Source organism: Devosia chinhatensis (assembly GCF_000969445.1).
In the GTDB taxonomy this organism is placed as follows: Bacteria; Pseudomonadota; Alphaproteobacteria; order Rhizobiales; family Devosiaceae; genus Devosia; species Devosia chinhatensis.
This window is the reverse complement of sequence record NZ_JZEY01000061.1, coordinates 480,001-595,343: the sequence shown is the minus strand read 5'-3', so window position 1 is coordinate 595,343 and position 115,343 is coordinate 480,001. Positions and strand designations below refer to the sequence as shown.

Annotated in this window: 103 protein-coding genes and 1 pseudogene (2 of these 104 only partly in view); 61 read left to right on the top strand and 43 right to left on the bottom strand. The window is 61.9% G+C overall.

Going from position 1 to position 115,343, the window contains the following annotated elements:
- A protein-coding gene (locus tag VE26_RS13165; protein WP_046105669.1) for a D-amino acid dehydrogenase crosses the window boundary here: on the top strand, nt 1-151 show its final stretch. 1,079 nt of this gene lie to the left of the window's left edge; only the last 151 of its 1,230 coding nucleotides appear in the window; its start codon lies off the left edge, out of view; its stop codon occupies nt 149-151.
- 12 nt (nt 152-163) lie between these two features.
- Here the strand turns inward: VE26_RS13165 and VE26_RS17215 are convergent, their stop codons facing one another.
- From VE26_RS17215 to VE26_RS13145, 4 genes are all read right to left on the bottom strand, one after another.
- Nucleotides 164-2,614, bottom strand: coding sequence for an ATP-binding protein (locus tag VE26_RS17215; protein ID WP_052715910.1), 2,451 nt, complete (start codon nt 2,612-2,614; stop codon nt 164-166).
- A gap of 102 nt (nt 2,615-2,716) precedes the next feature.
- Nucleotides 2,717-4,039 (bottom strand): response regulator transcription factor, encoded by a 1,323-nt coding sequence (locus VE26_RS17210; protein WP_052715909.1) that lies wholly within the window; start codon nt 4,037-4,039, stop codon nt 2,717-2,719.
- Between the two features lie 70 nt (nt 4,040-4,109).
- Nucleotides 4,110-5,339 (bottom strand): EAL domain-containing response regulator, encoded by a 1,230-nt coding sequence (locus VE26_RS17790; RefSeq protein ID WP_052715908.1) that lies wholly within the window; start codon nt 5,337-5,339, stop codon nt 4,110-4,112.
- Nucleotides 5,340-5,343: 4 nt separating this feature from the next.
- Entirely contained in the window at nt 5,344-7,104 is a 1,761-nt protein-coding gene (locus tag VE26_RS13145; protein ID WP_084620440.1) for a diguanylate cyclase, read from the bottom strand.
- Nucleotides 7,105-7,434: 330 nt separating this feature from the next.
- On the opposite strand from VE26_RS13145, the gene VE26_RS17205 reads away from it, so the two are divergent.
- The 5 genes from VE26_RS17205 to panC all read left to right on the top strand — a co-directional run bounded on the left by VE26_RS17205 (nt 7,435) and on the right by panC (nt 12,730).
- The gene (locus VE26_RS17205) at nt 7,435-9,471 is read left to right on the top strand and encodes a methyl-accepting chemotaxis protein (RefSeq protein ID WP_152658846.1); all 2,037 of its coding nucleotides are present in this window, start codon (nt 7,435-7,437) and stop codon (nt 9,469-9,471) included.
- Nucleotides 9,471-9,695 (top strand): hypothetical protein, encoded by a 225-nt coding sequence (locus tag VE26_RS13135; RefSeq protein ID WP_046105667.1) that lies wholly within the window; start codon nt 9,471-9,473, stop codon nt 9,693-9,695. The genes VE26_RS17205 and VE26_RS13135 overlap by 1 nt, the downstream gene beginning before the upstream one ends.
- A gap of 157 nt (nt 9,696-9,852) precedes the next feature.
- Nucleotides 9,853-10,671: a 3-methyl-2-oxobutanoate hydroxymethyltransferase gene (panB, locus tag VE26_RS13130; protein ID WP_046105666.1), complete on the top strand. Its 819-nt coding sequence runs from the start codon at nt 9,853-9,855 to the stop codon at nt 10,669-10,671.
- Nucleotides 10,671-11,879: a bifunctional phosphopantothenoylcysteine decarboxylase/phosphopantothenate--cysteine ligase CoaBC gene (gene coaBC / locus VE26_RS13125; protein ID WP_046105665.1), complete on the top strand. Its 1,209-nt coding sequence runs from the start codon at nt 10,671-10,673 to the stop codon at nt 11,877-11,879. Before panB ends, coaBC begins: the two co-directional genes overlap by 1 nt.
- Entirely contained in the window at nt 11,876-12,730 is an 855-nt protein-coding gene (gene panC / locus VE26_RS13120) for a pantoate--beta-alanine ligase (protein WP_052715906.1), read from the top strand. The genes coaBC and panC overlap by 4 nt, the downstream gene beginning before the upstream one ends.
- On the opposite strand, the gene VE26_RS13115 is transcribed toward panC, so the two are convergent.
- The 4 genes from VE26_RS13115 to VE26_RS13100 form a co-directional block, all read right to left on the bottom strand.
- Nucleotides 12,727-13,104: a YciI family protein gene (locus VE26_RS13115; RefSeq protein WP_046105664.1), complete on the bottom strand. Its 378-nt coding sequence runs from the start codon at nt 13,102-13,104 to the stop codon at nt 12,727-12,729. The genes panC and VE26_RS13115 overlap by 4 nt on opposite strands.
- A 44-nt stretch (nt 13,105-13,148) precedes the next feature.
- The gene (locus VE26_RS13110) at nt 13,149-14,015 is read right to left on the bottom strand and encodes an EamA family transporter (protein ID WP_152658845.1); all 867 of its coding nucleotides are present in this window, start codon (nt 14,013-14,015) and stop codon (nt 13,149-13,151) included.
- Nucleotides 14,016-14,203: 188 nt separating this feature from the next.
- Nucleotides 14,204-15,208, bottom strand: coding sequence for a cytochrome d ubiquinol oxidase subunit II (cydB, locus tag VE26_RS13105; RefSeq protein ID WP_046105663.1), 1,005 nt, complete (start codon nt 15,206-15,208; stop codon nt 14,204-14,206).
- Nucleotides 15,198-16,625 (bottom strand): cytochrome ubiquinol oxidase subunit I, encoded by a 1,428-nt coding sequence (locus tag VE26_RS13100; RefSeq protein ID WP_046105662.1) that lies wholly within the window; start codon nt 16,623-16,625, stop codon nt 15,198-15,200. The genes cydB and VE26_RS13100 overlap by 11 nt, the downstream gene beginning before the upstream one ends.
- A 246-nt stretch (nt 16,626-16,871) precedes the next feature.
- On the opposite strand from VE26_RS13100, the gene VE26_RS13095 reads away from it, so the two are divergent.
- The 4 genes from VE26_RS13095 to VE26_RS13080 are packed head-to-tail and all read left to right on the top strand — an operon-like array spanning nt 16,872 to nt 20,587.
- Entirely contained in the window at nt 16,872-17,933 is a 1,062-nt protein-coding gene (locus VE26_RS13095) for an aldo/keto reductase (protein ID WP_046106339.1), read from the top strand.
- Complete coding sequence (locus tag VE26_RS13090; RefSeq protein WP_200897250.1) at nt 17,908-18,609, top strand: fumarylacetoacetate hydrolase family protein; 702 nt, start codon at nt 17,908-17,910, stop codon at nt 18,607-18,609. Before VE26_RS13095 ends, VE26_RS13090 begins: the two co-directional genes overlap by 26 nt.
- Complete coding sequence (locus VE26_RS13085) at nt 18,609-19,700, top strand: ATP-dependent DNA helicase (RefSeq protein WP_046105660.1); 1,092 nt, start codon at nt 18,609-18,611, stop codon at nt 19,698-19,700. Before VE26_RS13090 ends, VE26_RS13085 begins: the two co-directional genes overlap by 1 nt.
- Nucleotides 19,697-20,587, top strand: a complete 891-nt coding sequence (locus VE26_RS13080; RefSeq protein ID WP_046105659.1) for a transglutaminase family protein — start codon at nt 19,697-19,699, stop codon at nt 20,585-20,587. The genes VE26_RS13085 and VE26_RS13080 overlap by 4 nt, the downstream gene beginning before the upstream one ends.
- A 12-nt stretch (nt 20,588-20,599) precedes the next feature.
- On the opposite strand, the gene VE26_RS13075 is transcribed toward VE26_RS13080, so the two are convergent.
- The gene (locus VE26_RS13075; RefSeq protein WP_046106338.1) at nt 20,600-21,436 is read right to left on the bottom strand and encodes a transglutaminase-like domain-containing protein; all 837 of its coding nucleotides are present in this window, start codon (nt 21,434-21,436) and stop codon (nt 20,600-20,602) included.
- Between the two features lie 252 nt (nt 21,437-21,688).
- Between VE26_RS13075 and VE26_RS13070 the strand changes: the two are divergent.
- Nucleotides 21,689-23,452, top strand: a pseudogene (locus VE26_RS13070) (cation:proton antiporter domain-containing protein); the annotation flags it as partial.
- Nucleotides 23,453-24,063: 611 nt separating this feature from the next.
- Nucleotides 24,064-24,501 carry an RrF2 family transcriptional regulator gene (locus VE26_RS13065; RefSeq protein WP_046105658.1) on the top strand — a complete coding sequence of 146 codons (438 nt, stop codon included), beginning with the start codon at nt 24,064-24,066 and terminating at the stop codon, nt 24,499-24,501.
- 159 nt (nt 24,502-24,660) lie between these two features.
- Here VE26_RS13065 and purU read toward each other — a convergent pair whose 3' ends face one another.
- The 5 genes from purU to VE26_RS13035 all read right to left on the bottom strand — a co-directional run bounded on the left by purU (nt 24,661) and on the right by VE26_RS13035 (nt 30,075).
- On the bottom strand, nt 24,661-25,515 hold the full coding sequence (purU, locus tag VE26_RS13060) for a formyltetrahydrofolate deformylase (protein WP_046105657.1): 855 nt from the start codon (nt 25,513-25,515) through the stop codon (nt 24,661-24,663).
- Nucleotides 25,516-25,884: 369 nt separating this feature from the next.
- Nucleotides 25,885-26,697 carry an ABC transporter permease subunit gene (locus VE26_RS13050; protein WP_046105655.1) on the bottom strand — a complete coding sequence of 271 codons (813 nt, stop codon included), beginning with the start codon at nt 26,695-26,697 and terminating at the stop codon, nt 25,885-25,887.
- A gap of 1 nt (nt 26,698) precedes the next feature.
- Entirely contained in the window at nt 26,699-27,652 is a 954-nt protein-coding gene (locus VE26_RS13045) for an ABC transporter permease subunit (protein ID WP_046105654.1), read from the bottom strand.
- Nucleotides 27,649-28,800 (bottom strand): ABC transporter ATP-binding protein, encoded by a 1,152-nt coding sequence (locus tag VE26_RS13040; protein WP_046105653.1) that lies wholly within the window; start codon nt 28,798-28,800, stop codon nt 27,649-27,651. Before VE26_RS13040 ends, VE26_RS13045 begins: the two co-directional genes overlap by 4 nt.
- 192 nt (nt 28,801-28,992) lie before the next feature.
- Nucleotides 28,993-30,075, bottom strand: a complete 1,083-nt coding sequence (locus VE26_RS13035; RefSeq protein WP_046105652.1) for a polyamine ABC transporter substrate-binding protein — start codon at nt 30,073-30,075, stop codon at nt 28,993-28,995.
- Nucleotides 30,076-30,510: 435 nt separating this feature from the next.
- Here VE26_RS13035 and VE26_RS13030 point away from each other — a divergent pair, with 435 nt between their 5' ends.
- Both VE26_RS13030 and VE26_RS13025 read left to right on the top strand, forming a co-directional pair.
- Complete coding sequence (locus tag VE26_RS13030) at nt 30,511-31,434, top strand: pseudouridine-5'-phosphate glycosidase (protein WP_046105651.1); 924 nt, start codon at nt 30,511-30,513, stop codon at nt 31,432-31,434.
- Nucleotides 31,431-32,315 (top strand): carbohydrate kinase family protein, encoded by an 885-nt coding sequence (locus VE26_RS13025; protein ID WP_046105650.1) that lies wholly within the window; start codon nt 31,431-31,433, stop codon nt 32,313-32,315. The genes VE26_RS13030 and VE26_RS13025 overlap by 4 nt, the downstream gene beginning before the upstream one ends.
- Nucleotides 32,316-32,326: 11 nt before the next feature.
- Here VE26_RS13025 and VE26_RS13020 read toward each other — a convergent pair whose 3' ends face one another.
- A complete protein-coding gene (locus VE26_RS13020) occupies nt 32,327-32,869 on the bottom strand; it encodes a DUF2726 domain-containing protein (protein ID WP_052715905.1) in 543 nt (180 codons plus the stop codon).
- A 154-nt stretch (nt 32,870-33,023) separates the two neighbouring features.
- On the opposite strand from VE26_RS13020, the gene VE26_RS13015 reads away from it, so the two are divergent.
- On the top strand, nt 33,024-33,992 hold the full coding sequence (locus VE26_RS13015) for a zinc-binding dehydrogenase (RefSeq protein ID WP_046105649.1): 969 nt from the start codon (nt 33,024-33,026) through the stop codon (nt 33,990-33,992).
- Here VE26_RS13015 and VE26_RS13010 read toward each other — a convergent pair.
- The gene (locus tag VE26_RS13010) at nt 33,989-35,302 is read right to left on the bottom strand and encodes an NAD(P)H-dependent oxidoreductase (protein WP_046106335.1); all 1,314 of its coding nucleotides are present in this window, start codon (nt 35,300-35,302) and stop codon (nt 33,989-33,991) included. The two genes, VE26_RS13015 and VE26_RS13010, sit on opposite strands and share 4 nt — an antisense overlap.
- A 271-nt stretch (nt 35,303-35,573) precedes the next feature.
- Between VE26_RS13010 and VE26_RS13005 the strand changes: the two genes are divergently transcribed.
- The 4 genes from VE26_RS13005 (at nt 35,574) to VE26_RS12990 (ending at nt 39,177) form a co-directional block, all read left to right on the top strand.
- Nucleotides 35,574-35,849, top strand: a complete 276-nt coding sequence (locus VE26_RS13005; RefSeq protein WP_046105648.1) for an STAS domain-containing protein — start codon at nt 35,574-35,576, stop codon at nt 35,847-35,849.
- Nucleotides 35,846-36,211 carry a response regulator gene (locus VE26_RS13000; RefSeq protein ID WP_046105647.1) on the top strand — a complete coding sequence of 122 codons (366 nt, stop codon included), beginning with the start codon at nt 35,846-35,848 and terminating at the stop codon, nt 36,209-36,211. Before VE26_RS13005 ends, VE26_RS13000 begins: the two co-directional genes overlap by 4 nt.
- A gap of 35 nt (nt 36,212-36,246) precedes the next feature.
- Complete coding sequence (locus VE26_RS12995; RefSeq protein ID WP_046105646.1) at nt 36,247-38,610, top strand: chemotaxis protein CheA; 2,364 nt, start codon at nt 36,247-36,249, stop codon at nt 38,608-38,610.
- Between the two features lie 78 nt (nt 38,611-38,688).
- Nucleotides 38,689-39,177: a chemotaxis protein CheW gene (locus VE26_RS12990; RefSeq protein ID WP_046105645.1), complete on the top strand. Its 489-nt coding sequence runs from the start codon at nt 38,689-38,691 to the stop codon at nt 39,175-39,177.
- A 134-nt stretch (nt 39,178-39,311) separates the two neighbouring features.
- Here VE26_RS12990 and VE26_RS12985 read toward each other — a convergent pair whose 3' ends face one another.
- Nucleotides 39,312-39,665 (bottom strand): hypothetical protein, encoded by a 354-nt coding sequence (locus VE26_RS12985; protein ID WP_046105644.1) that lies wholly within the window; start codon nt 39,663-39,665, stop codon nt 39,312-39,314.
- 165 nt (nt 39,666-39,830) lie between these two features.
- On the opposite strand from VE26_RS12985, the gene VE26_RS12980 reads away from it, so the two are divergent.
- The 9 genes from VE26_RS12980 to VE26_RS12940 all read left to right on the top strand — a co-directional run bounded on the left by VE26_RS12980 (nt 39,831) and on the right by VE26_RS12940 (nt 53,799).
- Nucleotides 39,831-40,421, top strand: coding sequence for a chemotaxis protein CheD (locus VE26_RS12980; protein WP_046105643.1), 591 nt, complete (start codon nt 39,831-39,833; stop codon nt 40,419-40,421).
- A gap of 88 nt (nt 40,422-40,509) precedes the next feature.
- A complete protein-coding gene (locus VE26_RS18725; protein WP_046105642.1) occupies nt 40,510-42,060 on the top strand; it encodes a methyl-accepting chemotaxis protein in 1,551 nt (516 codons plus the stop codon).
- Between the two features lie 32 nt (nt 42,061-42,092).
- On the top strand, nt 42,093-42,935 hold the full coding sequence (locus tag VE26_RS12970; protein ID WP_046105641.1) for a CheR family methyltransferase: 843 nt from the start codon (nt 42,093-42,095) through the stop codon (nt 42,933-42,935).
- Nucleotides 42,935-43,984: a protein-glutamate methylesterase/protein-glutamine glutaminase gene (locus VE26_RS12965; protein ID WP_200897249.1), complete on the top strand. Its 1,050-nt coding sequence runs from the start codon at nt 42,935-42,937 to the stop codon at nt 43,982-43,984. Before VE26_RS12970 ends, VE26_RS12965 begins: the two co-directional genes overlap by 1 nt.
- A 110-nt stretch (nt 43,985-44,094) precedes the next feature.
- Nucleotides 44,095-44,484, top strand: coding sequence for a response regulator (locus VE26_RS12960; protein ID WP_046105639.1), 390 nt, complete (start codon nt 44,095-44,097; stop codon nt 44,482-44,484).
- A 212-nt stretch (nt 44,485-44,696) separates the two neighbouring features.
- Nucleotides 44,697-47,207, top strand: a complete 2,511-nt coding sequence (locus VE26_RS18530) for a methyl-accepting chemotaxis protein (RefSeq protein ID WP_052715904.1) — start codon at nt 44,697-44,699, stop codon at nt 47,205-47,207.
- Between the two features lie 264 nt (nt 47,208-47,471).
- Nucleotides 47,472-49,523, top strand: a complete 2,052-nt coding sequence (locus VE26_RS12950; RefSeq protein WP_052715903.1) for a methyl-accepting chemotaxis protein — start codon at nt 47,472-47,474, stop codon at nt 49,521-49,523.
- Between the two features lie 158 nt (nt 49,524-49,681).
- Entirely contained in the window at nt 49,682-51,751 is a 2,070-nt protein-coding gene (locus tag VE26_RS12945) for a methyl-accepting chemotaxis protein (RefSeq protein ID WP_052715902.1), read from the top strand.
- 263 nt (nt 51,752-52,014) lie between these two features.
- A complete protein-coding gene (locus VE26_RS12940) occupies nt 52,015-53,799 on the top strand; it encodes a methyl-accepting chemotaxis protein (RefSeq protein WP_046105638.1) in 1,785 nt (594 codons plus the stop codon).
- Here the strand turns inward: VE26_RS12940 and VE26_RS12935 are convergent.
- Nucleotides 53,796-54,299, bottom strand: coding sequence for a disulfide bond formation protein B (locus VE26_RS12935; protein ID WP_046105637.1), 504 nt, complete (start codon nt 54,297-54,299; stop codon nt 53,796-53,798). The two genes, VE26_RS12940 and VE26_RS12935, sit on opposite strands and share 4 nt — an antisense overlap.
- Nucleotides 54,300-54,383: 84 nt before the next feature.
- Nucleotides 54,384-55,214 carry a DUF72 domain-containing protein gene (locus tag VE26_RS12930; RefSeq protein ID WP_046105636.1) on the bottom strand — a complete coding sequence of 277 codons (831 nt, stop codon included), beginning with the start codon at nt 55,212-55,214 and terminating at the stop codon, nt 54,384-54,386.
- Nucleotides 55,215-55,365: 151 nt separating this feature from the next.
- Here VE26_RS12930 and atzF point away from each other — a divergent pair, with 151 nt between their 5' ends.
- The 3 genes from atzF (at nt 55,366) to VE26_RS12915 (ending at nt 59,428) form a co-directional block, all read left to right on the top strand.
- Nucleotides 55,366-57,078: an allophanate hydrolase gene (gene atzF, locus VE26_RS12925; protein WP_046105635.1), complete on the top strand. Its 1,713-nt coding sequence runs from the start codon at nt 55,366-55,368 to the stop codon at nt 57,076-57,078.
- A gap of 110 nt (nt 57,079-57,188) precedes the next feature.
- Nucleotides 57,189-57,953 carry a thermonuclease family protein gene (locus tag VE26_RS12920; RefSeq protein WP_244465701.1) on the top strand — a complete coding sequence of 255 codons (765 nt, stop codon included), beginning with the start codon at nt 57,189-57,191 and terminating at the stop codon, nt 57,951-57,953.
- Entirely contained in the window at nt 57,950-59,428 is a 1,479-nt protein-coding gene (locus VE26_RS12915; protein WP_160297849.1) for a M48 family metalloprotease, read from the top strand. Before VE26_RS12920 ends, VE26_RS12915 begins: the two co-directional genes overlap by 4 nt.
- Here VE26_RS12915 and VE26_RS12910 read toward each other — a convergent pair whose 3' ends face one another.
- The 6 genes from VE26_RS12910 to secA form a co-directional block, all read right to left on the bottom strand.
- On the bottom strand, nt 59,429-59,629 hold the full coding sequence (locus VE26_RS12910) for a Flp family type IVb pilin (protein ID WP_046105633.1): 201 nt from the start codon (nt 59,627-59,629) through the stop codon (nt 59,429-59,431).
- 35 nt (nt 59,630-59,664) lie between these two features.
- On the bottom strand, nt 59,665-60,072 hold the full coding sequence (gene mutT, locus VE26_RS12905) for an 8-oxo-dGTP diphosphatase MutT (RefSeq protein WP_046105632.1): 408 nt from the start codon (nt 60,070-60,072) through the stop codon (nt 59,665-59,667).
- Nucleotides 60,069-60,815 (bottom strand): GNAT family N-acetyltransferase, encoded by a 747-nt coding sequence (locus tag VE26_RS12900; RefSeq protein WP_160297848.1) that lies wholly within the window; start codon nt 60,813-60,815, stop codon nt 60,069-60,071. The genes mutT and VE26_RS12900 overlap by 4 nt, the downstream gene beginning before the upstream one ends.
- 4 nt (nt 60,816-60,819) lie before the next feature.
- Nucleotides 60,820-62,055, bottom strand: coding sequence for a bifunctional glutamate N-acetyltransferase/amino-acid acetyltransferase ArgJ (gene argJ, locus VE26_RS12895; protein WP_046105630.1), 1,236 nt, complete (start codon nt 62,053-62,055; stop codon nt 60,820-60,822).
- Nucleotides 62,056-62,134: 79 nt separating this feature from the next.
- Nucleotides 62,135-64,126 carry a BCCT family transporter gene (locus tag VE26_RS12890; protein ID WP_046105629.1) on the bottom strand — a complete coding sequence of 664 codons (1,992 nt, stop codon included), beginning with the start codon at nt 64,124-64,126 and terminating at the stop codon, nt 62,135-62,137.
- 158 nt (nt 64,127-64,284) lie between these two features.
- A complete protein-coding gene (gene secA / locus VE26_RS12885) occupies nt 64,285-66,981 on the bottom strand; it encodes a preprotein translocase subunit SecA (protein WP_046105628.1) in 2,697 nt (898 codons plus the stop codon).
- A 398-nt stretch (nt 66,982-67,379) separates the two neighbouring features.
- Between secA and VE26_RS12880 the strand changes: the two genes are divergently transcribed.
- The gene (locus VE26_RS12880) at nt 67,380-68,303 is read left to right on the top strand and encodes a peptidylprolyl isomerase (RefSeq protein ID WP_052715900.1); all 924 of its coding nucleotides are present in this window, start codon (nt 67,380-67,382) and stop codon (nt 68,301-68,303) included.
- A 44-nt stretch (nt 68,304-68,347) separates the two neighbouring features.
- Here the strand turns inward: VE26_RS12880 and VE26_RS12875 are convergent, their stop codons facing one another.
- The 5 genes from VE26_RS12875 to VE26_RS19005 form a co-directional block, all read right to left on the bottom strand.
- A complete protein-coding gene (locus VE26_RS12875; protein WP_046105627.1) occupies nt 68,348-69,004 on the bottom strand; it encodes a hypothetical protein in 657 nt (218 codons plus the stop codon).
- Nucleotides 69,005-69,076: 72 nt separating this feature from the next.
- On the bottom strand, nt 69,077-70,102 hold the full coding sequence (locus VE26_RS18260; RefSeq protein ID WP_200897248.1) for a L,D-transpeptidase family protein: 1,026 nt from the start codon (nt 70,100-70,102) through the stop codon (nt 69,077-69,079).
- 210 nt (nt 70,103-70,312) lie between these two features.
- Nucleotides 70,313-71,266, bottom strand: coding sequence for an acetyl-CoA carboxylase carboxyltransferase subunit alpha (locus VE26_RS12865; protein WP_046105626.1), 954 nt, complete (start codon nt 71,264-71,266; stop codon nt 70,313-70,315).
- 146 nt (nt 71,267-71,412) lie between these two features.
- A complete protein-coding gene (locus tag VE26_RS12860; protein WP_046105625.1) occupies nt 71,413-72,321 on the bottom strand; it encodes a site-specific tyrosine recombinase XerD in 909 nt (302 codons plus the stop codon).
- Nucleotides 72,318-72,542, bottom strand: a complete 225-nt coding sequence (locus VE26_RS19005) for a hypothetical protein (protein ID WP_425283863.1) — start codon at nt 72,540-72,542, stop codon at nt 72,318-72,320. The genes VE26_RS12860 and VE26_RS19005 overlap by 4 nt, the downstream gene beginning before the upstream one ends.
- Before the next feature lie 160 nt (nt 72,543-72,702).
- Here VE26_RS19005 and VE26_RS12850 point away from each other — a divergent pair, with 160 nt between their 5' ends.
- Genes VE26_RS12850 through VE26_RS12840 form a run of 3 tightly spaced genes read left to right on the top strand, consistent with a single transcriptional unit; the run spans nt 72,703 to nt 75,679 of the window.
- Complete coding sequence (locus VE26_RS12850; RefSeq protein ID WP_046105624.1) at nt 72,703-73,296, top strand: shikimate kinase; 594 nt, start codon at nt 72,703-72,705, stop codon at nt 73,294-73,296.
- Nucleotides 73,293-74,408 carry a 3-dehydroquinate synthase gene (gene aroB / locus VE26_RS12845; RefSeq protein WP_046105623.1) on the top strand — a complete coding sequence of 372 codons (1,116 nt, stop codon included), beginning with the start codon at nt 73,293-73,295 and terminating at the stop codon, nt 74,406-74,408. Before VE26_RS12850 ends, aroB begins: the two co-directional genes overlap by 4 nt.
- Nucleotides 74,405-75,679: an HlyC/CorC family transporter gene (locus VE26_RS12840; RefSeq protein WP_046105622.1), complete on the top strand. Its 1,275-nt coding sequence runs from the start codon at nt 74,405-74,407 to the stop codon at nt 75,677-75,679. Before aroB ends, VE26_RS12840 begins: the two co-directional genes overlap by 4 nt.
- A 1-nt stretch (nt 75,680) precedes the next feature.
- On the opposite strand, the gene VE26_RS12835 is transcribed toward VE26_RS12840, so the two are convergent.
- Nucleotides 75,681-75,944: a BolA family protein gene (locus tag VE26_RS12835; RefSeq protein WP_046105621.1), complete on the bottom strand. Its 264-nt coding sequence runs from the start codon at nt 75,942-75,944 to the stop codon at nt 75,681-75,683.
- A 112-nt stretch (nt 75,945-76,056) separates the two neighbouring features.
- Between VE26_RS12835 and VE26_RS12830 the strand changes: the two genes are divergently transcribed.
- The 4 genes from VE26_RS12830 (at nt 76,057) to VE26_RS12815 (ending at nt 80,740) form a co-directional block, all read left to right on the top strand.
- The gene (locus tag VE26_RS12830; RefSeq protein ID WP_244465700.1) at nt 76,057-76,611 is read left to right on the top strand and encodes a J domain-containing protein; all 555 of its coding nucleotides are present in this window, start codon (nt 76,057-76,059) and stop codon (nt 76,609-76,611) included.
- A 113-nt stretch (nt 76,612-76,724) separates the two neighbouring features.
- Nucleotides 76,725-77,708, top strand: a complete 984-nt coding sequence (gene cobS / locus VE26_RS12825; protein ID WP_046105619.1) for a cobaltochelatase subunit CobS — start codon at nt 76,725-76,727, stop codon at nt 77,706-77,708.
- A 156-nt stretch (nt 77,709-77,864) separates the two neighbouring features.
- Entirely contained in the window at nt 77,865-79,754 is a 1,890-nt protein-coding gene (gene cobT / locus VE26_RS12820; protein ID WP_046105618.1) for a cobaltochelatase subunit CobT, read from the top strand.
- The gene (locus VE26_RS12815; RefSeq protein WP_084620427.1) at nt 79,751-80,740 is read left to right on the top strand and encodes an esterase-like activity of phytase family protein; all 990 of its coding nucleotides are present in this window, start codon (nt 79,751-79,753) and stop codon (nt 80,738-80,740) included. Before cobT ends, VE26_RS12815 begins: the two co-directional genes overlap by 4 nt.
- Nucleotides 80,741-80,810: 70 nt before the next feature.
- On the opposite strand, the gene VE26_RS12810 is transcribed toward VE26_RS12815, so the two are convergent.
- The gene (locus VE26_RS12810; protein ID WP_046105616.1) at nt 80,811-81,446 is read right to left on the bottom strand and encodes a VUT family protein; all 636 of its coding nucleotides are present in this window, start codon (nt 81,444-81,446) and stop codon (nt 80,811-80,813) included.
- A 234-nt stretch (nt 81,447-81,680) separates the two neighbouring features.
- Nucleotides 81,681-81,965 carry a 50S ribosomal protein L28 gene (gene rpmB, locus VE26_RS12805; protein WP_046105615.1) on the bottom strand — a complete coding sequence of 95 codons (285 nt, stop codon included), beginning with the start codon at nt 81,963-81,965 and terminating at the stop codon, nt 81,681-81,683.
- A gap of 240 nt (nt 81,966-82,205) precedes the next feature.
- On the opposite strand from rpmB, the gene VE26_RS12800 reads away from it, so the two are divergent.
- A complete protein-coding gene (locus VE26_RS12800; RefSeq protein WP_152658842.1) occupies nt 82,206-82,991 on the top strand; it encodes a DUF3108 domain-containing protein in 786 nt (261 codons plus the stop codon).
- 366 nt (nt 82,992-83,357) lie between these two features.
- Here the strand turns inward: VE26_RS12800 and VE26_RS12795 are convergent, their stop codons facing one another.
- Nucleotides 83,358-83,690 (bottom strand): nuclear transport factor 2 family protein, encoded by a 333-nt coding sequence (locus VE26_RS12795; protein ID WP_046106327.1) that lies wholly within the window; start codon nt 83,688-83,690, stop codon nt 83,358-83,360.
- A gap of 471 nt (nt 83,691-84,161) precedes the next feature.
- Here VE26_RS12795 and VE26_RS12790 point away from each other — a divergent pair, with 471 nt between their 5' ends.
- From VE26_RS12790 to VE26_RS12770, 5 genes are all read left to right on the top strand, one after another.
- A complete protein-coding gene (locus VE26_RS12790) occupies nt 84,162-87,131 on the top strand; it encodes a helicase-related protein (RefSeq protein WP_046105613.1) in 2,970 nt (989 codons plus the stop codon).
- 3 nt (nt 87,132-87,134) lie between these two features.
- The gene (locus VE26_RS12785; protein WP_244465699.1) at nt 87,135-87,542 is read left to right on the top strand and encodes an RNA-binding S4 domain-containing protein; all 408 of its coding nucleotides are present in this window, start codon (nt 87,135-87,137) and stop codon (nt 87,540-87,542) included.
- Nucleotides 87,535-88,038, top strand: a complete 504-nt coding sequence (locus VE26_RS12780; RefSeq protein WP_046105612.1) for a GNAT family N-acetyltransferase — start codon at nt 87,535-87,537, stop codon at nt 88,036-88,038. The genes VE26_RS12785 and VE26_RS12780 overlap by 8 nt, the downstream gene beginning before the upstream one ends.
- A gap of 172 nt (nt 88,039-88,210) precedes the next feature.
- Complete coding sequence (gene fdxA, locus VE26_RS12775) at nt 88,211-88,549, top strand: ferredoxin FdxA (RefSeq protein WP_046105611.1); 339 nt, start codon at nt 88,211-88,213, stop codon at nt 88,547-88,549.
- Nucleotides 88,550-88,910: 361 nt separating this feature from the next.
- Complete coding sequence (locus VE26_RS12770) at nt 88,911-89,474, top strand: CarD family transcriptional regulator (RefSeq protein WP_046106325.1); 564 nt, start codon at nt 88,911-88,913, stop codon at nt 89,472-89,474.
- 90 nt (nt 89,475-89,564) lie between these two features.
- On the opposite strand, the gene VE26_RS12765 is transcribed toward VE26_RS12770, so the two are convergent.
- Both VE26_RS12765 and VE26_RS12760 read right to left on the bottom strand, forming a co-directional pair.
- Nucleotides 89,565-89,957, bottom strand: a complete 393-nt coding sequence (locus tag VE26_RS12765) for a cupin domain-containing protein (protein WP_046105610.1) — start codon at nt 89,955-89,957, stop codon at nt 89,565-89,567.
- Between the two features lie 240 nt (nt 89,958-90,197).
- Nucleotides 90,198-91,040, bottom strand: a complete 843-nt coding sequence (locus VE26_RS12760; RefSeq protein ID WP_046105609.1) for a hypothetical protein — start codon at nt 91,038-91,040, stop codon at nt 90,198-90,200.
- A 38-nt stretch (nt 91,041-91,078) separates the two neighbouring features.
- Here VE26_RS12760 and VE26_RS12755 point away from each other — a divergent pair, with 38 nt between their 5' ends.
- The 8 genes from VE26_RS12755 (at nt 91,079) to VE26_RS12720 (ending at nt 97,473) form a co-directional block, all read left to right on the top strand.
- The gene (locus tag VE26_RS12755) at nt 91,079-91,879 is read left to right on the top strand and encodes a ComF family protein (RefSeq protein ID WP_244465698.1); all 801 of its coding nucleotides are present in this window, start codon (nt 91,079-91,081) and stop codon (nt 91,877-91,879) included.
- A 26-nt stretch (nt 91,880-91,905) separates the two neighbouring features.
- The gene (grxC, locus tag VE26_RS12750; protein ID WP_046106323.1) at nt 91,906-92,160 is read left to right on the top strand and encodes a glutaredoxin 3; all 255 of its coding nucleotides are present in this window, start codon (nt 91,906-91,908) and stop codon (nt 92,158-92,160) included.
- Nucleotides 92,161-92,162: 2 nt separating this feature from the next.
- Nucleotides 92,163-92,990 (top strand): carbon-nitrogen hydrolase family protein, encoded by an 828-nt coding sequence (locus VE26_RS12745; RefSeq protein ID WP_046105608.1) that lies wholly within the window; start codon nt 92,163-92,165, stop codon nt 92,988-92,990.
- Nucleotides 92,875-93,471, top strand: a complete 597-nt coding sequence (locus VE26_RS12740) for a DUF1178 family protein (RefSeq protein WP_342018449.1) — start codon at nt 92,875-92,877, stop codon at nt 93,469-93,471. Before VE26_RS12745 ends, VE26_RS12740 begins: the two co-directional genes overlap by 116 nt.
- Before the next feature lie 41 nt (nt 93,472-93,512).
- On the top strand, nt 93,513-94,376 hold the full coding sequence (locus tag VE26_RS12735) for an aldo/keto reductase (RefSeq protein WP_046105606.1): 864 nt from the start codon (nt 93,513-93,515) through the stop codon (nt 94,374-94,376).
- 254 nt (nt 94,377-94,630) lie between these two features.
- Nucleotides 94,631-95,587 (top strand): efflux RND transporter periplasmic adaptor subunit, encoded by a 957-nt coding sequence (locus VE26_RS12730; RefSeq protein WP_160297847.1) that lies wholly within the window; start codon nt 94,631-94,633, stop codon nt 95,585-95,587.
- A 3-nt stretch (nt 95,588-95,590) separates the two neighbouring features.
- On the top strand, nt 95,591-96,796 hold the full coding sequence (locus tag VE26_RS12725) for an ABC transporter permease (RefSeq protein ID WP_046105605.1): 1,206 nt from the start codon (nt 95,591-95,593) through the stop codon (nt 96,794-96,796).
- Nucleotides 96,793-97,473 carry an ABC transporter ATP-binding protein gene (locus tag VE26_RS12720; RefSeq protein ID WP_046105604.1) on the top strand — a complete coding sequence of 227 codons (681 nt, stop codon included), beginning with the start codon at nt 96,793-96,795 and terminating at the stop codon, nt 97,471-97,473. Before VE26_RS12725 ends, VE26_RS12720 begins: the two co-directional genes overlap by 4 nt.
- Nucleotides 97,474-97,650: 177 nt before the next feature.
- Here VE26_RS12720 and VE26_RS18110 read toward each other — a convergent pair whose 3' ends face one another.
- From VE26_RS18110 to VE26_RS12700, 5 genes are all read right to left on the bottom strand, one after another.
- The gene (locus VE26_RS18110) at nt 97,651-97,803 is read right to left on the bottom strand and encodes a hypothetical protein (RefSeq protein WP_160297846.1); all 153 of its coding nucleotides are present in this window, start codon (nt 97,801-97,803) and stop codon (nt 97,651-97,653) included.
- Nucleotides 97,804-97,927: 124 nt separating this feature from the next.
- Nucleotides 97,928-99,781 carry a dihydroxy-acid dehydratase gene (gene ilvD / locus VE26_RS12715; RefSeq protein WP_046105603.1) on the bottom strand — a complete coding sequence of 618 codons (1,854 nt, stop codon included), beginning with the start codon at nt 99,779-99,781 and terminating at the stop codon, nt 97,928-97,930.
- 229 nt (nt 99,782-100,010) lie between these two features.
- Nucleotides 100,011-102,140: a histidine kinase dimerization/phosphoacceptor domain -containing protein gene (locus VE26_RS12710; RefSeq protein WP_052715897.1), complete on the bottom strand. Its 2,130-nt coding sequence runs from the start codon at nt 102,138-102,140 to the stop codon at nt 100,011-100,013.
- A complete protein-coding gene (locus tag VE26_RS17780; protein WP_052715896.1) occupies nt 102,118-102,753 on the bottom strand; it encodes a biliverdin-producing heme oxygenase in 636 nt (211 codons plus the stop codon). The genes VE26_RS12710 and VE26_RS17780 overlap by 23 nt, the downstream gene beginning before the upstream one ends.
- A gap of 76 nt (nt 102,754-102,829) precedes the next feature.
- Nucleotides 102,830-103,417 carry a hypothetical protein gene (locus tag VE26_RS12700; protein WP_052715895.1) on the bottom strand — a complete coding sequence of 196 codons (588 nt, stop codon included), beginning with the start codon at nt 103,415-103,417 and terminating at the stop codon, nt 102,830-102,832.
- Nucleotides 103,418-103,554: 137 nt separating this feature from the next.
- On the opposite strand from VE26_RS12700, the gene VE26_RS12695 reads away from it, so the two are divergent.
- Nucleotides 103,555-103,926, top strand: coding sequence for a hypothetical protein (locus VE26_RS12695; RefSeq protein ID WP_152658841.1), 372 nt, complete (start codon nt 103,555-103,557; stop codon nt 103,924-103,926).
- Here the strand turns inward: VE26_RS12695 and ubiG are convergent.
- A complete protein-coding gene (ubiG, locus tag VE26_RS12690; RefSeq protein ID WP_046105601.1) occupies nt 103,923-104,672 on the bottom strand; it encodes a bifunctional 2-polyprenyl-6-hydroxyphenol methylase/3-demethylubiquinol 3-O-methyltransferase UbiG in 750 nt (249 codons plus the stop codon). The genes VE26_RS12695 and ubiG overlap by 4 nt on opposite strands.
- 190 nt (nt 104,673-104,862) lie before the next feature.
- Between ubiG and VE26_RS12685 the strand changes: the two genes are divergently transcribed.
- The 7 genes from VE26_RS12685 to VE26_RS12655 all read left to right on the top strand — a co-directional run bounded on the left by VE26_RS12685 (nt 104,863) and on the right by VE26_RS12655 (nt 114,758).
- Nucleotides 104,863-106,128: an aspartate kinase gene (locus tag VE26_RS12685; protein WP_046105600.1), complete on the top strand. Its 1,266-nt coding sequence runs from the start codon at nt 104,863-104,865 to the stop codon at nt 106,126-106,128.
- 67 nt (nt 106,129-106,195) lie between these two features.
- Complete coding sequence (gene ptsP / locus VE26_RS12680; RefSeq protein ID WP_046105599.1) at nt 106,196-108,463, top strand: phosphoenolpyruvate--protein phosphotransferase; 2,268 nt, start codon at nt 106,196-106,198, stop codon at nt 108,461-108,463.
- Between the two features lie 117 nt (nt 108,464-108,580).
- Nucleotides 108,581-109,657 carry a peptide chain release factor 1 gene (gene prfA / locus VE26_RS12675; RefSeq protein WP_046105598.1) on the top strand — a complete coding sequence of 359 codons (1,077 nt, stop codon included), beginning with the start codon at nt 108,581-108,583 and terminating at the stop codon, nt 109,655-109,657.
- A gap of 14 nt (nt 109,658-109,671) precedes the next feature.
- Entirely contained in the window at nt 109,672-110,514 is an 843-nt protein-coding gene (prmC, locus tag VE26_RS12670) for a peptide chain release factor N(5)-glutamine methyltransferase (RefSeq protein ID WP_280136891.1), read from the top strand.
- 345 nt (nt 110,515-110,859) lie between these two features.
- Entirely contained in the window at nt 110,860-111,465 is a 606-nt protein-coding gene (locus VE26_RS12665) for a DUF4167 domain-containing protein (RefSeq protein ID WP_052715893.1), read from the top strand.
- 243 nt (nt 111,466-111,708) lie between these two features.
- On the top strand, nt 111,709-114,321 hold the full coding sequence (gene clpB, locus VE26_RS12660; protein WP_046105597.1) for an ATP-dependent chaperone ClpB: 2,613 nt from the start codon (nt 111,709-111,711) through the stop codon (nt 114,319-114,321).
- A 92-nt stretch (nt 114,322-114,413) separates the two neighbouring features.
- Nucleotides 114,414-114,758: a VOC family protein gene (locus VE26_RS12655; protein WP_046105596.1), complete on the top strand. Its 345-nt coding sequence runs from the start codon at nt 114,414-114,416 to the stop codon at nt 114,756-114,758.
- Here the strand turns inward: VE26_RS12655 and VE26_RS12650 are convergent.
- Nucleotides 114,755-115,343: the 3' end of a M23 family metallopeptidase gene (locus VE26_RS12650; RefSeq protein ID WP_152658840.1), read on the bottom strand. Its footprint extends 1,379 nt past the window's final position; only the last 589 of its 1,968 coding nucleotides appear in the window; its start codon lies beyond the right edge, outside the window; its stop codon occupies nt 114,755-114,757. The genes VE26_RS12655 and VE26_RS12650 overlap by 4 nt on opposite strands.

The window sequence follows — 115,343 nt, the reverse complement described above, 5'->3', positions numbered from 1 at the left end:
ACTGCCGATTTTGGGACGCAGTCGCAGCGCCGAAAACCTGCTGCTCAATGTCGGACATGGCGCGCTGGGTTTCACGCTGGCGCTGGGCTCGGCCGAGCGGATTGCCGATGAACTGGCAGGCAGGCGCGTTCCCGCCGGATTTGCACTTTGATGGGCTTTCTCGTCAGCCAGCGGGGCCGCGCTGGAGGGCGCTGCGCACGGCGCGGGCCAGGGCATCGCGCTTGAACGGCTTGCCGAGCACCTCAATGTCACCCAGAGGGGCGGCGGTCTTGAGCGCAGATTTGGGATAGCCGGACATAAAGAGCAATGCGAAGCGGTGCTGGCGCTGCCAGAGGGTTTCGACCAGGGCCGGACCGCTCATGTCGCCCGGCAGGACGATGTCGCTGAGCACCAGATCGAAGGTTTCGCCCTTTGCGAAGAGTGCCAGAGCGGTTGCGGCATCCTCTGCCTCGACGACGCGATAGCCCAGTTGCCGTAGCGTATTGCGGGCGAAGACGCGCACCAAGGCATTGTCCTCGACGATCAGAATCGTCTCGGTGCCACCCTCCAAGGGTTCCTTGGCACTGATCTCCTGGGCCATGTCGCTGGCAGAGAAACTTTGCAGCGAGCGGGGCAGGTAAAGACTGATCGTGGTGCCGTGACCCGGCTCGCTGTAGAGGCTCACCTGACCGCCGCTCTGACGCGCAAAGCCATAGACCATGGACAGGCCGAGGCCCGTGCCGCTGCCTTCGGGCTTGGTGGAAAAGAAGGGGTCGAAGGCGCGTGCGGCAATGTCGGGGGGCATGCCCGTGCCGCTATCGGTGATGGAAATGCGCACATATTGGCCCATCTTGAGATCGACGCCGGGCATGCTGTCGCGCTGGTCGATTTGGATGCCCGCTGTCTCCATGACGATGCTGCCGCCATCTGGCATGGCGTCGCGCGCATTGATGACGATGTTGAGCAGCGCCGAGTCGAGCTGAGTGGCATCCACCCAGACCGACCAGACTTCATCGAGATTGAGCGTGATGGAAATTGTTTCGGGCAGGACCCGTCGCAGCATGGCCTGCATGGCGGAGATGTGACGATTGAGGTCGAGACTGCGCGGGGTCAGCGGCTGCTGACGGGCAAAGGCCAGCAATTGCCGGGTTAGTTCGGCCGCCTGCTCGGCGCCGTGCACGATGCCTTCGGCATTGCGCTTGCTCTCCTCGTCCATATCGAGATCGAGAAGGGCCTCGGCATTGCCGACGATAACGGTGAGCAGATTGTTGAAGTCGTGGGCGATGCCGCCGGTCAGCTGCCCCAAAGCTTCCATCTTCTGGGATTGATTGAGGCGCGCCTCCATGACCATGCGTTCGGTGACCCGCTCGGCCAGGATGGCAACGCCATCGAGGAAGGGATAGAAATGCAGCAGGTAGGTATCGCCACTCTGGGGCTGCTCGATCTGCACCTGAACCCGCTGCCTGCTGAGGGTGGCTTCAGCCAGTGCATTGCGGTTGCGCTCCTCACGCAGTTCCGGGAAGAGCTCGAATAACGGCCGGCCGATGACGTCGCCGCTTCCCAGCTTCTCGGCCGCTGCCGCATTGTATTCGGTGATGTTCAGATCGCGGTCGACGGCGATGAAGATGTCCTTGATACCGCCCAGAAGATGCTCGAACCTATCCATCGCCAGACGGCGTTCGGTCGCTGAAATCAAGCGGAGCCGGTCGATGAAATAGCCGCCGAGCACCATAGCCGTGCAGAACAAGATTGCGCCGAACAGGCCGAGCCTGAAGGTGCGCTGCCATTCGTTCATCAACGGGGATGTTGCGACGGCGACGGCCGTGGCGATAGGAAATGCTTCAGAGCGTTGCCAGGCAATCGCACGGCGCTGCCCATCGGCATAGGAGATCAGTTCCGTCGTGCCGCTGGCCTGGCTTGCCAGCAGCCGTTCGTAAAGCTGGCGCTGATCCTCGGGCTGGTCAAGAATGGCATCGGGAATGAACGGTTCGCGCAGCAGCAGCCTGCCGTCGAGGGCGATCCAGGTGCCGACGCCGGGTTCTGCCCCATAGGACGAGACCAAGAGCGGCGACAGCCGATCGATCGGTATCGTCGCTACGAGTATGGCGATCAGCGTCCCGTCTGCGGCCCGCACAGCGCGGCTCAGGCCGAAGATCCAGCGGCCCGAAGACGTTCCCAGCCGTCCCAGCCGCGCTGCACCGACAAAGACGCCCTCGACCTTTCCCTCGATATGGGCAAGGGCGTAATCAACATCGCCCAAGGGGAAGGGTTCTGGATAGACGTCTGTGGCCAGAGCAAAAACACGGCCGCGTGCGTCGAGCGCGAAAACCGAATTGGGAAGCTGCGTCGTCGCACGGGCAATGCGAAGCGCCTCCGAAAGGCGCGCGCGAAATTGCGGCGTGCCAATGGCATCGGTGACATTGTCGGCCACATAGAGCAGACTTTGGTCGACTTCGGTGAGCAGGGTCGCCGTCGACGTCGTCAGCGCCGATGCCTGCTGTTGAAGGCGATTGAGCGCGAAATCGTGGTAGACGCTCTGCTCGCGCACCGCAAAGGCGCCGGCCATGACAAGGAAGACCGCACTCGCCACGAGCGCCGCGATCAGCGTTCTCCAGGAAGAGGCCCAATTTCTCATTGAGGGTTTCGCCGCATGTCTCAGAGGACTGGCGCTAATTTGCACGAAAGGGCGATGGCGCACAGGGGCGGCAGAAATTTAGGTGTTTCCACTTAAAGCGCTTCAGCGCAGGCCTAGAACGAGACGGGTGAGCTGGGCGACGTTCTTGACGCCCAGCTTGGCGAAGACATTGGAGCGATGCACTTCCACAGTGCGGTGGCTGAGGCCGAGTTCGCGCCCCGCCTCCTTGGCAGAAAAGCCGTTGGCCGTGAGATTGACGATTTCGTATTCGCGCTGGCTGAGCAGGTCGCGGCCGGGAAAATCAGGCAGGCCGGCGTCTTCCGGCTTGTCCTGGTCCTGCGTCGGACCGAATTGGGGCCGGGGTGCCTGAGGCAAGTGGACCAGCGGCACCATGGCATCGAGGGGGGCGGCCAGCCATTCGATGCCCAGGGCGATCAGATCGTTTTGCTCCTCGACACCTGGCTGATAGAGGGCCGCCACGGAAATGGACTTGTTGCGGCACGCGGCCAGAATGTTCTCGCCCAAGGCGCGGTCTATCGGGTTGCCCAGGATCTCGGCGATGCAATGCTCGCCCAGGACAAGGCATCCGCCGGTGATGCGAACGAGGGAATTGAGCGAAATGTCGTGCAGGTTGGTGGTGAGCAGGCCGACGCGGAAGCCATAGACCAGCAATCGTGTGCGCAGATCGTCGACCTGGCTGGAGGTCGTCAGCATCTGCGTGGCGGGCACGACGATGCCAAGGTTGAGGCTCTGCTGGTCGGACAACCACGCCGAGAGCGAACCCAGCGGCAGGGCCAGGGCGGCGCCAGCTGTCATATGCAGCCAGGCCTGTGGCTGCCGGCCCGGCCTGGCCGCGGACCAGGCCAGACGCACCTGATCGATGACCTCATCGAAACGCTGGCGGCTGGCGAACAGATCGGTCCCCTGCCCGGCGGCAAGCAGAGACGGCTGAGCGACCATGATGCCGCTTTCTCCGCGGGTGCTGGCGAGCCAGGCAGAAACCAGGCCGGCAGCGGGGCGAGGGGGAGGGCTGATCGCCGGGCCCTCGGAAAGATGGGACAAGGCGGCCTTGATGGCAGCGGAGCGGAAGGGCTTGGCGATGGGGTAGAGGCTGCCATAGCCGTAGCGCTCGAGCAGGCGATAGATTTCGGACAGCTGGGCAGCGCCGAGGCCGCTGACCACCTGGATCTTGCCGCGATAGCCGATGGCGTGGAGTTGACGCACCGCCTCGACCGCGTCGGCATCCTTGAGCCGCACATCAAGAAAGATGAGATCGGGATGGGTCGACGCCATGGCCCGGAGCAGGGCATCAAGGCTCAGAAAACTCTCGAAATCGACGCCATTTCGGCCGAGAATGCCGCAGATGACCTCGTTCACCGCGGGGTCGTCGTCGAGGACGTAGCACGTGATGGAGAAGTCTTGCATTCGATGCCGCCGCTATTGCGCCTTTGGCGAATATCAGAGGTATCTGCGAACGCATCATTTGCCAACTAACTTATGTTACATCGAACTGACTGCGCACATTATTCGCCTCCTTGAGGCTGAGCGGCCTTGAAAAGTAATAGCCTTGAATACGATTGCAGCCGGCTTCGCGCAGCAGATCGAAGGTCGCCTTGTCCTCGACGCCTTCGGCCACGCTGGTCATGCCCAATTGGCGGGCCAGCGAAATGATCGAGGTGGCGATGGCACGGGCTTCATCCGAGCGCGTGGCCATGGACACGAAGCTGCGGTCCACCTTGATCTCGGAAAAGGGCAGATGCGCCAGCTGCAGCAAGGAGGAATAGCCGATGCCGAAATCGTCGATCGACAGGCGCAGGCCGTCGAGACGGAGCAGGGTTAGCCGGTCGAGCGTGGCGACGTCCTGCTTGAGCCGCGTGCTCTCTGTGACCTCGAGCACGACGCGGGCGGGATCGACCCCGTAGCGGGCGCAGGCGCGCAACAGTTTCTGGACGAAATCGCCCTCTTCGAGAAGACTGGGCGTGACGTTGAACGACATGGTCGCCGAAGCATGGGCGGCATTGGCGCCAAGCCAATGCAGCGCCTGGCTGACCAGCGCCAGGGTCAGCCGTTCGATCAGGCCATGTGTTTCGGCCGTGGGGATGAAGACCGAGGGGCCGATGATGCCGTGATGGGCGTGATGCCAGCGGGCGAGCACCTCGAAGCCGACAATAGCGCCGCTGTCGCACGCCACCTGGGGCTGGAGCCAGGGCCGGATATCGCCGCGCTTGATCGCGGATTCGAGCTCAATGGGGTCGATCTCGAGGATGTTGTCGCTCTCGGCGCTGGGGCCGGACGTGTCCCCTGCGGGCATGACGGCGCGGCCCAGGGCCTCGGCAAGCTTGCTGCGCGTGAAGGGCTTGGGCAGAAGGCCCGCCACCGTCAGGCCATGCAGGCGCGCCGAGCGGGCCACCGCTTCCATGATGCGCCGGTCGGCGCCGCTGGAGAAGATGATGGAGGCGCGGACCTCGGCTTCGGCCAGCCGCTGGGTCAGCGAGATGCCGTTTTCGCCCGGCATGACGAGATCGAGCATGATATGCGACGGCTGCCAGTCGGCGACGACGTCGAGCACGTCTTCATCACGGTCAAGGGTGCGGCTCTCCCAGCCCAGGCGCTCCAGCGCCCGGCCGACATGGCGCGCGATTTCCGGGTCGTCGTCGACCAGCAGGATCCTGGGGGTCTGGTCGGCCATGAACATGCCGACAGGATTGGCAGAAGAACGCGTCATGACCTCATGCCTTTGCCGCAATGGATAGAAGATTGGCCCCCGTAACAGAGGCAGTTTCGCTTCGGCCTTCATGCAGGCGGATCCGGTTGCGGCCGGCAGCCTTGGCCTCGTAGAGCGCGCCATCGGCCAGGTCGATCAGCTCGGCCAGGGACGTGGCGTGCTCGGGATAGATGGCGCAGCCGAGCGAGATGGTGACGCCCGGCAGGACGATGTCGCCATTGGTGAATTGCAGCGCGGCGACCGCCTCTCGCATGTGCTCGAGCTTGGCGCGGGCAGAGTCCGCGTCGCTGCCCTGCAGGATGATGAGGAATTCCTCGCCGCCATAGCGGAACAGCCAGTCGGCCTCGCGGATATGGGTCTGCATGAAGTGGGCGACCGCTGTCAGGGCATGGTCGCCGGCGACGTGGCCATGCAGGTCGTTGTATTGCTTGAAATGGTCGACATCGAGCATGGCCACGGCCAGATGCTGATGGAAGCGATCCGCCTGGGCCAGGATCTTGTCGCCAATCGCATCGAGGTAGCGGCGGTTGAAGGCCTGGGTGAGCGGGTCGGTAATGGCCTGCTGGCGCAGGGAATCCTGCAATTTGAGATTGGCGAAGGTCAGCCCGAGTTGCGCCCCCACCATGTGCGAGAGGCGGCGGGCATTGTCCATCTTGTCGGCGGGGTCGTGATCCTGCTGGTCCTGACGGATGAGCGTGAGCAGCCCGATCGTGTCGCCATGGGCGATGAGCGGGACGCAGAGCGTGTCTGATCGTTCGCCATGATGATGGGCACAGGCGGGCGCGCCGTTTTCGAGCGTGTGCAGATGATCCTGGCCGCGCCGCAAGGCCCAGCAATCGGTGGGCGCCATCAGGTGCGCTGGTTCTAGGCCACCGAAACTGGCGACGCAGTCGAGCCGGTTGCGCGAGGGTGCGTGCAGATAGACATGCCCCGAATAGCCCGCAAAGATGCGCTCGAGAATGGGCGTCAAAAGGCGCGTGAGTTCCGGGACCGAGTCGCAGCTCTGCATATAGCCGGCGGCCTCGATGAGCTCCTGCACCTCGTTGCGGTCACGGCGCAATTCGGCCAGCGAGCTCTTGAGCGACTGGGCATATTGCGCGATCTCCGCCGAATCCTTGGATCGGCGGGCCAGCTCCCGCCGGGACGTGGCATAGAGCAGGGCGACCAGGATGAGGGTGCCGGTGACGAACAGTGACAGGGCAGAAAGGGCCGAAGTGCGCGCCAGGGCAACCTGCTGCTTCTGTGCCTCGAGGTCGCTGGCGAGTTCGCCCTGAATAGTGCTGACCACGAGGCGGACCTCATCCATCAGCGCCTTGCCCTCACCCAGGGAAATTCTCTGGCGGGCCGCGATCTGGCCGCGCGTTTCCATCAGGCTGATGACGGTGCGCATTTCCTCGAACTTGCCCAGCACGGCAGTTTCGAGGTCATCGAGCTGCGCGGTAATCGCGGGATGGCCAGTGGCCATCCGGTCCAGCTGAACGAGGCGCTGATCGGCGTAGCGAATGCCGGCGTAATAGGGCTCGAGGTAGTCGGTCAGCGCCGTGAGCACATAGCCGCGCTGGCCGGTCTCGGCATTGACGAGATCGGTCTCGATCCGGGCCACTTCGAGCTGGATGTCGGCAGTCTGCTCGACCCAGGTCGTGGCCTGAACCAATTGAGAAATATTGTGGAAGGTCCACCAGCTGTTGCCGACAAGGCAGGCAACGGCGAACAGGGATACGGGAGCCACACGCGTTACGCTGAAGTCAAACAGACGACCGAGCACGATAGTTCTCTCTGGATGCGGCCCCTAGCCGGCCGGACACGACGGGTTTTGTCGCGCCTTACCCTGTGCTCGACGGGGGTTAACGAGACGTTATCGGGACTTCCCGTTACGTGCTACCACCTAAGGCGCTCCGCAGAGCGGGAAATGCCGAAAGTCGCAGTGCCTTGATTTTAAAATGGTTTTTAGAATTTTTCTCGGTGTTCTAGTCCAGAATTACGCAATTCCACTTAACGCGGGGCCGCTATTCGGCAAGCAAAAGTTAAACGGGTGGGCATTTGATCGGGGCAGTGAGGCGCCTTGGTTGCGCCGGTGAACCAGAAGGGTCAGCTCGTGAAAATCTTCAGTACCTCCGTAAAGGCCAAAATCCTGCTCGTTGCAGCAATCCCGGCCGCGTTCTTCCTGGCTGTCTGCGTCGTGGCGGTGCTGAGCATTTCGTCCATGCAGGCGGCGACCAAGCAGGTCGAGCACACCTATAACGTGATCGGGCTGGCGACCGGTGCCCACGAACATGCGGTGGTCGCGCAGTCCGGTGCGCGCGGCTTTGCCCTGACCGCCGATGAGGCCCAGTTCAGAAACTTCGAGGAGGGCATGGCAACGACCATCGGCAATCTCGAAAAGGTGCGAGAGCTCGTCAGCGACAATCCGGTCCAGGTCGAACGGGCGTCCGAGGCGCTGCGGCTTTTCAATGAATGGGTTGAGGCGGCCCCCAATCAGACGATTGCAGCCCGGCGCCTGGCGACAACGGATGAGCAACTCACCCAATATGTCCGGAACTATGCAAGTTTCGGTGGCAGCCAGGCTTTCGCCGCCTTCCGCGACGTCATCTCCGCGATGGTCGCAGAAGAAGAAGGATTGCTGGTTGTTCGTGCAGCGGCCAGTGAAGCGGCCACCACCACCACCTATTTCCTGGTCGGCGGCGGCATAGCCGCCGCTCTGATCCTGGGATCGATCTTTGCCTGGGTCATCGGTTCGAGCGTCTCCTCGCCATTGGCGCGTCTCACCGGCGCCATGGGTGAACTAACCTCCGGCCGGCTCGACGTGGACGTGCCCCATGCCGAACGCGCCGACGAAGTGGGCGCCATCGCCCGGGCCCTGGCGGTGTTCAAGGCCAATGCGGTGCGCATCGCCGAACTCGCCGGCGAGGAAGAAGGCCGCCGGGCCGCAACCCTGGCGCGGCAGGACATGATGCAGCGCTTCCAGGACGGTTTTGCCCGGGTCGTGCATGCAACGCTTGAAGGCGATCTGTCGCAGCGCATCGACGAGCGCTTCGGAGATGACGAGATCGACATGGTGGTCGATAGCTTCAACGAAATGCTCGACACGGTCAGCAAGGCCGTGAACGAAGCCGGCGACGTGCTGGCCGGCATGGCCAAGGCCGACCTGACCCGCCGGATGAACGCCGATTATCGCGGCGTGTTCGACGACCTCAAGAGCAACGTCAACAGCATGGGCCAGCAATTGTCCGAAATCATGGGCAAGGTACGCGACACATCGGTAGGCCTGCGCATGGCCACGGGTGAAATCCTCTCGGGAGCCAACGATCTGTCCGAGCGCACGACCCGACAGGCGGCCGCAATAGAGGAGACTACCGCCGCACTCGAGCAGGTCACTGCGACCGTGACCGCCAATGCCAAGCGCGCCGACCTGGCGAGCCAGAAGGCCCGCGAAGTGACCAAGGCCGCCGAAAACGGTGGCCAGACGATCCAGGAAGCCACCCAGGCCATGGAGCGCATCACGCAGTCGTCGCGCAAGATCTCCGATATTATCGGGATGATCGACGACATCGCCTTCCAGACCAATCTGCTGGCGCTGAACGCTTCGGTTGAAGCGGCCCGTGCCGGCGAAGCCGGAAAGGGCTTTGCCGTGGTCGCCATCGAGGTGCGGCGCCTGGCCCAGTCGGCCGCCCATGCCTCCGACGAGGTCAAGGCGCTGATCGAGCAGAGCGCCAACGATGTGGCCGATGGCACGCAATTGGTGTCACGCGCCTCCTCGGCGCTGTCCTCGATGATCGACGGCATGCGGGACAGCAGCGTGCTGATCACCGAGATCGCCGGCGCCAGCGAAGAGCAAGCCCAGGCCATCGCCGAAGTGGGCCAGGCCGTGCGCCAGATGGACGAGATGACCCAGCACAATGCGGCGCTGGTGGAAGAGACCAATGCGGCCATCGAGCAGACCGAAAGCCAGGCGCGCACGCTCGATGCGACCGTGGAAGTGTTCGTTATCGACGCGCGGCCGGCGGGCATGTCCAAGGCGGCACCGCGGGCCGAGCCCGAGCGCCCCAGCTTTGCGGCAAAGGCCAAGGCTGCAGCCAAGACCTTCCTGTCGCGCGGCAATACCGCACTGGCCCAGGACTGGAGCGAATTCTGATGCTGTACCTTGCCTATGACGCGAACTGGACCGCTGAGGCCGAGCCCAATTCCGGAACGGCCGACGCGGCAGGCGTGAACCAGCCGAAGGAATTTGCCGTGGCGCTCGAGACGCTGGTGGAATCGCTCGAGGACCTCAACCTCTACCTGGCCAAGGCCTATATCGAGAGCGTCGAGCGCAGGCGCGCGGCGGCGAGCGCCGACCAGCAGCCGACCGGCAAATGATCCCTCAAGGCGGGCCCTGCGGCCCGCCTCTTCATTTTGAGCCAGCCCCCTGATGCACGCATAGCACCAATGAAGGGCTGGCGCCGCGCAAGCGAATGGCCTATCTCCCGCGCAACAGCCGGACGCTGTCGGATCCGGCCGGGTTGGAGGACTTTTCATGTCGGCCCAGACCCCCAGCAAACGCCTTACAACGCGCGATATTTCCGCGATGCGCCAGCGCGGCGAGGCCATCGCCATGCTGACTGCCTATGACGCTACGATGGCCAGCCTCGTCGAAAGCGCCGGGGTGGACATGATCCTTATCGGCGATAGCCTGGGCAATGTCGTGCTCGGGCATGAAACCACCCTGCCGGTGACGCTGGACGACATGATCCGGCATGCAAGCGCCGTCAAGCGGGGGTCGCGGCGGGCGTTGCTGGTCTGCGACATGCCGTTCGGCTCGGTTACCGATCCGCAGATCGCGGTGCAGAACGCGGTGCGGGTGATGAAGGAGACGGGGGTCGAGGCGGTCAAGATCGAGGGTGGCCTGGCCGTGGTGCCCATGGTCGAGATGCTGGTGGCACAGGGCATTGCCGTCATGGCCCATATCGGGCTCATGCCGCAATCGGTGCACCAGATGGGCGGTTACTACATGCATGGCAAGGACGAGGCTTCGGCTGCGCGGTTGCGCGCGGAAGCCAAGGCGCTCGAAGCTGCCGGCGCCTTCGCCATCGTTCTTGAATGCGTGACGCCGGCACTGGCCGCAGACATCACCCGGGCTCTCACCATCCCCACGATCGGCATCGGCTCGGGCAAGGATTGCGCCGGGCAGGTGCTGGTGGTGAACGACCTGATCGGGCTCAGCGTAACGCCGCCGCCCAGCTTCGCCAAGCCAAGGGCTGATGTCGCGGCCATCATCCGCGCAGCGGTGGGCGATTACGTCGCCGACACCAAGGCCGAGCGGCAGCCCATCCCCATGCCGCGGCGGGCTGAGTAATGGCCAATATCCTGATCGCGATATCCGGCTCGATCTCGGCCTACAAGATTGCCGATGTCGTTTCCGAACTGGGCAAGGCCGGGCACCAGACGCAGTGCCTGCTGACCAAGAGCGCCAGCCAGTTCGTCAGCCCCCTGGTGCTGGAAACGCTGAGCGGGCGGCCGGCCCTGTCCGATCTGTTCGGGCCCAGCGTATCGGGCACCGAGCATATCGATCTGGCGCGATGGGCCGATCTCGTCGTCTTTGCCCCGGCCAGCGCCAATATGCTGGCGCGGCTTGCCCTGGGGCTTGCCGACGACCTGCCCTCGACGGTGGCCCTGGCCACCGAGGCGCCGATGCTGGTCGCGCCAGCCATGAACACGGTGATGTGGGACAAGCCCATCGTGCAGCAACACCTGGCGACGCTGGTGTCGCGCGGCGCCGGACTGATCCCGCCGGCATCGGGCCTATTGGCCTGTGGCGAAGTGGGCATGGGCAAGCTGGCGCCGGTCGCCGAGATCGTCGCGGCCATTGAGCGGGCGCTGCTGCCGGACCGGCAGGATCTTGCCGGCCAGCGCATCCTGATGACGGCGGGGCCGACAACGAGCGCCATCGATGCGGTGCGCTATATCACCAACCATTCCACCGGGCGGATGGGCGCGGCGATGGCCGAGGAGGCGCTGCGGCGCGGCGCGGCGGTCGATTATGTGCTGGGCATGGATAAGGGCGTGGTGCGCCCGGTGGCGCCGCGCGGCACGCAAGGACGGCTGCGCGTCATCGAGGTTCGCACGGCCGAGGAGATGGCTGCAGCGGCGCTCCAATATCTGCCGCTGGCGCAGGGCGTCGTAGCCAGCGCGGCGGTGATGGATTATGCCGTCGCCGCGCCCGCCGCCAACAAGCTCAAGCGGGCCGCGGCCGCGATCGCGCTCGATCTGGTGCCGTCCCAAGATGTGCTGGGAAGCCTGCGTCAGGCTGCGACCGGCCAGTGGTTCCTGGGCTTTGCGGCCGAAACGGATGACGTCGAGGCCCATGGGAGGGGCAAGCTCGAAGCAAAGGGGCTCGATTATCTCTTCGCCAACGAAGTGTCGCGGCTGGGCGCGGCGGGCCAGACCGGCTTTGCCGTGGGCACCAATGCCGGCGTGCTGCTGGGCAAGGACGGATCGCGCCATGCGCTGGGACTGGGCAGCAAGGCCGACATTGCCCGGCAGATCTGGGACCTCATCGCATGACGATCATCCTTCGCGACAAGGCTGCGCTCAAGGCCTGGCGCAAGGCGCTGGGAACCGGGGCGCGGCTGGGCTTCGTACCGACCATGGGGGCGCTGCATGCCGGCCATGTGAGCCTGATGGAGCTGGCGCGGGAGCGGGCGGACGTGGTCATCGCCTCGATCTTCGTCAATCCGCTGCAATTCGGGCCCAACGAGGATCTGTCGCGCTATCCCAGGCCTATCGAGGCCGATATCGAAAAGCTCGAGGCGGCGGGCGTCGACGCGCTGTTCCTGCCCTCGGTCGAGGACATGTATCCGCCCGGCGCGTCCACCTTCGTCGACGAGGCGATGGTATCGCTGCCGCTTTGCGGGGCCGAACGGCCCGGCCATTTCCGCGGCGTGGCGACGGTGGTGCTCAAGCTCTTCAACCTGGTGCAGCCCGATGTTGCTCTGTTCGGGCAGAAGGATGCCCAGCAATGCGCGGTGATCGAGCGCATGGTGCGTGATCTCGACGTGCCGGTGGAGATCGTGCGCGGACCGATCGTGCGGGAGGCGGACGGGCTGGCGCTGAGTTCGCGCAATGTCTATCTCTCGCCAGAGGATCGCGCCGCAGCGCCGTTCTTGTACGAGAGCCTGGCAGCGGTCGCGGACGCTTATCGAGCCGGCGAGACCGACCCGGAAAAGCTGGCCTCCATCGGTCGGTCGGTGCTGGCCGGATCGGAGCGGATCGCGTTGCAATATTGGGAGGTCCGCGACCCGCAAAGCCTCGGTGCCATCGCCAAGGTCGGCGCGCGCGGGGCGCTGCTGGCGGTGGCGGCGCATCTGGGAACGACCCGGCTCATCGACAATTTGCCGATCGGGCCGGAAGACTAGGCCTCGGTCAGTTGATTATTGCCGAAATAGCGCAGGGGCCGGATTTCGTAAGAGCCGGTGCCGGGATTGGCGACGGCAAGCTTTTTGGCGAAGTCCATGGCTTCGTCCATGGACTGGCAATCGGCGACGTAAAAACCGAGAAATTGTTCCTTGGTCTCGGCGAAGGGACCGTCGAAGACCACCGGCTCGCCCGAGCTTTTCCTGAGCGTGCGGGCCTCGTCGGTATTCCAGAGCCGCACCACCGGGCCGAGCTTGCCCCTGGCGCTCATATCGGCCTGGACCTTGCCCAGACGCTCCATGCAGGCGGCATCTTCCTCGGCGGTCCAGCGCGAGACTTCCTGTTCGTCGTTATAGCACAAAATGGCGTAGAGCATGATGGCGATCTCCTCGAGCGCGGACTATGCAATTGCCGGCGCACTCATGCAACCGGTGGCGGTGGCCGGCGGGCAATGGTGATGGTGGCCCCGATCGAGGCGGCCATGATCGCGGCGATGCCCCCGACCTGGCCAAGGCCCAGCGTTTCATGCAGGATGACGAGCCCGGAAAGCGCCGCGAAGGCGGGCTGGCCTGACATGAGGATGCCGAAAAGACGCGCCGGGATATGGGGCAGTGCGACCATGTCGAGCGCATAGGGGATGGCGCTGGAGAGAAGCGCCACGGCAAGACCCAGCGGCAGGATGGCGGGATCGAGCAGGCTGGTTCCCGCACCGATGGCGCCGAAGGGCAGCGCGATGACGGCTGCCGTGCCGACGCCCAAAGCGGCGATATGGGCACCGCCGCCGGTGCCGGCGCGCTGGCCGAAAATGATGTAACCGGCCCAACAGGCGCCGGCACACAGGGCCAGGGCGACCCCGACCGGGGCAATGTCGCCGGAGGCATCGCTCCAAGGCAGCAGCAGGGCAAAGCCGGCCAGTGCCAGGACGATCCAGAAGAAATCGAGCGGCTTGCGGGCGCCGAACAGGGCCACGGCGAGCGGGCCGGTGAATTCGAGCGCGACGGCGATGCCGAGCGGAATGTGTTCCAGGGCGGCGTAAAAGAACAGGTTCATGGCGCCCATGGCACCGCCATAGAGCAGCACCGCCCGCCATTGCCGACGATCGAGGCGATGCCGCCAGGGGCGGAAGACGAGCGCCAGGACGAGGGCGGCCAGGGTGAGGCGCAAGGCTGTGGCGCCCTGCGCGCCGACCAATGGGAAGAGCATTTTGGCAAAGCTTGCCCCGGTCTGGGTGAAGACCATGCCAAGGGTGACGAGAAGGACAGGCAGGACGATGGAAGTGGGCCGCACGGCGTGGCTTTCGGGAGAATGTGCCGCCTTCTAGCAGGCTTGCCCCATGTCGTCATGCCGGAGCGCGGCGAATTACCCCGGCATCAGCACCAGGCGGATCATGTAGCCGATGACGAGGATGACGCCAACGCCGCCAGCCCAGAGGGCGACGAACCAGCCGACCTGCCTGATGCCCTTGGGAACAGCCATCAGTGGTAGCCCTCGTCGGGGTCAATCTTGCCGCGGAACACCCAATAGGCATAGCCGGTATAGGCCAGGATGACCGGGATCAGCACGCTTGCTCCCACAAGGAGGAAGATCAGCGAGCTTTCCGGCGCGGCGGCTTCGGCGATGGTGAGGGCGCCGGGCACGATATAGGGGTAGAAGCTGATACCGAGGCCGACAAAGCTGAGCACAAACAGCCCCAGGGCGGCAAGGAATGGCTGGAGGTGCTTGTCGGTGGTGAGGCCATGCCAAAGGGCAAAGGCGCACCCGGCCAGCATGACCGGCACAAAGGCCGAGAAGAAGGCCGTGGGCCAGCCGAACCAGCGATTGAAATAATTCTCGTTGATGAATGGGCTCCACAGCGAGACGACGCCGATCAGCCCCAAGGTGATGACACCGGTGGCCATGGCCAGGCGCCGCGATCGGGCCTGCAGCTCGCCGGTGGTCTTGAGGTTGAGCCAGGTGGCGCCCAAAAGGGCGTAGCCGATGGTGACGGCAAGGCCGGTAATGATGGTGAAAGGCGTCAGCCAGTCCCACCAGCCGCCGGCATAGGCATTGTCGACAATGGTGATGCCCTGGACCAGCGCACCCACGGCCAGCCCTTGCGTAAAGGCGGCAATGGTCGAGCCCAGCCAGAAGCCGACATCCCAATAGATCGACCCGCGCGCGGTGCGCCAGCGGAACTCGAAGGCCACGCCGCGAAAGACCAGGCCCAGCAGCATCATGATGATGGGCATGTAGAGCGCCGGCAGCACGGTGGCATAGACCACCGGAAACACCGCCATCAGCCCGCCGCCCCCCAGCACCAGCCAGGTCTCGTTGCCGTCCCAGACCGGGGCGATGGAATTGGTCATCAGGTCGCGGTTCTGCCGCTCCGGGAAGAAGGGAAAGAGGATGCCGACGCCCAGATCGAAGCCGTCGAGCACGACATAGGCGAGGACCGCGAAGGCGATGATGCCGGCCCAGACGGTGGGGAGATCAATCGCCATGGTGATGGGCTCCTTCGCGGATCGTGTCTTCCTGGGCCGGGCCGGGATTGATGCCGGCGGCACGGTGGGGACCCTTGTCCAGCTCGTGATCCTCTTCGAGGATGGGCGGGCGGCGGAACAGGCGGAAGAGATAGAAGACGCCCGCGCCGAAGACGAGGAAGTAGACCACGACGAAGGCCACGAGCGAGGCGCCCACGGCCGGTGCTTCGACCGGGGACAGGCTTTCCGAGGTGCGCATCAGTCCATAGACGGTAAAGGGCTGGCGACCGACCTCGGTGGTGAACCAGCCGGCGAGCACGGCAACAAAGCCGGAGGGGCCCATGACCAGGGCCGCCTTGTGCAGCCAGGTATTGGTATAAATGTTCTTGCGCCACCGGGCCCAGAGCGACCAGAGGCCGACAAAGAGCATGGCAAAGCCGATGCCGACCATGATGCGGAAGGCGAAGAACGGGATGGTGACCGGCGGACGGGCATCCTCGGGAAAGGCGTCGAGCCCGTCGAGGGGGGCATTGAGGTCGTGCTTGAGGATCAGCGAGGAGAGCTTCGGGATTTCGATGGCATAATCAATGCGCTGCTCGTCCTCATTGGGAATGCCGAACAGGATCAGCGGCGCACCCTCGGGATGGCTCTCGTAATGGCCTTCCATGGCCGCGATCTTGGCCGGCTGGTATTCGAGCGTATTGAGCCCATGCATGTCCCCGGCCAGGATCTGCATTGGGGTGACAATGGCCGCCATCCACATGGCCATGGAGAACATGATGCGGGCCTGGCGATTGGTGCGATCCTTGAGCAGGTGCCAGGCGCCAACCGCGCCCACCGCAAAGGCCGTGGTGAGGAAGGCCGCCAGCACCGTATGCACCAGCCGATAGGGGAAGGAGGGATTGAAGACGATGGCCCACCAGTCCTCGGGCACGAAATTGCCATTGGCATCGATGGAAAAGCCCTGGGGGGTATGCATCCAGGAATTGACCGACAGGATCCAGGTGGCCGAGATCAGCGTACCGACGGCGACCACAACCACCGCAACCATGTGCAGCGTGTCGCCGACGCGCTTGCGACCAAAGAGGGCAATGCCGAGGAACCCGGCCTCGAGGAAGAAGGCGGTGAGCACTTCATAGCCCATGAGCGGGCCAATGACGGCGCCGGCACGCTCGGAAAACACCGACCAATTGGTGCCGAACTGGTAAGACATGACGATGCCCGACACCACGCCCATGCCGAAGGTGACCGCGAAGATGGTCTTCCAGTATTCGAAGAGCTTGAGGTAGGCCGGATCGCGTTTCCACAGCCACAGACCGTTGAGCACGGCCAAATAGGACGCCGTGCCGATGGAAAAGGCCGGGAAGATAAAATGGAAGGAGACGGTAAAGGCGAATTGTATCCGCGCCAGGAGCTCAGCCGATTGCCCGAAATCCATACCGTACCTCTTGCTGTCTTGCCGCCTGTCATCCGAGGCTGAATACACCCCGGACGGCATCCTGGCGGACGAACCACACTAAAGCTGCTCCTCTTATACTTGTCGAGGGCGGGGACAGTTGGACACATGGTGACGCATGCGCGCTTTGACCGCATGGAACGCGGCGTCGATCGCGGTTGCGCGAACGATTGACCCGGTGGCGCGAATTCTTTAGCCCTTGTGGCCCAAGAACAAAGGATGAATCTCATGGACTATCGCTATCTCGGGCGCTCGGGCCTGAAAGTCTCGAGCATGACCATGGGCACCATGACCTTTGGCGGCAGCGAAAAGATCGGCAATACCAGCCGACAGGACGCGGCGCGGCAGGTGGATATGTGTCTCGATGCGGGCATCAACCTCTATGACAGCGCCAATGTCTATAATGCGGGGGTGTCCGAGGAAATCCTGGGCGACATTCTCGCCGAAAACGGGCGGCGGCAGAAAGCGCTGATCGCCACCAAGGTACGCTTCAAGATGGGCGATGGCCCCAACGAGGCCGGGCTCAGCCGACACCATATCATCGAGCAGTGCAAGGCGAGCCTCAAACGCCTCAAGACCGATGTGATCGACCTCTATCAGGTGCATGAATGGGATGGGCAGACCCCCATCGAGGAAACGATGGAAGCGCTCGACATTCTCGTGCGCCACGGCCATGTGCGCTATATCGGGTGCTCCAATTATTCGGGCTGGCATATTTCCAAGGCCCTTGCCGCCGCCGACCAGCGGCACAATGCGCGCTTTGTGTCCCAGCAGATCCATTATTCGCTGCATAGCCGCGACGCCGAATATGAGCTGGTGCCGATTTCCCAGGACCAGGGGCTGGGCATTCTCGTCTGGTCGCCGCTGGCGGGCGGGTTGCTTTCGGGCAAGTATCGCCGGGACAGCGCGCCGGACAGCGGGCGGCATGTCGGCGGGTTCCGCGAGCCGCCGGTCTATGACTGGGACAAGCTCTATTCGGTCATCGACGTGCTGGTGGCGGTGGCCGAGGAGCGTGGCGTTTCGGGGGCGCAGGTGGCGCTGAGCTGGCTGATGGGACGCCCGGGCGTCACTTCCGTCATCATCGGCGGACGTAACGAAAAGCAGTTTGCCGACAATATCGCAGCGGCCCAGCTCGTGCTCAGTGACGAGGAACGCGCCCGGCTCGATGCGGCCAGCCGACCGCCGTTGCTCTATCCCTACTGGCACCAGTCCTTCACCGCGCAGGATCGGCTGGGCAAGATCGACATGGATTTGATCGGTCCTTATGCCGAGGAGTTCAAGCGTGGCTGATTTCCTGTTCGAACCACATGCGCCGATCTCCATCCCGATCGCACGCGGAGGCTTGTTTGCGGTGCGGCGGGTCTATTGCGTGGGCCGCAATTATGCCGAGCATATTGTGGAAATGGGCAATGATACCCGCGATCCGCCCTTTTTCTTTTCCAAGCCAGCCGACGCGGTGGTGGTGGGCGGGGAGGCCATGCCCTATCCGCCGGAGACCAGGGACCTGCACCACGAGATCGAACTGGTCGTGGCCATCGGCAAGGACGGCGCCGATATCGCCGAGGACGACGCGCTTTCCCATGTCTATGGCTATGCCGTCGGGCTCGACATGACGCGGCGCGACCTGCAGGCGCTCGCCAAGAAGGCCGGACGCCCCTGGGACATGGCCAAGGGGTTCGATCATTCCGCACCCATCGGCACGATCGAGCCGGCCAGCGCCATCGGCCACCCCGGCAAGGGGGCGATCACGCTCGTGGTCAACGGCGTCGAGCGGCAGCGCGGTGACCTCGCCGAGCAGATCTGGAGCGTGCCCGAAACCATCGCCTATCTCAGCCGCTTCGTGACGCTCAAGGCCGGTGACCTGATCATGACAGGCACGCCGGCGGGTGTCGGGGCAGTGGTCAAGGGTGATATGCTCGAGGGGCGGATCGAAGGCGTGGGCACGGTATCGACGGTGATCGGCTGATGGCACCGGTCTGGTCGGCGCAGCAGGACGCGGCTTTGCTGGCGGTTTCGGCCTGGCTCAAGGACCGCAACGGGCCGCAGGTGTTTCGCCTGTTCGGATGGGCCGGGACCGGAAAATCGACGCTGGCCGTGCATCTGGCGCAGGACATCCGCAACGTCAAATATGCCGCCTTTACCGGCAAGGCGGCGCTGGTGATGCGCAAGCGCGGCTGCAAGGGCGCCCAAACCATCCATAGCCTCATCTATACGCTGGTGAGCGAAAAAGAGGGCGAGCCGCGCTTCGTGCTCGATCCGGAAAGCCCGGCAGCCGATGCCGACCTCATCGTCATCGACGAGGTTTCCATGGTGGACGAGCAATTGGGCGCGGACCTGCTCTCGTTCGGCGTCAAGGTGCTGGTGCTGGGCGATCCGTTTCAATTGCCACCGGTGCAGGGTGCGGGGTTCTTCATCAATGAGGAGCCCGACATCATGCTGACCGAGATTCACCGGCAGGCGGCGGACAATCCGATTATCCAGCTGTCCATGGCGGTGCGCGAGGGTGGTGCGCTCGAACATGGCCGCTATGGCGAAAGCGTCGTGGTCGGCCGCGACAAGGTGGATCGAGATGCGGTGCTGAAAGCCGACCAGGTGCTGGTGGGACGCAACAAGACGCGGCTGACCTATAATGACCGCTTGCGGGAATTGAAGGGCCTGCCGTTCCACGAGCCGGTGCTGGGCGACCGGATGGTGTGCCTCAGAAACAATCCGCGCAAGCGGCTGCTCAACGGACAGATCTGGATCGTCACCGAGGCGACGCGGCGCACCAATGGCAAATGGAGCCTGCTCCTGGCCGATGACGAAGGCAAGGGCGAGGCACGGGTGCTGACGCACAAGGCGTTCTTTTCGGGCGAGGAAGACGCGATGAGCTGGCCCGAGCGGCGGGCCTTCGACGAGTTCACCTTCGGTTATTGCCTGACCGTGCACAAGGCGCAGGGCAGCCAGTGGGACGACGTATATCTGTTCGACGAGAGCTTCGTGTTCCGCGAGGAGCGGGCGCGCTGGCTCTATACCGGCATTACCCGGGCCGCCGAGAAGATCACGGTGGTTTCATGACCCTGTTGTCGGTACGGCACGACACCGTCTATCGCTATGCGCGGGCGGTGCAGTTCGGCGACCACCGCATGCTGGTGCGTCCGCGCGACAGCGCCGAGCAGCGGCTCGACGATTTCCGGCTGACCATCTTTCCCGAGCCGGCGGCGATCCGCTGGATCCTCGATGTGTTCGGCAATGGCATTGCCATTGCCAGTTTCGATGAGCCGGCGGAGGAATTGCGGATCAGCGCGCAGATGGTGCTTGACCATGTGCATGACCGCACGCCGCGCTTCGAGATCGAAAACCGGGCGCGCACCTATCCCTTCGATTACGGGCAGGTGGACGCAATCGACCTGGCGCCCAACATGCAGCGGCAATTTCCCGAAGAGCACGAGGTGGATGCCTGGGCGCGCCAATTCGTGACGCAGGGCGGGGCGACCGAAACCAGCCACCTCTTGATGACGATGACGGCGGGCATCAAGGAGGGTTTCACCTATCTGCGCCGGCCCGATCCGGGCACGCAGCGGCCATCGCTGACCCTGGCCAGCCGGCAGGGCACATGCCGGGACTTCGCGCTTCTGATGATCGAGGCGGTGCGGGCTCTGGGCTTTGCCGCCCGGTTCGTCACCGGCTATCTCTATTCACCGGCGAGGGACGGGGACCATCGCGGGGGCGGGGCCACCCATGCCTGGTGCCAGGTGTATCTGCCTGGGGCGGGCTGGGTCGAATTCGACCCCACGAACGGCATTATCGGCACGCGTGACCTGATCCGCGTCGGCGTCGCCCGTGAACCGCGCCAGGCCATTCCGATCTCGGGGACGTTCGTGGGTAAGAAGGACGATTACCTTGGCATGGATGTCGAGGTCGAGGTGCGGCGGGTCACGAGCCCACAGGATGGCATGGGCTGAAATCCATGCCGATCAGCTGCGTGTCACGCTGACCGCATCGGTGGTCCATTGCGCGCTGGTGTCGCCATCCAGCGCTTCGCTCCAGACGCGGATAGGCTGGGAAATGACCGAGCCATAGATGGTGGCGAAAGCGGTGTCGGCGGCGTCGCGGCCGCAGCCAATGCGCACCATGCCGTCAAGCGCGGCCATGCGCGTGGGATCAAAGAGATACCAGCGGTCGCCCAGCCAGGCTTCGAACACGGCATGGAAGTCCTGCGGCTCCAGTTGCCAAGCATAGCACGAGACCAGCCGGGCAGGGATGCCCAGGGCGCGGCAAAAGGTGATGCCGAGATGAGCAAAGTCGCGGCAGACGCCCGCCCGCATGGCAAAGGTATCGGCCGCCGTGGTCGTGGTGTCGCTCGAGCCGGCGAGGTAATCGACCTCGGAATTGATCCAGTTGCAGATTTCGGTGACACGGCCAAAACCGGGCGCGATATTGCCGAACTGGCGCGAAGCAAAGCGCGCCAACTGGTCAGATGGGCAATAGCGCGAGGGATTGAGAAAGGTGAGCGTTTCGAGCGGCAGCTTGGCGACGGGTACTTCGTCGACGCTTTCGGGCTCGTTATGAAGCGGAGCCAGTTCCACTTCGGCTTCGTAGCGCAAGCGCACTTCGCCGGGGTCGGAGGTCAGCCGCACGAAGCGATTGCCGCTGTCGGCCGCAGTCTTTTCGTCCGCCACGAGATCGGGCGAGATGGTCAGGCGTTCCGAAAGGATGCGCTGGCGACCGCCCTGCATGGCGCTGATGTTGAAGATGAGCGTGGACTGGCTCTGCAAGTCATAGCCGATTTCGCATCCTACCGAAAAACGCACGATCCGATCCTCACCCCTTTTGTGGCCAGCGTCCGACAACACCGGCGCCTGCGGGAAGTTCCATGCGCTGGGCGCGCCACAACAATGACAAACTCGACCCGCTGATAAGGATATGGGTTCGTTTGCCCGCAAGTCTGCCCAGCGATTGAGTTTTCGCGCCTGGGTCGCGCTTGCGCCAGCAGGGCCTATGCTTCATCTTCATCGTGCCGACACGGGCCTCTGCCCTGCGGTCTGTCTTCAAGGGATGCGCGCATGCACCACGATACCCCCCTGATCTCAACGATCGTCGCGGGCCTGGTGCTGGCCTATATCTTCGGCATGATTGCCAACCGGTTCCGGCTGCCGCCACTGGTGGGTTATCTCATCGCGGGCATTCTCGTCGGCCCCCATACTCCCGGCTTTGTCGCCGATCAGGAGCTGGGCGCGCAACTTGCCGAACTCGGCGTCATCCTCCTGATGTTCGGGGTGGGTCTGCATTTTTCGCTGAAGGACCTCATGAGCGTCCGAGCCCTCGCCATTCCAGGTGCCGTCGTGCAGATCGGGGTGGCCACGCTTTTGGGCACAGGGCTTGGCACCCTGCTCGGCTGGAGCCTGGGTGGGGCCATGCTGTTCGGTCTGGCGCTCTCGGTGGCCTCGACCGTCGTGCTGCTCAAGGCGCTTCAGGACCGACGCCTCGTGGAAAGCGAGCGCGGCCGTATCGCCGTCGGCTGGCTGATCGTGGAAGACCTCGCCATGGTCTTGGCGCTGGTGCTGGTGCCGGCCATTGCGGGCATCTATGGGGCCGATACAGGCATCCACGATCCCTTTGTTTCCTTTGTCGAGCGCTTGGTGGGCGGTTCCATCGGCATCTGGGGCGTGCTTATCATCACGCTCATCAAGGTCGCTGCCTTTGTCGGCTTCATGCTCGTGGTGGGACGGCGGATCATTCCGTTCGCCCTGCATGCCACCGCCCATACGGGAAGTCGCGAGCTGTTCCGGCTGGCGGTGCTGGCCATCGCGCTGGGCGTGGCCCTGGGCTCGGCGACCCTGTTCGGGGTGTCGCTTGCTTTGGGGGCATTCTTTGCCGGCATGATCCTGTCGGAAAGCGAATTGTCGCAACGGGCGGCGAACGAAACGCTGCCGCTGCGCGATGCCTTTTCGGTGCTGTTCTTTGTCTCCGTAGGCATGCTGTTCGACCCCATGATCCTGCTCGAGCAACCGCTGCTGGTCGTGGCGACGGTGTTCATCATCGTCATCGGCAAGTCGGTTGCGGCCTTTGCCATCGTGCTGGCCTTCCGCCGACCGGTGGGCACGGCGCTGACCATTTCCGCCTCGCTGGCACAGATCGGCGAATTTTCGTTCATCCTCGCCAGCATGGGGGTGGCCCTCGCCATCCTGCCGCAGGACGGGCAGGACCTGATCCTCGCCGGTGCGCTGATTTCGATCGTGCTCAACCCGCTGGTGTTCTGGGTGAGCGAAGCGGCGCGGCCGGGACTTGAGGCCCGCTTCGGCGGCAGAAGCCGGGTGGAGCCGCTGGTCAGCAAGCCAGTCGAGCCATCGATGGCGGCGCAGGGCCCGGCCGTTACCGATATCCCGACCCAGCCCGCGGTGGATCGCGGCGCACATGGCGCCGACGACGATAGCGGCGAGCCGTCCCGGCAGAGTGGACACGTGGTGCTGGTGGGCTTTGGACAGGTCGGACGGATCGTGGCCGCAGGGCTCAAGGAAGATGGCAGTCCGGTGGTCGTGATCGAGGATTCCGATCAGGACGTGGCGGCAGCCCGCGCCGCCGGTTTCGAGGTGGTGTTCGGCAATGCCGCCAGCCAGAACGTGCTCAAACTGGCCAACCTGGCCGGTGCAAAGAGTCTCCTCGTCGCCATTTCCAACGGCTTCGAGGCCGGCTCGGTTTGCGAAAGCGGACGAAAGCTCAATCCCGAAATCGGCATTATCGCTCGCGCCTATTCGGAGGAAGAGGAGATCTATCTGCGCGGGCTGGGTGCATCGACCATCATTCGCGGCGAGCGGGAGATCGGCAAGGGCATCCTGGCCTTCATGCGCAGCGAACTGGGGCCGCGCCTGCCGCAGGCCGACAATATCCTCGCCAAGGCAGCCGAGGCGCCGCTTGCTGACGTGCCCAAAGCCGACCTTGTCGTCATCGACATCCCGGCGACGACAAGCGATGCCACCGTGATGGCGCCCTCGACCGAGGAACCCGGCCCGGCACTTGCCGCCGTGGAGGAGCTGGAGCCGGTTGCTGTCGCCGAGTCGGACGTGAGCGAGGCCACGCCCGTGGTGATCGGCGATGCGCCCGCCGGCATCGATGAGATCGTCGTGCCCACCAGTGAGGATGCGTCCCCCCAGCAGGAGCGCCAGCCGAGCGGGCCCGAGCCAGTCGCCGAGATCGCCCTGCCGCCGCAGCCCGGGCCGGATGAAGATATCGACGACATTCCCAAAGTGCTGCAGGCGCCGGCAGCACCGCCCGCGGCGATGGTGGACATCGTCACACCCGAGGCGTCGGAAGGCGACTTGCCCGATGGCGGTGCGCCCGACGCTCTCGAAGGGGGTGGCGCGGGGCGTGACGACGCGGTAGAGGTCGTCGTGCCGCCGGTGGTCCCGGAGCCCAGGGGAAGGGGCGGCAAGAGGAAGAAATGATTTCGCAGAAGGCCAAATATGCTCTGCGCGCGCTGGTGTCGCTGGCGCGGGCTGGTCGCGGGGAAAGCCGCATGATCGGGGAAATCTCGCGCGAGCAGGCCATCCCCAAGAAGTTCCTCGAGCAAATCCTTCTCGAACTCAAGCGCGCCGGCTTCGTGACCAGCCGTCGCGGGCGCATGGGCGGCTATGAACTGGTCAAGTCGCCCGAAGAGATCATGTATGGGGACGTGCTGCGGCTGATCGATGGCCCGATTGCCCCGCTCCCCTGTCTCTCCAAGATCGCCTATCGCAAATGCGAGGATTGCCGGGACGAGAGCGCCTGTGAAATCCGCCACGTCTTCGAGCGCGTCACGCTGGCGACCCGAGCCGTGCTTGACCGCACCAGCCTTGCGGATTCGCTCAATCTGGAAGACCTGCCGGTCGAGGCCGCCTAGGGCCGCTTGCTGACGGCCACCACGGCGCAAGCGTCTCCTTGCCGATTCTTGTCACCACCGGATGAAATCCGGCGAGTGCTGCCTGCGGGATGGATGCCGGAGCACGCCCGTCATTGACGAAAGACCGGCGTGCAGGCCCAGGCGATGGCCCGCGGGTCGTCAACCGAACACAACCGTCTTCTTGCCGTTGAGCATGACGCGGCTTTCGAGGTGCAGCTTGACGGCCCGGGCCAGAACGCGGCTTTCGATGTCGCGGCCGGCGGCAACGAGGTCATCCGGGCTCATGGCATGGGTGACGCGGGCGGTTTCCTGCTCGATGATCGGGCCTTCGTCGAGATCGGGCGTGACGTAGTGGGCGGTGGCACCGATGATCTTGACGCCGCGCTCATGAGCCTGGTGATAGGGCTTGGCGCCCTTGAAACTGGGCAGGAACGAGTGGTGGATATTGATCACCTGGCCGAACAGGCGTGTGGAGAGATTGTCCGACAGCACCTGCATATAGCGTGCGAGCACCACCAGATCAGCGCCAGAGGCCTTTACCAGATCAAGCACCTGGGCTTCCTGATCGGCCTTGGTGTCCTTGCTGACCGGCAGATAGTGGAAGGGGATGGCTGCATCTTCGGCGATCTTGCGCGTGTCCTGGTGATTGGAAATGATCGCGGCGACCTCGGCATCGAGCCAGCCGACGCGGATCTGGTAGAGCAGGTGCAACAGCGTGTGGTCGAACTTGCTGACCATGATGACGATGCGCTTCTTGCGGCCCTGATCATAAAGCGCGGTCTTCATGTCGAAGCGCTCGATGGGTGATTTCAGGGCCTTTTCGATGGTTTCGCGGCTCTTGTCCTCCGGCGCCGTGAAGGCGAGGCGCATGAAAAAGCGGCCCGTCTCCTGGTCCCAGAACTGGTTGCTTTCGGCAATATTGGCGTTGAGGGCGGCCAGTTCGGTGGTGACGGCAGCGACGATGCCGGGCCGGTCGGCACAGCTGAGGGTGAGAACGAAATTGGCCGCGGGCATTGCTGCCTCCCTTGCAGAGTTCGGGCAGGGATATCAATGCGCAGAGGGTTCCCGTCAAGCCTTGTTGCATCAGGTCCCCGCGCGGCAAAGCTGCGCAGGAACAGAAAAGGGCCGCTCTGGCGAGCGGCCCTTCCCTGAGTTTTGAGGCCTTGAGGGCCCGGAGGCGGATGCTGCTAGCCGAGATCACTCCCAGTCAGCACACCAAAACCCAGACCTTCCTCAAGAACCAAATTCTCATAAGACACTGGATCACCTCCTTTGCATTGGTTGAACATGAGGAGAGTGTGCGCCGGTTCTTTCAGGCTGTCCAGTCACGAAAAACGTGATGACGCTGTTCCCCCTCCCGAGTTGGGGAGGGGCGAAACGCGATCAGCCCCTGGCCTTTTTCGGCCGGCTGCGCAGCTGGATGATCGTTGCCACGATGACCCCCAGGGACACGATGCCGATGATGATGGTGGCCAGTGCATTGACGTCGGGCGAGACGCCCAGGCGCACCTTGGAAAAGATGACCATGGGCAAGGTCGACGAGCCGGGGCCCGACACGAAGCTGGCGATGACGAGGTCATCGAGCGAGAGGGTAAAGCCCAGGAGCCAGCCGGACACCAGGGCCGGAGCGATGATGGGCAGGGTGACGTCGAAGAAGGTGCGAACCGGGGAAGCGCCCAGGTCCATGGCTGCTTCCTCGATGCTGCGATCGAAATCGGAGAGGCGCGATTGCACGACGACACAGACATAGGCCGTGCAGAAGGTCGCGTGGGCAATGACGATGGTCAGCATGCCGCGGCCCTGGGGCCAGCCAAGCATGGATTCCATGGCCACGAACAGGAGCAGCAGCGAAAGGCCGGTGATGACGTCGGGCATGACGAGGGGCGCGGAGACCATGCCGGAAAACAGTGTCCGCCCGCGGAAACGACGGAAGCGCACCAATGCGACGGCTGCCAGCGTGCCCAGGACCAGCGCAATCGTGGCGCTGAGCGCTGCGATCTGCAAGCTCAGCCAGGCGGCGTTGAGCATCTGCGGATCGCGGAACAATTCGCCATACCACTTGAACGAGAAGCCCGACCAGACGGTCACGAGGCGGTTCTCGTTGAAGGAGAAGATGACGAGGCTGACAATGGGGGCATAGAGAAAGGAAAAGCCCAGGACAGCAGCGATGGGGAGGAACCAGCCACGACGGAACATGCTATTTCTCCACTACCGCGCCCTGGGCGCGCTGCAAGAGCATGATGGGCACGACAACCACCACGAGCATGGCCACGGCGACAGCTGCGGCGCGCGGCCAATTGGTGGCCGAGAAGAACTCGTCCCAGAGCACGCGGCCGATCATCAGCGTTTCCGGCCCGCCGAGCAGCGAGGGAATGACGAATTCGCCGATGGCCGGAATGAAGACCAGCATGGACCCGGCCACGATGCCGGGCAGCGACAGCGGCAGGGTGACCGACAGGAAAGTGCGCAGGGGACGGGCGCCCAGATCGGCCGAGGCTTCGAGGAGCGAGGCGTCGAGCTTCACGAGGTTGGTGTAGAGCGGCAGGATCATGAAGGGCAGGTAGGTATAGACGAGGCCGACATAGACGGCGAAATCGGTCTGCATCATCACGATGGGCTGGATGCCGAACAGGCCCAGGAACTGGTTGATCACGCCATTGCCGCGCATGAAGCCGGTCAAGGCATAGACGCGCAGCAGAAGCGAGGTGAAGAAGGGCAGGATGACCAGCATCAGCAGGATATTGCGCCAGGGGCCCGGTGCCCGGGCAATGGCATAGGCCATGGGATAGCCGATCAAGAGGGTAATGATCGTGGCGATGGCAGCAATGCGGATGGAGGAGAGATAGGCCGCGACATAGAGATTGTCGGTAAAGAGGCGGATGTAGTTGTTCAGATGCAGGGTCAGCTGCACCGTGCCTTCCTCGGTGGTGAGGAGCGGCGAATAGGGCGGGCGGCCAAACTGCTTGGTGGTCAGCGAAATGCCGAAGACCACAAAGAGCGGCACGAGGAAGAAGACCAGCAGCCAGATGACCGGCGCTGCCAGAACCAGCATGCGCCCGGTAATGCCGACCTTGGCGAGGCCGCGTTCGACCGCATTCCAGGGCTTGAGCCGCCTTGGGGGTGGATAGGTGGGTTCGTGCTGGGTGGTCATACTGTCAGCACCGAGCCGGCATTGTCGTCCCAGGTGACGAAAACCTTTTCGTCCCAGGTGATGGCGTCGGGATTGCCACGCACATTGTTGGTCTGGCTGACGCGGATGCGTTTGCCGCTTTCCAGCGCCACCTGATAGACGGAAATATCGCCCAGATAAGCGATTTCCTCGACAATGCCGGTGGTGACATTGGCATTGGTGGCCGTATCCGGCTTTTCGCGACCCAGCGACATTTTCTCGGGGCGGATGGCCCACCACAGGATCTGATCGGGGGCGCAATCGACGCCGTGACCGACATAGATGTCGCAGCCCAATTCCGCCGAGCGGATGCGCACATGGTCGGGCTCGTCCTCGGTGACCGTGCCCTCGACCATGTTGACCGAGCCGATAAAGCCGGCGACGAAGCGGGAGTTTGGATATTCGTACACATCGGTTGGCTCGCCGATCATGGCGATCTCGCCCTGGTTCATCACCCCGATGCGGGTGGCGAGCGTCATGGCTTCTTCCTGGTCGTGGGTGACGACGATGAAGGTGACGCCCAGGCTTTCCTGAATCTTCACCAGTTCGAACTGGGTTTCCTCGCGGAGCTTCTTGTCAAGCGCGCCAAGCGGCTCGTCGAGCAGCAGCAGCTTGGGGCGCTTGGCGAGGGCGCGGGCCAGCGCCACGCGCTGACGCTGGCCGCCTGAGAGCTGATGCGGCTTGCGCTTGCCGTAATCCTGCAGCTTGACCAGGGTCAGAAGCTCGGCGACGCGCGCTTCGATCTCGGCCTTAGGCAGATGGTCGCGCTTGAGGCCATAGGCGATGTTCTGCTCGACCGACATGTGCGGGAACAGCGCATAGGACTGGAACATCATGTTGACCGGCCGGTTATAGGGCGGCACTTCGGTCATGTCCTGGCCATCGATCTCGATCGTGCCCGATGTGGGCTGCTCGAAGCCGGCCAGCATGCGCAACAGCGTGGACTTGCCCGAGCCTGACCCGCCCAGCAGGCAGAACAGCTCGGAGCGATAGATGTCGAGAGAGACCTCGTGCACCGCCGCAACGTTGTCGAACAGTTTCGACACGTTCTTGATGCGCACGAAAGGCTTGTTGTTCGCGGTATCGCGCCACGGACGGGTATCGATAGCCAGCTGCGGTTTCTTCGCCATTTGCGCTCTGCAAAGTCTCTTCTGGCGGCCACCTGCCGCACTCTTCTGCGCGTCCGGTCCCGGTGTCGTCCATGGACGCCGATGCCCGGTTCTCGATCGTGCCTCGGAACCGGCCCGGCGCGTCAGGATCGCGCGGGACAATTGGGCACAAGGATGAAGGGGCGGCCTTGGGGCCGCCCCTTCCTAAGTCGATTACTGACCCGTTTTGATGCGGGTCCAGGTGCGGGTCAAGACCTCTTCGTAATCCGGGGAGTGCGCCTTCATGGTGAAGCCATTGGCCAGAGTTTCGGCGGAGGGATAGATGGAGGGGTTGGACTTCACTTCTTCGGCGACGAATTCCAGCGAAGCCGGATTGGGATTGGCGTAGAACACGGTATTGGTGATCTCGGCCACCACTTCGGGGCGCAGGATGTAGTCGATGAACTTGTGGGCATTGCCCGGGTGGGGTGCATCGGCAGGAATGGCCAGGAAGTCATAGAGCGTCGGCGCGCCTTCCTCGGGGATCAGGTAGGCAATGTCGGTGCCTTCGGCCGCATTGTCGGCGGCGATGAACATGTCCCCTGAATAGCCCATGGCCAGGCAGATTTCGCCATTGCCCAGGTCGTCGATATATTGGCTGGAGTGGAAGTAGCGCACCGACGGCTTGATCGAATTGAGCAATTGCTCGGCCTGTGCCAGGTCTTCCTCGCTTTCGGAATTGGGATCAAGGCCAAGATAGTGCAGGGCCGCGCCCATGACCTCGGAAGGGCTGTCCATGATGGCGACGCCACAGGAGGCCAGCTTGCCCACGGTTTCGGGATCGAACAGCAGGTCCCAGCTTGTGGGCGCGTCGTCGGTCCCCAGGGCCTGGGCGACGGCCGCCACGTTGTAGCCGAGGCCGATCGTGTTCTGCATATAGGGCACGCCATGGGCGTTGTCGGCATCGACAGCTGCGGCGGCTTCCAGCGCTGCCGGATCAAGATTGGCGTAATTGGTGAGCTGGGCCTTGTCGAGCGGCAGGATCAGCCCGGCCATGATCTGGCGCTCGAGGAAATTGCCCGAGGGCACCACGATGTCATAGCCCGAATTACCGGCCAAAAGCTTGGCATCGACGATCTCGTTGTTGTCGTAGACGTCGTAATTGACCTGGATGCCAGTCTCGGCAGTGAAATTGGCAATGGTGTCGGGGGCGATATAGTCTGACCAATTATAGACGTTCAGGACCGGCTCTTCCTGAGCGATAGCGGGGCTTGCGGCCAGAAGGGCGCCCAAGGCAATGGCGAGCGAGGTTTTCATGTGCGTAAGTCTCCTGTGGGGACCGGATGGAGGCAATGGCGTCCGGGGGACGGCCGGTTCGACGCAGAGGCGCGCCTTCCGCGGAAAAGAGCCGCGGCTCAGCCCCGGGGGCTCATCTTTGAGAACCCGGAATGTCGGAATTTGAAGTCTGAACAAGGGTTACGGATACGCGCCCGGAGGCGGCCGTCAGGATCGCTGCAAAAAGCCCGGAGCCGGGCGCATATCGAGGCGCGTATGCCGCGCCATCAACACTGGTCCTGGTCAGCGAAGTGCCCTTTCCTCAGTAACAGAGGCAAAATATCGCCAAATCCCCGATGCCACAAGGCCATGTCGCACATTCCCGGCTGCCTCTTGACCCATGTGTTGCACGGGCGCACAAGCACGGCAAAACGACCGGCCAAGACCGAGCCGGGAGCGATCCGGAGCTATCCCCCCATGCCTATCGACGCCTATCTTTCCATTGCCGACGAGGTGCGCGCAGCCCTCGCCGCCGGCCAGCCCGTGGTGGCGCTGGAGTCGACAATCATCACCCATGGCATGCCCTATCCGCAGAACCTGGGCATGGCCCGCGAAGTGGAAGACGTCGTGCGCGCCCATGGCGCGGTGCCTGCCACCATCGCGATCATGAACGGCCAGCTCAAGGTGGGGGTGTCCGGCGCTGATCTCGAAACGCTGGCCCGGGAAGGTCACAAGGCTGCAAAGGCCAGCCGCCGCGACATGGCGAGCCTGCTGGCCAACCAGGTCATTGCCGGCACGACGGTCGCCACGACCATGCAGATCGCGGCGCTGGCCGGCATCCGTATCTTTGCCACCGGCGGCATTGGCGGGGTGCATCGGGGCGCCGAAGACAGCTTCGACATCTCCGCCGATCTCGAGGAACTGGGCCGCACTCCGGTCGCCGTGATCTGCGCCGGAGCCAAGTCGATCCTCGATATCGCCAAGACGCTCGAGGTGCTCGAAACCAACGGCGTGCCGGTTCTGGGCCATGGCACAGACGATTTTCCCGCATTCTGGGCGCGGACCAGCGGACACAAGGTCGACCAGCGCTTCGACGATACCGAAGGCATTGCCCGCATGCTGGCCATCCAATGGGATCTGGACATGGGCGGCGTGCTCATCGCCAATCCCATTCCGGAGGAAGATGCCTGGGAAGCAGAAGCGATCGAGGGCTTCATCACCCAGGCGCTGGCCGATGCCGAGGCGCAGAGCGTCAAGGGCAAGGCGGCGACGCCGTTCCTGTTGCAGCGCATGTTCGAGCTGACCGGCGGCAAGTCGCTGGAATCCAATATCGCTCTGGTCAAGAACAACGCAAAGGTAGCGGCCCAGATTGCCGTCGCCCTGGCAGGCGCCGGCAGATGACCGGCCGGGTCCTGGTCATCGGCGACGTGATGACCGACATCATCGTCAAGCCGGAAGGGCCGATCGTCATCGGCTCGGACCGGCGGGCGGAAATCCGCAACCGGCCCGGAGGCTCGGGCGCCAACCAGGCCGTATGGCTGGCGTCGGCAGGCGCCGAGATCGTCTTTGCGGCCCGCGTCGGGGCAGCGGACAAGGTGTTCTACGAGAATTATTTCCGGGGGCGGGGCATTGTGCCGGTTCTCGGCGGAGATCCCGACCTGCCCTCGGGCGTGCTCGTTACGCTGCTCGATCCGAGCGGGGAGCGCAGTTTCCTCACCGACCGTGGCGCCAATCTCAATCTCGGGCCGGATGATCTGGGCGAGGACCTGCTCGAAGGCGTCGGGCTGGTGCTGGTTTCGGGCTACAGCTTTTTTGCCAGCGGCCCAAGACGGGCCGTGCAGGCGCTGCTTTCGGTCGCGCGGGCGCGTGGCGTCGCCATCGCGGTCGATCCCGCCTCGACAGGCTTTCTCGATGAGGTGGGCCCCCATCTGTTTCGCAATTGGGTGGGTGAGGCCGACTGGCTGTTCGCCAATGAAAGCGAAGCGGAAATGTTGAGCAGCGAGGCGGATTTCGACGCGCGGATGCGCGACCTGGGCACGCAGTTTCGACACGTGGTGATCAAGCGCGGGCGGTTCGGCGCGGTGCTTGGCGGAAAGGACGGGGTGGCGGTGAGCCTGCCGGCACCCGTCGTCACCGTGGTGGATACGACTGGCGCGGGGGACGCTTTTGCCGCCCATTTCGTGGCGGCGCTACTTGGCGGCGCGGATGGCGCGGCCTGCCTGTCAAAAGGCATTGCCGGGGGCGTCGAGGCGGTGCAGTTCATCGGCGGCCAGCCACAGTAAAGGAACGGAACCTAAAACCGTGGCTGGTGCAACGGGCGCGGTGGCGTCGCCCGTTGCAGGGCGGCGCTGACCATCCCCCGGACCTCCTCGGCACCGAACGTGTCGAAAATCTCCAGATATTCGACGCCGGCGCGACGCAGAGCCTCGCGCTTGACGGCGTCGCGGGCTGGAGCATCGCCCTGATAATGCCCCTTGCCCTGATGCTCGATGGCAAGAACCGGCATGCTGAAGGCGTCGATGACCAACATGTCGACCCGCTTGGCATTGATGCAGCGAAAGGCTCCATCGTCTTCGGTGGCCAAGACTTCCCCCAGGCTTGGCTGGGCCATCAATCGATAGCCAGGGCCGCAGCGGGGGAGCACCTGCTCGACGGTGCGGAAAAGCTCGAATTCGGTGCGGGACAGAAGCCGCTTCCGTTCAAAGCGGGCGCGCATGACGATGCGCAATTGATCGGGCGCGTCGGGCCGTGCCGGCTGCCTGTCGCGGCCAAAAAGGCGGGATGCGACAAGGGCCAGCAGCAGAGCAAGGATCAGAAGCGGAAGCAGCAGGTCCATGGGCGATCCGGTGAGAACTTTTCAGGAACAAAGTTGATCTGGCGCCGGGATATTGTCAATCCGCGTCTCAGGGTTGGCGCCTGCTGGCGGCGCGATGGGGTTGATCCAGCGGCGACGCGCCCTATCTCAACTCCTCAACAGCAAGGAGCCCGCCATGAAGCGCGCGGTCTATTTCGAATTCGGTACGCCCGAAAAGGTTCTTCAGGCCGAAGAGGCGCCGACGCCCGAGCCCGGTCCCGGCCAGGTGCGCGTCCGAATGATGCTTTCGGCGGTGCACAATCATGACCTCATGACGATTGCCGGGCAGTATGGCTTCAAGCCCAACCTGCCGGCCGTGCCCGGAACAGAAGCCGTCGGTCGGGTCGATGCGCTGGGTGAAGGAGTGACCCACCTCTCCCTCGGGCAGCGCGTGGCCGGGGGCGCCGAAGGTACATGGGCTCAATTCTACCTCGCCGATGCGGCTCGGCTGGTGCCGGTACCGGACAGCGTCGATGACGAAACCGCCTGCCAATTGGTATCGATGCCGCTTTCGGCCAAGATGCTGCTCGACAGCCTGGGCGTGAAATCGGGCGAGTGGATTGCGATCAATGCCGCCAATGGCGCCGTGGGCAAGCTGCTCAGCCAATTTGGGGCTGAACAGGGCGTGCGCGTCCTGGGGCTCGTGCGGCGCGAAGCGGCGGTGGCCGAAATGGCGGCGCTGGGTTTCTCCGATGTGGTGGCGACCGAGGGCGAAAGCTGGGCGGAAGCGGTGCGTGAGAAGACCGGCGGCGCCCCGATCGTGCGGGGCATCGAATCGCTGGGCGGGGAAGGCGCGGGACAATTGGCCTCAATCCTCGCCGACGGCGCCGAACTGATCAGCTTCGGGGCCATGACAGGCCAACCACTCAAGCTCTCGGCCGGGGAATTGCTGTTCCGCAACATCACGGTCAAGGGCTTCTGGGGCGCCAAACCGCCGGTCAAGCCGGAGCGGATCGGGCAATTGCTGGGCGAATTGGTGGCTGATGCCGCTGCGGGCAAGCTCACGCTCGATATCGAGGCCGCCTATGCCATCGATCAGGTGGGCGAGGCCGCCCGGGCCAGTGGCGAGGCGGGGCGCAAGGGCAAGATCGCAATCCGCGGCTAGTAGCCGAGCATGCGATCCTGCTCCTGGCGGAGCGCATAAAGTCGGGTGCTCGCATCGGGTTGGGCATTGGCGGCGGTGATCAGTTCGCCCATGCGAACCGGCGCCGTCACCTTGCCGCCCTCAAGCAGGCCCACCGGCAGAGCGCCGGCTGCGCGGGCGTCTTTGACCGTCATGGCATAGGAGCGATAGCAGGTCTCGCCGATGGCATCGAGGCTGTCGCCTGCCTTGAGGTCACGCTTGGCGACAGCGCAGACTTCGGCCACCGGGCGGGGCAGAGGCACCATGTCGGGCTTGCCGGTCAGCATGATGCGCGCGCAGGTCAGCGGCACTTCAAGGCTGGTCAGGTGATAAGGGCGGAAAAACGCGTAATAGGGGCCATGGCCGATATGGAGATCGTCCATGCGCTCGATGATGCGGGGGTGGCTGGCCTTGACGATGACGAAGACGCCAGGGGCCACGCCCTTGCCGATGGTGAAATCGACTACACCCGAGGAATTGAGAATGCCTCCGTCGGCCTTGGGGATTAGGACCTTGGCCATGTCGTCGCGATTGGTGGCGGGGCCGTGCATGCCCGGCACGTCCGGCAAAAGGCCGGTGGCATTGGCGATGGCCGTCATCTCGACGGCGGTTTTGCTGCCATCGACGAATTCCACCAGCATGCGCGGGTTCATGTTACGACGGGCCGCTTCCTCCCGATAATCGTCGGGCACAGCGTCATGCTTGAGGGGATTGTTCTTGCCCTTGCCGGCCGCGACGATTTCGAGGCCTAGGGCGGAGACGAATTCGATCAGTTCCATGCAGGAAGAGGGTTCGTCGCCCGCGCCCACCGAATAGACGACGCCGAGGCGGTCGGCCTGGGCCTTGAGATAGGGGCCGATGGTCACGTCGGCCTCGACATTCATCATCACCAGGTGCTTGCCGTGTTCCATGGCCAACAGGTCGTAATCGGCGGCGACGCCCGGCTTGCCGGTCGCGTCGATGACCACATCGATATTGGGAGTAGTGACAAGTGTTTCGGCAGAGGTGATGGCGATCTTGCCCTGCTCGATGGCGGCCGTGGCCTGGGCAGGGCTGTTGGCAAGCTTGCCACGGCTGTCGTCGCCATAGGCGATCGTCATGGCTTGCAGCGCGGTGTGAGGGCGACGGGTGGCAATGGCCGCCATTTCGACGCCGCGCATGAGGCTCATCTGCGTGACGAGGTCGGTGCCCATTTCGCCCGATCCGATGACGCCCACGCGAATGGTCTTGCCCTGGTCGGCACGATTGGCGAGGTCACGGGCAAGGCCGGTCAGAGCGATATTGGAAGGCATCGGGCGGGTCCGGTCAAAAGTGTTGGGCATGCGATAGACCCAGGCAGAGCCCGGGGCAAGGGGGCCGGTTGCGGTCTTTATCTCGATAGCCTGGTGTGCCGGGCCCAGTCCTGCGCGCATAGCTCTGGGGGAATATGCCCTGCTGGTCGCGCCACTGGCGCGCTCAGTCCCTGAGGTGGAGGGGGCATAGTTAGCACTTCTTAAACCGTTGAAGCGGAATATGCCGATCGGAGAAACCTCCGGGGGCACGCCAGGGATGGGTACTAAAACAATGACAGCTTTCGAGCTGCCAGCGATCATCGACCTCGACGCCATCGATGCCATTCGGGACCGGCTTGCCGATGCGCTCGAAGAGGGTTCGGTGACGGTCAGCGGTGCCGGCGTGGAGCGCGTGTCGACCAATGGCCTGCTGCTGCTGGTCAGCGCTGCCGAGACCGCCCGGAGAAACCATTTCGAGTTTGCCATTGCGACGCCGAGCGCGGCCATGGGCGCCGCTATCGAGCGGCTGGGCCTGAGCGCCCAGTTTTCGGGGATGATGAGACAATGACGCTGCGCGTGTTAACCGTAGACGATTCGCGGACCATTTTGGCCATGCTGCACCATACGCTGAGCAATGCCGGGTTCGAGGTTCTGCAGGCCGAGGACGGCAAGCAGGGCCTGGATATGTTGCGCGCGGAAAATGTCGATGTGGTGATCACCGACATCAACATGCCAGTGATGGACGGGATCGAGTTCATCAAGAATGTGCGGGCCAGTGGCCAGTACAATTCGCTGCCCATCCTGATCCTTACTACCGAAACCAGTCAGGACAAGCGCGACCAGGGCAAGGCCGCGGGCGGCACTGGCTGGATCGTCAAACCGTTCGATCCTGAAAAGCTGATCTCGGTGATCCACCGCGTCGTGCATTGACCAGAACCGGACCCAGAAGGGTTGGATAGCCAGAGATGAGCGATCTCGACGATTTCAAAGCCACCTATTTCGATGAATGCTCCGAGCTGCTGACCGAGCTTGAGGAGCAATTTGCCGCCATCGAAGAAGGAGAGCGCGATGCGGACCGGCTCAATGCCGTTTTCCGCGCCATTCACTCTATCAAGGGTGGCGCCGGCGCCTTTGGCTTCTCGGCCCTTGTCGGCTTTGCCCATGCCTATGAGACCCTGCTCGACTATGTGCGCGACGGACGGGTGGAACTGACCGACGAGGTCGTGAGCCTGTGCATCCGAGCCAATGACATCGTCGCCGACCACGTCAATGCCGCCCAGTCGGGCGAAGATCTTCCTTCCGATTACGGTGCGGAGGAGAAAGCCCGGTTCGATGCGCTGGCGCGCGGAGAAAGCGCTGCCGGCGACGATGAAGACGGAGACCCGCTGGAGGAATTCGATATCGAGTTCACGCCGGTCATGGTCAATCTCGACACGCTCGCAACGGGCGAGGCTCCGGTGGAGGACGCCTTCGATGCCGCACCCATGTCGCTGGCCGAAGGCGCCTGGGAAATCCGGTTCACACCGCATCGGGCGCTCTATGCCCGCGCCAACGATCCGCTCCTGCTGTTCCGCGAGCTGGCCGCCCTGGGCGACATTAAGGTGCGTGCCCGGATGGGTGACGTGCCCCCGCTCTCCGACTTCGAGCCCTTTGCGGTCTATTGTTCCTGGGAAATCAGCCTTTCGGCGCCTGAGCTGACGGAAGCGGCGATCCGGGAAGTCTTTGAATTCGTGGATGGCGATTGCGATATCGTCATCACCCAGGCCGGTTCGGACGACGCGCTCGGCCTCGACGCCTTCGCGGCCGATGCGGCAGTGGACACGGAGGGCGAAATCGAGGCCCAGGCCGATGCCGAGCCGGATCTGTCGAGCCTATTGGCGCTCACCGAAGATGAAATGTCACGGGCGGCGCCCCCCGTCCTCGTTACGGATAGTCTGGACGAAGCGCCTGAGGATTTCGCGCCCGAGCCGCCGCCGGCACCGGTGGGGCGCCAGGACAGTTTCGAAGACGCACCGGGCCTGTCCTTTGCCGCCCTTGCCGACGAACTCAAGCCGAGCATGCCTGCACCGGCGCCCAAGCCGGCCCCGGCCGTTCCGGTGGCCAAGGCGCTGCCGGCCGGTGGCGATGGCGAGGACAATCATCGCAGCGTCGGCGTGCAGTCGATCCGCGTCGATCTCGACAAGGTCGATCGCGTGGTCAACATGGTGGGCGAGCTGGTCATCACCCAGTCCATGCTGACCCAGCAGATGGATGAAACCCTGCGCGCCCGCTATACCGAGCTCGTACGCGGACTCGAAGTGCTGGCCCAGACCACGCGGGGATTGCAGGATTCGGTGATGGCGATCCGCGCCCAGCCGGTCAAGTCCGTGTTTTCCAGAATGCCGCGCCTCGTGCGCGAACTGGCCACCAAGACGGCCAAGAAGATCAAGCTCGAGACGATCGGCGAGAACACCGAAATCGACAAGACGGTGATCGAGCAATTGTCCGATCCGTTGACGCACATGATCCGCAATTCGGCGGACCACGGTATCGAAAGTCCGGAAAAACGCCTGACCGTGGGCAAGAGCGAATTTGGGACAATCCGCCTTTCGGCTGAACAGGCCGGCGGCAATATTCTCATCATCGTCGAGGATGACGGCGCCGGAATCAATCGCGAGCGGGTGCTGAAGCTCGCCCGCGACAAGGGCATCGTGGCGCCCGAGATCACTCCGACCGACGAGCAGATCGATCAGTTGATCTTTGCACCGGGCTTTTCGACCGCCGAGGCGATCAGCGACATTTCCGGTCGCGGAGTCGGCATGGACGTGGTGTTGTCCAACATCAAGAAGATCGGCGGCTCGGTGCATGTTCGCTCCTGGACCGGCAAGGGGACGCGGATGACGCTGCGGCTGCCGCTGACGCTGGCAGTGCTGGACGTCATGCTGGTCAAGGTCGGTGGCGGGCCCTATGTGGTGCCGCTGTCCTCTATCGTTGAAACCATGCAGTGCTCCAGAGCCAATTTCGAGCGCGTGCCGTCTGGTGAGCGGGTGCTGCAGGTACGCGGGGAATATGTGCAGGTCATCGACCTGGGACAGCGCTTTGGCCTGTCCGCCAGCAGTAATCCGGACGACCAGTTCGTGGTGTTGTGCGAAACCGAGGGCAGCCAGAAAGTGGCCCTGGTGGTGGACGACATCATCGGCCAGCAGCAAGTGGTGATCAAATCGCTCGAGGAAAATTTCGAGCGTGTGGACGGCATTGCCGGCGGCACCATTCTGGGCGACGGCAATGTGGCGCTGATCGTGGACGTGCAGGGGCTCAGAACCACCCATATCCATCAGAACGCAGCATGAGACTTAACGATTTGGCGTGATCTGCCAGCTAAAGATCGAGTTGAGTAGCCCAGAACGGGCGGAGAGAGGCAAAGAGAAATGGAAGCGCTTAGCCTTCGGGACGATATAAGCGACAAGTCGGCTTTGGCCGGGCAGAATACCCTGCAGTTGATCGCCTTTTCCATTGGCGAGCAGACCTATGGGGTCGAGATCACCACGGTGCGCGAAATTCGCGCCTGGAACGGTGCGACGCCGCTGCCCAATACGCGCGAATTCGTACGCGGCGTCATCAATCTGCGCGGCACCATCGTGCCGATCTTCGACCTGCGGGCCCGTTTCGGGGACGGCCAGACCTCCCCGACCAAGAACCATGTCGTGGTGGTGATGAGCGTCGGCGACAAATGGGTCGGCATCCTGGTGGATGCGGTTTCCGATATCCTGACGGTCAATCGCGACGATATCCATAACGTGCCCGAGGGCAATGCCATCGACACCGAACTGCTCAACGGGATCGTGACCCATGACAGCCGCATGGTGGGGCTCATCGATCTGCACGCCGTGGTCACCGGCGCCAAGATGGACGGCTGAGACCGATCTCCGTTTCCAAGACCAAGGGCGCCGTGAGGCGCCCTTTTTGTTTGACAGGGTGGCGACAACAGTCGTGGCCAGACCCGGTGATCCCAAGGTCCGGCACACGGATGCAGAAAACTAGAGGACTGTTGTCAGAACAGTTCGGCGTCGCCGTGCGACTGATGGGCGGCAATGCCCGACAGGGCGGGGACGCGCAATTCGTCCAGTGTCAGGCTGGCCCAGATTTCGTCATAGACGGAATCGGGTGCGGTCGGCGGCAACAGGGCGAACTGACGGACGGCCAGTGCCATGTTGTGGCATCGCTGCTCGATGCGGTCTTGGCCCTGCATGGCGGTGACGATGAGCTGGATGGCTTCGCGGACGGTAGCGTCCTTGCCGACCTGATGTTCGGAAAGCAGTTCGAGAGCTTCGGTGATGCCTTCGAGCATCGAAGCGGTCTGGCGCGCGGTCTCGTCCAGTTCCCTTGCGAGTTTCTGCAATGACATCGAATACCTACCCCAGCCTTGTGCGGCCACCCTATGCCCCCATTTCTGAATCTCTTCTTGCCAAGGTGCCATCCGCCAGCGCGCTTCCGCTTTGTGGTTAGCAATTGGCTAACGAGTTTTCCGCTACGATCGGAACAATTCGCTCGCAGAGGTAAGAAGCGACAGATGACCAGCAGCACTTCCTTGCCCCCTGAATTCGACCGCGGGGTGGTGACGACGGTTCACCAGGGCGATTGTCATGTGTCCAGTCAGCCCGATGTGACCTTTTCAACCGTACTGGGCTCCTGTGTTTCGGCCTGCGTGCGCGACCGCGTGGCCAATGTGGGTGGGATGAACCATTTTCTGCTTGCCGAACAGTCCGGTTCGGCCAAGGACAGGTACGGGGCTTCCGCGCGCTACGGCGCCTTTGCCATGGAACAGCTCATCAACAAGGTGCTGAGCCAAGGCACGGGCCGCAAATCCAATCTCGAGATCAAGATCTTTGGCGGTGGCAAGATCAATTCGGCACTGGACGATGTCGGCGCCAAGAATATCGAGTTTGTCCGTCAATTCCTGGCCGATGAAGGCTACAGCGCCATGAGCGAAGACCTCGGCGGCAATTATGCGCGCCGGGTCCTGTTCAAGCCGCATTCGGGTCGGGCCTTCGTCAAGCGGCTCGACAGCGACATGGGTGCAAACGTGGCGCGGGAAGAAATGGCGCTTGCCAAGCGCCGGGTTGTGGTGCCGGTGCCGGCGGACGACATCGAATTGTTCTAGGCCAATATCGGGCCGACGCTTACGCAAATCTTACCGAAGATTTGACTGGCTTAGACTTGGTTAACCATTGCCTGGCTAAGACTTTTACATGCCTGACCGCTCCTTGACACGACCCGATTCGCGCCGCCACGGCCGCAGCCTCAGGCTGATGCTGGCGGCGGCCGGGCTTTGGCTGGTATCCGGCAGCATAGCGATCGGCCTGCTGGTGGCGCTGGGGCCAGGACCGGCATGGTTCACGGCTTTGGGCAGCCTTGGCGGGCTTGCCGTCACGGCAAGCCTATTGGGTGGCTACCTTCTCGACCGGGCAGATCGACGCAAGCTCAGTGCCATGGCGCAGGCGGCCGGCCTTGGGGACGGCCTCGAGGACGAGCTGACGCTCGACGCGTTGGTTCTGCGCATGGGTATGCGGCTCGAACGCGCGCACCATTTCCGGGCGGCCATCGGTGCGCTGGATGGCCTGGCCGTGGTGGTCGACAGGGATGGCACCATGATTGCACTCAGCCAGGGCGTCGAGCGGCTGGCGCCGGGCGTGCACGAGGGACGAAGCCTTGATCTGCTCATGGGCAAGGGCTTTCTGGCTGCAGGGGGCGCTCCCCAAGAGGGCCTGGTCCTTCTGGGGGGAAAACGCCTCATCATCAACAGGCGCAATCTGCCCTCGGAGCGGTATCTGATCGAGATGCGGCCCGCAGGGCATTATCTCGAAGACGACGAGCTCGACGCCTTGGCTGGTGCCATCGGCACCGGGCAGACCAGCTTTCGTTTCGACACGCCCAATAGCCACAACACGGCAGCGCTCGCGCTGATCAATGCAAGCCTGGAACGTCTCGATGCCGGCCTCGTCCAGTTCCGCTCCCTGCTGTCCGGCCAGGTCGAGACGATTACCGATCCAGACCTGCCGCTGGCCGATGAAGCCGACCAGGTTCTGGGCATGCTGGGCGAACTGATCGACCAGAATGGGACCGAGCAAGAGCGGCGGCGCGCTCTCGAGGTCAAGCTCGACAGCGTCAAATCCCTTCTCGCCGAATTCGAGTTGCGTGCGGCACGGCTCGAAGCGACGGAAGATGAGCACAAGCGCGCATTGGGGCTGGAAGGCGAGCGTCGGGCTTCCCTGCAAGCCCAAGTCGAAGGCCTGGCCAAACAAGGCAAGGCCGCCGAAACCCTTGCCGCCAATCTCGATGCCACGGCAGGGCGAACCCATGCGCTGGTGGCCGAGATCGACCGGCTGGCCCATGATATCGACACGATGACGGCGGGCATCGAAGACGTGTCCTTCCGCACGAACCTTCTGGCGCTGAACGCGGCCGTCGAAGCGGCGCGCGCCGGGGAAAAGGGGGCAGGCTTTGCCGTGGTCGCCGACGAGGTGCGCCAATTGGCCCAGCTTACCAACCGCTCGGCCAAGGATATCCGCGCGCTGGCGGACAAGGGGCGGATACAGGCCCGAAGCGGGCTGGACGAAGTGGCGGAACTGCAAAAAATCGCTGCGGTGCTCAAGGAGAATTTACGCAATATAAGCAATGATGGCGGCACTATCGGGCAAGCAGAGCAAGCAAAGGGCGCATCAATGCATGTGCCTTTGTTGTCCAAGGGCGCGGCCAACACGGACAGTCGGACGACTATCCTCCAGCGCGCCGCCAGCTAGCCGGAACAGACCGGCGCACAAGGGGTCGTGTCATGGAACAGGGAGAACTCTCCCTCAGCGAACGGGAGTTCGCGCGGATCAAGGCGAGGGTCTACAAGGTCGCAGGCATCGCGCTTTCCGATGCCAAGCGAACGCTTGTGGTTTCACGGCTTTCGAAAATCGTGCGGGCACTGGGTCTTGTCAGCTTCGATGCCTATATCGACTATCTCGAGCGCAGCGGCTCGGCCGATGACGGACAAGACTTTGTCAACGCCCTGACCACCAACCTCACGCGCTTTTATCGCGAAGACCATCATTTCGAACATCTGCGCTCCTATGTCGGCAAGCTGATCTCCGAACGACCGCGGGGAACGCGGCTGCGCATCTGGTCTGCCGGCTGCTCCACGGGCCAGGAGCCCTATACGATCGGGCTCGACCTGCTCTCGGCCTTTCCCGATCTCAAGCGCTGGGACTTCAAGATCCTGGCCACCGACATCGACACGGCAGTGATCGCCAAGGCAGCCCTTGGCGTCTATCCGGAGAGCGAATTGTCCGGGCTCAGTCCGGAGCGGGCTCGGCTCTTTGAAAAGAGCGCCGATGGCTCGATCCGCATTCCTGCCGCTGCGCGCGAACTGGTTTCCTTCAAGCCACTCAACCTGATCGGGGCGTGGCCGATGAAGGGGCCGTTTGACGCCATTTTCTGCCGTAATGTGGCGATTTATTTCGATAAGCCCACACAGGGCGAAGTCTTCGGCCGCTTTTCCAAGATGCTGGCACCCGAAGCCTTTCTCTATATCGGCCATTCTGAAAATCTCGGCTCGGGCGGAGACGGGTTCCGCCTGGTGGGCAAGACCATCTATCAAAGCCGCGACAAACTGAACAAAAGAGCTGCATGATGAGCATCAAGGTTCTGGTCGTCGACGACTCGGCGCTGATCCGGGAAGTCCTTGGCCGCATGCTGACGCGGGATGGCGACATCCAGGTCGTCGGCACCGCCGTCGATCCGATCGATGCGCGCGAAAAGATCAAGACGCTTGATCCCGACGTGGTGACGCTCGATATCGAAATGCCCAACATGAACGGGCTGGCCTTTCTCGAAAAGCTGATGCGGCTTCGCCCGACACCGGTGGTCATGGTATCGACGCTGACCAAGAAGGGCGCCAGCGAAACGCTGTTGGCCCTGGAATTGGGCGCGGTGGATTTTGTGGCCAAGCCGAGTGCTGAATTTGCCGGCGGACTGGACACGTTCGGGATAGGCCTGAGAGAAAAAATCCGCGCCGCTGCCAAGTCGGATGTGCGTGGCCGCTCGGCAGGCCGGGCCGAAGCACCCCGTGTGCAGGTGCGGACGGCCGCGGCCCCCGAGGGGGCCCTGATCGCCCTGGGCGCATCGACTGGTGGTGTGGAGGCGATCCGCGCGGTGCTGTCGCAATTGCCATCGGATAGCCCGCCCGTGGTCATCGCCCAGCACATGCCGGCTGGCTTTACGGGCCGCTTTGCCGCCCGTCTGGACGAATTGTGCGCGCTCAAGGTCGTTGAAGCGCAGGACCGCATGCCGCTTGAGGCCGGACACGCCTATGTGGCGCGGGGAGACTATCACCTGCGGATTGAACGCAGCTCCGGGCAGCTCAAGTGCCGGCTGGGGCAGGAGGGGCTTGAAAGCGGGCACCGGCCAAGCGTGGACGTGCTGTTCGAGTCGGTAGCGCGCGCGGTAGGCCCGATGGCGGTCGGCGCGATCCTTACCGGCATGGGACGCGACGGTGCCCGAGGCCTCAAGCTGATGCGCGAGGCGGGCGCCTATACAATCGGGCAAAGCCAGGCCTCTGCCCTCGTCTATGGCATGCCGCGGGTTGCCTTCGAGGAAGGTGCCGTCGTCGAACAGGCTCCGCTCGAGCAGATCGCCGGCAAACTCGCCAATGCGTTGGTGAAGCTGAAGTCAGCGGCCTAACCGGACTGGCGCAAAGTGCCGATTGCGATTGATAGATTTGTAACGCTTGCCCCCTAGAGTTCAAGATCAGGCGGCCCGAAGGCCGCAGGCGCGTAGAGGTAAGAACAACCATGCCAAAAGCCAGCGCTGTCAGCGTCCTAATCGTTGACGATCAGCAGTCGATGCGCGGCATCGCCAAATACATTCTGACCCAGCTCGGGTTCAAGGAGATCATTGAAGCCAAGTCCGGCCGCGATGCCTTGGGCAAGCTCGAGAAATCCAATGTCGACCTCATCATTTCCGATTGGAACATGGACGATATCGACGGGCTGACCCTGCTCAAGGTGATCCGCAAGCATCCCCGCACGCAGGCCATGCCCTTTATCATGGCGACGGGCCGCTCGGATAAGGAACAGGTCAAGGAAGCCATCTCGTTCGGGGTGAACAATTATATCATCAAGCCCTTTGATGCGATGACCATGAAAAAGCGCATCGAGGCGGTCATCGGCGCTCTTACCTGAGCGGCTGCAGCACCAGGACATTGTCGAGCGCTCCTGCCGAAAGGCAGGGGCGTTTTGCATTTCAAAGCGGCAATTGCCGCAAAAGTGGGCAATGAGGATTTGCCCGTAAGGAGTGATTAATCTCGAGCCTATATCGTTTTCACCCAATCGATCGGAGGAATTCCAGCCCGTTTTGCGACAGGGCGGAAAGATCGTTGCCGGGGGAAATCTCAATGACTATCGTGCCACGCCTGAAGCTCGCCCAGAAATTGCCGCTGGCTCTTGTGGGTTGCGCCCTGCTGGTGAGTGCGGGGGTGGGTATTTCCAGCTACATGATCGGGCTGGGGACCGTGCAGGAGCAGCGGGAGCAATCCATGCAGGCTTCGCTCAATACCGCTGCCGCGATGGTGGGCGACTATTACAAGAGTGCGGAAGTGGACTTGCGGCTCTTCGTGCAGCGGTCCGATACGGTTTCGGCCATGCGCAATCTCACGCGAGCGCTGGACGAATTGCGCATGGGCCTGGCGGAACGCGCCGCCCCCTTGCTGCAGAGCGCCTATGTAACCGAGAGCCCCAATCCCCAAGACCGCGCGGCGGTGGACAGCAATATCAAGGGCGCGATGTATGACGCGCCCCACAAGCGCTTCCATCCCGGTTTCCGCACGCTGATGCAGGAGCGCAATTATGCCGACGTGCTGATGATCAGCGCAGCGGGAGACGTGATCTACTCGGTCGCCAAGAATGCCGATTTCGCCAGCAGCGTAGCCAATGATGCGTCCGGCCTGGGCCAGGCCTTTGCTGCGGCCAAGGATCTGGCCGATGGCGAGGCGGCTTTCGTGGACTTTTCCGTCTATGAACCGGCCGGTGGCGCGCACAGCTTCATGGCTATGCCGGTCTATGACAAGGACGAGAATATCGGCGTCATGGTGCTCTCGATCTCGCCCGAGGCGGTGAGCACCCTGATTGCCGGCCTGTCGGGCCTGGGCGCCAGCGGGGAAGTTGTGGTGGTGGGCGAAGATGGCCTGTTGCGCACGGAGTCACCCCGCACCGAGACCGCCGACGTACTCGCCACGACGCTGACGAGCCCGGTGATTGCCGATGCCTTTGCCGGTCTCGGTGGGGAAGGGATCAGTCAGGATTATCGCGGCGCACCCATGGTGGTCCGGGCGCAGGGCGTCCAGGTCGGGACCGTCGACTGGGCGGTGGTTGCCGTGCAGCCCGAGGCCGAGGCCTATGCCGCGGTGGCGCAGATGCGCAACATGACCCTGGCTGTGGGCGGCGGGCTGCTGCTGCTCGCCGCGATTGCCAGCATGCTGTTCGCCCGCTCGATCAGCCGACCGATTACCCGCCTGACGCACAGCATGGAAGCGCTCGCCAATGGCGATCTATCGGTTTCGGTGCAGGGTGGACGCCGGCACGACGAGATCGGCGCCATGGCGCGCACGGTGGACGTGTTCCGCGAGAACGCGCTCAAGGTCAACGAGATGACCGAGGCCGAGGCGGCCCGGATCATCGCCAATCAGGCAGAGCGCGCGGCGATGATGCAGGAATTGCAGCGCGCCTTCGGCCAAGTCGTCGATGCCGCCATTGCCGGGGACTTCTCGCGCCGGGTCGATGCCGAATTCCCCGATGACGAACTCAATGCTCTTGCGAGCTCGGTCAACGAATTGGTGGAAACGGTTGATCGGGGCCTGGGGGAGACCGGTTCGGTACTGTCGGCGCTGGCGCAGACCGATCTCACGAGACGCATGCAGGGCGATTATAGCGGAGCCTTTGCGCGGCTCAAGAACGACACCAATGCCGTGGCCGAGAAGCTCACCGACATCGTTGGCCAATTGCGTGAGACCTCGCGCACGCTGAAGACGGCGACCGGCGAAATCCTCTCCGGCGCCAACGATCTTTCGGAACGCACCACCAAGCAGGCCGCGACAATCGAGGAAACCTCGGCTGCCATGGAGCAATTGGCGGCAACCGTGCTGGCCAATGCCGAGCGGGCGCGTGAAGCCAGCACGGTGGCGAGCGGGGTGACCGCCACGGCCGAGCAGGGTGGGCAGGTCATGTCCAATGCCAACCAGGCCATGGAACGGATCACCGCATCCTCGGCCAAGATTTCCAATATAATCGGTCTGATCGACGATATTGCCTTCCAGACCAATCTTCTGGCGCTCAACGCTTCGGTGGAGGCAGCACGGGCGGGAGAGGCCGGCAAGGGCTTCGCCGTGGTGGCAGTGGAAGTGCGGCGACTGGCGCAGTCTGCGGCGCAGGCTTCCAGCGACGTAAAGGCGCTGATCGAGCAGAGCGCGACCGAGGTCAAGGGCGGTTCGCGGCTGGTGGCCGACGCGGCAGCGCGGCTGGAGCAAATTCTCGATTCCGCGCGGGCCTCGAGCGAATTGATGAATGGCATTGCCCACGAAAGCCGGGAGCAGGCGGCTTCCATCGAGGAAGTGAACACGGCCGTGCGCACCATGGACGAGATGACCCAGCACAATGCGGCCCTCGTGGAGGAAATGAATGCCTCCATCGAACAGACAGAATCCCAGGCCACCCAACTCGATCGCATCGTGGACATCTTCGCTCTCGAGCAGCGCCAGACGGCCAGCCGCATTTCGCCGAGTGCGCAACCCAAGCCGGCGAAGAGCATTGGCGAGGGCGCGCGCGGGTTGCAGGCCAAGCTCAGCAGAGTGGCCAAGTCCTATCTCAGCAAGGGAAATACGGCTGTCGATGCCGACTGGAGCGAGTTCTAGGCTTGCCGAGTCAGCTTGTGGAACGAGGGCGCGGTCGAGCGCCCTTTCTGTTGCAGACAAGAAACGCAGGCGTGGTCGGCAATTGTGACCGCATGGCGGAGGGAAGAGTCCAAATCATCGGTCGGCGTGATCAAAAAACGGGGTGAAAACGATTGCGGGACCTGTCCGTATAACTTTCAGTAACTCCCTTCTTTTAACGTTTTTGGCAGGTCGACGCGGAGCCCATCCGGCAATCACGCGTGTCCGCCTTGGGGGAAAACAGATATGAAGTCCATCGCACGCCTTTTGGGCAATGTGCGCATGACCACGACCATCCTGGTTCTGGTGCTTGCGTCGATAATCGGCTCCATCGCCGCCGTCTCGATGTCGATCTATCTCAACCTTCATGCGCGGGCACTCGAGGAGAGCAGCCTGCAGCAACAGACCAATCTGGGTGTCGCGGCCACGGTGCTCGAGCGGCGCATATCGGGTTCGGTGCTGACCTGGGCCGAGGACGGCACGATCGGCTCGTTCCAGAGCTGGGCCATTCCGCCCTTCTATGACAGCGAAGTCATCGACTCGGTGACGCGCGTGACCAAGCAGGATGCAGCGATCTACGTGCTTGCCCCCGAGACGGGGGACCTCGTTGCCAAGACCACGAGCCTGACGCTCGAGGACGGCAACCGCGCCGTGAACAATTCATTGCCCGCCGATAGTGCCGTGGTCGCGCAGATTGTTGCCGGCGAAAGCTATCTCGGCCCGCTGGACGTTGATGGCACGGTCTATCTCGCGGCGCTGCAGCCTATCAAGAAGACCAATGGCGATGCCCTGGGCGCCATTTTCGTCGGTACGCCAATGGCCAATGTGAACGCGGCGGCGACCAGCGTCATCGGCCTCATTCTGATGGTGGGCGGCATCGTCACGCTGGCGCTGGGCCTTGTCGGCTTCATCGCCTCGCGCTTCATCACCCGCCCCATTCCGCGTCTTGCCAATGCCATGGACCACATTGCGGAAGGCAATTACGAGACTGAAGTGCCCTATACCGGCATGGGCAACGAGGTGGGCGCCATGGCCCGCGCCGTGGAAGTATTCCGACAGAATGGCCTGCGCGTCAGCCAGATGACCGAGGCGGAAGCCGCGCGTATCGTCGTCGACGAGGAAAAACGCCGCCAGATGATGAGCGAGCTGCAAAGCGCCTTTGGCGACGTCGTCGATGCGGCGCTGGCGGGCGACTTCAGCCGCCAGGTCCAGGCCAGCTTCCCCGATCCCGAACTCAATGCGCTGGCCGGCAGCATCAACAATCTCGTCGCCACGTTCAATCGCGGTGTGACAGAGATCGGCTCGGTTCTGGGCGCCATGGCCGACACCGACTTCACGCGCCGTATGGAAGGCGACTATGAAGGTGCCTTCGCCCGCCTCAAGGCGGACACCAATGCCGTGGCGGACAAGCTCAGCGAGGTGGTACGGCAATTGCGGCATACCTCGGGCTCGCTCAAGACGGCGACCGGCGAAATCCTTTCGGGGGCGAACGATCTTTCAGAGCGCACGACACGCCAGGCGGCGACGATCGAGGAAACCTCGGCGGCCATGGAACAGTTGGCGGCCACCGTGCTCAAGAATGCGGAACGCGCCCGTAATGCCAGCGCCAACGCGGCGCGGGTCACCCAGACCGCCGAGGAAAGCGGCAGGGTCATGGATGCGGCCAATGACGCCATGGACCGGATCACGGCATCGTCGTCCAAGATTTCCAATATCATCGGGCTTATCGACGACATCGCCTTCCAGACCAACCTTCTGGCTCTTAATGCCTCGGTCGAGGCGGCGCGGGCCGGCGAGGCAGGCAAGGGCTTTGCGGTGGTCGCCGTCGAAGTGCGCCGCCTGGCTCAAAGTGCCGCTCAGGCCTCCTCGGAGGTCAAGGTGCTGATCGAGCAATCGGCAGGCGAGGTGACTTCGGGTACCAAGCTCGTCGGTGATGCGGCCAGCAAGCTGGCGAGCATGCTCGAGGCCATCCGTGACAATACCCAGTCGCTCGAGGCCATCGCGCGCGACAGCGGCGAACAAGCCACCTCGATCGAGGAGGTGACTGCCGCCGTACGTACCATGGACGAGATGACCCAGCACAATGCAGCGCTGGTCGAGGAAACCAATGCCGCTATCGAGCAGACCGAGGCTCAGGCCACCCAGCTCGATCGGATCGTCGACATTTTTGCGGTGGACGACGACACCTATGGCCATGCCGAGACCGTGCATGCCCAGCAGCAGGCATTGCGGGCCGCGGCGCCTCGGCTGCGGAGCCAGGGAAATGCTGCGCTGGCTCAGGACTGGGACGAATTCTGAGGGCTGGCAGGTCCTTGACCCCCAAGTCCAGACGGTCCGCTCCCGGGCGGGCCGTTTCTTATGTCAAGGCTAATACTCGGTTAAGTCCATTGGGCTAGGTTTACCCTCAGTTATGCGCCGATTTCTGCTGATTTCGGCGCCGTATAAGGGGTCGGCCGATGGTCAGAAAACTCAACATCCTGGGCAATATCAGGATGACCACGGCGATCGCCGTTCTCGTCATTTCAGCAATCGTGCTCGCGATTGCCGTGGTATCTGCGGCAATCTATGTCAATCTCAACACCACGTTGCGCGCACAGGCGGAAACGCAGCAGCATTCCAATCTCAAGACGGCCGCGACGATTATGGCCAATAATCTTCCGGGCGCCGAGGTGATCTGGGCCGAGGATGGCGAGATCGAGACGCTGCGCACCTGGGCCATGCCGCGGCAATTCCTCAATCACGAACTGGTGGATTCCATCGTCCGGCTTACGGGGGAAACAGCGACGATCTTTGGCTGGGATCCCGAGCAGCAGGATTTTGTTCGGATGACCACGACCATCCTCAACGAGGAAGGCGAACGCATCCTGGGCACGACGCTCGGACAATCGAGCGCCGCCTATGCGTCCATGATGGCGGCCCAGCCCTATTTCGGCGAGGCGACAATTGTCGGGCGGCCCTATTACACAGCCTACCAGCCGATCGTCGACCAGAGTGGGAAGGCGATGGGCATTCTCTATGTCGGGGTGGACAAGGCTCGCGTCGAGGGCGTGGTCAGCGGCATGCTGACGTTGCTCGCCCTGGTGGGCGGTGCGGCTCTCGTGGTTCTGGGCGGCATCGGCTTTCTCGTATCGCGAGCGCTGATGGCGCCGGTGCCGCGCCTGGCCCGCACCATGAAGACCATTGCAGAAGGTGATTACGATACTGCCGTGCCGTATCTGGATCGGCGCAATGAAATGGGCGAGATGGCCCGCGCGGTCGAAGTGTTCCGCGAAAATGGCCTCAAAGTCAGTGCCATGACAGAGGAGGAACGGGCCGCGTCCGAACGTCGGCGCATCGAGCGCACCGACATGATGGTGGCTCTGCAAGCCGCCTTCGGCGAAGTGGTGGACGCCGCCATCGCGGGTGATTTCACCAAGCGGGTGCATGCCCAATTTCCGGACAGGGAACTCAACAGCCTGGCCGATAGCGTCAATGCCCTGGTCGAGACGGTCGATCGCGGGCTTGGCGAAACAGGCGAGGTGCTCTCGGCCATGGCTCGTGCCGACATGACGCGGCGCATGGAGGGGGACTACAAGGGCTCGTTTGCCAAACTCAAGCAGGACACCAATGCCGTGGCCGAGAAATTGAGCGAACTGATCGGCGGGTTGCGCGTGACGTCCCGAGCGCTCAAGACCGCCACGCGGGAAATCCTGTCGGGTGCCAACGATCTGTCCGAACGCACCACGAAGCAGGCTGCGACCATCGAACAAACTTCCGCTGCCATGGAGCAATTGGCCAATACTGTCGCGGAAAATGCCCGCATGGCCGATGACGCCAATGCCAGCGCCAATGCCGTATCCACCGATGCCGCCCGCAATGGGGAAGTGATGAACCAGGCCAATGCGGCCATGGAGCGAATCACGCAATCGTCGTCCAAGATTTCCAATATTATCGGCATGATCGACGACATCGCCTTCCAGACCAATCTGCTGGCGCTTAACGCCTCTGTCGAGGCTGCCCGGGCCGGCGAGGCCGGCAAGGGCTTTGCTGTGGTCGCCGTGGAGGTTCGCCGATTGGCGCAGAGCGCCGCAGAAGCGTCCTCGGACGTCAAGGCGCTGATTGAAACCAGTGCGCGCGAGGTCAAGACCGGCTCCGATCTTGTGTCCAGTGCTTCGGGGCAATTGCGCGACATGCTCGGCGCCGTTACCCAGAATGCGGGTCTCATGCAGGCGATCGCACGCGCATCCAAGGCGCAAGCGACTGCGATCGAGGAAGTGAGCGTAGCCGTTCGCACGCTGGACGAGATGACCCAGCACAATGCGGCTCTGGTGGAGGAAACGAACGCGGCCATCGAGCAGACTGAAGGCCAGGCCAGCGCGCTGGACAAGGTGGTGGACGTGTTCACCATCGACGGCGAGGCTCAGCAGGCGGAGGCGCCTCAGGCGCAACCGGCACAGCGCGCCAGGACCGAGAAGATGCGCCATGCCGCGCGCTCCTATCTCAGCCAGGGCAATGCCGCGATCGCCTCGGATTGGTCTGAATTCTAGAGCGAGGACGCCGCAAGGGAATGTTTGAGGGGGCAGCGATGCCCCCTTTTTCGTTGTCAACTTGATCGCGCGTCGTGACCTTTATCCAAGAAAGCTTGTGTTAAATACACCTCTCGCACTCGTTGATACCTAAAGAAATTAGGGTTCGACCACGTGATGCTTCATAGTATAAATTACTAAATCCGGCTAAACTTCGGATTAACCGATCGGGTGCAGTATTTGGTCCGTCAATTACAGTATCCGGAAATTTCCGGGGGTGTACAATGGTGGACTTTCCCTTCAGGCGGAAGGCAGGTGGCGGCAGCGAACGCGCCAAGCTCGACGCAATTTTACGCAGTCAGGCCGTCATCGAGTTCAAGCTCGATGGCACGATAATCACTGCGAACGAGAATTTTCTCAAGACGATGGGTTATCAGCTCGAAGAGGTGCTGGGCCGTCACCACTCGATGTTCTGCGAGGCTTCCTATGCGGCCAGCGAGGATTACAAGCAGTTCTGGGGTCGCCTTGGGCGAGGGGAATTCCAGTCCGCTGTGTACCGAAGGCTCGCCAAAGGCGGGCGCGAAGTGTGGATCCAGGCAAGCTATAATCCGGTGCTGGATCGTGCCGGCCGACCGGTCAGTGTCGTCAAGTTGGCGACCGACATCACCGCGCAAAAGCAGCAAGCCGCCGATAACGACGCCCAGATCGCAGCGATCTCGCGCGCCCAGGCCGTCATTGCCTTTAGCGTGGATGGAATCATCCTGACCGCCAACGACAATTTTCTCAGCACGCTGGGCTATCGGCTCGATGAAATCGCCGGCAAGCATCATTCCATGTTCTGCGCGGCCGATTATGCGAGCTCTTCCGATTATCGCCGCTTCTGGGAAACGCTGCGCTCGGGGGAATATGTGGCTGCCGAGTTCGAGCGTTTCGGCAAGGGTGGCCGGGAAGTCTGGATCCAGGCCAGCTACAATCCGATCTTCGATGCGTCCGGACAGGTGGTGAAAGTCATCAAGTTTGCGACCGATATTACCGACCGGAAGCGGGCGGAGGGGATCATCCAGGAATTGACCACCTCGCTGGCACGCATGGCCGGGGGCGATCTGGGCGGACGGATCGATGCCGTCTTCACCGGGCAATACGAGAATTTGCGGACGGCGTTCAACGATTCGCTCGGCCAGTTGCAGGATATCGTGTCGGGGCTGCGTCGCGCATCGCGCGGGGTCCGGACCGCAACCGCCGAAATCCTGGCCGGGGCAAACGATCTTTCCAGCCGCACTACCAAGCAAGCAGCGACGATCGAAGAAACATCGGCGGCCGTCGAGCAATTGTCCGGGACGGTCAGCGAGAATGCCGGCCGGGCTGCCAGTGCAAGCGACAAGGCTCGAGCGCTGGCGCAAAGCGCGGCCGAGGGAGGCGGGGTGATGGACGATGCAACCCGGGCCATGGCGGCCATCGAGGCCTCCTCGAGCAAGATCTCCAACATTATCGGCCTCATCGACGATATAGCATTCCAGACCAACCTCCTGGCTCTCAACGCCTCGGTGGAGGCGGCGCGCGCGGGCGAGGCCGGCAAGGGCTTTGCCGTAGTGGCCGTGGAAGTGCGCCGGCTGGCGCAGAGCGCAGCGGAAGCCTCTTCGGATGTGAAATCGCTGATCGAGGCCAGCGCGGGGGAAGTGCGCACTGGGGCTCATCTGGTAGCGAAGGCCGCAGCGCGACTGGCCGACATCCTTTTGGGGGCGGAAGAGAGCGCAGGGCTGATCGACGCCATCGCCCGCGCCAATCAGGAACAGTCTCGCGCCCTGTCCGAAGTCACCGTCGCCGTTCGGCAGATGGATGAGATGACCCAGCACAACGCAGCGCTGGTCGAGGAAACCAACGCCGCCATCGAGCAGACCGAAACGCAGGCCAGCGAGCTCGACCGCATCGTGGCGGTGTTCAAGACAGGATCGGAAGCCGACGAGGTCAGCCTCAAGGTCGTAAGCGGCAGCAAAGGCAAAGCACGGCCAGCGCGCACCTATGGCCAGCAAGGTAATGCGGCAATATCTGCGGACTGGAGCGAGTTCTAGCGACGGCTACGGAACTGGAACAGCATGGCGCTGGCCAGCAGGCCGACAATGGCAAGGCAGGCCAGCGCATTATATCCAGCCAGTGACAGGCCCAGGAACCTGAACTGAACGACATCGCAGCCGATGACGGGCTGCAGGTTGTCCAGGGAATCGAGCGTGAGGCCGCCTGGGGCGCCGACGCCCGAACAGGCGGTCGGGCCTGGCCAGAAGCCCCATTCGACACCCGAATGGAAGATGCCGAGGTAGGCGCCCCAGGCAAAGAGCGCAGTGGCAATGGCCATGCCGAGATACCAGACCGGCAGGGGCAGCCGGTTCCAGAGGATCAGCACAAGCGCCAGGACCGGCAGCGCCCAATAATAGGGCAGGCGCTGTTCGAGGCACAATTCGCAAGGTTGCAATCCGCCGATATATTGGCTTCCCAGCGCCCCCAGAATGGTGGCAAGGCCCAGAAGAAGAGCAAGGAAGGTGGCCAGTTTGTCCAGGGGGCGGGCTTTGGTCATGACGCAGTCTCGGGTGACGCTGAATAGTGCAGGAGGCCAATAGACCCCGATCGGGCCAAAAGCCAGACGGGAACGGCCTCGTGATCAGTCATTCGGCAAGGCGATGCCTAGGGCCTTGCGCAAAGCGATGGCATTGGCAGGGGCGTGCAATTTGTCCTCGTGGACGAAATAGGCAAAGACGTCATGCCCCTCGTCGCGCCAGCCTGCCATAGTGCTAGCCCAGTCAGCGAGGTCTTTGGCGCCATAACCTTGCGCGTCAGGCCGTGCCGGGCCCTGCAGCCGGCAATAGGCAAAGTCTGCGGTGAGCGTTCGGGAAGGATGCTCGATCGTGTCGACAATGACGCGAGCCACATTATGCTTCTGCAAAAGTGCCTCGGCCTCAGCGCTGTCGAAACTTTCGTGGCGGGGCTCTATGGCATGGCGGATGGCCTCGACGCCGGTTGCATCGAGGTGCGTCGGGCCGCGCGACGTGTCCGCCTCGGCGGCGAGCGCCTGGTAGTCCTTCACCGATTTGGGAAGAAGGGCAAGAAAGTCTGCGAAGGTCTCTGGGTCGAAGGGCAGGTTGGGTGGCAATTGCCAGACAAAGGGGCCAAGCCGGCTGCCCAAGGCCAAGGGGCCGGACGCAAGGAATGTGGCGAGCTCGGTCCGACAATTCTTAAGGCGCCGGATATGGGTGACCAATTGCGGACCCTTGATCGAAAAGCGAAAAGTCTCAGGGCTGGCCGCAGCCCAACGCGCAAAGCTCTCCGGTTTCTGATTGGCGCGGAAGGTGGCGTTGATCTCGATACTGGTGAGATGGGCGCTTGCGTAGGCGAGTTCGTGCTTTTGAACCAGACCTTGCGGATAAAAGGTACCGCGCCAGGGGGCATAGACCCATCCTGCTGTGCCAGTCCTGATCACGCCCTTAGTGGTCATGGCTTTCTCCTTACCGGAGCCTGACGCAACGACAAGCCTTTTGCAATCCACACCACATACTCCACATTGTGTACAATAAGGCTTTACCTGCACTTATTATGCGCAGTACTGTTTCCTAAGTGCAATTTATGGGCAGATATTTGTCGTGAGCATGCTCCTTCCGACCGACGCGGTCCGTGCCGCCTATGCGGCCTTGGCCCGTTATGACGACCCGGCTCTCTTCTTGGCCTTAAAGCCTGAAGTTCAGGCCATCGAGGAGGCCGCAACGTTGGAGGCGCAGGGTAGCCAGGGCCGGCCTCTCTTCGGCATGGTGGTGGCGGTCAAGGACAATATCGACGTGGCAGGGTTGCCGACGACAGCGGCCTGTCCTGCCTTTTCTCATATCCCGGATCGATCTGCGGAAGCGGTGAGCAAGCTCGAAGCGGCCGGGGCCATTGTGATGGGAAAGACGAATCTGGACCAGTTCGCTACCGGGCTCGTGGGTGTGCGCTCTCCCTATGGGGTGCCTCGCAATGCCTTGCGGGCCGATCTCATTCCCGGAGGGTCCAGTTCCGGGTCGGCGGTGGCCGTGGCGGCCGGTATCGTGGATGCGGCGTTGGGCACCGATACGGCCGGGTCGGGCCGCGTCCCGGCCGGGCTCAATGGGATTGTCGGTCTCAAGCCGAGCCTTGGCCTCATCTCCTCCATCGGCATGGTTCCTGCCTGTCGGACGCTCGACACCATTTCGGTGTTCGCCCGCGATGTGGAAACAGCCAGAAAGGTCACTGAAACCCTTGCCGGGTTCGACCCCAGGGATGGATTCTCGCGTCACCTACCAGCGCCAATGCCTTGCGGCTTTCCTCCGACACTGCGGGTCGGCGTTCCGATGGACGCACAAAGGCAGTTCTTTGGCGACGTCTTGTCAGAGGTTGCCTATAGCCGCGATCTCGAAACACTCGCGGATCGCGGCGCCACGCTCGTTCCGATCGATTTCGAGCCCTTTCACGCCGTGGCACGCCTGCTTTACGACGGGCCCTGGGTCGCGGAGCGCTATGCTACGGTCAAGCCATTGATCGAGAATGACCCCGACGCGCTCCATCCGGTCACGCGGTCCATTATCGGGGGAGCGCGCCACCATGATGCTGTCTCTGCGTTCGAGGCATTTTACAAGCTGGCCGACTATCGGGCCGCGCTGGCTCCTATCCTGTCGGCGGTGGACGTGCTGGCCGTGCCTACAGTCACGCGCTTCTATACACTCGCCGAGCTCGAGGATGAGCCTGTGCGTTACAATTCAAACCTTGGCGCCTATACCAACTTCGTCAATCTGCTGGATATGGCAGCAATCTCCGTGCCCGTGGGCAAGAGATCGGACGGATTGCCATCGAGCCTGACGCTGATTGGGCCGGCAGGCAGTGACGGTTACCTTGCCGGTCTGGCCAGTGGGCTGGAAAAGGGGAGAAGCGCTGGTCCGGTGCGGGGGTGCCCCGGGCATATCGAGTTGGCCGTGGTCGGAGCTCATCTCAGCGGCTTGCCGCTCAATGGTGACCTTGTGGCAGCAGGGGGTGTTTATCTGCGCAATGTGCAGACGCTGCCCGATTACCGCTTTTTCGCCCTGAATGGGACGGTGCCGCCCAAGCCGGGCCTCTTGCGGGTCGCTCCGGGCGAAGGGCAGGCCATTGCCGCCGAAGTTTGGGCTCTGCCTCCGGACGCTTTCGGTCGATTCGTCGCCGCCATTCCCGCGCCGCTCGGCATCGGGACGCTCAATCTGGACGATGGCACAGCGACAAAGGGCTTCCTCGTTGAGGCGGAAGCGGTCAAAAATGCCGAAGATATCAGTCATTTCGGTGGCTGGCGGGCCTATCTCGGGACGGCTCGAACCATCTGAGATCGTGCCGGTAATCATTTTTTGCCTTATTCGTGTGCATGGTGAACGAAGTCTTTTTTGGGGTACTTCGTTTGCGTCGCACCGCCCTCGCCTCCTTCGCCGCGACTATGTTGACCAGCATCGTGCCCGGCATGGCCTGCGAAGGGCTTCGCATGGTGCAGGCCGGTCAGGTCACCGAAATTGTCGACGGGGACACCGTAATGCTCGATTCGGGCCTGGTGGTCCGGCTTATCGGCACGCAGGCGCCCAAGCTGCCGCTGGGTCGCGAAGGGTTTGAGGCCTGGCCCCTGGCGGAAGAATCAAAGGCAGCGCTCTCTGCCCTCGCCCTGGGCAAGACGGCTCGGCTCGGCTATGGCGGCGAGGAAAAAGACCGCTATGGTCGTGCCCTGGCCCATCTTTTCGTCGATCGCGAGGAGGGCGAGGTCTGGGCTCAATATCAGATGGTCGCCAATGGATTGGCGAGGGTCTATTCCTTCCCTGACAACCGCAACTGCCTCGATCAACTTTTCTCGGGAGAAACGCAGGCGCGGGCGCAGCGGCTTGGCATCTGGGCCGATCCCTATTACAGCGTGCAGGCGGCGGATCGCCCTGATGCCCTGTTGGCGCGGGTGGGCGATTACGAACTGGTCGAAGGACGGGTGCTGCTGGCCGAAAAAAGCGGGCCGCGCGTCTATCTCAATTTCGGTCGGTTCTGGAAAGAAGACTTCACCGCCGTGATCGAGGCTCCCGCGCTCCGCTTGTTCGAGCGCGACGGTCTCGATCCGTTGGCATTGGAAGGTGCGCTGGTGCGCATACGCGGATGGGTGGACGAGCGGGATGGTCCGCGCATCGAGGTGACCCATCCCGAGCAGATCGAGGTTATGGCGAGGCCATGAGAGCGCTTGCTGGTAAAAAAGTGCTGCGCCTGAGCGTCCTGGCTGTGAGCCTGGTGGCCCTGGCTGCATGCTCTTCGCTGACTGGGTCCAATATCAGCGTCGGCCGGACCGGCGACAATCCTGCGCCCAATGTCGTGCCTGCCGGTACGGAGCCTGACGATGCTGTTCTCGGACGGCGCGAACATCCACGCATCATCGCCGCCTATGGTGGGGTCTATGAAGACCGACAGGCGGAAATCATGGTCGCGCGTATCGTGGGGCGCCTGCTAGCTGCCGCAAACCAGCCCAATGCGCAGTTCCAGGTCACCATTCTCGATACGTCCGAGGTCAATGCCTTCGCGCTGCCGGGTGGCTATATCTATGTGACACGCGGCATTCTGGCCCTGGCTTCCGACACGAGCGAACTGGCAGCCGTCCTGGCGCACGAAATCGCGCACGTGACGCTGCGTCACGCCCGGGCGCGTACCGACAGGACGCGCAACACCCAGATCGTCGACCGGGTCATCACCGGAATTTTCGGGGGCGATACCTCGACCGATGCCACCGCCAATCGTACGCGGCAGTCGCTGGCGGCTTTCAGCCAGAACCAGGAACTGGAAGCGGACCGGGAAGGCATCAAGTTTGCGGGCAAGGCGGGCTATGATTCGCAGGCGGCGGCACGCTTTCTTGGGGTGATGAGCCGGTTCGCAGCCTTCTCTTCAGGCTCAAGCATGGGTGATGACGGCTTCTTGTCCAGCCACCCTTCGACGCCGTCGCGTATCGAGACGGCCATGACGACCTCGCGCAGCATGTTCGGGGCGGCGGGGGGCGGCGAAACCGACCGCGAGGGTTATCTTTCGGCCATTTCAGGACTCACCTTTGGTGACAGCCCTTCGCAGGGCACCATCGTTGGCCAGAGATTCATCCACTCGGCGTCCAAGTTCACCTTCAGCGTGCCACAGGGCTACACGTTGCAGAACTCACAGAGCGCCGTGGTGGGCGTCGCCGGCGACGGGGAAGCCGTGCGTTTCGACAGCGCGGCGGTTCAGCCCAATATGGCGCTCACCGACTATCTCAAGTCGGGCTGGATTGCCGGTCTAAAGGCCGATTCTGTGGCGGCGCACAGCCATAACGGCATCGAAATGGCCTCCGGTCTCGCCCAGACCGACCAATGGTTCTTCCGCGTCGCGGTGATGCGGCTCGATGGCGAAGTCTATCGCTTCATCTTCGCGGCCAAGTCGGACAGCCAGCGTTTCAAGCAGGGCGCCGAGGCGACGATCCAGAGTTTCAGGCGCACCGACGCTGCCGATCTCAACCAGATCCGGCCACTTTCCATTCGCCTGGTGACGGCGCGCGCTGGCGACAGTGCCGACAGCATTGCCCGGCAAATGGCCAATATCTCGGGGGCCCGGGATCTCTTCTACATTATCAACAATCTCTATCCGGGAGATCCGATCGTCCCTGGGCAGCGCTACAAGGTCGTCGCCTCGCGCTGATCACTCGATCTTGTCGGTCTGGCTGGCAATGACTTGACCGGCGCCGCCCGGGCCGGTCCCGAACATATTCGCTACCGCATCGCCGAATAGTGTGAAGCTGGCCACAAGGGCCACGGCGATCAGAGTGCCCAGAAGGGCGTATTCGATGGCTGTGGCGCCGGTCTGGTCGGAGAAGAAGCGGCGAAAACTCTGCGCAAGCATTTCTGTGCCCCAAATTCACGGGGGCCTTCTGGCCCCTACAGCAGATCGCAGAGCGCTGCGATCAACGGCTCGTCGGCTGGTGGCATGGGATAATCGCGCAGTGCCTGCGGCCGGACCCATTTGAGCCCTGCATGCTCGAGCGCCTGCGGCGTCCCCTGCCACTTGCGACAGACGTAAAGTGGCATCAACAGGTGAATGCTTTCGTAAGAGTGGCTGGCAAATGAGAGTGGTGCCAGACAGGCTTCACGTGTCTCGATCGCCAATTCTTCGCGCAGTTCACGAATGATGGCGGCCTCCGGCGTTTCACCTGGCTCCACCTTGCCGCCTGGAAACTCCCAGAGGCCCGCCATGGACTTCCCTTGGGGGCGTTGGGCAATCAGGACCCGCCGGTCGGCGTCGACGAGCGCGCAGGCCACCACCAAAAGAAGCGGCTTGTCAGTCATGGTGCGGCTCCGGGGACGCGATAGGAGTAGTCGTACTGATGGGTATAGCCCAGCGCTGCATAGAGTGCCTTGGCGCCCAGATTGTCGGCCTGCACGTTGAGCGCGGCATATCGGGCGCCTTCCCCCCTGGCCCAGGCGAGGCCCGACCGCATCATCGCGCTGCCGAGCCCCTGGCGTCGCTGATTGGGTTCGGTGACCACATTGCCGGTGACGGCGATGCCGTCTGCAATGGCCATAATCGACGAGGCAACGGCCTCTCCTTGCCTGGTCAGCACAATGGCGGCTGCAGGCACGGTCAGAGCCGCCAAGAGGTTCTGCATCCCGATCATCGTGGTCTCGTCATAGCCTTGGAGCTTTCTGGCGACGGCCAGGAACTTCGGATCGAGAACGGGCAGGATCTGCGCCTCGGCGTCGGCCTCGACGTCACCGAGTTCCATGGCCAGCAGGTGGCTGGGATCGAGCGTCTGCCAGCCGGCCTCTGCCAGCGTCGCATTCAATTCGGGACTGGAAAGGGGCGTGATGCGAAAGACAGGCTTGATCTTGTGCCGGACCATCCATGAGCTTGCCGAAATGACCCTGAGATCGGCATCCTCAAAATCATCGGGGTCCAGGCATTGGGTGCAATTGGCGCGCTTGGTGTAGCCGCCCGCGGCCCGCCGCACCCAGGAGCCGTCCCAGTCGACCTCGATGCCGGGCCAGGCGCTGAGCCCGGCCCGTTCAAAGGCTTCGATTGAAGGGAGCATGGTTTCAGCTCCGATAGTCGCCATTGATGGTGATGTATCCGTGGGTCAGGTCGCAGGTATAGACCGTGGCCCTGCCATCACCGAGGCCGAGCTCAACGGTCAGCTCGAGTTCCTCGCCCTTCATATAGGCGCTTGTAGCGGCTTCGTCATAGCCTGCGGCGCGCTCGCCGTCCTTGGCGACGGTCAAGTCGCCGAAGCGGATGGAGAGGCGGTCGCGGTCGGCGGGCTCGCCCGCCTTGCCCACGGCCATCACCACGCGGCCCCAATTGGCGTCCTCGCCGGCAATGGCGGTCTTGACCAGCGGGCTGTCGGCGATGGCCTTGGCGATGCGGAAGGCGCTTTCGTCGGAGACGGCGCCCTCGACATGCACCGACACCTGCTTGGTGGCGCCTTCGCCGTCGCGCACGACATGGATGGCGAGCTCGAACAGCACGTCGGCCAAGGCCTGGCCGAAGATTTCGGCACGCGGATCGTCAAGGCTTTCGATCGGCTCCACCTTGGCCTTGCCGGTGGCAAAGGCGAGCAGGGTGTCGGAAGTCGAGGTGTCGCTGTCAACGGTGATGGAATTGAAGCTGGTCTGGTTGTGTTTGGCGAGGAGCGCCTGCAGCACCGGGGCGGCGATGGGCATGTCGGTGACCACGAAGGAGAGCATGGTGGCCATGTCGGGCGCGATCATGCCGGAGCCCTTGGCGATGCCGTTGATCTTGACTTCGACGCCGTCGATCTCCAGCACGGCACCGGAGAGCTTAGGGAACGTGTCCGTGGTCATGATCGCCTTGGCCGGCTCGATCCAGGGCAGTGCGTTCATGCGGGTGGCGGTTTCATCCAGCACGCCGTCGAACTTGGAAGCGTCGATAAGTTCGCCGATCACCCCTGTCTGGGCGATGAACACTTCTGAGGGCGCGCAGCCCAGCGCCTCGGCGGCCACCTTGGCGATATGGCGCACGCTTTCGCGGCCCTTCATGCCGGTAAAGGCATTGGAATTTCCGGAATTGACCACCAGCCCGCGGGCAAGGCCACCCGGCAGGTTTTCGCGGCAGAGCTCAACTGCTGCAGACGAGCATTTGGACCGGGTCAGTACGCCTGCGACAGTTGTGTTCTCGTCGAAGGCCATGAGCAGTACGTCGGTGCGGTTCTTGTACTTGATGCCGGCTTCGGCCGTGGCGAAGCGCACGCCCTCAATGACCGGCAGATCCGGATAGGATTTGGGGGCAAGGGGGGAAACCGGATGGGCAGCCATGACAAAACCTTGAACGGGCAAAAGAACTGCCTTGGTGTGCCTCAAAGGTGTGACACACGCAAGGCAATCCAAGAGTGCCTCAGGTGCCAGGCGCGTGCTCAGGCGCTGCATGCAGCAATTGCATGTCCGGCGATTTGACCAGCAGCAGATAGCGTTCGAACTGAACCAAAACATCGGCGATCAACTGATCGCGTCCAAAGCCCATGATGTCGTAGCCCCGATTTCCACTCGAAAAATAGGTTCGGGCCTCATAGCGCAGGTCAGGCTTGCCAGCGGCCAGAGGCGTCAGCATGGCTACCGGGTGGCTCGCCGGTGCCACGCCATAGACGAAGTCACGCACGCCCTCGGCCGGGGCCCGCAAGGCAATGGCGCCGGCCTCGTCGGCTTCAACCGTAGCCGCGCGCCCCCTATTGGTCAGTTCTCGGGCGACCTGCTCGAGCGCTGCCCGCGCCTCCTTGTCAATAAAGGTCCTGACATCGGCCTCCGTTGGCGCCTTGAGCATCATGGCCAAGCGCCGTTGCCAGGTGACACCGGCAGCCGGCTGAGCCGGGGTCAGTGCGCTTTCGGTGCGGCTGAGTTCCTGAGCGAGATCGGCGCGCATGCCGCTAAGGAGCGACCAGAGCAGAGCCAGAATGACGAAGATGAAGGGCAGGGCGCTGGCAATGGTGACCGATTGCAGAGCATCGAGCCCTCCGGCGAGGAGAAGGCAGGCGGCCACCACGCCGACAAAGGCGCACCAGAAAATGCGCTGCATGATCGTGGTCTGGGTCTCACCGCCTGCGGCGATGGCGTCGATGACCACCGACCCGGAATCGGCGGAGGTCACGAAAAATACCGCAACAAGAATGACCGCCAGCGTCGAAGTGATCACCGGAAACGGCAGATAGGTGAAGAATTCAAAGAGACCCACCGATAGGTCATTGGCGATGGCTGTGCCCAAAGCGCCACCGGCGACCGTCTGATCGATGAAGATGGCGGTATTCCCGAAAACGGTCATCCACACAAAGGTAAAACCGGCGGGAATGAAGAGCACGGCGGTAAGGAATTCGCGAACGGTACGGCCACGGGAAATGCGGGCAATAAACATGCCTACAAAGGGCGACCAGGAAATCCACCATGCCCAATAGAATAGGGTCCACGCGTCAATCCAGGGGGTGGGCTCATAGGCATAGATATTGAAGGTGCGCAGCAGAATGCTGTCGAGATAAAGACCCAAATTCTGGACGAAGTCGCGCGCCAGTTCAGCCGTGGGACCCACGACGAGCACGAAGAGCATCAACAGGATAGCGACCACGAGATTGAGCTCGGACAGGATACGAACGCCCTTTTCGAGACCGCTGACCACCGAGATGGTCGCAAGGCCGGTAACGACGGCGATGATGAGGAGCTGTACGGGGACCGAAATCGGTACGCCGAGCAAGAAGTTGAGGCCGGAATTGATCTGTGTGACGCCGACGCCCATCGAAGTCGCAATGCCGAAAACGGTGCCAACGACGGCGAAGATGTCCACGGCATGACCAATCGGACCGTTGATCTTGTCCTTGAGCAGAGGATAGAGGCCGGAGCGGATGGTAAGCGGTAAATTATAGCGATAACCGAAATAGGCGAGCGACAGGCCCACCACGGCATAGATGGCCCAGGCATGAATGCCCCAATGTAGGAACGTCACCGACATGGCTTCGCGCACGGCCGGGATAGTGCCTGGCTCAGCCGTCGGGGGGGCCATGTAGTGGGTCATAGGCTCGCCGACCCCATAGAACATGAGGCCGATGCCCATGCCGGCAGCAAAGAGCATGGCGATCCATGACGGAAAGCTGAAATCGGGTGTGGAATCGTCGGGTCCGAGCTTGAGCGAGCCGTAGCGCGACAGGCAGAGCAACAGCATGGCTGCCAGAACGACGCCTACAGCGAGCAGATAAAGCCAGCCGAAATTGGTGAGAATGCCGGATTGCAGCGAGGCAAAGATCTCGTCCGCCTCACGCGGGAAGACGACACCGACGGCCAGAAAAAGACCGATGGTCAGAAGGGCTCCGAAAAAGACCGGAGGATTGATGACGAATGGTTTGAACACGACGCTTATTCCTTGACGCTTTTTGGCCGCAGGCCGACGAGGCAGCCCAACGGTCAAATGCTAAGGCGTAAAAAGCGCAGATGGTTCCATGTATCGGCAGAGTCCAAAACAAGAAGGGCGGCCCTAGTGGCCGCCCTTTGGCAATCCAGTGCTTAAGGTCAGGCAAAAGCGCCGTGGCAATGCTTGAATTTCTTTCCCGAGCCGCAGGGGCACGGCGCGTTGCGTGAAACGCCCTGCAACAGCTTGGGGTCTACCGGGGGCAGCCCATCGATGCTCGCGACATCGTCGCCAAGCGCATCGTTCTCTCCCGTCGTGGGGTCGATATGGGTCTCCGTCAGCCGGCTCATATCCGGAGCCGGGGGCGGCTCGGGCTGGCGCAGTTGCAATTCGATATGACTGAGCTGGGTGGTGACCAATTCGCGCAGATTGCCCAGCATGGCCTGGAACAGCTCATAGGCCTCCTGCTTGTATTCGTTGAGCGGATCGCGCTGGGCGATACCGCGCCAGCCAACGACCTTGGAGAGATGGTCGAGCATGACAAGATGCTCGCGCCAGAGCCCGTCCACCGATTGCAGCAGGATGGACTTTTCCACCTGACGCATGATGGTGGCGGAATATTTCTCTTCCTTGGCGGCAATCAAGGCGTCGGACGCCTCGCGGATACGGTCCTCGACCACCTCGGCATCAATGCCTTCCTCGGCAGCCCAATCGGCGGCCGGGATATCGATGTTGAGATAGGTCTTGGCCGCGGCCTGCAATTGCTCGGTATTCCACTGCTCGGGATAGGAGCGGGGCGGAATGGACCGCGATACGACACTTTCGACCACGCCATGACGCATCTCGGTGATGGTCTCGCTGACGTCCTCGGCATCCATGAATTCAAGACGCTGTTCGAAGATCACCTTGCGCTGATCGTTCATCACGTCGTCGTATTTGAGGATGTTCTTGCGGATGTCGAAATTGCGCGACTCGACTTTACCCTGGGCGCGTTCGATAGCTTTGGTCACCCAGGGATGGGTGATGCTCTCACCCTGTTCGAGCCCCAACTTGCCAAGCATGGAATCCATGCTTTCGATGGGGAAGATGCGCATCAGGTCGTCCTGAAGCGACAGGTAGAACTTGGAATGGCCGGGATCGCCCTGGCGACCGGAACGGCCGCGCAGCTGGTTGTCGATGCGGCGCGATTCATGGCGCTCGGTGCCGATGACCATCAGGCCGCCAGCGGCCAGGGCCTTCTGCTTGTCCTCGGCAATCTTGGCCTTGATTTCGGCAATCTTGGCTTCACGCGCTTCCCCTTCAAGGCCATCGGCCTCTTTCTGAATGCGCATTTCAAGATTTCCGCCCAGCTGGATGTCAGTGCCGCGGCCGGCCATGTTGGTGGCGATGGTGATGGCACCCGGCAGGCCGGCATCGGCGACGATGAAGGCCTCCTGCTCGTGATGACGGGCATTGAGCACGTTCATGTGGCCAACATTCTTGGTCCGCAGGATATCGGCGAGCATTTCGGACTTTTCGATCGAGGTCGTGCCCACCAGAACGGGCTGGCCGCGATCCTGGCATTCCTTGATCAGGTCGGCGATGGCGTCGAATTTTTCGGCCGCCGTGCGGTAGATGGCGTCATCTTCGTCGATACGTTGCACCGGCAGGTTGGTCGGCACGGTCGTGACGCCCAAGCCATAGATGTCGGCGAATTCTTCGGCCTCTGTCGCCGCGGTGCCGGTCATGCCGGCAAGCTTCTTGTAGAGACGGAAATAGTTCTGGAAGGTAATGGACGCCAGGGTCTGGTTTTCGGCCTGGATCTTGACGTGTTCCTTGGCCTCTAGAGCCTGATGCAGGCCTTCCGAATAGCGGCGGCCCGGCATCATGCGGCCGGAGAACTCATCGATGATGACCACTTCGTCGTTGCGGACAATGTAATCCTTGTCGCGGCGGAACAGCTTGTGGGCGCGCAGCGCGGAATTGGCGTGGTGCACAAGGATGACGTTTTCCACGTCGTACATGGAGCCGCCCTTGAGCAGCTGTGCCTCGGCCAGAGCGGCCTCGAGCTTTTCGACACCTTGGTCTGTGAAGGTGGCGGCGCGATGCTTCTCGTCCAGCTCGAAATCGCCCTCGCCAATGATGGGCATCAGGGCGTCCATCTTCATGTAGAGGTCGGAGCGATCCTCGGCGGGGCCGGAAATGATCAAAGGCGTGCGCGCTTCGTCGATGAGGATGGAGTCCACTTCGTCGACGATCGCGAATTCATGGCCGCGCTGAACCATCTGGGCGCGCGTATATTTCATGTTGTCGCGCAGATAGTCGAAGCCGAGCTCGTTATTGGTGCCGTAGGTGATGTCGCAGGCATAGGCAGCCTTGCGCTCCGTGTCGGAGAGTCCGGGCACGATGGTGCCGGTGGTCAGGCCCAGAAAGCCATAGATCTGGCCCATCCAGGATGCGTCGCGCTTGACGAGGTAATCGTTGACCGTCACCAGATGTGCGCCCTTGCCGGTGAGAGCGTTGAGATACATCGGCAGGGTGGCAACGAGGGTCTTGCCTTCGCCGGTACGCATTTCGGCGATCGAGCGGTCGTTCATCACCATGCCGCCGATCAGCTGGGTGTCGAAATGCCGCATGCCCAAGGCTCGCTTGGAGGCCTCGCGCACCGTGGCGAAGGCCGGAACGATCAGGTCGTCGAGCTTGGCGCCCTGCTCGAGTTGTGCCTTGAACTCGGCGGTGCGAGACTTGAGCGCATCGTCGCTGAGCTTGGCCAGTTCGGGCTCGAGCGCGTTGATCGCGGCCACCTTGCCCTGGTATTGCTTGACCTGCCTGTCTGACGGTGTCCCGAAAATTTTTCGGGCAAGCGCAGCAAGTGCCATGTTCGTGGTCCTTTTTGTGTCGGCGGCGGGGCGTTGGATCAGGCGGCGCGTTTCTTCATGGCTGCGTCAGCCATCCCATTCGCCTCGTCAGAACTAAGGGAAGCCTTTCCGGTTCCCCGATGTCTCTGTCTGTCGCGTCCTGGACGCGCGTCCGTCGCGCGCCTGCAGTCCACGCTCTTTAAAAGCGGCTGAGATGTAAGAGTGAGGTCCGCTATTGTCAACGTATGCGAATTGCGCCACACCACGACTAAGCCCACGCTTTCCGGGCAGATCAGGCACAAGTGAAGACGAAATAATCGTCGCCGGTCCGGCACAATTTGGCCCTGTTGCCATGCGAGCGGGTTCAGGACCAAACCTTACCCATGTCGGGCCGCGCCCGGCGGAGGAGATCAGATCTCATGTTGACTTCGAGCCTGCGCATGCTGCGCACATTCGGTTTTGCCGCTCTGATGGCCACTACCACGATCGGTGGCGCCATGGCGCAGACAGAGGCGGCTGCCAATCCGGATACAGTCGTGGCCACGGTGGGCGACGAGGTGATCACCGAGGGCGACCTGACCTTTGCAGCCGAAGACATGGCGCAGGACCTGGCACAGATGCCGCCTGAAGAGCGCCGTGCCTTTCTCGTTCGCATCCTCATCGACATGAAGGTCATGTCCAAGGCGGCCCGCGATGCCGGCATGGACCAGACAGAGGTCTTTGCCCAGCGTCAGAAATATCTCGAAGAGCGGGCGCTGCGCCGCGCCTATTTCAATGAAGCCATCGCCGGTGCCGTGACAGAAGAAGCGGCCCGGGCCGAGTATGATGCCTTCGTCGCGCAGTTCCAGCCGGAAGATGAAGTGCGCGCAAGCCATATCCTCGTGGAAACCGAGGAGAGGGCGAACGAACTCAAGACCGAGATCGACAATGGTGCCGACTTTGCCGAGCTGGCCCGCGAGAATTCCATCGATCCGGGTGCCGCCAATGGTGGTGACCTTGGCTTTTTCGGCCAGGGCATGATGGTGCAGCCCTTCGAGGAAGCCGCCTTCGCGCTCGCAGAACCTGGCGATGTTTCCGCGCCGGTCCAGTCCCAGTTTGGCTGGCATATCATCAAGCTCGAGGAAAAGCGCCAGTCGGCTCCACCCACTTTCGAGCAGGTTGCGCCACAGATCCAGAACCAGCTGCTGATGCGCTCCTTCTCCGAAAAGGTGGATGCGCTGATGGCCGGCGTCGAGATCAATATCGAGGATGCCGAGCTCAAGGCCAAGTTCGATGCCCAGGAGGCGGCCGAGGCTGGTGCCGCTGCAGAAGTGGACGCGGCTGGCGAACCCGCTGCCCAGTAATCGGGGCGCTTCCTATGTCAAAGCCCGGCTCCGGCCGGGCTTTTTCATGCGCAGGTGACGCGAATTTCAGCGTAACCCGTTATGCCCTCATCTCCTCCCGAGGTCACACCGATGCTGCAGGTCGTGCTGCCCGGAACCAGGATGGAGCCGCCCGAGGCGATAGTGGTGCCGTCGCCGAGCACGAGATAGCCATTGGCCACCTGCGCGACATCGATGGACAGCGGCTGTCCGCAAACGCTGTAATTATCCCCTTCGGTAACGAGAATACGCATGCCCAGCGGCAGACAATCCTCATTACCGGCATCGGCTGTCGCGCTTTGCGGTATGGATGCGGGGCCGATGGGGGGAAGGGACACGGTGATGCCGTTCTCTTCTAACGTTGTCAGACGCGCGGCAAGCGCCTCAACGTCCTCTGCGCTCGCAGCGCCATTGCCGCGGGCGTAAAGATCGAGGCTGAGGCGCAATTGCGCCACTTCCGAAGCGAGGCGCCGCGTCTCGGATTGGCCCTGTTCGTGAAGCCACAAAGCGGCGCCAATCCCTGCCATTCCAATCAGTACCCCAAGGGCACCGATGCCCAAGGCCCAAGAGGCGCGGGTCTGCCGAGGGGAGCGCTGCATGCTTGGCTTTGCCAGATCCCGTTCGAGGGTGAGGTTTGGCAGCTTGTCGTCGCCGGAAGGGGATGGTTTGGCGACATCATCCATAACGCATCTCCCGATTTTTGATTCAGGCGGGCCATCCCACCAAAGTGCGGCTGAACTTGGGCCTTGGCAAAATCACGGTCGCTGGCTCTCCGGCGTCGGCATGCTGGCAGGATCGCCGTTCATCACTGGCGTGGCGATAGCGGGTTGAGCGGGGGTGCCGCCGAACACTGAGCCAATGCCCGAGAAGAAGCCGCTCACCGCTGCGCCGCGTTGTCGGACCGCCTCCTGCTCGGCGACCTGTCTCTCTGCCGCCTTGCGGATGGCGTCGGCCTGATTGGCGAGGGCGGCATTGTCAGCCTGCTGCCTGGCGGTTACCGCAGCATTGGCGACGACCGGGGGACAGGCGCCCAAAGCGTCGAGGGGAGCATTGGTGGCTGGATTGAAGATGTAGCGCTGTTCGCACACGTCCCAGACCGGAGGAGTCTTTGTCAGCTCGAAATAATCATAGCCGTCCTTGATGTTCTTCCAGAAATCGAAATGCGGGTTGGTTGCCTCCTGGGCAAGATTGGCCGTGGTCATGCGAAAGGGGAAAATCTGCAGCTGGAAGCTTGGATTGCCACCCTTGAAGGTCTCGCGGGCCAGCGCGTAAATCTCGGCTATGCCAGCATCGGTCATGGCGTAACAGCCCACGGACTTGCAATCGCCATGAACCATCAGATTTGAGCCGGTACGTCCGTGAGAGCGGTCGAACTTGTTTGGAAAGCCCGTATTGAAAGCCAGGTAATAGGCCGATTTCGGGTTCATCAGGCCGGGTGAGATCGTATAAAAGCCCTCCGGACTCTGTCGATCGCCTTCCTTGAACTTGGGGCCAAGATCGCCAGAGTAGGAGCAGATTTCGTAAGTCTTGAGCAGACGATATTGTCCCGAACTCGAGCGCTTCCACACCTCGAGCACTTCTTCCTTCTTGAAAATCCGCACCACCATGCCCGCGCCGGGCGATGAATCGATGCTGCGCAACGCCGCGACCAGAGTGCTGGACAGGGGGATATTGTGGCGATTGTCGCCGCCCTTGACGAAGCTGGAACAGGCGGCGAGCCCAACAGCCAGCCAGACCAGAATCACAAAGGCGCCAAGGCGGTGGAAGAAGGATGCAGACACGGGATAGCAGGTCCGGAAAAAGCGTTGGTGCCCTCTCCAGGGCCTGGTTTACGCAAAATGACCCAAGGCAGTGAATGAAGCCTTTACCATGCGCGTGCAGGCCCCGGAAACTCCTGTCTTCACGACAATTGTGATCGCGAGGGCGCGCGCAAAAAAAAAGGATCGCGCCGACTTTGCCGCGATCCCTCAGACAATGGTGTCTGGCTCACACTATAGATTGGTGCCGATGGCCAGAAATTTTTCGCGGCGATGTTCCCGCGTTTCGAGCCGCGACTTTCCGCTGAAATCCTTGAGGAAGCCGGCAATTGCCGCGCGTGCGGAATCCATGATCGCGCCATGGTGACGATGGGCCCCACCGGCCGGCTCGGGGATAATGGCGTCGATGACGCCAAAGCCCAGGAGGTCCTGGGCGGTGATCTTTTGGGCTGTCGCCATATCCTGAGCCCGGCCCGCATCCCGGAACAGGATCGAGGCGCCAGCTTCGGGGGAAATCACCGAGTAAATGGCGTTTTCGAGCATGAGCACGCGATTGGCCGTGGCAATGGCAATCGCGCCGCCCGAGCCGCCTTCGCCGATGATGATGGCGAGATTGGCAACGCCCAGTTCGAGACCCTTCTCGGTGGAGCGCGCAATGGCCTCGGCCTGACCGCGCTCTTCAGCGCCGATGCCTGGATAGGCGCCGGCCGTATCGACAAAGGAAATCACCGGAATAGAGAATCGGTCCGCCATTTCCATGATGCGAACCGCCTTGCGATAGCCTTCCGGATTGGCCATGCCGAAATTATGCTTGAGGCGGGTTTCGGTGGAATTGCCCTTTTCCTGGCCCAGAATGGCGACCGGCTCGCCGTTGAAGCGGCCAAATCCTGCCTGTAGCGCGGCGTCTTCACCGAACTTGCGGTCACCGGCGAGGGGTTGCCATTCGGTGATCAGCGACTTCACATAGTCGGAGAAATGCGGCCGTTGCGGATGGCGGGCGACCTGGGTCTTCTGCCAGGGGGTCAGCTTGCGGTAAATCTCGACCAGCGCCTCGTCGGCACGCGCGGAGAGGCGGTTGACTTCCTCGTCGATGGACACGGCCGAATCGTTGGCCGCAAGGGACTTGAGTTCCACGATCTTTGCTTCGAGATCGGCAACCGGCTTTTCAAAATCGAGATAAGACTGCATCCCACCGCCCGTTCGGGTCTGAGTTTTCGCGCGCATGCGCGGCGCTGCTGTTGCGCCCTAAAGTGGCCGGAAAGTGGCGAGGGCGCAACGCGGAGTCAAGGTTCGGCGGGAAAAAGGATAGGTTTTAATGGGGATGGCCGGGTAGTTCATCCATTGGCCAAAGGATGATGAGTCTCCACCAGATTGCGCAGCTTTTCGTCCAGAACGTGCGTATAGATTTGGGTGGTAGAAATATCGGCGTGGCCAAGCAGCATCTGCACGACGCGCAGATCGGCACCTCCTGCCAGAAGATGGCTGGCAAAAGCGTGGCGCAGGACGTGTGGTGCGACCCTCGCCGTGGAGATGCCGGCGCGCGCGGCCAATGCCTTGAGATCGCGGGCGAAGACCTGCCGGGACAGATAGCCATCCTCTCCTTTTGCCGGGAACAGGTAGGGGCCAGGCGGCAGATCCTTGAGCCAGATGCGGATGGCATCACGGGCGCGATCGTTCATGGGCACGATGCGCTCCTTGTTGCCCTTGCCGGTCACAGTGAGGAAGGACGCATCCCGCATGACGGCGGCCCGCCGCAGGCTCACCAACTCGGAAACGCGCAGGCCCGTGGCGTAGAGCATTTCAAGCAGGACATAGAGGCGTCGCGCCGACACTTGCTGCGCGGCGCTATCCGCCGTTTCGGCCTCGGCTTCCGCCAGGGCCAACAAACGGTCGACTTCGCTTACGGACAGCACCTTTGGCAGCGGGCGGCGCGTCTTGGGACTCGAAACGATCCGGGTCGGATCGTCACCACGCAGATTGTCGGCACAGAGAAATTTATGGAATTGGCGGATGGCCGAAAGTCGTCTTGCGGACGACGATGCCGACAGCCCCTGGGCCTTTAGGTCATCCAGCCAGGCGAGGACCGTTTCGCGAGGGCAATTGAGCAGCGACTGGCCTCGTGCGGTCACGAAGGCCGAGTAATCTGCGAGGTCTCTGCCATAAGCGTCGAGCGTATTGGCCGCTGCGCCCCGCTCGGCGCTCATCATCTCGAGAAAGGCCGCGATGAGGTGGCCGCCGCTCATTGGCCTTCGGCCGGGCTGGTGGGCGTGGTGACATTGGGCTGGGGCAGAATGGTGCCGCCACCACCGGGTGCACCGGTTTCTCCCAGAAGGTCGCGGGTCGGGATGCGCTGGCTGACTTCGCGCGGCTCAACATCCACAAAAGTCACGAGCGCGAACATGCCGGCATAGGCGAGCCCTGCGAGAAACAACACGGTGATGAGCAGGCGAAAAAGAGTTGGCATGGTCGTCCCGATTTGCGCGTTCGGCCAATGTTAATGGCAAAAGGTTGCCATCGCGTTCCTGAGGCTCATCTTGCGGAAATGCGGCTGGCGATCAAGCCGTTCGGCTTGACAGTGCAGGCGAGGACCGCTTGATAGCGACGATGATCAGGGGGCGCGGCGAGTGAGCAGGACGGACGGCGGATCGCGGCAGGGCCGCGCTCGGGCATTGGCCAAGAGGCTTGCCGAAAAGCCGCTTGTGCTTGTGGGAATGATGGGAGCAGGCAAGACCACGGTCGGTCGCCGCCTGGCCAGCCGGCTCGGCCGTCAATTCGTCGACAGCGACGAAGAGATCGAACGCGCGGCGCAGATGACCATCCCGGAGATATTTGAACAGCGTGGCGAGGCCGAGTTCCGTGCCGGCGAAATGCGGGTCATTGCCCGGCTGCTTAAGGAAACCAATATCGTGCTGGCAACGGGCGGCGGAGCGTTCGCCAATGCCGAGACACGCGGCCTGGTCAAGGCCGAGGCTTTATCCGTCTGGCTCAAGGCCGACGTGGATGTGCTGTTCGAACGCGTGTCGCGGCGCGCCAATCGGCCGTTGCTGCGGACCGCCAACCCGCGCGCCACGCTCGAGGCCCTCGTCGCCGAACGCTATCCCATCTATGCCGAGGCCGATGTCACGGTGCTCAGCCGTGACGTGCCGCAGGACGATGTGACGGGTGACGTGATCGCTGCGGTGCTCGCCCATCTCAAGCAAAGCCAGGACCGCTCATGACTGCAATCGACCACGTAGTTCACGTCGCGCTCGGCGAGCGGGCCTATGATATCCTGATCGGGCCCGGACTTATCGCCGAGGCCGGCAAAATCCTCGCCGAGCGCTTTCCCGGCCGCCGTTACGGCATCGTCACCGACGATAATGTGGCACGCACGCAATTACCACTTCTTGTCGCGGGGCTCGAGGCCGCCGGGCTCGACTATGCCGTCATCACCGTACCTGCCGGTGAAGGCACCAAAAGCTATCAAATGCTGGAAAGTGTGGTGGAGGGGCTGCTTGCCGCACGGCTCGAGCGCGGCGACCTGGTGATCGCCCTGGGCGGGGGTGTCATCGGGGACCTGGCGGGCTTTGCCGCCTCCATCACGCGGCGCGGCATGGATTTTATCCAGATGCCGACCTCGCTTCTGGCGCAGGTAGACTCCTCCGTTGGCGGTAAGACCGGCATCAATTCGCCGCATGGCAAAAATCTGGTGGGCGCCTTTCATCAACCTCTGCTCGTGCTCGCCGATCTTTCTGCGCTCGATACGCTTGATCGACGTCAATTTGCAGCAGGTTACGCGGAAGTTGCCAAATATGGCCTGATCGACGACCCTGAATTCTTCGACTGGCTCGATGCTCATCTCGACGAGATCTTCTCGGGTGGCCCGGCGCGCGGCGAGGCGGTGGCTCGCTGCTGCGCACACAAGGCCAGGGTGGTCATCGAAGACGAAAAAGAACAAGGCGTTCGGGCCTTGCTCAATCTCGGCCACACATTCGGGCATGCTCTGGAAAAAGACACTGGATATTCCGACAGGCTGCTGCATGGAGAGGGGGTCAGTATCGGAATGGTGCTGGCTCACCGCTATTCGACCCGGCAGGGTCTGGCCCCCGGCCAGGATGCCGGACGGGTCGAAGCGCACTTGAAGCGTGCCGGTCTGCCCACCACATTGGGCGACATTGCCGGGACGCTCGGTTCCACCGATACCCTGATGGCCGCTATCGCGCAGGACAAGAAGGTCCAGCGCGGCGCCCTTACTTTCATTCTTACGCGCGGTATCGGTCAGGCCTTCATCGAGAAAAATGTCGATCCGGCAACTATCCGCTCCTTCCTTGATGAAATGCGAGGCCAATGACCGTTTCCCTCTGGCTAACCTCCGCCGGTATCATTGTGCTGCTGGCCATGAGCTTTTTCTTTTCCGGTTCGGAAACAGCGCTGACGGCCGCGTCGCGAGCGCGCATGCATCAATTGGCGCGGAGCGGCGACAAGCGTGCCATTCTGGTCGAAAGCCTGACGCGGGAGAAGGAAAGGCTGATCGGTGCCATCCTCTTGGGCAACAATGTCGTCAATATTCTCGCCTCAACGCTGGCAGCCAGCGTCCTTATCGCGCTTTTCGGTGAGGCTGGCATCGCCTATGCAACCATTGCCATGACCGCGGCAGTGGTGATCTTTTCCGAGGTGCTGCCCAAAACACTGGCATTGATGCGGCCTGACAGTTTCGCACTGGCGGTGGCGCCGGTCATCAGGGTGGTGGTTGTGGTGTTCGCGCCGGTAACGCTGGCGGTGCAGGCGATCGTCAATTTCATCCTGAAACGCTTCGGGCTCGATGCGGCCCATGTCAGCGCCGTATCCGGGCACGATGAAATCCGCGGTACCCTCGACCTTCTCCACTCGGAAGGGGAAGTGGTCAAAGGCGACCGTGACATGATGGGCGGGTTGCTCGATCTCAAGGATCTGGCGGTGAGCGATGTCATGGTGCACCGCACACAAATGACTGCGCTCGACGTGCGCCAGCCCGTCGACGACCTGGTTCGCGCCGTTCTTGAAAGCGCCTATACCCGGATCCCGCTCTATGAGGGCGAGAGCGACAATATCGTGGGCATCCTGCATGCCAAGGACGTTTTACGGGCCTTGATGGCCGCCAATGGCGATGCCAGCCAGCTCGATATTGCCCGGATCATGGCCAAGCCCTGGTTCATCCCGCAATCGACTTCAGTGCAGGTGCAACTGGCCGCTTTCCTGAAGCGCCATTCGCACATGGCGCTGGTGCTGGATGAATATGGCGTGCTCGAGGGGCTGGTGACCCTCGAGGACATCATTGAAGAAATTGTCGGCGATATTTCCGACGAACATGACGAGCCTGATGACGAGGCCGTGTTCGGTATCCGCAAGAACGCCGATGGCAGCTACGAGATCGACGCCAGCATCGCCATTCGCGATATCAATCGCCTGCTCGACTGGAACTTGCCCGATGACCACGCAAATACGGTGGCGGGCATCGTCATCACCGCGGCCAAGCTGATCCCCGAGCCCGGCCACGAAGTGAGCGCGCATGGTTTCCGTTTCCTGGTACTGGAACGGGAGCGTCAGAGGGTCTCGCGGGTCCGGATCGAGCCGCTGGCCTGAGTCAGGGCGCTGGTACGACCTCGATGGCGAGCGCATGGACGGACACCTTCAACTCTTCGTCAAGCGCCGCCATGATCGCACGGTGTTGCGCAACGCGGCTCATCCCGTCAAAATTGCGGGTCGCGATTCTGACACGAAAATGGGTTTCACCTCCCTCCCGCCAGCCGCCATGACCGTGATGGCTTTCGGATTCGTCGATGACCTCCAGATGGAGGGGCGAGAATTGTTCGGTGAGTTTGTCTCGAATAGTGTCCGTCATGGACATGGGATCGGCTCCGCATTTTTGTTTGTAGGCACACCTAGGCGCAATGAAACCGCAATCCAAGCTTTTCGATTCTATTCGTGTCCGTCCGCGCCGGGAGGAGAAGCCCGAGGTCGTGACGATCAAATGCGACTGGGTAGGCTGTGAGGAGCCCGGAGAATACCGGGCGCCCAAGGGCGTGCGCTCGGAGGGGCAGTATCACAATTTCTGCCTTGAGCATGTTCGGCACTACAACAAGGCCTTCAACTATTTTGCCGGCATGAGCCCGGACGAACTGGACGAGGCCCTGCATTCCCCGCCCAAGGCCGAGACCCGATCCAGTTTTGCCACGGGCAGTGCGGGTGCCGCGCGCGCGGCAGGCCGGCAAGCCGCCCAGCCAGGTGAGAAATATGGCGACCCATTCGGGGTTTTCGCACGCTATCGCTACCAGCAGTCCAAACGCCCGGCGACCGAGCGGGTCAAGCCGCTCAATGAGCAGGATCGCCGCGCGCTCGAAACGCTGGGCTTCACGAAACATGCCAAGTCCGACGACATCAAGGCTGCCTACAAGGCGCTGGTCAAGAAACATCATCCTGACGTCAATGGCGGGGATGCCTCGTCCGAGGAGCGGCTGCGCTCGGTAATTGCCGCCTATACCCACCTGAAGAAAACCGGTTTCGTGCTTCGATAAGCCATGCCCTGCCGGCACCGGGGCGCACCAAGCCGAGGCTACCCGGCCTGTCACAATGCTGCTATAGAGCCTGCGCCTTCCTCAAGCTTTTTTCCTGATCCAAGAGCCCTGCCATGACCGAATTCGCCAATATGCCCGATACCGAATACAAGGCGCGGGATCTGTTCGGCATCGACACCGACATGGTGGTCAAGGGCTATAAGGATCGCACCAGCCATGTGCCGCCGATCGACCCCGATTACCTGTTCGATCGCAATACGACACTCGCCATTCTGGCCGGTTTCGCGTTCAATCGCCGTGTCATGGTTCAGGGCTATCACGGCACTGGCAAGTCCACTCATATCGAGCAGGTCGCGGCGCGTCTCAACTGGCCGCTGGTCCGCGTCAACCTGGACAGTCATGTGTCGCGTATCGACCTCGTGGGCAAGGACGCGATCGTCCTCAAGGACGGCAAGCAGATCACCGAATTCCGCGATGGCATCCTGCCCTGGGCAGTGCAGAACAATGTCGCTCTGGTCTTCGACGAATATGATGCGGGGCGCCCGGACGTGATGTTCGTGATCCAGCGTGTGCTCGAGCAGTCCGGCCGGCTCACGCTTCTGGACCAGAACCGCGTGATCGTGCCGCATCCGGCTTTTCGCCTGTTTTCGACCACCAACACGATCGGCCTGGGCGATACATCAGGTCTTTATCACGGCACCCAGCAGATCAACCAGGGCCAGATGGATCGCTGGAGCATTGTCACGACGCTCAATTACCTGCCGCATGACAAGGAGGTCGGGATCGTCCTCGCCAAGAACAAGGCCTATGGCGAGAGCGACAAGGGTCGCAAGCAAGTGTCCAACATGGTGCGCCTGGCGGACCTGACCCGCTCGGCTTTCATCAACGGCGATATCTCCACCGTCATGTCCCCTCGCGGTGTCATTACCTGGGCCGAAAATGCCGTGATCTTCGGTGGCGATATCGGCTTTGCCTTCCGGCTGACCTTCCTCAACAAGTGCGACGAACTTGAACGCCCAGTAGTGGCTGAGTTCTATCAGCGCGTGTTCGGCGAAGACCTGCCCGAAAGCTCCGCCAACCTGGCAGTGATGGCTTAAGTAACTGCTCCCGGCCCAGCCGGGAGACCCCTCATCCGGCCTTGCGGGCCACCTTCTCCCCAAAATGGCGAAGGGCACGCGGTGGCCGTCCAGACGCCGAGCTTCCTTCTCGTCCCCAGAGGCAGGATGGTTCAGGGGTCTTCCGGGATAAGATTTATGGCACACCCCCCGCGCAGCAAGCCGAACAAGCCCGACCAGACCCAGGCCTTCAAATCGGCCATGGGCGCGACGGTGCGTGCCATTGGCGGCAAGCCAGAACTGGAAGTCAGCTTTACCGCCGACCGTCCCTTGCTGACGTCGGACAAGGCCCGGCTGGCCAATCTGCCTCGTTTGCCCACCAAGCGGGACATCGCCGTCGCGCGCGGACAGGGCGATGCGATGGCCATGCGCCTCGCCAGCCACGATCCAGACAGCCACCGCAAGCGGTCTCCCATGGATCCCCAGGCCCGCGCCGCCTTTGACGCACTGGAACAGGCACGAGTGGAATCGCTCGGCGTCATCCGGATGCCCGGCATGGGCGGCAATATCCACGAGATGCTGGAAGACCGGCTGTTTCGGGCTAATTTTGCCGAGGTCGGAGCCAAGGATGACGCCCCGCTGGCCGAGGCTCTTGGCCTTATGCTGCGTGAGAAGCTTGCCGGCGTTGCCGTGCCGCCGTCCGGTCATGCCTTGGTCGAACTCTGGCGCAAGGAGATCGAAGCGAAGGCATCCACGTCGCTCGATGGCCTGCTCTCATCCTATGAGAACCAGGACGATTTCGCCCGCGCCGCAAAGGCGGTGCTGCGCGACCTGAACCTGATCGCCGAAAGCGACATGGAAGAACCATCGGACGGCGAGGAGGAAAGCGCCGAGGACAGCCAGCCCGAGCAGGCGCAGGGTTCCGATCAATCGCCCGAGCAAGGCGACGGCGAGAACGAACAGTCCGAGAGCGAAGACGATCAGCAGGCCGGCGAGAGCGAAGAGACCGGCGACGTCGAGGGCATGGAGGCCGACATGGCCGATGCCGACGAGGACGCCGAGACCGAAGCGGGCGAAGATGCGCCCATGCCGCCGCCCGCCAAGGATGGCGGCACACAGCTTTCCAACCAATTCAATTACAAGGTGTTCACCACCAAGTTTGACGAAATCGTCAAGGCCGCCGAGCTGTGCCCGCCTGACGAACTCGACCAGCTGCGTGCCCTGCTCGACAAGCAGCTCGAGAACCTCGCCGGGGCTGTTGCCCGGCTGGCCAACAAGCTGCAACGTCGCCTGATGGCCAAGCAGAACCGGAGCTGGCAATTCGACCTCGAGGAAGGGCTGCTGGATACGGCGCGTCTCACCCGGGTGGTCACCGATCCGCTGCAGGCGCTCTCCTTCAAGGTTGAGAACGACACCGATTTCCGCGACACGGTGGTGACTTTGCTGATCGACAATTCCGGCTCCATGCGCGGTCGGCCGATCACGATTGCAGCGATCTGTGGCGACATTCTCGCGCGCACACTGGAGCGTTGCGGGGTCAAGGTCGAGATTCTGGGTTTTACCACTCGCGCCTGGAAGGGCGGCAAGAGCCGTGAAGCCTGGCTCGAAGCCAATCGCCCGGCCAATCCTGGCCGCGTCAACGATATCCGTCACATCATCTACAAGGCCGCCGACGAGCCCTGGCGGCATGCACGGCGCAATCTGGGCCTGATGATGCGCGAAGGCCTGCTCAAGGAGAACATTGACGGCGAGGCGCTCGAATGGGCCCGCAAGCGCTTGATGGCGCGCCCCGAGCAACGTCGCATTCTGATGGTGATTTCCGATGGCGCCCCGGTGGATGACAGCACCCAGAGCGTCAATGCAGGCAATTATCTCGAAGCTCATCTTCGCCAGGTGATCGAGGATATCGAAACCCGTTCGCCGATCCAGCTCGTGGCAGTGGGCATCGGACACGACGTAACCCGGTATTACCGGCGGGCGGTGACGCTGCTCGATGCCGAGGAACTGGCCGGCGCTCTGACGGACGAGCTGGCCTCGCTGTTCGATGAGGAATTGCCGGCCCAAGCACGGCGGCGGACGCGGGGATGATGGAACGGGCCGCTTTCGCCCTGGTGCTTCTTTGCCTGGCCAGCCCGGTCCACGCGGTAGAGGCAACGGTGAGTGCGGCGCAGATTTCCCGTTTCAGGAATATCGACCTCGACCAACCCATCGACAAGCTGATCTTTCGCGGTGGCATGACGCTGCAAAGTCCCGACGATACGTTCGGTGGCCTTTCCAGCGTTACCCAGACCGGAGACAATCAACGCATCGCCTTTGTCACCGATCGCGGCCACTTCGTGTCGGGCCAACTGGCCTATGATGAGGCCGATCGTCTGTTCGGCTTCATCGGCGTGACCATTGAGCCGATCCAGAATTCTTCCGGGCAACCGCTGCCTCGCCAATATGCACGTGACGCCGAGGGTATGGATACGATCTGGCGCGACGGCGTTCCGGTCGGCGTGCGGGTAGGGTTCGAGCATTTGACCCGGGTCGCTGATTTTTCCGTCACCGATGGGCGTCCCGGCGGCGCTGCGCGCGAAGTGCCCATTCCGCAGTGGCTTACCGATCTACGGACGAACGAATCCATCGAGTCGGTCTGCATCGCGCCGCCCGCATCACCCGTCGCAGGGTCCACGATCCTCATCACCGAGGAGGCCCTGGACGCGGACGGAAATCATCGCGGCGAGATGCTGGGAATTAACGACAAGGGCCCGTTCACGTACGTAAACAGTCCCATCGTCAATCCCACCGATTGCGCGTTCCTGCCCAATGGCGACCTTTTGGTGCTTGAGCGGGGGGTATCGCTGTTCAGTTTCGTAATGAACCTGAGGCGAGTTCGCGCCGAAGATGTGCAGCCCGGTGTCCTGATGCGCGGCGAATTGCTGCTTTCTGCGCAGGGTCCGGAGATCGACAACATGGAAAGCCTGATGGTGCATCAAAGTCCCGGCGGCGAATGGCGCATCCTCATGGGCTCGGATAACAATTTCAACGGCTGGCAACGCAACATGATCCTGGAATTTGCGCTCCAGGAGTAAGTCGTGGGCGCTCTGTCCGGTGTCATTACCGGGAAGACCCCGGCAATGACGATCGCCAGCAGATGACGGCTTACGCCGCCAAGGGCATGCGCTTGAGCACAAGATCGCGGATGGTCTTGTAAGGCGCGAGCATCAAAACGGCCATGACCAGCTTTATGAGGAAATCGCCCAGAGCCAGGCTCTGCCACAGCTCAACGTCCGGCCCGATGCCGAGCAGGGGCGCGGGGAAGGCAAGCGAAGTATCTTCCATGCCGAAGAAGGCATCGATGCCGGCAAAGGCCGGGGCCATGGCGATGGAGAAGAAGAGGACCGTGTCCAGCACCGATCCTGCCAGCGAGGAGAACATCGGAGCATGCCACCAGGCGCCGTTGCGCAGGCGGTGAAAGATGGAGACATCGAGCATCTGCGCCACAAGGAAAGCGGTGCCCGACGCGACGGCGATGCGCGGCGTCGCCAGCCAGATGGAGATGATGACCGCCACGCAGAAGCCGGCAATTACGATCAGCCGGGTCTTTTGCGGGCCGAAGGCGCGGTTGGAGAGGTCGGTGACGAGGAAGGCGACAGGATAGGTAAAGGCACCCCAAGTCAGGATGTCGCCAATATGGACGCCACCCAGGGTCAAGTCCACGGGAAACTGCACGAGGAAATTGGAGGCGGCGACGACGGCCACCATGGCGACGAGCGCCACAAGCAGGCGAGACAGCATCAGACTGTACCTAAGTTGGGGTGCCGCCGGCAGAAGACCAGAGCACCGTACGGTTGAGTAAGGGACAAGCACCCCTGTTGATGTCCCTAGCGGACTTCATAGCAGGGCATCAACTTGGCCGATTCATCTCCGATAAGCAGCCCTCGGGTCAAGCCTGAGGTGTAAATCGGCGAATAAAACAAAGCCGCGCGGTGACGACCCACCACGCGGCTGGAACTGCTTGGCGGAAGTCGCTTAGGCCGCGAGGGCCGCGCGGATTTCCTTCTTGATACCGAGAGCCAGGGGGGACAGGTCGGCGTCATCCTGCTTGAGCAGGAAGGCGTCCAGGCCACCGCGGTGCTCCACGGTGCGCAGGGCCGAGGTCGAAATGCGCAGCTTGACCGAACGGTTCAGCGCGTCCGAGATCAGCGTGACGTTGATGAGGTTGGGGAGGAAGCGGCGGCGGGTGCGGTTGAGAGCGTGGGAAACATTGTTGCCCACCATGACGCCCTTACCGGTCAGTTCGCAGCGACGTGCCATTTTCGATATCCTGTTTGTGTAAAGGTCCTGCGTGGCGGAGACGTCCGCTACGGGCCTCGATTGTGGTGAAATCTCGCGGCTCTTTAGAGAAAAGGGGCGGCCTCGTCAAGCTAAAGGCCGGCTCACGGGGCTGAGAGCGGCTTGCGCGTCGCTCGAGGGATCGGCACGGTTGTCGCTTGATGTGATTCGTTCCTGCCCGGCCAGCGTCTCCGGCAGGCGCAAGCTGCCGAGAACCCTGCCGTGATCCGTTCTGCCTTCACCTGCCTTGCTTTGGCCATGCCACTGGTCGCCCAGCCCGCCCTGTCTGCGCCCGTGGATGCGCGGGTCAGCTATGTGGTGACCGTTGGCGGTATCAATATTGCCCTGATCGACATCGACTTCGAAGATGACGGCGCCCGTTACGGTTTCGATGTTTCTGCGCGGGTCACCGGCTTGGGCAACGTGGTGGCAAGCGGCACGGCAAAAGCCAGCGTCAGTGGGTCGTCGAGCGGTGCCGCGCTGCAATCGGAACGCTTCCAGCTCGAAACACGCGCCAATGGCGAGACCTTCAACGTAGAGGTCGGCTTTGCGGGGCGCGACGTCTCCTCCTTCCAGGTGACGCCGCCGGTTCTGGATTCCTATGACCGGATACCGCTGGAGCGGACCCATCTGACCGGGGTGGCCGATTTCCTTTCGTCCTTTGTCCTCAAGGGCCAGGGATTGGACCGCAATCTTTGCGATCGCGACTTCCGCATTTTCACAGGTGTCGAGCGGTTCAATATCGACATGGGTTTCCTGTCACAGGACGAAGCCACGTCTCCGCGCACGGGCTACCAGGGGCCTCTCGTAGCCTGTTCCGTAAAATACCGTCCGGTGTCCGGTCACTTCGAGACGTCGGAGATGACGCAATACCTGGCGGACACAAGCCGTATCATCGTCTGGTACGCGCCGCTGGGCGCTTCTGGATATTTCGTGCCTTATCGGGTCAATATCGGCACCAGCATGGGCGATATGTCCATGGTGCTAACGACGGCCCGCGCCGAGTAGACCTGTCCCACTTTCGGACGGTCAAAGCCTTTTTTGACAATTTTACGTCTTTGGACTGGGGATAATGCGCCACTTGCCGGTTAACGGCTGTGGCGCATTTGTGTTTCTGTTTGACAATGGATTGGCAGGAAACCGGTTGTGCGAGCAAATTTAACCGAAAATTCATAGATATAAATGGTTTGAAGCAGCGCAGGTGCTCCGCCGAGGAAAGCTGGTGGTATCACTCAGGGACCGCCACCAGATATGGTGGTGAACAAAACCGGATTGCTCCCGAGGTAATGATTCAGACCGTGTTCGTTCCTGCTTTGTGCCGGAAATTACTCCGATGGACACGATGGCTCATCATTTGTCCCGGCATGATACATTTCAAAGCGTGCGCAAAAGCCGGATCTTGCCGTCCATATTGAGCTCGAAGTGCTGCCGAAGAATGGCGGGGCTGCCGGGAAATGTGCCTGACACCTCAAAGGTGACAGTATGTCCGGTTCCGCTACGGCTTGCATCCTGAAGAACGTAGCGAGGTCTGTAGCGACGCTCGACGCTGTCGAGCCACGAGGTGATCGCCTCAAGACCGGTATGTGTCTCGCCCTCGTCAACAACGGCTGCTTCGCGCGCAAACAGGTCTATCGCAGCACGATTGCCTGAGGTGGCGAAATAAGCTGCGATCGTTGCGGGGAGGGCAGTAGGGTTAAAAACTGACATTTGCGGCTCCTTTTTCGCTTTATCGCGTGTGGAGCTGACGGACTGTGTCAGGAGGAATTTGTCCCGGTCTGGCACGTCAATACGGTATTTCGTCAAGCCCCGGTGAAAAACGCGCCACAAATCCGCGAACTCGATGTGAAGGCCAACAAAATTCGATACCCCAGTCTATTTACCGCGCGTTCACATTTCACCGCAAATGACAAAAATTAAGGGTTTAGCAAGGCCTGTGAAGGCGTTTCTACCCATTTAAGCCAGGCGTTCCTCCCGCTTGTGGGTCGACATCGTCATAGCGCACCATATCTCGTAGAGAACGAAAGCGGATTTGCTTGGTCGCGCCGATTCGATGCTGTTTCGTTCAATTTTTGTTCCCGACGTTAACACGGGTGGCAGAAAAGTGGCATTTGGTGTCTTTTGTCGGGACGCCTGCTGTGGGCCTCGCAAGCGAGCGCGGGAACGACTACATAGGGGGCGATGACTTTCGCACCCTCCCATTTGGTCAAGGCCATTCTTGGGCCGACCAATACCGGCAAGACCTATTTCGCCATCGAGCGCATGCTGGCTCATCCGACGGGGATGATCGGTCTGCCGCTGCGCCTGCTTGCGCGCGAAGTCTACCAACGCGTGGTGGAGCGGGTGGGAGAGCAGGCGGTCGCTCTTGTTACCGGGGAAGAGCGTATCGTGCCTGCAAAGCCGCGCTATTGGGTTGCGACGGTCGAAGCCATGCCGATGGACATTCATGTCGATTGCGTGGCCGTGGACGAGATTCAGACCGCCATCGATTTCGATCGCGGCCATGTGTTCACCGACCGTATCCTCAAGGCCCGCGGGTTTCACGAAACGCTCTTGCTGGGTTCCGCCACAATGGCGGGGGTCGTCAAAAAGCTTATCCCACACGCTGAGATCATCGATCGGCCGCGCTTTTCCCAGCTGACCTATTCGGGCTCGAAGAAGCTCTCCCGCCAGCCGGCCCGCTCCGCGATCGTCGCCTTTTCGGCGCGCCAGGTTTACGCCATTGCCGAACTGATCCGACGCGAACGCGGTGGTGCGGCGGTGGTGATGGGAGCGCTTTCGCCACGCACCCGCAATGCCCAGGTTGACCTCTATCAGAATGGCGATGTGGACTTCCTCGTTGCTACCGATGCCATCGGTATGGGTCTCAACCTCGATATCCACCACGTCGCCTTTGCCGACGATACCAAGTTCGATGGCCATCAGAGCCGCCCGCTGACACCGTCCGAGCTCGGCCAGATTGCCGGTCGAGCCGGGCGGCATCGCCATAACGGGACATTTGGGGTGACCGGGGGCACAGAGAATTTTGACGAAGAACTCGTCGTGCAGCTCGAGACCCACGATTTCGAGCCTGTGCGGCAGGTGCAATGGCGCAATTCGGTGCTCGATTTTTCTTCCATCGAGCGGCTACGCGGGTCACTCGAAGTTTCCCCGCAGGACAGAACGCTGACCCGCGTGCCAATCGCCACCGACCAAATGGCCCTGGAGTTTCTGGCGCGCAACGAGGCCGGAGCCTTGGCGCGCGGCCATGAAGCGGTCAAACTGCTCTGGGAATGTTGCCAGATTCCTGACTATCAGGGCATCTCACCGGCAGCGCACGGGGAGATTGTGACCCGAATCTTCTCGGATTTGAGACGAATTACACGGGTCGACGAGGATTGGATTGCCGAGCAGGTCCGGTTTTGCGACAATGCGGAGGGCGACATTGACACACTCAGCAATCGGATCAAGCAGATCCGGACCTGGACCTTTGTCGCGAACCGCAAAAACTGGCTTGAAGACCCTACTTATTGGCGCGAAAAGACACGGGACATTGAAGACCGCCTGAGTGACGCTCTGCACGAGCGTCTTACCCAGCGCTTCGTCGACCGGCGCACAAGCGTGCTGCTCCGCCATCTGAAAGACAAACGTATGGTATCTCCCGAAATCAATAGCCAAGGCGAAGTGCGGCTGGAAGGCCACCTCATCGGCACGCTTGAAGGCTTCCGCTTCTCCCTGGCTCGCAACGATGGCGAGCTCGATGCCAAGGGTCTGCGGGGCGCCGCCGATTCCGTGGTCGCGCCAGAGATACACAATCGTGCCGGAAGACTGGCCGGTTCGCCAAATGAAGAATTCGTGTTGGCGACAGATGGTCGGTTGCGCTGGCGCGGCGAAATCGTCGCGGAACTGGCCGAAGGCGATAGCCTCTATCGCCCCCGCATCATTATTCTGGCCGACGAAACGCTGACTGGCCCGGACCTGGAGAAGGTTCAGGATCGGTTGATGCTCTGGCTTCGGCACCACATCAATACCGTCCTCGAGCCAATCATGGCCCTCGAGGCTCCTGTAGACCTGGAAGGCACGGCCCGCGGTCTGGCCTACCGCCTGTTCGAGCATCTGGGGCTGCTGCCGCGCCACGACGTCGCTGACGATGTCAAAGGTCTCGATCAGGACGTGCGCGGCAAGCTGCGCAAACTGGGTATCAAGTTCGGCGCTTACCACATCTATCTGCCGCTTTCGCTCAAGCCCGCACCGCGTGAGCTTGCGCTGGTGCTGTTCGCGCTCAAGCATGGTGGCATCCGCCAGGCAGGCGTGACCGATATTCCCCACATCGTTCTATCCGGTCGCACCTCGTTCCTGGTTGATCCGGAAGTCGATACCCGCCTTTATGAAATTGCCGGCTTCAAGGTCGCGGGCAAACGCGCCGTGCGCATCGACATCCTGGAACGGCTGGCCGACATCATCCGCCCCCTCATCGCCCTCGATGCGGCCCGTCCCTATGCCGGGGACCTGCCGGCCGGCGCCGCCGATGGCAATGGGTTCCGCGTGACCGTGGAGATGACCAGTCTGTTGGGCTGCTCGGGCGATGATTTTTCCTCGATACTGACGTCCCTGGGATATCGCGTCCGTCGGACACCCAAACCGGCGGCTCCCATTGCGCCTGCCGATGCGTCCGCCGAAGCCGCGGCGCTGGACCAGGTGCTGGAAGACAGTCCAGCGAGCGTCGAGCCTGCCGTCGAAGCTGACGAGACAGTTGTTGCGCTCCCCATCATCGAAGGAGCCGTGCCTGATGCGGCGCCCGCAGATGCTGCTGCAACCCAGCCCGTGTCGTCCGAGCCGGAGATGGACGAGGTCTGGTTTCCGGGACGCCGCAATCATGATCAGCGCCGCCACGAACCTCGCGGCCGTCGCGACGCCGATGGCGAAGGGCAGCCGGGGCGCCGCAACGAACGCTCGCGCCAGAACGCCAATCGCGGTAAGCGTCCAGAGGGCAACGAACGCCCGCAGGGGGGCAGAGCTGCGCATGGCAAGGGGCGCGAGGAGGAACGGCGGACCCGCCCTGACAAGGGTGAGCGCACCGATCGCCGACCGCCCCGCGAGGAGCGCAAGCCGGTCTTTGATCCTGATAGCCCTTTTGCAGCTCTCGCCGCCCTGCGCGGCAAGTCGGAGTAGAATTTGACAGGGCTGGGCGAGAGCCTCCGCAAGGAGCGGCTCGACCGGTTCCTGTTTTTTTCTCGCGCTGTCAAATCGCGGACACTGGCGCAAAAGATCATCGAGTCGGGCGCCATTCGGATCAATTCGGAGAAAACCGAACGTACGGATCATAAGGTTGGTGCTGGTGATGTTTTGACGATGTCATTGCATGGCCGCATCCTTGTGTGGCGCATTCTCGATCCGGGCACGCGGCGGGGCCCGGCCAGCGAGGCTCAGGGGCTATACGAGGATATGTCTCCACCTATGCCCCCAAAGGGTGAGCGCTCTGCCTATGATGCCGCCATCGCTGAACGGGCGCCGGGTAGCGGTCGGCCCACCAAGAAGCAACGCCGCGAAACCGATCGGCTGATTGACGGCGACGATGACTGATGTCCCCACGATTGTAACCCAGAGGCTGGAATTGCGGCCTATGGTGATGGCAGACTTCGAGAATTATCGGGCGCTGATGATGTCCGATCGCGCCCGGTTCATGGGTGGCCCCTACGATCTTCGATCTGCTTGGGGCATGTTCACCAATGACGTTGCCCAATGGGCGCTGTTCGGGCATGGCTGCCTGATGATCCAGCGGCGCGGGGATAGCGCCTGCCTGGGTCAGGTCGGCATCAATCATGGTCCGCTGTTTCCAGAAAAAGAGCTGGGCTGGCTGCTCTATGAAGGTTACGAGGGGCATGGCTATGCCTTTGAGGCGGCGTCCGCCCTGCGGGCGTGGGCGTTCGGCACCCTCACCATCCACCACCTAGTCAGCTATTGCGATCCGGAAAATGCCCGCTCCATTGCCCTTGCTCAACGACTTGGCGGGGTTCTAGACGTGCAGGCCGTTGGGCAGGACCCACGGGATCTGGTGTTTCGCTATCGAGCAGGGTGAGCCGCGCTTTGCAGCCGTCCCGCCGAGCTTTTCCCCATAGCGTCAAACCGCGCCGGACCGGCCCCGCCTTGCACTTGCAGCGAGCAAGAAAAGGGTTTAGCACCCTTCCCGTTGAGACCGGTGGCTGATTTTCCCAAGGATCGGCCGCGTTTGGACGGGATTGTCTGCCAGAATGACCTATATCGTCACCGACAATTGCATTGCCTGCAAATATACCGACTGCGTGGAAGTGTGTCCGGTGGACTGCTTCTATGAAGGCGAGAACATGCTGGTGATCCACCCGGACGAGTGCATCGATTGTGGCGTCTGTGAGCCGGAATGCCCGGCCGAAGCCATCAAGCCGGATACTGAGAGCGGGCTGGATGAATGGCTTGAACTCAACCGGAAATTCTCGACCATCTGGCCGAACCTGACGGAGCGCCGCGAGCCTCTGTCCGATGCCAAGAGCAAGGACGGCGAAGACGGCAAGCTGGGCAAGTATTTCTCCGAGGAGCCCGGCGAAGGCGACTGACGCCAGACGCTTTTCGTTCGCTTGCCGACGCTGTTGGGCAAGTCATTGCCACGCTGTTGTCACATCAGGCTGCCGAAGGGCGGCCCGCTCGCGCTGGGTTGATTCGTTCCTTTTGATTTTGCTGAAAAAATGTGCTATGGTCCCACCATATGCAGTTAAGCCCGTCACCCAGCCCGTGCCGCAAGGCACGATTTTTTTGACAGACATTCCTGTTTATCAAGGCGTTCCGGACAAGCGGACCCGGACGGCGTGAGGCTTTACTGCGCAGTAAGCGCCCCGTATCGGGCGTCAACGAGTAGAAATGGCAGGACCTTCCCGCAAGGAACTTGCCATTTGGGGCGTCAATAAGGAGTTCCAGCATATGGTAGCCAAGAAGCAGCAGCAGCGGCTCGGGTTCAAGACGGGCGAATTTGTCGTCTATCCCGCCCATGGCGTCGGCATGATCGTCGCCATCGAGGAGCAGGAAGTCGCCGGTCTGACCCTGGAGCTGTTCGTCATCAGCTTCGAGCAGGACAAGCTGACCCTGCGCGTTCCCGTGGCCAAGGTCAAGTCTGTCGGCATGCGCAAGCTGGCCGAGGAAGACGAGATCAAGAAGGCCCTCGACACCGTCACCGGCCGTGCCCGCGTCAAGCGCACCATGTGGTCGCGTCGCGCTCAGGAATACGAAGCCAAGATCAATTCCGGCGACCTGATCGCTATTTCTGAAGTGGTTCGCGACCTCTACCGGTCCGAGGAGCAGCCAGAGCAGTCCTATTCGGAACGCCAGCTGTTCGAGCAGGCAATGGATCGCATGAGCCGCGAAGTGGGCTCGGTGCGCAAACTGACCCTGACCGAGGCCGTTCAGCTCATCGAGAAGCAACTGGCCAAGAGCCCCAAGCGCACCAAGGCGGATGCTGCCGAAGAAAGCGACGAGGAAGCTGCGTAAGGCGCTTCTAAGGACGAAATTGAATGAGGCCGGTGCGATCACCGGCCTCTTTTCTTAGGGACGTGCTTTCCCGTGCGCAGGCAGCGGTAATCAGAGCCTGCTCATCGCCTCGGGCAGCAAAACAACACTTTCCTGTTCGTTTGGATCGGTGCGCGCAATCAGGGCTCGGGCGGTCTGCTCCGTGGCATTGAAAGGCTGATGCGGGATGCCGGCCGGAATATAGACGTAATCGCTTTCATGAACCTCGTCGAGAAATTCGAGGTTGGGTCCATGGTAGAAGGACGTTGAGCCTTCGAGCTGGAAGATCGCTGTCTCGTGGTGCGCGTGATAATGCGGCTTGGCCTTGCCGCCAGGGGGTAGGACCAGCATGTGAAGGCACAGGCCCGTCGAGCCTGCGCTTTGGGCCGATATGCCGGAGAAATAATCCATACCCTGCTTGCCGTGAAAGGCTTCGCCTCCCCGCACAACCTTGCATTGCGTCATTGCTGATTCCTCGCCTTGTTGCAGACGATATGCTTGGCTTTCAATTGGTGCAATCAGGGTAGCGTGGGCCTGGTCATGGGTTAGCCCATCAACCGCCTACATATGGTGTTGGTACGCGCTGGGTCCTTGTCTTGCCTGTGGAGACGGGCGCAGCGCGGGGCCGCTGCGCCAGCACTTTGGCAAGACTGGTTTTGCCTGAGCCGGCGACGATGACGATCTCTCGACCGGGAAGGCTCGGCGTCATGGCTGGCGCGTTTCGCCGGGCCTGAGGAAATCGGTCATGCTGACCTTGGCGCTTCCCGGCCGCAGGGGTTTCTGCTGACTTTCATGGGGCACCCAGCCGGCGATCCAGACGATTTCCAGCGTGGCGCGAACGCGGCCATCGGTATCGCTATCATGCGCGGCATAAGCTTGCGCCGCGGCCGATATCAGTGTGCGGGTGGCGAAGCGCCGGCTGCGATCGGCCAGTGGGTTGGATGCGCCGAGACGCTTCAGTTCAGCTATCAAGGCGAACGGCGTAGCATAGCGGACGCGGTGAGTTTCGACATCGGCCACAGGCAAGGCAAAGCCAGCGCGCTGCAAGAGGGCACCGGCATCACGCACCTGTGCCATGGGTGCTACGCGGGCCGACGCGCCGCCCGATATGGTGACGTCGGCCGAGAGAAAAGCCTCACGCAATTCCGTCAGGCTCTCTCCGCCCAAGAAAGCGGCCATGAAGAGACCATCGGGTCGCAGGCTCTTGCGCAGCCGGGCGAGATGTCCAGGCACGTCATTGACGGCCTGCAGGTGCAGAAGCGACACGATAAGATCGTGCAGGCCATCGGGGATGGCAGGAAATTCCCGGCCGTCAAAAGCCTCGATCCGCTGCATGTCTATTGGGGCATCGGCGGTGGCAAAGCGCTGCGGCAGCAGCTGGGCATCGGGGCCGATCAGAACGGCGCTGGTAAATGTCCGCCGATAGGTTCCGAGGCGATCGGCGAGATCCTCCACCACCAGGTCGCGGACGAAATTGGCGTGATCGGGTCGGCGCGCCAAATTGGAGGCAATCTGTGCAGAATCGAAAAGTAGTGGCGTGATGGACATGCAAATGGGGGCTTTCGCCGGCGCTGGGTCGTGGCAATATGGCCCTTATGCAGAGCAGGGGCGGGGAAGTCAAAGAGGGGATGCGGCTGGCGCGGCAGGGGCTGGCCGGGCTGGGTCGCGTCGTCCTGGATCAGCTCTATCCGCCGGCCTGCGCCGTCTGTGCCAGTCCGCTGATGCAGAGCGACACGCTTTGCGCGACATGCTTTGCGGATCTGCGTCCCATCACGGCGCCCTATTGCCCCGTGCTGGGAGTGCCGTTTGAGACCGATCCGGGGCCCGGTGCGCTCTCGGCAGAAGCCATGGCCGATCCGCCGCCGTTCGGCCGCGCCCGGGCTGCGCTGGCCTATGGCGAGGTGGTGGGCACGCTGGTGAGCCGGTTCAAATATGGTGACCGGGTGGAGCTGGCGCGTTTTTGTGCACGGCTCATGATGGGGGCGGGCGAAGATTTCTGGCCCGGCCGACCGCTGCTCGTTCCGGTGCCCCTGCATGCCAGCCGGTTGCGGTTTCGCCGGTATAACCAATCCATGTTGCTGGCCCGCGAATTGGCTATCCTCTCGGGCCTCGCCGTCGATCCGCATCTGGTGCGCCGTATCCGCAAGACGCGCCAGCAGGTTGGGCTGTCGGGAGAAAGTCGGCTGCGCAACGTACAGGGCGCCTTTGCGGTCCATCCTAATCTTCTGGAACGCCTGGCTGGGCGCCCGGTTGTGCTGGTGGACGATGTCTACACGACAGGCGCTACCCTAAAGGCAGTTACCCGCGCGCTACGGCGCGGTGGCGTGGAGCGCGTAGACGTCCTGACGCTGGCCCGCGTTGTCATCGGGCAGGATGTCACCATATAAGAGAAAACTCATTGCTGGATGAAATCATGGCCAAGGTCGAGATCTACACCACACCCACCTGTCCCTATTGTCACGCTGCCAAGGCATTGCTGACCGAAAAAGGCGCAGAGTTTACCGAAATTACAGTACTTGATCCGGCGCTGCGGGAGAAGATGACCCAGCGTGCCCATGGCCGGCGGACTGTGCCGCAGATTTTCATAGGCGATACTCATGTTGGCGGCTATGACGACATGGCTGCGCTAGACCGGCAGGGCGGTCTCGACCCGCTTCTCGCCCCATAGAAATGAGGGTCGCTGCCATCCAGATGCGCTCGGGACTCGATCCCGACACCAATCTTGCAGCTCTGGGCGCCCTGCTCGAAGAAGCGGCCGCCGGTGGGGCGCGCTATGCGCTCACTCCGGAAGTCTCGTTGATCTTCCCTGAAAATCGCGAGCAATTGCGGTTGGTGGCTGCGCCCTACGATGGTCATCCTCAACTTGCAGCGATCGGCACGATGGCGCGGCAGCATGGAATGCATGTGCATATCGGCTCCCTGCCCATCCCGCTCGAAGACGGACGGTTTGCCAATCGCTCGGTGTTTTTTGGACCTGGCGGCGCAGTCACGGCAACCTATGACAAAATCCATCTCTTCGACGCCGACATTGCCGGTCTCGATGCCTACCGGGAAAGCGCGACCTACAAGGGGGGCGATAAGGCCGTGACGGCGTCGCTCGGCGAATTTACCCTCGGTTTTTCCATTTGCTACGACATGCGGTTCGCTCGCCTCTATACCAGCCTTGCCAAGGCCGGAGCCGACCTGCTCGCTGTACCGGCTGCCTTTACCGTTCCCACCGGGCAAGCGCATTGGCACGTGCTGCTGCGCGCCCGAGCCATCGAGACAGGCTCCTATGTCATTGCCGCCGCCCAAGGGGGAGCTCATGAAAATGGGCGTGCCACCTTCGGTCATTCCCTGATCGTCGATCCCTGGGGCCGCATATTGGCCGAGCTCGACCACGATGCTCCCGGCGTCGTGTTCGCAGATATCGATCAGGCAGCGGTGGCTGAAGCCCGCCGTCGCGTGCCCGCGCTGGCCAATGCGCGCGACTTTGCCGCCCCGGGTTTGCAGGGCTGAAAGCGCGCCCTATATAGGATGCAGGGGGTCAGCCCGCTTCCAGTCTACGGTAGGAACCGTGATCCAGTATTCGCTTCAATGTTCAAAGGGCCATCGCTTCGATGCCTGGTTCAAAAGCGCCACTGCCTATGACGAGCAGCATGCTCGCGGCATTGTCAGCTGTGCCCAATGCGGTGATCATAAGGTCGAGAAAGCGCCAATGGCGCCCAACCTCGCGCGCTCGGACACCCAACCCATGTCCTTGACCTCCGCCCATCCCGAAGCGGCGCGATTCCGCGATATGCTGCGCCAGTTCCGCCAGAAGGTAATGAGCGAAGCCGACGACGTGGGTGACCGTTTTGCGGAGGAAGCCCGCAAGATCCATTTTGCGGAGGCCGAGGCGCGCGGCATCTACGGGAAGGCAACCCGCGACGAGGTTGCGGGTTTGCTTGAAGACGGCATCGACTTCCTGCCGCTGCCCGATTTGGCAGAAGACAATTAGCGTCCGGCGTGCTGCCGGGCGTCGATCCAAGGAGACTTAGAATGGCTCAGCTCGACGCATCCTTGTCGGGGACCTTCGCCATTGGTGGCGACCTCAACGTCCATCGGCTCGGCTTTGGCGCAATGCGCATCACCGGCGAGGGCATCTGGGGGCCGCCAAAGGATCACGAAGAAGCGATCCGCGTCCTCAAGCGCCTCCCCGAGATCGGTGTCAATTTCATCGATACGGCGGAAAGCTACGGCCCCTATATCAGCGAAGAGCTGATCGGGGAGGCATTGGCGCCCTACAGCAAGGGAACGATCGTCGCCACCAAGAGCGGCCTGACGCGCACGGGACCCAATGTATGGCCGCCGCTCGGCCGCCCGGAATTTCTCCGGCAGGGAGTGCTGACCAGCTTGCGCCGGTTGAAGCTGGAGCGGCTCGATCTCTGGCAACTGCACCGCATCGACGTCAAAACGCCTCGCAATGAACAGTTCGAGGTCATTGCTGCAATGCAGAAGGAAGGCCTGATCCGTCATGCCGGGCTCAGCGAAGTCAGCGTTGAGGATATCAAGGAAGCCAGCCAGTACTTCAAGGTTGCTACCGTCCAGAACCTCTACAATTTCGCTAATCGCCAGAGCGAAGCGGTTCTCAAGTATTGCGAGGCCAACAATATCGGTTTCATCCCGTGGTTTCCGCTGGCAGGGGGCGATCTGGTAGAGGGCCACAAGGCCGCAAAGGCAATCATGGACAAGCATGGCGCCAGTGGCAGTCAGATTGCCTTGGCCTGGTTGCTCAAGCGCAGCCATGTCATGCTGCCCATTCCGGGAACCGGTAAGGTCAAGCATCTTGAAGACAATGTTGCGGCCGCCGCCATTAGTCTCAGCGACGATGATTTTGCCACACTCGACAAAATCGCCGGCTGAAAGCCGGATGCAACGAAAAAGCCGGGGTTAAACCCGGCTTTTTCGTGTCTGGAGCTTTTGGACAATCCATGTCCGCTGGCGTTGCGTATAGGAGGACAGCGTCAAACGGAGCCGAACCCGTGTCCCAGTCGGAAAATAAGGCCGTCCCGCCTCGCCGCCGCAAACGGCACTGGAAGCGGTGGCTGCTTCTTCTCGTTGTCATTACCATCGCGGCCGCCTATGCGGGGATCGAAAGGCCATGGGAGCCCAGGGCCTTGGCTGTCGCGACCGAGATTGTGCAGCCAGGCTCCGTATCGCAGGCGCTGGCGATCAATGGGCGCGTGGCCGCCGAGACCTCGGTCACTGTGCGCGCGGCCGTTTCGGGACAAGCTATCACCGTCAGCGCCGACACCGGTGACCTTGTGGCCGCAGGAGATATACTCGTTAGGCTTGACGATGCACTGGTGCAGGCTCAGTTGGGACAGGCGCAGGCAGCGCTCGAGGCACAACAGGTGCGCCAGCGCCAGGCTGAGGCAACGGCAGAGCGCGCATTAGCACTGGGTGAGAACGCCACTCGGTCGAGCCGCGAGGATGCCGAATGGGCTCTTGCCGCAGCAGTCAATGAAACAGCACGCCTGCAGGCTGCACTCGACCAGGTGCAACGACAGGTCGATCAGTACACGATCACCGCACCCATGGCCGGAACCGTTTTGTCGCGCGGAGTGGACCGGGGGCAGCTCGTCGATCCTCAAACCCAATTGTTCGTCATCGCCGATACCAGCATGCTTGAGGTGGAGACCGACGTGGATGAGCTCTATTCCGCCCGGGTTAGCGCCGGGCTCAAAGCGCTCCTCAAGCCGGTAGGCGCCAGCATCGCCCAGCACGGAACGGTGACCTTTGCGGCGCCGGTCGTGGACAGCGCGACAGGCGGACGCGCCATTCGCATTGCGTTCGATGATCCTGTGTCGCTGCCCGTTGGGCAAACGGTCAACGCCAACGTAATTGTAGAGGAAGTGCCGGACGCGCTTTCTCTCCCACGTTCGGCCATCGTCACAGACGGCGCTGACAGCCATGTGCTGGTGATCGATGACGGTCTCGTGGCGTCCCGCGCGATCAGCTTCAGCGACTGGCCAGCGGATCGGGTGATTGTTACCCGAGGGCTGGAAGAGGGCGACGTGGTCATCCTCGATCCAATGGCGGTCTCGGTCGGCGACATGGTCGAGGCGGAATAGACCATGCTCTATGGCATCAAGATTGCATGGCGCTATCTGACGGCAAGCAAGACACAGACAGGTCTTCTCGTTGCCGGCGTGGCGACAGGGGTTTTCGTCTTTATCTTCATGAGCGCCCTCATCGGAGGCCTTGCAGTCTACCTGGTGCAACAGACAGTAGGTGATATTTCCCATGTGACCCTCGAAGCGCCGAGCCGGGATGCCGGCCTGCTGCTGCCAGAGGGCGTGGAAGCACAATTGGTTCAGCAAAGGGCGAGCGGGCAGCGGGAGACCCTGCGCAGCGCTGAGGCATTCATTCCCGGCATTGAGACCATGGCCGGGGTAAAGGCAGTGTCTCCGCAAATCGTGGGCAATGGCTTCGTCATTCGCGGCCAGTCACGTGCACCGGTTGCGGTGACCGGGGTGGAAGCCGACAAGGTTTCGGTCATAGCCGATCTGGGAAGACGGCTCGTATCCGGCGATACCGTCCTGACCAATTCCAATGTTATTATCGGCAAGGTTCTCGCCGACGATCTGGGCGTGGGTGTGGGTCAGGTGATCCGCCTGCAATCAGACAGGAACATCGAACGGGCACTGGTCATTACCGGAATCTTCGAATTGGGGGTGGAGGCGCTTGATGCCCGTGCCGCTTTTGTCAGCACATCCACCGCCCGCACTCTGTTCGAACTGCCGCAGGGGCTGAGCCGTGTCGAGATCAAGCTCGACGATCTCAACAGCGCCGATTCCTTTGCGCGTCAGCTTGCAGCGGAAACCGGGCTCAAGGCGACGCCCTGGACGGAAGGGAATGCCCAATTGCTGAGCGGCCTGCGCGCCCAGGCTAATTCGGGCAACCTCATCAAGGGCTTTGCCCTTGTCACCATCGTCATTGGCGTGGCCTCGGCGCTGTTGCTCTCCACCTACAGGCGCCGTCCCGAGATCGGCATCATGCGCGCCTTTGGAGCGTCGCGAGGCTTTGTCATTTTCGTCTTCGTGCTGCAGGGTACGCTTATTGGACTGTTGGGTGGATTGATCGGCGCTGGACTCGGCTATCTGGCGCTGTCGCCATTTCCTTTGCCTGAAAATGCCGAGGCTGGAGGCTTGCCGATCGACGTCCGCCAGGGAGCCTATGGGCTTGCCATCGCGCTGACCACGATCGGCGCCATTCTCGCATCGATCCTGCCCGCGCGCGCCGCAGCGCGGGTGGACCCGGTTTCGGTGATCGGACAATGAGTGCGCTCGTCCAGATCCGCAACCTCGTAAAGACCTATGGCGAGGGTGAAGCCGAGACGCGCGTGCTCAAGGGACTGGACATGACGCTCGAGGAAAGCGATCTGGCGGCACTGCTGGGGCCGTCGGGCTCGGGCAAGTCTACACTCCTGACCATTCTGGGCACGCTGATGCAGCCCACGAGCGGAGAACATGTGATGCTCGGGCAGGACCTGACCCAGGCAGGCGACGGGGAACTCACCGAATTCCGCAATCGCCATATCGGCTTTGTCTTTCAATTTCACCATTTGCTGCCGGACTTCACTGCGCTCGAGAACGTCGTTTTTCCCACGGCCATCAGCGATGGACGGGAAACCGCCCAGGCCAGAAAACGCGGGGCGCAATTGCTGGAGCGGGTTGGGCTGGGCCATCGCATCGATTTTCGCGCTACCCAACTCTCGGGTGGGCAAAAGCAGCGCGTCGCCATTGCGCGAGCCTTGATGAATCAGCCTGAACTTGTCCTGGCGGACGAGCCTACGGGCAATCTCGATCGGGAATCGGCCGAGCAGGTCATGGCGTTGATCCGGGAAATCAACGAAGACGAGAATACGACCTTTCTGATCTCGACCCATGATGAGAAGATAGCGGCCGCATGCAGGCGGCAGATAAAGGTCGTCGACGGAAAAACCGCTTCGGCCTGATGACAATTTAGGGGATTAGGGTCGGTTCGATAGGGAGGGTGGAATCCCCGCTATCGAACCTGACCAGGCCAACAGCCTTGGCAGGCCGCTGGTTGGCTGTGGGCGTCTTAGCACTCGAAAATGGGCTTGTCACGCGATTGTCGCATGGACTTTGCCATTGGCATGATGCCGCGCTGGTCAGCGATAAATCTGGACGATGCCCAGGCCGACCATGGCCACGGTGGCGTTCAGCGGCAGGTCTGCGGAGCCGCTGATCAACGCAAGAACAGCCGCAACAGCAAAGGTTACCCCACCCAGCAGTGTCAGCACCCTCGAAAAAACAGAGCTCATGGCTTTGCCCTCCAAACTGCGGGTACCATAGGCTGCGTGTTTTAAGGAAGCCGCCTGGCCGATCCATCAATTTGACGGATCGGCGTAAGGCGTCATTTACCATTGCCAGAAAGTGGGGACGCGCTCAGTTCCAGAGCTTGTCGATTTCCTGGGTGTCGCGCACGGCGCCCTTTGAAGCCGAGGTGACGAAGGCGGCATAGGCCTTGAGCGCAGTGGTCACCTTGCGCTTGCGCGCTTGGGCCGGCTTCCAGCCGATCTTGTCCTGCTCGACCCGACGCGCGGCAAGCTCGCTATCAGATACAAGGACATTGACGGTGCGGTTGGGAATGTCGATCTCGATGATGTCGCCTTCCCGGACCAGGCCAATAGCCCCCCCTTCGGCCGCCTCAGGTGAGGCATGGCCGATGGAGAGCCCGGACGTGCCGCCGGAGAAACGACCATCTGTCAGCAAGGCGCAGGCTTTGCCCAGTCCTTTCGACTTCAGGTAGCTCGTAGGATAGAGCATTTCCTGCATGCCAGGGCCGCCGCGCGGGCCTTCGTAGCGGATGACGATTACATCGCCTTCCTTGATCTCGTTTGAGAGAATGGCTTTGACCGTCGAATCCTGGCTCTCGAAGACGCGGGCCGGGCCGGTGAACTTGAGAATGGATTCGTCGACGCCGGCAGTTTTCACGATACAGCCGTCCAACGCTATATTGCCCTTGAGGACCGCCAAGCCTCCATCCTTGGAGAACGGGTTTTCAGCGGAGCGGATCACGCCGTTCTGGCGGTCGAGATCAAGTTCGGTCCAGCGATTGGACTGTGAAAAGGCCTGTGTGGTGCGGACACCCCCGGGTGCAGCCATGAAGAACTGGCGCACGCTCTCCGAATTGGTGCGGGAAATGTCCCATTTGTCGATCGCATCGCCCATGGTCGCGGCGTGCACCGTGGGTTCCTTGCGATTGATGAGGCCTGCCCGATCAAGCTGGCCCAGGATAGCCATGATACCGCCGGCGCGGTGCACGTCTTCCATGTGAACATCGTTCTTGGCGGGGGCAACCTTGGAGAGAACCGGAACGCGACGGGACAGCGCGTCAATATCGTCCATGGTAAAATCGACGCCGCCTTCGTGCGCAGCCGCCAGAATATGGAGCACGGTATTGGTCGAGCCGCCCATGGCGATATCGAGCGCCATGGCATTCTCGAAGGCTGCCTTGGTGGCGATGGAGCGCGGGAGAACGGTTTCGTCTTCCTGCTCATAGTAACGGCGGGCCAGATCGACGATCAGGTGGCCGGCTTCCTGGAACAGGCGCTTGCGATCCGAATGGGTGGCCAGGGTCGAGCCATTGCCGGGCAGGCTGAGGCCCAGCGCTTCGGTGAGGCAGTTCATCGAATTGGCGGTGAACATGCCAGAGCAGGAGCCACATGTGGGGCAGGCGGCCTCCTCGACGGCTTGGACTTCCTCGTCAGTGTAGTGCTCGTCGGCAGCCATCACCATGGCGTCCACAAGGTCAAGCGCCTGCAGCTTGCCCTTGAGCATGGCCTTGCCGGCTTCCATCGGCCCGCCCGACACGAAGACCACCGGGATATTGAGGCGCATGGCGGCGTTGAGCATGCCCGGGGTAATCTTGTCACAATTGGAAATGCAGACCATGGCGTCAGCGCAATGAGCATTGACCATGTACTCAACTGAGTCCGCGATGATGTCACGGCTGGGCAGGGAATAGAGCATGCCATCATGGCCCATGGCGATGCCGTCATCGACCGCGATGGTGTTAAATTCCTTGGCAACGCCACCGGCCGCTTCAATTTCCCGCGCTACCAGTTGGCCGAGGTCCTTGAGATGCACATGGCCGGGCACGAACTGCGTAAAGCTGTTAACGACCGCGATGATCGGCTTGCCGAAATCGCCGTCCTTCATGCCAGTGGCGCGCCAGAGCCCACGGGCGCCGGCCATGTTGCGGCCATGGGTTGTGGTGCGAGAACGATAGGCGGGCATGTGGCAAATCCTCGAAAACGCTGCCGGTGATACCGGTTCTAAGCTAGCTTCTATTTAGACCCATTCCACGCCGCGGGCAAGAATTTTCCGTACCGTACCGTACGGTACTCAATCCTGCTTGAAGGCGTTGAGGCGCCCGGGTTGTGCGCGCGGGGGCGATGTTTCGGGACGGTGGGGCGATGGTGCCGCAGTCCGCCATGAGTTGCCTTCGATGGTGTGCAGGGCCTGGCTAATGGTCCTGCAGGGGCGTGGTAACCACAGCTCTAACGCCAGGATGATTGCTCTCGTAAACCAGCTCCCCCTTGCTCTGCTGCATGAGCACGCTCATCATGCGTGAGCCAAAGCCAGTACCAGCGACGCCTCCGGTCCCGAAGCCCACGCCCTCATCGCTGACCACGAAGCGGAGCATGTTGCGGTGTTGGTCGAGAGTCACAACAACCGGGCCGACCTCGCCACCATAGGCGTATTTGACGGCATTGGTGATCAATTCGTTGGCGATGAGCCCGATAGTAACCGCATGGCGCGTGTCAGTAAGGATCGGCGCCAAATCCAGCTGGATGGCCCTTTGCCAGCCGGTGTCCATGGAGGATGTCAGTTCTTCGACCAGTTCGCCGAGATAGCGCGACAGATCGAGCATCTCGACGCTGTCATCCTGGTACAAACGACGATGAGCCAAGGATACGGCCATCAGGCGCTGATCCGCCTCTCCGAGGCTCACCTTGGTTTCCGGACTGGCGCTTCTTGCCTGCAGGCGCAAAAAGGCGGCGACAAGGGCGATGCTGTTTTGAACGCGATGGTTGACTTCCTTGAGGAGAAAACCCTTTTGCTCAATCAGGGCTTCATTCTCCCGGATCGTGGTGTTGAGTTCGCGATTGAGTGTGCGAATACGTGAGTTATTGCGGGCCTCGAGCAAGAGGCGCACGATGCGGCTCGCTGCTTCAGTTTCGGCGAGGGTCCAGCGTTGCGAGCGTCCTTTTACGCTTTCCGACCATGCTTCGAAGGACGTCCTAGGCGTCAACCGGGCGGTTGGATCGGGCGCAACATCCTTATGCGGGTTACCGGCCCACTTGACAGTCTCGAGCTGCTCGCGGCGGAACCACATCAGTATCGTCGGCACTTCAGTCGACATGGTCGCAGCCAGAACACCACTGCCCGTTTGCGTAAAGGCGGAAGCCTGAGGGAAACGCGATGAGAGGTGATGCGTCGCGAAGGGCCGGCGCAGCGCGTCTACGCGAACGAACTCGGCGACGGCCCGCAGATGGTGCTCCTCTGGGCAAAGACCGGCGCAATAAAGGTCCTTGCCCTGAACGGCCGCAAAGGCGTCCGCGTTCATGAGCTTTGCCAGAGCCTCGCCGGAGCCTTCAAAGAAATCTGCAAGGCTCTTGTCCGGGCCCAGCTGTGGAAGCAGGGCATCTTCCATCGTTCGCAGTTTCACGCGCTCGCGATAGAGCTCATTTTCCTCGCGCACCTTGATGAGACGCGACAAGCTCGTCGCCATGGTCTGGCAGGCGATGCGGATGTCGAGGGGCAATTCGCGTGGCTCGTGATGATGACAGGCGATGAGCCCCCAAAGCATCCCGTCCTTGACGATGGACATGGATGCGGAAGCAGCCACGTTCATGTTCTTGAGATATTGAATATGGACTGGCGAGACACTGCGCAGCGTTGAATCGCTGAGATCAATGGTTTGCAGATCGGAGCTGGCGCTCACGATAGGCGCCGGCTCGTAGTGGACGTCGGCGATGACGCGCACCTTATTGCGCACATAAAGCGCCCGGGCCTGGCGCGGAATATCCGTGGCTGGAAAGTGGTGGTGCATGAAGCTGGGCAGGCCGTCAGCAAGGCTTTCACCGAGGACGACGCCGGCATCGTCATCGATGAAGCGGTAGACCATGACGCGCCCATATCTGGTCAGGTCCTGAAAAATCCGCGCTGCTTCGCGGCAGAGATCGGCCAGCGACACAGCGCGCTCCATCCGCACATCGAGATTGTCCATGAGAGCGAGGAATGCTGCGTTGAGCCCATCGAACTCCGCTTTTTCGGTCAGTTCCACGACCAAATGTGCACCGCTCGCATAGGCGACAGCGTCAAGCCGTTTTCCAGAAAAATTGACGTCGCCGATCACGTGAATGCCAGTTGCCGGCAGCACGGCTTTTAGCGATGCCGCATCATGGCCGATGACGGATTCGAGCTTCTGGTCCAAGAGCTTGGCCGAGACATATTTCGTCCCGGCATAGCCGACGATCAAGCCGGTTGCGGCGTCGGCAATCAGCATCGTGCCATATGGCTGGATCGAGCCTGGGATGTGGATGGGCTCGAGATCACAGCTCGTCAGGTCAAGCGGTTTGGGGGAGGTCATTGAAAGCTTTCGCGTAGATGGCATAGGCCGAGGCAAAGGTTTGCTGCGCTGCGGCAATGGCGGCGTTTTTGTCGATATCGATGGCTTGATCGAGCAATTGCATGAATTTGGGCCAACGACTTCCGCCGCTGGCCTGCTGGCCGAGATGGCGCGCGCCAAACCGGTCGGTCAGCCCGATCTGCTGGGCGCGTCGGAATAAAAACTTGGCGCCCAGAGAGGACCCTTCCAAAACATATAGCGTGCCGATCTGGGCGGAATGGCTACGCACCTCGTCCTTTGGTAGGTCGGCGGCTTGCGGCTCTACTTCCAAGTCGATCAGGTCGGCATGGAGGGCCGGAACAAGGGGGGCGATCGTCCAGCCCCGAACGGTCATCACATGGGGTTCGACGTGATGGCGAAACTGGTAGGTTGCCAGAAGAAAGCGCTTGTAGTGCGCGAGCGTAGAAACATCGCCCAAAGCGTCGAGAGCGGCATGGGTATCCTGCGTGCTCTCGCGAAGCGCCTGGCGAAGGCTGCCGTCAGTCAAAGGTCCGTCGCTCCAAACGATCGAAATGAGGAACTGCATGCGGACGGTGACCGAGGCCGGCGCCCATTGGGTGATGGTTACGCGCAAAATTGCCGGCGGGCTAGGGTGGTAACCGTAGCTGTGATTACCAAAGCGATCCGGAAGGCGGTCGCCATCCGTGTCATCAGAATTTGTACCTCAGGCCAAGAACGGCTGCATTCGACCCATCAATGTCGGCAATTGTTCCGAAGCCACCGGATCGATGCTGGATGCGACCAAATGCTTCCCACTCGGGATGACTAGCATGGGACACCGAAACTTCGGGCGCGAGATAGTAGAGGATGGGTACGCCTCGTCCCAGTCTATCTGCACGCTCGGTTTCGATGCCGATCGTATCGGTCACCGCGGAGAGGCCGAAGGTGATGGCAGGAGTTACCGTTATGTCTCCAAAGGAGAATTCTGTCAGCCGCGCTACCGCACCGCCCCAAATCTCGGCGGAACTCCGACTGCCTAAACGCAGGCCAAGTCCTGCCTCCACGCCAAGCTGAAAACTCCCATAGCCATAAAGAAAGCGCTGATATCCCGCACCCACGAAGAAGTTGGATTCATAGTGGTCCTGCCAAAACAGGAAGGTGTCGCCGAAATAGCCCGTAGCAAACGGACCACCCATTACGAAGATGTTTTCGTCCAGATCGACCTTGGGCGTTTCTGCGACTGCGGGTGCAGCAGCAATGGTGCACAGGATCAAAACTTGGGAGATACGTTTGAGCATGGGCGTTCACTTATGTGTGTTCCTCGCCAAACGCGCGGTTTTGGGTTTGGTTCGCGCTCCTGCAATCACAAGTGGTTGGTCGCGGGAACGGCTACGACACGGCCTCGTTGCTTTCTCACAGACTCATGGAGGAAAACATGCACGCCATTCCCAACACTGTTCACGAGGGCATGAAGGTCTACGATAGCGCCATGAACGCGATCGGCACGGTCGAGACCTTCAGGATTACCGATGAAGCGCCAGGGGCGCCCGAAATTGATGCCGCGGGCGTCAGTCCGGTACTCGACGAAGAGCGTGATACCTTGGCTGGGCTTCTTGCTGACGTCTTTCAGCCCGATGACGGCTTGCCGCGCGAGATGCAGGAGAAAGCCTTGCGTGAAGGCTTCGTCCGTCTGGATGCAGACGGCTTGTTTGCGTCTGATCGCTATATCTTCCCCGAACACATCGATCGGGTGGAGGGGGACAAGCTGGTGCTTGCGGTCCGAAAGGACGACCTGCTCAAGGTTTAAGCCTTGGGTCGTTCGGCCAACACCATGTAATTAATCCCCATATCTGGTGAGAGCCGCCATTCATCGGCCAGAGGGTGAAACACCACGCCCGTCTGGTCGATGATCGCCAAGCCGTTTCGTTTTAGTTGGGCGCTGATCTCTTCAGGGGTAAGAAACTTGTTCCAGTCGTGGGTCCCGCGCGGCAGCCACCGCAGGATATATTCGGCGCCGATTACTGCGAGCGCCCAAGAGCGGGCCGTGCGGTTGAGTGTAGCGGTAAACATCACTCCACCCGGCGCCACCAGATCTGCGCAGGACTTCATGTAGAGCGGAACGTCATCGACGTGTTCGACCACTTCCATATTCAGAACCACATCAAATTTTTCGCCGGCCGCGACCAGAGCCTCACTGGTGGTGACGCGATACTTGATATCAAGGCCGGATTGCTCGGCATGAATGCTGGCAACGGCAATGTTGCGCTCTGCTGCGTCAATGCCCGTTACCGTCGCGCCAAGTCGGGTCAACGGTTCGCACAACAGCCCCCCGCCACATCCCACGTCAACGATGCTCAAGCCTTCGAAGGGCCGGATGGAGGAGGCGTCGCGGCCGAACCGGGCGCAAAGCATGTCACGAATATAGCTAAGCCGCACCGGGTTGAACTTGTGCAGCGGCTTGAACTTACCCTTGGGGTCCCACCATTGTTCCGCCATGGCCGTGAACTTGGCGACTTCGGCGTCATTGACGGTAGTGCGGACAGTGCTGGTCATCTTGCGGCTCCTTGCCCGCCCATATGCCTCCTCAGATATCGGGTCCGCAAGGCGCGCCGTGTCGCAGAGCTTTGTCGACCCGTGTGAAGATTGCGCCAAACTCGGCCATTGATTGCGACCTGCCTTTGTGGCATTTCCCCGGCCAACAACAAGCGTACCGCCGGGTTCGGCGGGTGAGCGGGGAAGCCAAGTGGCTCGTATCGTCGTCAAATTCGGTGGCACATCCGTCGCCAGTGTCGAGCGCATTCGAAATGCCGCGCGCCATGTCAAGCGCGAGGTCGAGGCCGGCAACGAAGTCGCTGTCGTTGTGTCTGCCATGTCCGGCAAGACCAATGAATTGGTCGGCTGGGTCAACGAGGCGAGCAAGTTTCATGATGCGCGCGAATACGACGCGGTTGTTGCGTCCGGCGAGCAGGTCACCGCTGGTCTGATGGCGATCGTTCTGTCGGAAATGGGAATCCAGTCAAGAAGCTTTGCCGGTTGGCAGGTCCCCATCTATACCGATGACGCCCATGGCGCCGCCCGTATTACCGATATCGACCCAACCGAGCTCGACAAACGCATGAGCGCTGGCTGGGTCCCCGTGATCACCGGGTTCCAAGGCATTTCTCCGCACGGACGCGTCACGACCCTCGGACGGGGCGGCTCTGATACCTCGGCGGTAGCTGTTGCTGCGGCGGTCAAAGCGGATCGCTGCGACATCTATACCGATGTCGATGGCGTCTACACGACCGATCCACGCATTGTGCCCAAGGCGCGGCGTCTCACCAAGATTTCCTTCGAGGAAATGCTGGAAATGGCGTCGCTCGGCGCCAAGGTGCTGATGATCCGCTCGGTGGAAATGGCCATGGCGCACAAGGTGCGCCTGACCGTCCGCTCCAGTTTCGATGACCCGGACGCGCCGCAGATCGCGCCCGATGGAACCCCGGGCGTGCCCGGAACGCTTGTCTGCGATGAGGATGAGATCATGGAAAAGCAGATCGTTTCGGGCGTGACGCTCGCCAAGGCAGAGGCCAAGATCACCCTGCGCGACGTCAAGGACAATCCCGGCGTCGCAGCGGCCATTTTCGGCACGCTTGCCGACAAGGGCATCATTGTGGACATGATCGTGCAGAATATTGCCGATGACGGTGCCACGACGGATATTACTTTTACCGTTCCCGATAGTGAATATGACAAAGCCGTCAAGGCGCTCGAAGACAATGGCGGACGTTTCGAATATGCGCGCCTGTCCGGCTCCAAGGGTGGCGCAAAGGTGTCGGTTGTCGGGGTGGGGATGCGTTCGCATGCCGGCGTTGCGTCCTCGATGTTCAAGGCCCTGGCCGACAAGGGCATCAACATCCAGCTCATCACCACCTCGGAAATCAAGACCTCGGTTCTGATCGATGAAGAATATGCCGAGCTTGCGGTTCGCGCTCTGCACACCTATTACGGTCTGGACAAGCAGGACGCCTGATCTCTTTGAAAGAGAGGCCGCGTCCTGAAAGAAGGGGGGCGGCTTTGCGGGCTGCCTGAGAGAGGCGATGGCGACGACCATAGGTGGCCCAAGGGTGCTGCTGCGGCAATTGCGCGAGGTGATGGCGGAGCCTCTGGCCTCGCAGGCTCGGCTCGACAAAATCGTCGACCTCATTGCCGAGAACATGCGGGCGGATGTCTGCTCCTTTTATGTACTGCGCGACGACGGCGCGCTCGAACTCTTCGCTACCCATGGGCTTAAAGCCGAATCGGTTCACCTGACCACGCTGCGCCTTGGAGAAGGTCTGGTCGGTCTCATCGCCGCCGAGGCGGAGCCATTGAGCCTGGACGATGCTTCCAATCATCCCGGTTTTGCATATCGCCCGGAGACCGGCGAGGAAAAATACAATTCCTTCCTTGGCGTGCCTGTCCTGAGGGCCGGGCAGACCCTTGGCGTTCTCGTCGTTCAGAACGGGGACCACCGTCATTACGGCGAGGATGAAACCGAGGCGATGCTGACCACGGCCACAATCCTGGCCGAGATGATCGCTACCAGCGATTTCGACAATCTGATCAAGCCGGGATCGGATATCGATCTCAGGCGGCCTCGCATGTTCAATGGCGTCAGCTTTACCGACGGAATAGCTCTCGGAAAAGTGGTCCTGCACGACCCCCGGGTCGTGGTCACCAATTTCATCGCCGAAGACACCGATGCCGAAAAGCAGCGGTTGGATGCAGCGCTTGAAACCATGCGCGTCTCCATCGATGCCATGCTCGACCATGGTGACATGGCTGGCGGATCCGATCATCGGGAAATCCTCGAGACCTATCGCATGTTCGCCAATGACAGGGGCTGGGTGAACCGTCTCATGGAGGCGATCGACAACGGCCTTTCTGCTGAGGCCGCGGTCGAGCGGGTCCAAAACGATACACGGGCGCGCATGCTGCGCCAGACCGATCCCTACATTCGTGACCGGCTGCATGATCTGGACGATCTGGCAAACAGGTTGTTGCGCGTGCTGACCAGTTCCGGCCAGCCGGCGCAGCGCGAACTGCCCGACAATGCCATTCTGGTTGCGCGCAATATGGGGCCAGCCGAATTGCTCGAATACGACCGCAGCAAATTGCGCGGCGTCGTGCTCGAGGAAGGCGGCGCCACGGCTCACGTGGCCATCGTTGCCCGCTCCCTGGGCGTTGTTGCGGTCGGCCAGGCCCAGTCCATCGTTTCGATGTGCGAAACCGGCGACGATATCATCATCGATGGGTCAGCCGGTCAGGTACATCTGCGGCCCACACCCGAGGTCGAGCAGACCTATGTCGACAAAGTGCGCATCTCTGCCAAGAGACGCGCACATTACGCGGCGCTCAAGAACAAGCCGAGCGTGACGAAAGACGGCGTCGAGATTGCGCTGCTGCATAATTCGGGTCTCGTTGCCGACTTGCCCATGCTGGATGACACGGGTGCAGGCGGGGTGGGATTATTCCGCACCGAATTGCAGTTCATGATCGCCAGCCGCCTGCCGCGGCTCAAGGAACAGGCTGATCTCTACGCCGAGGCGATGGCTATTGCCGGTGATCGGCCGATCGTTTTCCGTCTGCTCGATATCGGCGGGGACAAGGTCCTGCCTTATCTGCGCGCCACGGCCGAGGAAAATCCGGCGATGGGCTATCGCTCCATCCGCCTCGGCCTCGACCGGCCGGGCCTGTTGCGCACGCAGATCCGAGCGCTGCTGCAGGCTGCCAATGGTCGCCCGCTCAAGATCCTCGTGCCCATGGTCACCGAGACGTTCGAATTCTTGATGACGCGCCAGGTGATCGCCAAGGAGGTCGAGCGTCTCAAACGAGCCGGCCAGCCGGCGCCTGCGAAACTCGAGGTAGGCGCAATGGTAGAGGTGCCATCGCTGCTTTTCGAGCTCGATCAATTGATGCCAGAGGCCGATTTCGTGTCCATCGGCTCCAATGACCTGGTTCAGTTCCTAACGGCGGCCGATCGCGCCAATCCGCGCGTCTCTAAAGCTTACGATCCGATCGCGCTGCCGCGCCTGCGGGCTATTCGCCTCGTGGTGGACGCTGCAGCGCGTCATAACAAACCGGTCACGATGTGCGGCGAATTGGCGGGCAAGCCGATGGAAGCTTTGGCGCTCATGGCTGTTGGCATGACCCGGCTTTCCATGGGCCCGGCTTCGATCGGTCCGATCAAGGAGATGATCCTCAATCTCGAGCTCAAGCCCATACAGGCCGACATTGCCAAGGCATTGAGCGCTGGTGCGAATGGCCGCACGGTGCGGGCCTTGCTCACCGAGTGGGCCGGCAAGCAAAGCCTACCCATCGGTTAGAAGTGATCGAGTTGGAATTCCGCTCGCTGACGGATCGTCGCCTGGCCGAACACAAGGCTTGAACTTGCCGCCCCCGCTCTTTACAGCCTGCCGGACACCTGCCCGGAAGACCCGACCATGCCCAGCCTGCCCCAGGACAAGCTCGACGCCCTCGAAACGCGTTTTCAGTATATTGAAGCTGCTCTCTCGGGTGGGGCCAATCCGGATGAATTTGCCAAACTTTCCAAGGAGCATTCCGACCTCTCCGAGATTGTCGGAGAGATTGGTGCCTATAAAAAGGCGCTGAAGGACCGGGGCGAAGCCGAGGCGTTGCTCAAGAGTGGCGACAAGGAAATGGTGGAGATGGCGCAAGCCGAGCTCGAAGAGCTCGACGAAACCATTGATCGCCTGGCACAGTCCATCCGTATCATGCTGCTGCCCAAGGACGAGGCTGACGAGAAGTCGATCATCCTTGAAATTCGCGGCGGTACCGGCGGTGACGAGGCCGCACTGTTCGCCGGCGATCTCTTCCGCATGTATGAGCGCTATGCCGGCTTGCGCGGGTGGAAAGTCACGGTGATGGAAGAGAGCCCAGGCGAAATGGGGGGCTTTAAGGAAATCATCGCGAATGTCTCGGGCAAGGGGGTTTACGCCCGCATGAAATACGAGTCGGGCGTGCACCGGGTGCAGCGTGTGCCTGCTACGGAAGGCTCGGGGCGCATTCACACTTCGGCTGCCACCGTGGCTGTGTTGCCGGAAGTCGAAGACATCGATATCGAGATCCGCAACGAAGATATCCGCATCGATACGATGCGCGCTTCGGGCGCAGGCGGTCAGCACGTCAATACAACTGATTCCGCAGTGCGCATCACCCATCTGCCCACAGGGCTGGTGGTGACGTCGGCGATGAAAAGCCAGCACCAGAACCGCGCACAGGCCATGATCGTCCTGCGCTCCCGCCTCTACGAGATGCAGCGCGAGGAACGCGACAGCGCCCGCTCGGCCGAGCGGAAGGGGCAGGTGGGGTCTGGCGACCGCTCCGAGCGCATTCGCACCTATAATTTTCCGCAGGGCCGCGTGACTGACCACCGCATCAATCTGACGCTCTATAAGCTCGACAAGGTGATCGTCGGCGAGGCACTGGACGAGTTGATCGAGGCCCTTATCACCGAGAACCAGGCCGCACAGCTTGCTGCCATGGAGCAGGTCAACTGAACGACTTTATTACCTTGGGCGATCTCTGGCGTGGCTGGCGGGATGTGTTGACCCGGCTTGGTTTCGCTACGGCTGCCCTCGACGCCAAGCTGCTGACCGGTCATGCCCTGGGTCTGGACATGCTGGCACTGGCGACTCGCGAGAACGAGCCGATGGATGCTGGGTCTGCGGCGCGTGTTGCCGAATTGATCCAAAGACGCATGAGCGGCGAATCGGTCGCTCGGATTATCGGCGAACGGGAATTTTACGGGCTGGCCTTTGCGCTCAATGCAGCTACGCTCGAGCCGCGCCCCGATACAGAACTGCTCGTCGATCTTGCGCTCGATGCGCTTCCCCAACGCGGACGCATTCTCGATCTTGGCACGGGCACGGGCTGCATTCCCATCGCCCTTCTGGCCAATCGCACCGATGCCACCGGCCTTGCCGTCGACATTGATCCCCAAGCCCTGGCTATCGCGCGACAAAATGCCGACCGGCACGACATTGGCGGTCGCCTCGACTTTGCGCTAGGCGACTGGTTTGCTCCGATACCCGATTATGAGACGTTCGATCTCGTCGTATCCAATCCTCCTTACATACCCAGTGCAGTGATCGACACGCTCGCGCCCGAGGTTAAAGCATTCGATCCTCTCAGAGCGCTTGATGGCGGGCCCGACGGCCTTGGTCCCTACCGCGTCATCGCTGCCGATGCAGGTCGGTTTCTTAAGACGGGAGGACTGGTCCTGCTCGAGATCGGCTTTGATCAGGGTGCCGAGGTTTCCGCGCTTCTCGACGCCCACGGCTTTGCCGATGTCGCAGTCCACAAGGACCTCGCAGGTCTTGATCGTGTGATTTCCGCGCACCACATGAGCAATTAGACGACATTCATCAGCCTTCGTGCGCACTTTGTGCTGGTAATGAAAGGTCGAACCGGATATTTTGGTGGTGCTGTCAAAGGCGCATCATGAGCGCCGCAGCGATCACACCCGATCCAATAGCCAGGCTGTTCGCAGCACGCGGTTCCGGCAAGCCCGGTACGACGCAGGATCGGGGACCGACTTTATGGTTGGATCGCTGCCGAGAGTACTCGGTCTTCATGAAGCCAGGTAAGGACCCGCACGGTTTTCAACGTACCGCCGGGGTCAGGGGCCAGATCGGGCCTGTTAAGCCGGTCCGCCCCCATTGATGTGACGCTTAACTTTCAGAGTTAGACAAAGCGACCTATGAGACCTAACCAGAACAAGAACCGTCAGCGTGGCCGAAATGGCGGCCGCAAGCATGTCAATCCGCTGTCGCGAAATTACGAGAGCAACGGTCCAGACGTGAAGGTGCGCGGCAACGCCGCCCATGTCGCCGAGAAATATCTCCAGCTCGCCCGGGATGCCCAGTCTTCGGGTGATTCGGTGATGGCTGAGAATTATCTGCAGCACGCAGAGCATTATTTCCGTATCGTCTCTTCCGCGCAGCAGGCCATGAACGGGCCGCGCGATGGCCAGAACCAGGACGAGGTCGATTTCGACGACGATGCCAACGACGTCAATTCGCGCTTCTCCTCGCCGCAGCCGGTTCAGCCGCCGCAGCCAAATCCGGAAGCTGATGTCGAGGTTGCGCCGGAGCAACAGGCTCAGTCCCAGCCCCAGTCCCAGCCGGAAGAGGCAGCCGCCGCTCCGGCTCAGGCAGAAGGAGAGGGCGAAACCGCTCCGCGCAAGCAGCGCGAGCGTCGTCCCCGTCGTCGTCGTCCCGCTGCGGGCGAAGGCGCAGCGGATGCCGCACCACAGTCGGACGTTTCCGAATTGCCGGCCTTCCTGACTGGGAATGCAGCCGAATAAGTTGCGGCGCGGGTTGTCCTGAACTGTTTTGAAAGGCCGGGCTTCTGCCCGGCCTTTTGCTTTTTCGCAATGAAAGGGGGGAGAATGAAGCACTTTTCTCCTCCCACAGCCTTTTGTTCGCTCTGCAAGCACCTACATCTTGAAGCGGAAGAATGTGCCGAACCGGGCATTCATCGAACGACGCTTCCGCCGCCATGCCGGTGCCGACTGGGCCGCCCTGGCGGGCGAGACATGGAGAGTTGAATGAATATCGAAAAATATACCGAGCGCGCGCGCGGCTTCATCCAGAGCGCGCAAACCTATGCGCTTGGGCAGGGGCATCAGCAATTCGCCCCGGCCCACCTGCTCAAAGTGTTGCTCGACGACGAGCAGGGCATGGCCAACGGCCTGATCCAGCGAGCGGGCGGCGACCCCAAGGCTGCACGCGCAGGCGTCGAGGCGGCGCTCAACAAGATCCCCAAGGTGTCTGGCGATGCTGGGCAGCTCTATCTCAGCCGCGAGCTGGCCAAGGTGTTCGACACTGCTGAGCAGGCTGCTCAGAAATCTGGTGACAGTTTCGTTGCGGTGGAGCGCCTGTTGCTCGCACTGACGATCGAGAAGGACAATGATGCAGGTCGGGTCCTGGCGTCGTCGGGCGTTACGGCTCAAAGTCTCAACACAGCGATCGAGGCCATTCGCAAGGGGCGCACGGCCGATTCCGCTTCAGCGGAAAATTCCTACGACGCGCTCAAGAAGTATGCCCGAGACCTGACGGAAGATGTCCGCGAGGGCAAGCTCGATCCCGTGATCGGACGTGACGAGGAAATCCGACGGGCCATACAGGTGCTGAGCCGCCGGACGAAGAACAATCCGGTCCTGATTGGTGAACCCGGCGTGGGCAAGACTGCCATTGCCGAAGGCCTTGCCATCCGGATCGTCAACGGCGACGTGCCGGAATCGCTCAAGAACAAGAGCCTTCTCGCGCTCGATATGGGCGCGCTTATCGCAGGCGCCAAATATCGCGGCGAGTTCGAGGAGCGCCTCAAGGCCGTGTTGAACGAGGTGACCTCTGCTGAGGGTCAAATCATCCTGTTCATCGACGAAATGCATACCCTGGTCGGTGCCGGCAAGAGCGAGGGTGCGATGGATGCATCAAACCTTCTCAAGCCGGCGCTTGCACGGGGCGAGTTGCATTGCGTCGGCGCCACGACGCTCGATGAATATCGCAAGCATGTTGAAAAAGATCCCGCTCTTGCGCGACGGTTCCAGCCGGTCTTCGTCAGCGAACCGACGGTGGAAGACACGATCTCCATCCTGCGCGGTCTCAAGGAGAAGTATGAACTGCACCATGGCATCCGCATTGCGGATTCGGCCCTGGTGAGCGCTGCGACGCTGTCCAACCGCTACATCACCGATCGCTTCCTGCCGGACAAGGCCATCGACCTCATGGACGAGGCCGCAGCCCGTTTGCGCATGGCGGTGGATTCCAAGCCGGAGGCACTGGATGAGCTGGATCGGCGGATCATGCAGCTCAAAATCGAACGCGAGGCGCTCAAGAAAGAAACCGATGATGGATCGAGGACACGCCTCGATCGGCTGGAGCACGAACTGGCGGGGCTCGAAGAACAGGCCCAAACCCTGTCGGCAAAGTGGCTGGCAGAAAAGGAGCGTCTCCAGGGTTCCACCAAGATCAAGGAAGAGCTGGACGCGGCTCGCAGCCAGCTGGAAATAGCACAGCGGCAGGGCGACCTGGCTCGCGCGGGCGAGTTGGCCTATGGCGTCATTCCCGACCTTGAAAAGCGCCTCAGGGCATCCGATGACAGCGATGGCGATGGCAAGCTCGACCCCTTGATGGCCAAGGAGACCGTCGAGCCCAGCGACATCGCGCAGGTGGTCAGCCGTTGGACCGGTATTCCGGTGGATCGCATGATGGAGGGAGAGCGTGAAAAGCTGCTCCACATGGAAAGCTCGCTGGGCGCACGCGTCATCGGGCAGTCCGAAGCCGTGGCTGCGGTGGCCAAGGCGGTGCGCCGTTCGCGTGCTGGCCTTCAGGATCCCAATAGGCCGATCGGATCGTTCATGTTCCTGGGGCCGACCGGGGTGGGCAAGACAGAGTTGACCAAGGCATTGGCGCAGTTTCTCTTTGACGACGAAACCGCCATGGTCCGCCTCGACATGTCCGAATTCATGGAAAAGCACTCTGTGGCCCGATTGATCGGGGCTCCTCCGGGCTATGTCGGTTATGACGAAGGTGGCGTGTTGACAGAGGCCGTGCGGCGGCGTCCCTATCAGGTCGTCCTGTTCGACGAGATCGAAAAAGCACATCCCGATGTCTTCAATGTGCTGCTGCAGGTTCTCGATGACGGACGGCTGACCGACGGTCAGGGCCGCACTGTGGATTTTCGGAATACGGTGATCATCCTGACCTCTAACCTGGGGGCGGAATATCTTGTCGAACTCAGGGATGGTGAATCGGTCGAGCTCGTGCGCGGCAAGGTCCTAGACATGGTCAAGGCCTCGTTCCGTCCCGAATTCCTCAACCGTATCGATGAGATCCTGCTTTTCCACCGGCTGGGCCGCGAACATATGGGGTCGATCGTCGATATCCAATTTGCCCGCCTCGAAAACCTGCTCAAGGATCGGGACATTGTGCTCAAGCTCGAACCCAGGGCGCGGGAATGGCTGGCCAATGAAGGCTACGATCCAGCGTATGGCGCGCGTCCCCTCAAACGCGTGCTGCAGCGCGAGGTACAGGACGAGCTGGCAGATGCAATCCTGTCGGGCAGCGTTGTGGATGGTTCAAGGGTTCAAATCGACGCCGACGAAACGGGCATTCTGCTAACGCCCCTCGACAAGACCGATGCGGCTGCTGCGTGAAGGCGCATGCGGCGGAAAGGGCCTCCTTTCCGCCGCATCTTGTCAATCTGAGGACAATAGCCTAGAACAAAATGCGAACGTAGGGGGCGTGGATGGCTGATCGTCTGGACTATATCGAATTTCCGTCAGCGGACCGGGAGAAGACCAGCGCCTTTTTTCGAGAGGCCTTCAATTGGGGCATTATAAGCTACGGGCCTATCTATGACGGCATCGACGGCGCAGGCATTGATGGCGGCATTGACCAGTCAGAAAATCGCGTCGAGGCAACCATGGCGGTCGTCCGTACGGACGACCTTGATGCGGCTGAAGCCCGCGTGTTAGCGGCCGGCGGCGTGGTCACCCGGCCCCAGTACGATTTTCCGGGTGGCCGCCGATTCCATTTTCGAGAGCCGGGCGGGAACGAGATGGCGGTCTATGTCGCCCGGGGCGAAGGCTAATTGGTCTGAGCCACGCTCACCGGTGCAGGTTCGCGCGCCATCAGGTCATTGATCTGAGCGATGGTGCGGTCGAATTCGGCACGATATTGCGGGGCAAGGACATTATCCTTGGGCAGCTTAACGCTGAGCGGATCGACCAGATTGCCGTTGATCTTGATTTCGTAGTGCAGGTGTGGACCGGTAGATTGTCCGGTAGACCCGACATAGCCGATCAGCTGGCCCTGACGAACCTGGGTTCCGATACCGATACCGTCCACGAAGCGCGATAGATGCCCATAGGCGGTCTCGTATCCGTTGACGTGCTGTATCTCGATCTTGTTGCCGTAGCCGGACTGCCATTTGTAATAGGTGATCGTGCCATCGCCGCCCGCATAGATCGGCGTTCCCGTCGGCGCTGCAAGGTCGACACCGGTATGCAGGCGTCGGGTCTTGAAGATGGGATGGATGCGATACCCAAAGCGGGAACGCAGCGTACCGCCGCCTTCGAGCGGGCGGCGGTTGAGGAAGCGCTTGCCAGTCTCTCCTTCTGGATCGAAGAAGTCGACCGAGCCATCTGGAGCGGTGAAACGATAGAATTGCCGCATC

Bases quoted from the DNA above. Each gene is read 5' to 3' on its own strand.
- purU (WP_046105657.1), bottom strand. From the start codon at position 25,515: ATGCCCGCGGCCAATTTCGTTCTCACCCTCAGCTGTGCCGACCGGCCC.
- VE26_RS12835 (WP_046105621.1), bottom strand. From the start codon at position 75,944: ATGTCCATGACGGACACTATTCGAGACAAACTCACCGAACAATTCTCG.
- VE26_RS12900 (WP_160297848.1), bottom strand. From the start codon at position 60,815: ATGCTCCCTTCAATCGAAGCCTTTGAACGGGCCGGGCTCAGCGCCTGG.
- VE26_RS12990 (WP_046105645.1), top strand. From the start codon at position 38,689: ATGGAAGCGCTTAGCCTTCGGGACGATATAAGCGACAAGTCGGCTTTG.
- VE26_RS13010 (WP_046106335.1), bottom strand. From the start codon at position 35,302: ATGCCTTCCAATATCGCTCTGACCGGCCTTGCCCGTGACCTCGCCAAT.
- ilvD (WP_046105603.1), bottom strand. From the start codon at position 99,781: ATGCCCGCCTATCGTTCTCGCACCACAACCCATGGCCGCAACATGGCC.
- VE26_RS18530 (WP_052715904.1), top strand. From the start codon at position 44,697: ATGACTATCGTGCCACGCCTGAAGCTCGCCCAGAAATTGCCGCTGGCT.
- VE26_RS13020 (WP_052715905.1), bottom strand. From the start codon at position 32,869: ATGGACCTGCTGCTTCCGCTTCTGATCCTTGCTCTGCTGCTGGCCCTT.
- VE26_RS13040 (WP_046105653.1), bottom strand. From the start codon at position 28,800: ATGGCGAAGAAACCGCAGCTGGCTATCGATACCCGTCCGTGGCGCGAT.
- cobS (WP_046105619.1), top strand. From the start codon at position 76,725: ATGACCGAATTCGCCAATATGCCCGATACCGAATACAAGGCGCGGGAT.
- VE26_RS12875 (WP_046105627.1), bottom strand. From the start codon at position 69,004: ATGGATGATGTCGCCAAACCATCCCCTTCCGGCGACGACAAGCTGCCA.
- VE26_RS12780 (WP_046105612.1), top strand. From the start codon at position 87,535: ATGACTGATGTCCCCACGATTGTAACCCAGAGGCTGGAATTGCGGCCT.
- VE26_RS12700 (WP_052715895.1), bottom strand. From the start codon at position 103,417: ATGCTCAAACGTATCTCCCAAGTTTTGATCCTGTGCACCATTGCTGCT.
- VE26_RS17790 (WP_052715908.1), bottom strand. From the start codon at position 5,339: ATGACGCGTTCTTCTGCCAATCCTGTCGGCATGTTCATGGCCGACCAG.
- mutT (WP_046105632.1), bottom strand. From the start codon at position 60,072: ATGACTGACAAGCCGCTTCTTTTGGTGGTGGCCTGCGCGCTCGTCGAC.
- atzF (WP_046105635.1), top strand. From the start codon at position 55,366: ATGCTCCTTCCGACCGACGCGGTCCGTGCCGCCTATGCGGCCTTGGCC.
- secA (WP_046105628.1), bottom strand. From the start codon at position 66,981: ATGGCACTTGCTGCGCTTGCCCGAAAAATTTTCGGGACACCGTCAGAC.
- grxC (WP_046106323.1), top strand. From the start codon at position 91,906: ATGGCCAAGGTCGAGATCTACACCACACCCACCTGTCCCTATTGTCAC.
- VE26_RS13005 (WP_046105648.1), top strand. From the start codon at position 35,574: ATGACAGCTTTCGAGCTGCCAGCGATCATCGACCTCGACGCCATCGAT.
- VE26_RS12940 (WP_046105638.1), top strand. From the start codon at position 52,015: ATGGTGGACTTTCCCTTCAGGCGGAAGGCAGGTGGCGGCAGCGAACGC.
- VE26_RS12790 (WP_046105613.1), top strand. From the start codon at position 84,162: ATGACTTTCGCACCCTCCCATTTGGTCAAGGCCATTCTTGGGCCGACC.
- fdxA (WP_046105611.1), top strand. From the start codon at position 88,211: ATGACCTATATCGTCACCGACAATTGCATTGCCTGCAAATATACCGAC.
- cobT (WP_046105618.1), top strand. From the start codon at position 77,865: ATGGCACACCCCCCGCGCAGCAAGCCGAACAAGCCCGACCAGACCCAG.
- VE26_RS13030 (WP_046105651.1), top strand. From the start codon at position 30,511: ATGCCTATCGACGCCTATCTTTCCATTGCCGACGAGGTGCGCGCAGCC.
- VE26_RS13135 (WP_046105667.1), top strand. From the start codon at position 9,471: ATGCTGTACCTTGCCTATGACGCGAACTGGACCGCTGAGGCCGAGCCC.
- rpmB (WP_046105615.1), bottom strand. From the start codon at position 81,965: ATGGCACGTCGCTGCGAACTGACCGGTAAGGGCGTCATGGTGGGCAAC.
- ubiG (WP_046105601.1), bottom strand. From the start codon at position 104,672: ATGACCAGCACTGTCCGCACTACCGTCAATGACGCCGAAGTCGCCAAG.
- VE26_RS12770 (WP_046106325.1), top strand. From the start codon at position 88,911: ATGGTAGCCAAGAAGCAGCAGCAGCGGCTCGGGTTCAAGACGGGCGAA.
- VE26_RS19005 (WP_425283863.1), bottom strand. From the start codon at position 72,542: ATGCCAACTCTTTTTCGCCTGCTCATCACCGTGTTGTTTCTCGCAGGG.
- VE26_RS12755 (WP_244465698.1), top strand. From the start codon at position 91,079: ATGGCCCTTATGCAGAGCAGGGGCGGGGAAGTCAAAGAGGGGATGCGG.
- VE26_RS12970 (WP_046105641.1), top strand. From the start codon at position 42,093: ATGGAACAGGGAGAACTCTCCCTCAGCGAACGGGAGTTCGCGCGGATC.
- VE26_RS13035 (WP_046105652.1), bottom strand. From the start codon at position 30,075: ATGAAAACCTCGCTCGCCATTGCCTTGGGCGCCCTTCTGGCCGCAAGC.
- VE26_RS12945 (WP_052715902.1), top strand. From the start codon at position 49,682: ATGGTCAGAAAACTCAACATCCTGGGCAATATCAGGATGACCACGGCG.
- VE26_RS12745 (WP_046105608.1), top strand. From the start codon at position 92,163: ATGAGGGTCGCTGCCATCCAGATGCGCTCGGGACTCGATCCCGACACC.
- VE26_RS12860 (WP_046105625.1), bottom strand. From the start codon at position 72,321: ATGAGCGGCGGCCACCTCATCGCGGCCTTTCTCGAGATGATGAGCGCC.
- VE26_RS12865 (WP_046105626.1), bottom strand. From the start codon at position 71,266: ATGCAGTCTTATCTCGATTTTGAAAAGCCGGTTGCCGATCTCGAAGCA.
- VE26_RS13115 (WP_046105664.1), bottom strand. From the start codon at position 13,104: ATGCTCTACGCCATTTTGTGCTATAACGACGAACAGGAAGTCTCGCGC.
- VE26_RS12725 (WP_046105605.1), top strand. From the start codon at position 95,591: ATGCTCTATGGCATCAAGATTGCATGGCGCTATCTGACGGCAAGCAAG.
- clpB (WP_046105597.1), top strand. From the start codon at position 111,709: ATGAATATCGAAAAATATACCGAGCGCGCGCGCGGCTTCATCCAGAGC.
- ptsP (WP_046105599.1), top strand. From the start codon at position 106,196: ATGGCGACGACCATAGGTGGCCCAAGGGTGCTGCTGCGGCAATTGCGC.
- VE26_RS18110 (WP_160297846.1), bottom strand. From the start codon at position 97,803: ATGAGCTCTGTTTTTTCGAGGGTGCTGACACTGCTGGGTGGGGTAACC.
- prfA (WP_046105598.1), top strand. From the start codon at position 108,581: ATGCCCAGCCTGCCCCAGGACAAGCTCGACGCCCTCGAAACGCGTTTT.
- VE26_RS12930 (WP_046105636.1), bottom strand. From the start codon at position 55,214: ATGACCACTAAGGGCGTGATCAGGACTGGCACAGCAGGATGGGTCTAT.
- VE26_RS12910 (WP_046105633.1), bottom strand. From the start codon at position 59,629: ATGCTTGCGCAGAGTTTTCGCCGCTTCTTCTCCGACCAGACCGGCGCC.
- VE26_RS12840 (WP_046105622.1), top strand. From the start codon at position 74,405: ATGACCGTTTCCCTCTGGCTAACCTCCGCCGGTATCATTGTGCTGCTG.
- VE26_RS13015 (WP_046105649.1), top strand. From the start codon at position 33,024: ATGAAGCGCGCGGTCTATTTCGAATTCGGTACGCCCGAAAAGGTTCTT.
- argJ (WP_046105630.1), bottom strand. From the start codon at position 62,055: ATGGCTGCCCATCCGGTTTCCCCCCTTGCCCCCAAATCCTATCCGGAT.
- VE26_RS18725 (WP_046105642.1), top strand. From the start codon at position 40,510: ATGCCTGACCGCTCCTTGACACGACCCGATTCGCGCCGCCACGGCCGC.
- VE26_RS12740 (WP_342018449.1), top strand. From the start codon at position 92,875: ATGCTCCCGGCGTCGTGTTCGCAGATATCGATCAGGCAGCGGTGGCTG.
- VE26_RS12710 (WP_052715897.1), bottom strand. From the start codon at position 102,140: ATGACCTCCCCCAAACCGCTTGACCTGACGAGCTGTGATCTCGAGCCC.
- VE26_RS12695 (WP_152658841.1), top strand. From the start codon at position 103,555: ATGCACGCCATTCCCAACACTGTTCACGAGGGCATGAAGGTCTACGAT.
- VE26_RS12760 (WP_046105609.1), bottom strand. From the start codon at position 91,040: ATGTCCATCACGCCACTACTTTTCGATTCTGCACAGATTGCCTCCAAT.
- VE26_RS13065 (WP_046105658.1), top strand. From the start codon at position 24,064: ATGATTTCGCAGAAGGCCAAATATGCTCTGCGCGCGCTGGTGTCGCTG.
- VE26_RS17210 (WP_052715909.1), bottom strand. From the start codon at position 4,039: ATGCAAGACTTCTCCATCACGTGCTACGTCCTCGACGACGACCCCGCG.
- VE26_RS13045 (WP_046105654.1), bottom strand. From the start codon at position 27,652: ATGACCACCCAGCACGAACCCACCTATCCACCCCCAAGGCGGCTCAAG.
- VE26_RS13080 (WP_046105659.1), top strand. From the start codon at position 19,697: ATGACCCTGTTGTCGGTACGGCACGACACCGTCTATCGCTATGCGCGG.
- VE26_RS12985 (WP_046105644.1), bottom strand. From the start codon at position 39,665: ATGTCATTGCAGAAACTCGCAAGGGAACTGGACGAGACCGCGCGCCAG.
- VE26_RS12665 (WP_052715893.1), top strand. From the start codon at position 110,860: ATGAGACCTAACCAGAACAAGAACCGTCAGCGTGGCCGAAATGGCGGC.
- VE26_RS12915 (WP_160297849.1), top strand. From the start codon at position 57,950: ATGAGAGCGCTTGCTGGTAAAAAAGTGCTGCGCCTGAGCGTCCTGGCT.
- VE26_RS13025 (WP_046105650.1), top strand. From the start codon at position 31,431: ATGACCGGCCGGGTCCTGGTCATCGGCGACGTGATGACCGACATCATC.
- VE26_RS12960 (WP_046105639.1), top strand. From the start codon at position 44,095: ATGCCAAAAGCCAGCGCTGTCAGCGTCCTAATCGTTGACGATCAGCAG.
- VE26_RS13100 (WP_046105662.1), bottom strand. From the start codon at position 16,625: ATGGATTTCGGGCAATCGGCTGAGCTCCTGGCGCGGATACAATTCGCC.
- VE26_RS12950 (WP_052715903.1), top strand. From the start codon at position 47,472: ATGAAGTCCATCGCACGCCTTTTGGGCAATGTGCGCATGACCACGACC.
- VE26_RS12980 (WP_046105643.1), top strand. From the start codon at position 39,831: ATGACCAGCAGCACTTCCTTGCCCCCTGAATTCGACCGCGGGGTGGTG.
- VE26_RS12810 (WP_046105616.1), bottom strand. From the start codon at position 81,446: ATGCTGTCTCGCCTGCTTGTGGCGCTCGTCGCCATGGTGGCCGTCGTC.
- VE26_RS17215 (WP_052715910.1), bottom strand. From the start codon at position 2,614: ATGAGAAATTGGGCCTCTTCCTGGAGAACGCTGATCGCGGCGCTCGTG.
- VE26_RS12765 (WP_046105610.1), bottom strand. From the start codon at position 89,957: ATGACGCAATGCAAGGTTGTGCGGGGAGGCGAAGCCTTTCACGGCAAG.
- VE26_RS12655 (WP_046105596.1), top strand. From the start codon at position 114,414: ATGGCTGATCGTCTGGACTATATCGAATTTCCGTCAGCGGACCGGGAG.
- VE26_RS12735 (WP_046105606.1), top strand. From the start codon at position 93,513: ATGGCTCAGCTCGACGCATCCTTGTCGGGGACCTTCGCCATTGGTGGC.
- coaBC (WP_046105665.1), top strand. From the start codon at position 10,671: ATGGCCAATATCCTGATCGCGATATCCGGCTCGATCTCGGCCTACAAG.
- VE26_RS13050 (WP_046105655.1), bottom strand. From the start codon at position 26,697: ATGTTCCGTCGTGGCTGGTTCCTCCCCATCGCTGCTGTCCTGGGCTTT.
- VE26_RS12795 (WP_046106327.1), bottom strand. From the start codon at position 83,690: ATGTCAGTTTTTAACCCTACTGCCCTCCCCGCAACGATCGCAGCTTAT.
- VE26_RS12720 (WP_046105604.1), top strand. From the start codon at position 96,793: ATGAGTGCGCTCGTCCAGATCCGCAACCTCGTAAAGACCTATGGCGAG.
- VE26_RS13095 (WP_046106339.1), top strand. From the start codon at position 16,872: ATGGACTATCGCTATCTCGGGCGCTCGGGCCTGAAAGTCTCGAGCATG.
- VE26_RS12815 (WP_084620427.1), top strand. From the start codon at position 79,751: ATGATGGAACGGGCCGCTTTCGCCCTGGTGCTTCTTTGCCTGGCCAGC.
- panB (WP_046105666.1), top strand. From the start codon at position 9,853: ATGTCGGCCCAGACCCCCAGCAAACGCCTTACAACGCGCGATATTTCC.
- VE26_RS13000 (WP_046105647.1), top strand. From the start codon at position 35,846: ATGACGCTGCGCGTGTTAACCGTAGACGATTCGCGGACCATTTTGGCC.
- VE26_RS13085 (WP_046105660.1), top strand. From the start codon at position 18,609: ATGGCACCGGTCTGGTCGGCGCAGCAGGACGCGGCTTTGCTGGCGGTT.
- cydB (WP_046105663.1), bottom strand. From the start codon at position 15,208: ATGGCGATTGATCTCCCCACCGTCTGGGCCGGCATCATCGCCTTCGCG.
- VE26_RS13090 (WP_200897250.1), top strand. From the start codon at position 17,908: ATGCCGAGGAGTTCAAGCGTGGCTGATTTCCTGTTCGAACCACATGCG.
- panC (WP_052715906.1), top strand. From the start codon at position 11,876: ATGACGATCATCCTTCGCGACAAGGCTGCGCTCAAGGCCTGGCGCAAG.
- aroB (WP_046105623.1), top strand. From the start codon at position 73,293: ATGACTGCAATCGACCACGTAGTTCACGTCGCGCTCGGCGAGCGGGCC.
- VE26_RS12965 (WP_200897249.1), top strand. From the start codon at position 42,935: ATGAGCATCAAGGTTCTGGTCGTCGACGACTCGGCGCTGATCCGGGAA.
- VE26_RS12880 (WP_052715900.1), top strand. From the start codon at position 67,380: ATGTTGACTTCGAGCCTGCGCATGCTGCGCACATTCGGTTTTGCCGCT.
- VE26_RS12935 (WP_046105637.1), bottom strand. From the start codon at position 54,299: ATGACCAAAGCCCGCCCCCTGGACAAACTGGCCACCTTCCTTGCTCTT.
- VE26_RS12995 (WP_046105646.1), top strand. From the start codon at position 36,247: ATGAGCGATCTCGACGATTTCAAAGCCACCTATTTCGATGAATGCTCC.